Genomic DNA, 115,343 nt, shown 5'->3' on the forward strand with positions numbered 1-115,343 from the left:
CTTAAATTTTATCAGAAGATGTCCTTTTTATTATGAAAAAAATAAAAGCATGTGAAATTTTACTGAGCGTAAAATTTCACATGCTTTTTAGGTTTTCAGACTAGGGTTTTGTCCCAGCCTCTTTTTTGCATTTGCCGTTGTATAAGAGTCAGCAATCTCAGGATCCTAATCCTATTATTCTTTATTTTGTTTCTACAATTCCGATATAAGGGAGTTGACGGTATTTTTCAGCATAATCAATGCCATACCCGACAATAAATTTGTCTGGAATTTCAAAACCACAGTAATCAACTGGAATGTCACATTTGCGGCGTTCAGGTTTATCAAGCAATGTACAAATTTTTAATGCTTTTGGACTGCGATCACGTAAATTTTTTTGTAAGTAATTCAACGTAAGACCAGAATCAATAATGTCTTCTACAATGATAACATTTTTATTTTTAATATCAGTATCTAAATCTTTAATTAACTTTACGACCCCTGAACTTGTTGTGCTGTTTCCATAACTTGAAACAGCCATAAAATCAATGCTTACATTTATTTTCATATTTCGCATTAAATCAGATACAAACACAACCGCTCCTTTTAATATTCCAACAAGCAGCACATCTTCTCCATTAAAATCTCGTTCAATCTCTTCAGCCAATTCTTTTACCCGAGTTTGGATTTGCTCTTCTGTTAATAATGCTTTTTCTATTAAACCGCTCATTTTGTCACCTCAAGTTCTTTTTTCATTAAGAGTATAACACGTTTGTTTATTTTTACATAAAAAAAACAGGGGTTACCCTGTTTTTTCAGCATTTTCTTCTTGAAGATGTTTTTCATCAATGCGCTCTTCGATTTTTTTAAGTTCCAGCTCGTTTTCCAAGAGCTCTTGTTTATTTTTTTCTACAAGCTCCTCAAATGTTAGTTGGTTTCTTTTTCTCATTTTATCAACACTCCAAATTTTTTAAAAATTTAAATGATTTTTACAAACTAATCATAGCATAATTATATTAAGAAAAATCAACTAAATTGTTAAAATTATTTGAAAACGATAAAAATCGACAAATTTTCAATGGATGAAGAGGAAATAAAGTATAGGCTTTCAATAGTCGTTGAAAGTGTACGAAATGCTTCTCTTAGCACCTAATAGTAAAGTAACGCATAAAAGGCAATTAAATATAAAAAAGAATAATGACATATGAACTGTTAAATTTATGAAAAAAAACGAAAAGGAACAAGTATTTTTAGAATCCTGCTTGCATAAAGTTTGTTATGTAACAAGGTGAGTTAGAGGAGGACAGCATTTTGTTGCTAAGGCATAAGGGATAGAATATTACACGAATGATGAAAGGACATACCTACTTGTTAATAATGAATATATTTTCATAGGAAATAATAACTATTTTTTAGTGGAAAAAGTTTATCCATTATTAGCAAACGGGAATAGTTTAAGCAAATTGTTAAGGGGTGATGGCAGTGAGATTAAAAGACAAAGTTGCGATTGTCACAGGGGCTGGAAATGGAATTGGACGTGAAACCGTCTTATTATTTGCTAAGGAAGGCGCAAAGGTTGTCATTGCTGATTTTGCTGAGGAGTCAGGCAAAAATGTTCTTCAAGAAGTGAAAAATCAAGGTGGAGAAGGAATCTTTAAAAAAGTAAATGTGGCAAGTAAAGAAAGTGTAGATGAAATGGTCAAGGCTGCTGTTGAAGCGTATGGAACAGTCGATATTTTAGTGAACAATGCAGGAATTACAAGAGATGGGATGCTCACTAAGCTGGAAGCAGAAGATTGGCAAAAGGTTATCGATGTCAATTTATCAGGTGTTTTTTATTGTACACAAGCAGTCGTTCCTACAATGATTGAAAAAGGAAAAGGGAAAATTATCAGTACCTCATCTGTTTCAGGGGTGTATGGAAATGTAGGTCAAACAAATTACGCAGCCACAAAAGCTGGAGTTGTTGGAATGACAAAAACATGGGCAAAAGAATTAGGTAGAAAAGGCATTAATGTAAATGCTGTAGCACCTGGATTTATTGAAACTGGAATGGTTGCTGCTGTACCTGAAAAAGTGATTGAAAAAGTAATTGCAAAAGTACCGATGCAGCGGCTTGGAAAACCATTAGATATTGCGCAAGCCTATCTTTATCTTGCCTCAGAGGAGTCAAACTATGTGAACGGGACAACACTGCACGTAGATGGAGGAATTGTCCTTTAAAAAAGCTACATAAAAGCCGCGTAAAAAAGCCGCGGCTTTTTGATATGAAAAGCTTTATTCAACTATAAAATGAGTTGAACTTAACACAGGCATGTTCGGATGCGTCGAATTTTAAGGTCAAACTATATAGTTTCTTCTTAATTTATCAACCAGTGTTTCTAGGTTGTCTCTAGAGAGTAAATTTGTCGTTTGAATAACACCTGCATCATGCTACAATAACTTCAAAAGAAGTGATCAGTCACCTAGAGGAGAACGTTATGTTGAAACACTCGCTATTCCCATTATATCTCGTATCATTTGCACAACTCTTAGCCATGCTGATTTGGTTTAATTATTCAGCTATATTGCCAATTATAAAAAAAGAATGGATGTTATCTCCCGATGAATCCGGTCTCCTTTTATCGGCATTTCAATTAGGTTATGTAATTTCCGTTTTTGTACTAGGATATTTATCAGATCGCATTCGTCCACGGCTTATCTTTATTGTTTCGGCAATAATTGCTGGAATTGGCGGCTTGCTTTTTGGACTTTGCGCTGACGATTTTTGGAGCGGCTTTCTTTTTCGTATGCTGGCTGGAATTGGCTTAGGTGGTATTTATGTACCGGGACTAAAATATTTATCAGGTGTGTATCCGCCGAATAAAAGAGGAAAAATTTTCGGGATTTATGTTGGAGCGCTTGTTGTTGGTTCAGGGGGAGCATTATTGTGTACCTCATCTTTTATCACATTTTTGGGTTGGCGTGAAGTGGTTGTGATCACCTCTGTAGGAGCTTTTATAGCGGCTGGTATGATGTTTTGTTATCGCATAGATCCTCCGCTTCCAGAAAAACCCCCTAAATTTTCGAAAGTTCTTCTAAAGTCTATTATTAACAATAAAAAACTTGTAAAGATGAATATTGCTTATACTGGTCATAATTGGGAGTTATATGCGTTTTGGGGATGGATAGGACCTTTTATGGTTTATGTTACTCTTTTACATGGCTATTCTTTGCCCGAAGCTCAAGTAATTGGAAACTTATGGGGCGGTCTTTTTATTGTAATAGGCGGAATTGGAACATGGATTGGAGGAGAGCTTTCTGATAAAGTGGGCAGAATAGGAGCTTTAAAGCCGCTTTTAGCAGTTGGAATGATTTGTTCCTTGTCATTTGGGTGGCTTGCTGATATTCCTTATCCTGTCATTGTAGGTGTTGGGATTATTTACGGTATAACAGTTGTTGGAGATTCACCCGTTTATTCCGCAGCAATTAGTGAGCTAAGTCCCCCTCATATGATTGGTTTATCACTTGGAATTCAACAAGTGTTAGGCTACAGCATTACAGTGATTTCACCGAGTGTATTTGGTGGAGTATTAGCTTTTTTTGAAAGTGAAGCACTGGGGTGGGGAGCAGCATTTTCTATACTAGCGCTTGGTTCAATTGTAAGTTTATTAATCCTTCCTAAAAAGCTTTAAGAAGACTCAGTGTAAAAGCTTAGCATAGAAATTGCTAAGCTTTTATTAGTATAAAATAAAAAGAAGAGGAGTGCGAGGTGCCTCATTCACATATATTTTACAAATACCTTACGATGAGAAAAAATAGATAGAAGAATAATTGACAAATGTTCTTAATTTTCATAAAATCCAATTATAATGCTGGATATTGAGCTGTATCGGATAATGAGTTTGATAGACGTTCATTCCATTACAAATTCTTCCTCCTTTTTATGAAGGCGTTTACAATCGATGAAGGGGTGCTGCTATGTACAAAATAAACGAAATTCGCGAATTAATTCGTATGATTGAGCGTTCATCAATTTCAGAAGTTGTGATTAAAACAGGAAAAAATCAAGAACTTATTATCAAAAAACAGCCTCATTCTTCTTCTTTACCACCACTATCTTTACCTCAACAGGAAATGTTAACTGAGCAAACTTATAAAAAAGCGACAAAAACGCAAGCTGAAGCTGAAGCAGCACCATCTTTAGAAGAAAAACAAAGTACCGAAGAGAAAACGGTTCATCATATTGTCTCTCCGATGGTAGGTACATTTTATGTTTCACCAACGCCTGACTCCTCTCCATACGTAAAAAAAGGAGATGTGATTACTGCTGACACCATTGTTTGTATTGTTGAAGCAATGAAATTATTTAACGAAATAGAAGCGGAGGTTGAAGGGGAAGTAGTCGATATCTTTGTTGAAAATGGAGAATTTGTTGAATATGGTCAACCACTTTTTGCGATCAAAAGAAAGTAAACGGTAATGAAAGGAGTGGAGGCTTTGGATATCTTTGATAAAATAGAGGAAATGGAGGAACGCCGCTTTAAAGTAAAGCAGGGTGGAGGAGATAAACGAATCGATTCTCAGCATGAACGGGGAAAGCAAACGGCACGTGAACGAATTGAAAAGCTGTTAGATGAAGGAAGTTTTGTTGAGTTAAACCCCTTTATTGAACACCGTGGGACAGCGTTTGATTTACAAGGGAAAGAAGCCCCGGGAGAAGGCGTTGTGACAGGATATGGGAAAATTGATGATAGACTTGTTTTTATTTTTGCACAAGATTTCACTGTTTTTGGTGGGGCATTAGGTGAGATGCATGCATTGAAAATTTCAAAAATGATGGACTTTGCTGCAGAAAATGGCGCTCCAATTATTGGCCTAAATGATTCAGGTGGAGCAAGAATTCAAGAAGGGGTTCTTTCTCTTGATGGATATGGACATATTTTCTACCGAAACTCTATTTATTCAGGAGTGATTCCGCAAATTTCAGTGATTATGGGACCTTGTGCAGGAGGAGCCGTGTATTCTCCTGCCATTACAGATTTTGTTTTTATGGTAGAGAAGACGAGTCAAATGTTTATAACAGGCCCAAAAGTAATTAAAAGTGTAACAGGTGCTTCTATTAATGGAGAAGAACTTGGAGGTGCAAATGTTCATCACTCTGTAAGCGGAAATGCACACTTTGCTGCAAAAACAGAAGAAGAAGTATTGAATGAAGTGAGAAGGCTTATTTCTTTTTTACCCTCAAATAATAAAGAAAATCCCCCGCGAAAAATAGTAACCAAAAATGTATTAAATGAAGAAGAGGCAGATCAACTGTTAAACATTGTTCCAATTGATTCGACAAAAGTATATGATGTTCGAAAAGTGCTGTACTGTATTGTTGATAACCGAGACTTTATGGAAGTGCAGGCGAGCTTTGCAAAAAATATTGTGGTGGGCTTTGGCCGTATTGACGGAAAAACCATTGGGATCATTGCCAATCAACCAAAATTTAAGGCAGGCGGTCTTGATATTGATTCTTCCGATAAATGTTCGCGGTTTATTCGATTTTGTGATTGTTTTAATATTCCGCTTATTACATTTGTGGATGTGAGCGGCTTTATACCAGGTGTTATGCAGGAGCATCGCGGTATTATTCGTCATGGCGCTAAAATTTTATATGCTTATTCAGAGGCAACTGTTCCAAAAATTACGATTATTTTAAGAAAAGCATTTGGCGGAGCGTATGTAGCACTAAACAGTAAATCAATTGGTGCGGATCTTGTTTTTGCATGGCCGAATGCGGAAATTGCTGTAATGGGACCAGAGGGAGCGGCAAATATTATTTACCGAAAAGAAATTGAAAAGAGTTCAAATCCTGAAAAAATACGTACTGAAAAAATATCTGAATACAGAAACAAATTTGCAAATCCATACACTGCTGCAGCTAATGGAATGATAGATGACATTATTGATCCAAGGAATACAAAAAAAGTTCTAAAAAGCTCACTGGAAATGCTTGGTAAAAAGAAGAAAACATTACCATGCAAAAAACATGGAAATATCCCGCTTTAATGAAAGGGGATAAAAATGAAATCAAATGAGAAGTTTGCGGTGTTATTTAAAGAATTGGCTCGCTTTTCTATTCCAACGTATAAAGAATGGCGCTCTGTTACTGAAAAAATTTTAAAAAGCAGCTCTTTTAACAGCCTTTTCACATCCACCTATGAAGACATTATCCTTCAACCGATTTATGAGAAAGCCGATGATTTCCATTCATCCTACCCTTCAGATTTTCCATATCGACGAGGTACAAACGCTGTAAAAAAATCTAATAAAGCTTGGGAAATTAGTCAAGAACTTTTAGGTGCAGTGCCAACAAAGGTTAACAAAAAATTATTACATGCCTTAAAGCACGGGCAAACAGCTGTTCATCTCGTTCTTGATGACGCTTCTAAACGTGGGTTTGATCCTGATGAGGTACCGCCAGAATGGGTAGGAAGGAAAGGTGTCTCCATTGCGACAATCGATGATATGAAAGAAATTTTCCAAGGAGTTGATCTAAGCAAAACCCCTCTTTTTATTCATACAGGGGCGCTTTCCCTTCCACTGTTTGTACTACTGCAATCTTATCTTAAAAATCATTCTCTTTCATCAGCTGCACTTCAAGGCACAATTGGGATGAACCCGCTTGGAATGCTTAGTGTCGATGGTATCCTGCAAAGTCCATTAAACGTTTATTATGACAGCATGGCAAACATTATTACGTGGTCTAAACAAAATAGTCCCTCTTTACGCACTGTTTTAGTAGAAGGTCACCCCTTTCATAATGGAGGAGCAAGTGCTGTTGAAGAACTTGCTTTTAGTATAGCTTGCGGTGTTGAATATCTTCGTGCGCTGTTAGAACGAAATGTTTCGATTGAGGATGCCGCAAGCTCATTTTCTTTTTCATTTTCAATAGGCTCAAACTTTTTTATGGAAATTGCAAAGTTTCGGGCCGCAAGGGTTCTTTGGGCTTCTATTGTTGAGGCGTTTGGTGGATCAAACAATCATTCGAAAATATGGATTCATGCGAGAACATCGGAATGGAATAAAACGATTTATGATCCGTATGTAAATATGATTCGAAGTACTGTCGAAGCATTTGCAGCCGCCGCGAGCGATATTGATAGTCTCCATATTAGTTCTTTTAATGAACCCATTCAATCCAGCACGTCATTTGCTGAGCGAATTGCTCGCAATACCCATTTCATTTTACAAGAAGAAGCAAATTTTAATAAAATCATTGATCCGGGAGGTGGTTCGTTTTATATAGAAAGCCTTACAGATTCACTTGCTGAAGCAGCATGGGTATTATTTCAAAAAGTAGAAGAAAAAGGAGGGTTATATAAAGCACTTCAACAAGGCTTCCCTCAAGAAAAAATTAATAAAACAGCTAAAAAGCGTGAACAAAATATTCATTATCAAAAAGATGTGTTTGTCGGAACGAATAAATATGTAAATATACAAGAAAAGAAATGGGGTAAGAATGAGGAAAATCGGTCTGTTTATGAAGAACGGATAAAAAGTTTCAAAAAACAGCGAAAAAATCGGAGTGAAAAGAAGATTGACATTCAGATTGATTTATTAATCGATCAAGCAAAACAAGGACTAACACTCGGAATGATTCGACATGCTGTTTATAAAGAAACCCCTTCTATTTCGATTCGACCAATCCTTAAACAAAGAGCAGCTGCCTCATTTGAAAAATTAAGGTTTGCTTCTGAGCGTTACTCACTTAAAAATAATAAAAAACCAACTGTATTTTTGGTGAATATTGGAGAACTCTCTTCTTTTAGAAAACATGTTGATTTTGCTTCTGATCTATTGAAAGTAGGCGGTTTTAAAGTGCTCCGCAGCAATGAATTTCAAACCGTGAAAGAAGCAGTAAAAGCTATTATTTCACTATCTCCAAATGCAGTTGTTTTATGTTCAAAAGAGGAAAGACATCCAACCCTTGTTCCAGCGCTTATGAAAGAATTAAACAAAGTGAAGTGTCATGCTTCTGTGCTGCTGGCCGGACAACCAAGTAATCAACAAAGAAGAGAATATGAGCAGCTTGGTGTTTTTGCCTTTTTAAATGAAAATTGTAATAGTTATGATGTTCTTTTAAAGCTGCAAAAAGAAAGAGGGATGCATTCATGAAACAGCCAGATTTCACGAAACGCTCCTTTCGAAAGAATAAACAAACTGACGATTTGCAGTGGGAAGATCAAGTGGAGTTTGAGACCGGTCAAGCGTTTGAAAATGCTTTCTATGAAACTAGTGAAAATATTCCAATAAAACCGTTTTTTGCTGAAAAAGAAGTTCAAAAAATAAAAGAGTTTGATTATGCAGCAGGATTACCACCGTTTATAAGAGGTCCATATCCTACGATGTATAAATTAAGACCATGGACGATTCGGCAGTATGCGGGTTTTTCGACGGCAGAAAAAAGCAATGCTTTTTATAAAAGAAATCTTGCTGCAGGACAAAAGGGGTTATCTGTTGCTTTTGATCTTGCAACACACCGGGGCTATGATTCTGATCATCCGCGTGTTGTAAGCGATGTTGGAAAAGCGGGTGTGGCAATTGATTCAATTTTAGATATGAAAATATTATTTGACGGCATTCCTCTTGAGCAAATGTCAGTATCGATGACAATGAATGGTGCTGTTCTTCCTATACTCGCTTTTTATATTGCTGCAGCTGAAGAACAAGGAGCAGCGAAATCAAATCTGTCTGGTACAATTCAAAATGACATTTTAAAAGAGTATATGGTTCGAAATACGTATATTTATCCTCCAAGTCCCTCCATGAAGATTGTCGCTGATATTTTTTCTTATACGTCAGCACATATGCCGAAGTTTAACAGCATTAGTATATCCGGTTATCATATGCATGAGGCAGGTGCTCCAGCTGATCTTGAACTCGCTTATACACTGGCAAATGGAATTGAATATGTAAAAACCGGAATAGCTTCTGGGCTTAATATCGACTCGTTTGCACCGCGGTTATCTTTTTTTTGGGGAGTTGGGATGAATCCGTTTATGGAAATTGCAAAAATGAGGGCGGCGCGTCTCTTATGGGCCTCCTTAATAAAAAAGTTTAATCCTCAAAATGAAAAATCGCTGATTCTCCGTACACATTGTCAAACCTCGGGATGGAGTTTACAAGAAAAAGATCCTTTTAATAATGTAACAAGAACGTGTATTGAAGCGTTAGCAGCTGTTTTTGGTCATACTCAGTCTCTTCATACAAATGCGCTAGATGAGGCCATTGCTTTACCGACTGATTTTTCTGCAAGAATTGCGCGTAATACACAGCTTGTTTTACAAGAGGAAACAGGGATTACAAATGTTGTCGATCCGTGGGGAGGTTCTTATTATGTAGAATATTTAACAGAAAGGTTAGCAGAAAAAGCATTAGGACATATGAGAGAAATTGAGGAGTTTGGCGGCATGATAAAAGCGATTGAAACAGGTCTTCCAAAAATGCGTATTGAAGAAGCGGCGGCGCGCAGACAAGCAAAAATCGATTCAGGAAAAGAAGCGATTATTGGAGTAAATAAATATAAAATCGATCAAGAAGAACCGCTTGAGCTCTTAGAGGTGGATAATACAGCTGTTTTAAAATTACAAAGAGAGCGATTAGCAAAACTAAAAAAACACAGAGATAATGCTGCTGTTCACAATGCACTTTCAGCGATTACAAAAGCCGCTAAATCGGGAAAAGGAAATCTTCTCGAGCTTGCTGTAGAAGCAGCAAAAGCGCGTGCGACGCTTGGAGAAATATCAGAAGCTGTAGAAAAAAGCGTTGGAAGACATGAAGCGACAATTCGTTCGGTTAGCGGAATTTATCGTCAAGAGTTTGGTGAAGAAGAAAAAATAAAAGTCGTACAAAAAATGACAGATGAATTTGCGGAAGAAGAAGGAAGAAGACCCCGAATATTAATTGCAAAAATGGGGCAGGACGGTCATGATCGTGGAGCCAAAGTAATCGCTACAGCTTTTGCAGATTTCGGATTTGATGTGGATATTGGACCTCTTTTTCAAACGCCAGAAGAAACAGCTCTTCAAGCTGTAGAAAATGATGTTCATGTGATTGGAATGAGCTCGCTTGCAGGGGGACATAAAACCCTTCTTCCTCTGTTAATGAAAGAGCTTGAAAAACTTGAACGAGAAGATATTATCATTATTGTTGGAGGGGTGATTCCAGCTCGAGATTATCAATTTTTAAAAGCACATGGAGCAGCTGCTATTTTTGGACCAGGGACGGTTATTCCAACTGCTGCAAAGCAAGTTCTTCTTGAAATCAAGAAACGGCTTTCTGAAATGAGTGAGCGGAATGACTGAACAAAAAAAGAGTGGTCCAAAAAGAAGGGTTTTATCTGTTGAAGATTATGTAAAAGGAATATTAAAAGGAAACCGAGCTGTGTTAGCTCAAGCGATTACCCTTGTTGAAAGCAGTGCAGAAAAGCATCGTATTCTTGCGCAAACTTTAATAAATCAACTGCTTCCTTACACGGGGAAATCTATTCGAATTGGGATTACCGGGGTACCTGGTGCAGGGAAAAGTACCTTTATTGAAGCCTTAGGAACAAGGCTCTGCAATAAAGATCACCGCACAGCTGTTCTTGCTGTCGATCCTTCAAGCAGTCTAACGAAAGGAAGTATTCTAGGCGATAAAACAAGAATGGAAAAGCTCTCAAAACATCCAAACGCTTATATTCGACCTTCACCTTCAAGGGGAATGCTCGGAGGAGTAGCGAACAGAACGAGAGAAACGATGCTTCTTTGTGAAGCGGCAGGTTTTAACATTATCCTTGTAGAAACAGTTGGAACAGGACAAAGCGAAAAAGCAGTGCGCTCCCTTGTTGACTTTTTTCTTCTTATAATGCTGACAGGAGCAGGAGATGAGCTGCAGGGAATGAAAAAAGGCATTATAGAAATGGCAGATGCTGTTGTAATTAACAAAGCAGATGGAGAGAATAAACAGCATGCTTTAACCATGAAAGCAGAATTAAATCGTCTTCTTCACTTTCTAGTACCTAGTACAGTGGGATGGGAAACGAAAGCCTACACATGTTCAGCACGAAACTGCGAAGGAATTGAAACGATTTGGAAGAACATCGAAACATTTTGTGAACAAACAAAAGAAACACAAGTGTTCCATCGAAGAAGAAATGAACAATTAGTTGATTGGGTTCACTTTATGATTGAAGAAAAGTTAAAAAAACAATTTTATGAAAACGAGAGAATTAAAGAGGTAATGCCATCTGTTCAACAAGCTCTTAAAAACGGTGAATGTCATGCTTCCTCTGCAGTAGAGAGACTGTTTAAAATTTATGAAAATACTCATTAATAAAATCCATTAAACAAGCTTAAGGTATAGGAAAGCTTGTTTAATGGATTTTTATATGAAGGGAGTTCGCTTTTTTATCTTGGGTACTTTGTGCAGCTTTCCTTAATTGTGACGTACAGCTTGGACATCGTACAGCTTGTGAGGGAATCGCAGAACAACAATAAGGACATTCTTTTTTTGTCATCGAAGCAAGCGGGTTTTCATTCGGTTTTTTAAATCGGTTGATTTGGCGAACGACTAAGAATACGGCAAACATTACAATAATAAACCGCAGTAATGTTGTTAAAAATAATCCATAATTAATTGTGGCAGCTCCGGCTTCATGAGCATCTGCTAACGTCGGATAAAATCCCCCTGATAAATTAATAAATAAATTTGAAATATTGGCCTGCGCAAGCAGTAAGCCAATAGGAGGAAGCATAATATCTTTCACAAGAGAATCGATTAAATTCCCAAAAGCTGCGCCAATAACCATGCCAATTCCCATATCAGCAACATTGCCTTTCATGGCAAACTGCCTAAACTCTTTAAAAATCTTCACCAAATGTTCCCCCTTCCCTGAAAAACCTTTGTACAAGATATATGCATCAATATCTAACCTATGAATGAGATAACTTAATAAATGAAATTAAAAAGAAATGGGAATGTTAAAAAAATGGAGGTGTTAGAAATGGGTAAAAAAGTCAAACAAGATCCCGCAAGAGCAGGGTTAAATCCCCCTAATATCCAAGGACAAGGTACTGGGGTGGAATTTGGACCTGGAAGAGATGGATCGCGCAAACGTAAACGAAGTAAAGCAGGAGAGTAACATCACAAAAGCTCGCAAAAAATGGCGAGCTTTTATGATGTTTTAAACACTTCTTGGATAAAATGGTAAAAGTATGTTTTATAACCTGAAAATAGGGGAATTTTTTGTAAGGGTATTTATATATAAATGATGTATTTACACTTGTTAACCTATATTCATTTAAAGAACAATTTTAAAAAAATGGAGGTGTTGAATTTTGCATGAACTTGATTTTCACCATATTTTTGAACTAGGCTTAATATTGATTTTGATTGCAGCAGGCATCACGGCCATCTCTAAAAAATTAAAACAGCCCTATCCCATTGCATTAGTTATTGTTGGAGCTGTGATTGGACTAGTTACTATTCCTGCGCTAGAACCGTTAAAAACATTTATTACAGAAGGTGAAGTGTTTAATTTTGTTGTATTAACCGTTTTTTTACCTGCATTGTTAGGTGAAGCAGCATTAAAACTTCCCTTTTCACATTTAGCAGAAAATAAAAAAGCGATTTTTGCACTTGCTTTTGGTGGTACCCTGCTGTCTTTTTTAGTAATAGGATTTTCAGCCTATTGGTTATTAGGATTTCCGATTACAGTAGCATTCGTATTTGCTTCTGTGATGAGTGCAACAGATCCTGTTAGCGTGTTATCGATCTTTAAAAGCATGGGCGTTAAGAAAAACCTTGCGACAATTATTGAAGGAGAAAGTCTATTTAATGATGGGCTTGCGGTTGTGTTTTTTAAAATTTCTGCATTCTCCCTGTTAACGTATTTAGAATTAGGATGGACAGGACTTGGGAATGGTTTATTTGAATTTATAAAAGTTGTCGCATTAGGTTTACTTGTTGGAAGCTTACTAGGATATGGTGCTTCGATTTTAACGAAATTTTTTGATGATTATCCACTTGAAATTATTTTCAGTATTTTATTATTTTACGGTTCGTTTTTATTAGCAGAAACGATTCATGCTTCAGGGGTTATTGCTGTTGTAACAGGGGCATTAATCTTTGGGAATTACGGAGCAAAGATCGGTATGAGTCCGACAACGAAACTAAATATTAATAACTTTTGGGATGTTGCTTCACTTTTAGCAAATTCACTCGTTTTTTTAATGGTTGGTCTTGAAATTACTCGGATTAATTTGGCAGATAAATGGGGCATGATTGGTCTTGCAATTCTTATTGTTCTAATCGGCCGAAGTATTGCTGTTTACAGCAGTTTATTTTTTATAAAAGGCGTTCCGATGACATGGAAACATGTGTTAAATTGGGGTGGTTTAAAGGGCTCTCTATCGATTGCGCTTGTTTTAAGCTTGCCGCGCGATTTTGTTGGGAGAGAAGATATTTTAATTTTAGCGTTTAGTGTTGTTTTCTTTTCTCTTGTTTTTCAAGGGATTACGATCAAACCAATTATCTCTTATTTTGGTGTAAAAGCTTCCAGTGAAGGGTTTGGAGATTATGAAAAGATTATTTCAAAAATTCATCGCTTTGAATCTTCTATCGATGAAATTACTAAAATGAAAAAGCAGCTTCATATTACAGGTCCTGCTTATCAAGAATTAATAAGTGAATATGAACAAAAAATTAATTTCAATCATGAGCAGCTTGAAACATTATTTGAAAAGTTTCCTCAATTAAAAAGAAAACAGCTGCTTACGTTAAGAAAACATGCGCTGTACGCCCAACATGAGAAAGTGAAACAGCTTCAAAAAGAAGAAATGATTTCAGATGAAACAGCAGAGCGGGAAATAGAAGAAATAACGAACTTGTTAGTAAGTGATGAAGAGAACAAGGAAAGAGGTTGATTATAATCGATCAACCTCTTTTAATGATTATTTAATTAAAAAAATAAGCCATATAAATTTCATCCTGAAGTTCCCCATGAATGTTAACCTGTTCTTTTTGAATACCTTCAACAACAAATCCTGCTTTTTTATACGCGTTTACAGCCACTTCATTACCAGAAAAAACAGTTAACCATAGTTTATGCAGCCCTTTTTCTTTAGCCCAGTTAAGGCTGTATTGAAGAAGGTGCTTTCCAATTCCTTTTCCGCGTCCTTCTTTATGAATCCAAATCCGAAAAACGCCAGTATGTTTTTTCATGGTTAGTTCACCAATCATAATTCGGGAGCTTCCTATTACTTTGCCATTTACTTCAACTGCTGTGTACATGTTTCCCTGTTTCTTTATAGTGCGAATAAACTGATGTTCTTCTTCAATTGTTCTTACCTGTTCTTTTTGAATAAACTCACCTTTATTGACAATATCCTTAATGCTTAAAGTAATGCCTTTCGCATCTTCTAATTTCATCGGTCGTAAAATGACGTTTGCACCATCTTTAGCAGTAAACTGCATAATCGTTCGCTGTGTTGTTAACACTTGTTCCATTCGCATCCTCTCCTTGTTTGTTATTATGGCTAAATTTAAAAAAAGTACATAATTTATAAACAAAAAACAGACTACTTTTTATTTAAAAGTAGTCTGTATATATCATTTTGATTTTACGAGTTAATCGCTCCCAGTCACTAATAAATCATCTTGTAACAAGGCAAGAGGTGTATTAAAGTGAACGAGATCTCCTTGTTTCACTTCAAGGGAAGTGATGTATCCACTAACAGCAACAGCTACCGTCTTATATTCTCCGGTCAATGTTTTAATGAGAAATAATGGTTCCCATTCATAAATATGTGACGTACTCTCTACTAGAATTTTCTCTACAATGCCGTAATAGGGGCTCGTAACTTTTTGAATTTTAGTTGAAATTGCATAACAAGGGCTTGCGCTGTTTTCCACAAGTGCTGTCATGAAGATCCTCACTTTCCATTAGTAAATTTTGTACGATGAAATAAAATATTTTTTCGCTTTTTTGAAATGTATAAAAACTATCCATTTAAGAGAAAGAACTTTTCATATTTCATTGATCATCTCCTTGACTTTTTATACTTTATTAGTTTGCCATAGGTTATTATTTTTGGGTATAGGGTTATTTTGTCGGAATTCTTCTAATTTTGATGGTAAAGCGCTCAATCAAAAAATGCCAGCAGGTTATAAATCATTTGTTAACTATTAAATAATTCAAGTTGACAAATAAAGTTCGTAAAATTATACTTGTTATATAAAACCAGTTAAAGCTAAGGTGATGACATGAAAACAAAAGAAATGATGTATGTGGCGCTTTTTGCGGCTATTGTAGCAGTATTAGGGATTTTACCGCCAATACCGATTCCTTTTAGTCCTGTTCCTATAACAGCGCAAACATTAGGAGTAATGCTTGCTGGAGCTATTTTAGGAGCACGATTAGGCGGAATGAGTTTATTATTATTTGTTTTACTTGTTGCAGTAGGAGCTCCAATTCTTTCAGGAGGCCGCGGCGGATTTGGCGTGATCTTAGGACCGAGCGGTGGCTTTATTTTAAGCTGGCCAATTGGTGCTTTTGTCATTGGCTTTCTTGTTGAAAAAGCTTGGAAATCGCTTAAATTTTGGAATACACTTGTTTTTAATGTAATTGGCGGAATTATACTTGTATATTTAATAGGTGTTCCCTATATGGCGATGATGCTTGATTTACCATTAATCGAAGCGACAGCTATTTCATCCGTATATATTCCAGGTGATATCGTTAAAGCGGTAGTCGCTTCTGTGATTGCGGTACAAATTAAAAAATCATATCCACTTATTCAAAAACATCAACAACAGAAACAATTAAATGTATAATAAAGAAAAGGGCTGCTGATTACAAGCAGACCTTTTTTTATAGAAATAATAAAAAGCGAGATGATAAAGTTGTTTGTAACAGATCATTTAAAAATTCATGCTGAAAAAATGCCTAATAAACCAGCTGTTATTTTTGAAGGTGAAATTCTTACTTATCGTGAGCTGTACAACAATAGTTATAAAACAGCGGCTTCTTTAAAAAATCGTTTCAATCAAATGGAAAATATCCAAAAAAACGTTGCGATTTTCGCAGATAACTGTCTCGAATATATTGAGATATTTTCTGCTATTTCCATGGCTGGTTTTACAGCGGTTACACTTGACCCAAAATGGAGTAACAAAGAGCTTATGGCTATTTTAGAAGATATAAAACCAGCAGGCGTATTTATTCATGAGCATTATATACATAGACTTACACAAATATTATCATCTCAACAGCTTATTTCCCTAAATGAGCAATATAAACAGTTTCGGCAGAACGATGAGAGTTTCTTACTTGAATCTCAAGAAAAGTCGGGTGAGCACGCTTTTTATATTGGGTTTACATCAGGAACAACAGGACGTCCAAAAGGCTATATTCGCTCCCATCGCTCCTGGATAAAAAGCTTTGAAGGAAGTAAATATGAATTTCAAATTACAAAGAAAGAACACATTTATGTGCCGGGACCTCTTGTACATTCTTTATTTTTATATGCTGTCATTCACGGGCTGTATGAAGGCTGTACAATTACACTTTCAAAAGACTTTAATTTAGACCTCGTTGATCAAACATTACATAAGGGAAATATATCGGTATTATATGCCGTTCCAACAATGCTTGAAGCAATCATTGAAAACCAAACTATATATAAAAGTGTAGAAGTGATATTGTCTGCTGGTGCTAAATGGCATCCAGACTCTAAAAGAAGAGCAGCAGCATGCTTTCCAAGTGCGTCTTTATATGAATTTTACGGGGCTTCGGAAACAAGCTTCATTACAGTGCTTGATCCAGAAGGGAATATTAAAAAGCCTTCATCTGTTGGCCGCCCTTTTTATAATGTGGAAATTTCAATTCGTACTGAAAATAGTGAAGAAGCGAAATTAGAGGAAATTGGTCATTTGTTTGTAAAAAGTGATCTTGTTTTTTCAGGATATGTAAACAATGAACAAGCAACAAAGAAAATCTTACAAAATGGCTGGGTAAATATAGGTGATCTTGCTTATCAAGATGATGAAGGATATATTTTTCTTGTTGGCCGCAAAAAAAATATGATCATCAGCGGGGGATTAAATATTTATCCTGAAGAAGTCGAGGCGGTTCTTCTTACAATGGATGATGTTGAGGAAGTCGCCGTATTTGGAATGCCTGATCACTACTGGGGTGAAAAAGTTACGGCATGTGTAAAATGGAAAGAAAATAAAGAAAGAAGTATTCATGAATTAAAGGAATACTGCCGCAGCCATCTTTCACGTTACAAATGTCCGAAAGAATGGATTTTTATTAAAAAATTTCCTTATACCTCAAGTGGGAAAATTGCTAGAGATAAACTGCAAACACTCTTAAAAGAAGAAGGGGTGATTTTATGAATCGTGCAGTCATTGTCGCAGCAAAGCGAACTCCGATTGGAAAAGTAGGAGGAATATTAAAGGATTTTGAACCTGACATGTTGGCATCCTTTGTAATTGAATCTCTGCTTCATGAAACAAAAGTATCAAAAGAAGAAATAAATGATGTCATTTTAGGAAATGTAGTCGGTCCAGGCGGTAACATTGCAAGGTTAGCCGCATTAACAGCAGGGCTTCCATATCATGTCCCGGGAGTTACTGTTGACAGACAGTGTGGATCGGGTTTAGAAGCTGTTAATCTTGCAGCAAGGTTAGTACAAGCTGGTGCTGGTGATATTTATTTAGCAGGCGGAGTAGAAAGTACAAGCCGAGCGCCGTGGAAGGTTGAAAAACCTACTTCATTATATAGAGAAGCTCCCCATATTTTTACACGGGCACGTTTCTCAACCGAAGAAATTGGCGATCCAGAAATGGGAGAAGCGGCGGAAAATGTAGCAGAAAAATATAATATTTCAAAAGATAAGCAGGATCTCTATTCATTAAAAAGTCATCAAAAAGCTGTAAAAGCAATGGAAAGCGGCAGATATTTAGAGGAGCTCGTTCCAGTTCACCTGTTAACAAGAACAGGTGAAAAAATGGTTATTGCAGAAGATGAATGTCCTCGAAAAAACACAACAATAGAAAAGTTAAGTAAATTGAAGCCGGTCTTTCGTGAAAATGGAACTGTTACAGCTGGAAATGCATGTCCAATAAATGACGGAGCGGCACTCGTCCTCATCATGTCTGAAAGAAAATGTCGTGAACTCGGGTTAGTCCCGAAATTATGCTTCATTGATTCTGCAGCGGCAGGGGTAGATCCAAACTTTTTAGGGATAGGTCCAGTGCCCGCTGTTACAAAATTGTTAAACAGAACAGGTTTATCTATGATAGACATTGATTTAGTAGAATTTAATGAGGCATTTGCTTCCCAAGTTCTTGCTTCCTTACAATTGTTAAACATTCCTGAAGAGAAAGTCAACGTTAGTGGAGGGGCATTAGCGCTCGGTCATCCGTACGGAGCTTCAGGGGCCGTACTTGTCACAAGACTTATGATAGAAATGAAGCAAAAAAAAGCGAGGTATGGACTTGCAACTTTAGGAATAGGCGGAGGATTAGGACTTGCTTCACTTTTTGAAAGAATTGAGGAATAAAGATGTTAAGTAATGAGTTGGAAGGAAGTAAAACAAATTCTTTTAGAGTGCATGTGACAGAAGAGATGATTTGCTCTTATTTAGGAGCACTGGGCATCAACACAGTAAAGCGGCAGGAAGAATCAGAAAAAATTATCGCTCCACCTACACTTCCAATTATTTTTTGGCAATTTGCTGATACCTACTGGTTAAATCCTTCTTATCAATCAATCATTCATGGAGAACAAATTTTTGATTATGAAAAGCCGATCCTAGCAGGTGAAATCTATACATGTTCGATTACGTTAAAAAAAATTTATTACAAAGAAGGAAAGAGCGGCTTCCTACAGTTATTGGATCATGAATTAAGTGGAAAAAATGATCGAAATGAGTTTCGCGCTCTTTCAACCTTAATGATACGGCAGAATAAAGAGGTAAACGAAAATGAGTAACTACTACAGCGGTATGATATTATCACACATACACATTCCTGCTGTTACAAAAAAATCGATTCAGGAGTATGCAGAAGTTTCAAAAGATCAAAACATCATTCATTTGGAACAAGAAAATGCGAAAAAAGCAGGTTTTTCTAACATTGTGGCACACGGAATGATCGGTGCCGCATCAGCAGCTCAGGCGGTGGAGAAGTGGATACCTGAATATGAATTTATTTCTTCTTATCACGTTCGTTTTAAAGCTCCTCATTATGTGAATGAGTCGTTAACGATAAATGGAACAATCATTTCAACAGCAGAAGATTGCAGTAAAGTGACGATTGAAATAAATGCAGAAACGGAACAAAAAAACGTTATTCTAAAAGGAAAAATCGTTGTTCAATTAAGAAAGGAGAATGGTTATGCTTCTTCAAAATAAAACGGCTGTTATTACAGGATCATCTCGCGGCATTGGACGAGAAGCAGCAGTAGAATTTGCAAAACAAGGCGCAAACGTAATCGTAAATGGCAGAAATGAACAGACTGTTCAAGAAGTCGTACAGATTATTAGAAACAATGGGGGAAAAGCAGTACCTGTTATTGGCTCTGTTTCAGATGCTAAAACAGCAGCTTCTTTAGTCAAAGCAGCTGTTTTTTATTTTGGAAAGCTTGATATTTTAGTAAATAATGCAGGCGTTACATATGATCGTATCTCCTATAAGATGACAGAAGAAGAATGGGACGATGTAATAAATAGTCATGCAAAAGGAACATTTTTATGTTCAAAAGCAGCAGTTTCACATATGAAGGAAAGAGGAGAAGGGGGCTCTATTATTAACTTAACATCATTAGCAGGATTTCAAGGAACAGTAGGGCAGCTAAATTATAGTGCGGCAAAAGCCGCAGTCAATGCGATGACATGGACACTAGCAAACGAACTTCGTCGATTTCAAATAAACGTAAATGCAGTAGCCCCAGCGGCACTTACAGATATGACAAAACCAATCATTGAAAAAGTAAAAAAAGAAACAGAAAAAAGCGGCACCGCTTTTCCTGACTATTGGAAAATTGGTACTGCTTCTGAAGCGGCAAGGTTTATTACTGCTTTAGCTTCTCAGTCTGCTGCTAAGTTATCCGGTAAAATTTTTTCTGTAAACGGTTCTCAATTAGGAATGTGGGAACAATCTAAACATTACAACCTCTATCATTCAGATCAGTCGTTATCGATTCAGGAAATATTACAAATATTGAAAGAAATAAAAGACGAATCACAACAGCAGCCATGAAAACGAATCCTTTAATAAAGAGCCTTGCTTTTTATTAAAATGGTCCTTATAATTTGAAATATATCTATTTTTGAAATCGATTACAATAAACCGATTTATATTACTTTTAAAGAAAGGAGAGAAGCGAATGGTTACAATCGCAGATGTTGCTAAATTAGCCGGGTTATCAAGGGCGACTGTGTCGCGGGTTATTAATGATTATCCTTACGTAGCAGAAGAAAAAAAGCAGCGGGTTATTGAGGCGATGAATGAGCTTGGTTATTCACCAAATTCTTCTGCCCAAAGACTTCGCACTCAAAAAACGAATACTATTGCTGTTCTAGTTCCAAGACTTGTAAATCCATTTTTTGCTTATCTTGTAGAAGGAATTGAGTTTATCGCAATGGAAAATGATCTTCAGCTTTTAATTTGTCAAACAAAATCAGATAAAGACAAAGAAATAAAGTTTCTTAATCTATTAAAGACAAAGCAGGTGGACGGCCTAATTATGACATCGATTGAAAATGAATGGGAGGTTGTTCAATCTTATTTGCAATATGGCCCGATTCTTTTATGCAATGAATACCATCCAAAAGCAGAAGTGCCGATGATCGGTTTAAACCAAGAGCACGGCAGCTATCTTGGTACAAGACATTTAATTGAAAGAGGTCATAAGAAAATAGCTTTTTGCTTTGGCGGGACGAATAGTTCTTTAGGTGAAGATCGTGAAAAAGGATATCTTAGAGCGCTTCAAGAGTTTGGTCTAAAATCAAAGGACGAATGGTATTATTACAAGGATTACAGTATTGAAGATGGGAAAAAAGCACTTAGAAAATTTATGTCGTTAAAAGAGCGTCCAACTGCTGTTTTTACAGGCAGTGATGAAATGGCGGCAGGGATGCTGCAGGAAGCAAAAAAATATGGGTTAGAAATTCCTAGGGATCTTGCCCTGCTGGGGTTTGATGATCAGCCAATTGCCTCACTACTAGATCCTGCTCTTACAACCATTCATCAACCAGCAGTTGAGATTGGTAAAAAAGCAATGAATGTGATGAGTGATATGCTTCAAAAGAAAGTTTCATGGCAGACTAAGCAGCTGTATGAGCTGCCAATTGAGTTAATAGTTAGAGAATCAACATAAAAATAAAAAAATTAAAACAACATATTGCAACCGTTTGCAATATGTTGTAAAATTTAAATTGAGATCGATTTCAGAAATCGATCTCAATAAAAGGACATCATGAACTTCTTTGAATAGTTTGTAAAAGGATAAAAATAAATAAATAGTAAGGTTAGGTGGTTAATAATGATTAAAGTAACTGTTTGGAATGAAAACCGTCATGAAAAGAAAAATCCAGTTGTAAGTGAAATTTATCCGAATGGCATTCACGGGGCAATTGCTGGCTTTTTGAATGAAGAAGGATTTGACGCAGGAACGGCAACGCTTGATGAGCCGGAACACGGATTAACAGATGAAGTATTAAATAGCACAGATGTACTTGTTTGGTGGGGACATCTTGCTCATGATGAAGTTAGTGATGAAATCGTTCACAAAGTGCAGCAGCGGGTGCTGGATGGAATGGGGTTAATTGTTCTTCACTCAGGTCACTTTTCAAAAATCTTTAAAACATTAATGGGAACAAGCTGTGATTTAAAATGGCGTGAAGCTGATGAAAAGGAACGTTTGTGGGTAGTAAATCCGAGTCATCCGATTGTTGAAGACATTGGAGAATATATTGAACTTGAAAAAGAAGAAATGTATGGGGAACATTTTGATATTCCAGCACCTGATGAGCTTATTTTCACAAGCTGGTTTGAAGGCGGCGAAGTATTCCGAAGCGGGTGTACATATACGCGCGGAAACGGAAAAGTATTTTACTTTAGACCTGGTCATGAAACATATCCGACTTATCATAACCAAGACATTCAGCGTGTCATTATTAATGCAGTAAAGTGGGCGCAGCCTGTTAAACGCAATCGTCCTGTTTATGGAAATGCACAGCCTTTAGAGAAAATTTCAATAAAATCAAACTAATCATACATCATATTTAAGGAGGAAAATAAAATGGGGAAATTAAAAATTGGAGTTATCGGATGTGGAAGTATTGCACAGCATCGTCATTTGCCGGAATATGCTTTTAATAAAGAAGTAGAACTAACTGCTGTGTGCGATCTTAACGAAGCGCGCGCGAAAGAAGTGGCAGAAAAATATGGTGTACAAGCTTATATAAATTATGAAGAACTTCTTAACAGCGCAGATGTAGATGCGGTTAGCGTATGTACACCGAATTATCTTCATGCATCCATTTCTATTGCTGCATTAAATGCCGGAAAACATGTATTATGTGAAAAACCAATGGCTACTTCAAAAGAAGAAGCAGAAGCAATGATTGAAGCGGCAAGTAAAAGCGGAAAAAAATTAATGATCGCTCATAATCAGCGCTTCGTAAAATCACATCAAAAAGCACGTCAGCTTATTGAAAACGGTGAAATCGGAAAAATTTACAGCTTTCGCACAGCATTCGGTCATGGTGGACCTGAAGGCTGGAGTGTAGAAGGTAAAGAAGGCTGGTTTTTCCAAAAAGAAAAAGCATTCGTCGGTGCGATGGGAGATCTTGGGGTTCACAAAACAGATTTACTTCGTTATGTGTTGGGAGAAGAAATTGTTGAAGTAGGAGCGTTTGTAGAAACAAGTGCTAAAGATTTTGCAGATGTTGATGATAATGCGGTATGTGTATTGAAAACAGAAAGCGGAATTGTTGGAACACTTGCTGCAAGTTGGGCTTATGTAGGAAAAGAAGATAATTCAACGATTATTTACGGTGAAAAAGCGGTTCTTCGTTTAGAAGAAGATCCCAACTATTCATTAGTTGTACAGTATGCAAATGGTGAAGTTGTCAACTATGAACTTGGCAAAATTCAATCAAATGAAGAAGGCGGACAGCAAAACTCCCATGTTGTGGAACAATTTGTTGATGCTGTATTAAATGATAAAGAACCACTTGTTACTGGAGAAGAAGGAATGAAATCATTAGCTGTTATTTTAGCAGCACTTGAATCAAATGAAACAAAGACAATTACACAGATATAATTTGAGGTGTTTTCATGAGTAAACTTCGATTAGGAATTATTGGGGTTGGCGGTATTGCACAGGACCGCCACATTCCTGCATTTTTACAGTTAAAAGATAACGTTACGATTGCTGCATTAAGTGATGTAAACCTAGAACGTGCAAAAGAAGCGGCGGCAAAATTTGATATTCCTCACGTGTTTGAAAATTATGAGGAGATGTTTAATGAAGTAGATGCGGTTTGTATTTGCACACCAAATAAGTTTCACGCTGAAATTTCAATTACCGCACTACAATCAGGTGTCCATGTATTATGTGAAAAACCGATGGCATTATCTGCTGAAGAATGTGAAGCGATGCTCGAGGCGTCTAAAAAAGCAGATAAAGTACTAGCAATTGCTTATCACTATCGTTTTATGAAAGAAGCTCAGGCTGCTAAAAGAATGATAACAAATAAAGAAATTGGTACACCACTTGTTGTGAGGGTACAGGCATTAAGGCGTCGGAAGGTTCCCGGCTGGGGCGTATTTACAAATAAAGAACTGCAGGGGGGCGGCAGTTTAATTGATTACGGCTGTCATCTCTTAGATTTAGCGCTCTGGTTAATGGGAAATCCAAAGCATGTGGAAGTAACAGGGACAGCATATAATGCACTTAGCAAAACGCCAAATCAAGTCAATTTATGGGGAGCGTTTGATCACCAAACATTTAATGTAGATGATCATGTAACAGCTTACATTAAATTTGAAAATGGCGCTTCACTGCTGCTTGAAACATCTTGGGCAGCAAATATTAAAGATGATGCAGAGCATCTCAGTATTTCAGGTGTAGATGGCGGTTTAGATTTGTTTCCATTTCAGCTTTATCAAGCAAAAAACGGAATGTTAATAAACAGTGAAGCGGCATGGATTCCTGGAGAAGATAATCCTGGCGTTCCGCAAGCAAGAAATTTTGTACAAGCTTGTTTAGGAAAAGAAGAATTGATTGTGAAGCCTGAAGAAGCGATGCAGGTTTCAGAAATTATTGACGCTATTTATGAAAGCAGTTCAAGTAAAGAGCTGTTTGTATAAATTTTTATTGCGAAGAGAGGAGAGGAAGTTATGAAATTAGGTGTGTTTACTGTATTATTTTCTGATCAATCATTTGAAAGAATGCTTGATACTGTAAAAGAAGCAGGATTACATGCAGTTGAAATTGGGACGGGGTGTTATCCGGGAAATGCGCATTGTGATTTGGATGCATTATTAGCAAGTGAAGAAGCGCGTAAGGAGTATATAAAAAAGGTAGAGGAGCGCGGTTTAACGATCAGCGCTTTCAGCTGTCACGGTAATCCAATTTCTCCAGAAAAATCTTTTGCAGAAGAATCACATGATACGCTGTTAAAAACAATTAAGCTTGCATCCCTATTAAATGTCCCTGTTGTTAATTGCTTTTCAGGGACAGCAGGAGATCATGAAGAAGCGAAGTATCCAAACTGGCCTGTGACACCTTGGCCGAATGAATATGGGGACGTCTTAAAATGGCAGTGGGAAGAAAAGCTTATTCCATATTGGAAAGAAGTTGGGAAGTTTGCGAAAGAACATAACGTAAAAATTGGCTTAGAGCTTCACGGCGGTTTCTTAGTTCACACTCCTTATACGCTATTAAAACTTCGTGAAGAAACATGCGATGCGATCGGCGCAAACCTCGATCCAAGTCATTTATGGTGGCAGGGCATTGATCCAGTTGCCGCAATTAAAATTTTAGCAAAAGAAAATGCAATTCATCATTTCCATGCGAAAGATACGTATATTGATCAAGATAATGTTAACATGTACGGTTTAACAGATATGCAGCCATATGGAGATGTTCAAACTCGTGCATGGTCATTCCGCTCGGTTGGCTGCGGGCATGGCTTAAAAGAATGGTCCGATATGATGAGTGCGCTTCGTACGTATGGATATGATTATGTTGTTAGCATTGAACATGAAGATCCAATTATGTCTATTGAAGAAGGATTTAAACGAGCTGTAACAAACCTTCAATCCGTATTAATTGAAGATTCACCATCACAAATGTGGTGGGTGTAAATAGTAAGAAGACTGCTGATAAGTTTCAGCAGTCTTCTTTTTAATAGCTAATCACCAAAAGATAAATGAGAGATCCTATATAATAAAGTTTAGATGAATATAAACAACAACAAAGGAGTGGTTGTGATGAGAAAATTAGAAAATATAAATGAAGTAAATGCGTTTATTAAAGAAAACGAATTAGCTTTTTTATATATTTCAACATCAACATGTAGTGTATGTCATGCATTAAAGCCGAAAGTGGAACAGTTATTAATAAAATTTCCAGACATTAAAACGGGTTACATAGATGCCGAAGAGTTAACTGAAGTGGCAGGTCGTTTTTCTATTTTTACTGTTCCTGTTCTGCTGTTATTTGTAAATGAAAAGGAAACACTTCGTAAAGCTCGAATTGTTCATTTAGATGAATTAGAGCGAGACATTCACAAAATTGTTAGTCTATTTAAAGCATAAACGTTTATTAAAAGGGAAAGGAGAGAACCATGCTTTTTTCAATATCATTTTTTTATTTTATAGAACAACTTAATTTTTTGCAGAATTGGTCGTTTTGGGTGAGTGTTTTGTTATTTTTTTCAGGTGTGTGTACGATTTTATTATTAAGGCTGCTAATTCGGTTTTTTGTTATGAAAACAACGAAACGAAATGAACGACTGCAGCAAAAAATTGCTCCATTTATTTTATCGTTTATAAATTGGTTATCAATTTATGCTGTGCTTCTCTTTATACTTATCTATTTTGCGGACTCTAAATGGATGTTTAGCAGTATTTTTTCACTTGGTAAAGTGGAGGTTTCCCTGTTTCTTATCATCATTGCTGTTTTAATTATTTCATTTGCTCACCGGGCATCTAAACTTGCAACAAAAACATTGCTTCCAACAATTTATGAACGCTATAGTCTAGACAGTGGCCTTCGGTTTACATTTGATCGTTTTTTTTATTATGGCATCATGGTGTTTGCTGTTATTATTAGTTTAAATACGGTGGGCATTGATCTTAGTGTCCTAACCGTTTTTGCGGGAGTAATTGGTGTAGGGATTGGTTTTGGAATGCAAAATATTGCCTCAAATTTCATTTCCGGTTTAATTATTTTATTTGAACGTCCTATAAAAGTTGGGGACCGCATTATTATTAACGATATTGTAGGAGATGTAGAAAAAATAAATATGCGGGCCACTGTCGTAAAAACGTTAAATAACGAGCATATTATTATCCCAAATTCTTATTTTTTAGAAGACAATGTTGTGAATCACTCTTATGGAGATCCAAGAATACGCCTTGTTATTCCAATTGGTGTGGCTTATGGCTCCGGTGTAGAGTTCGTTAAAAGTCTCTTAGAAAAAGCTGCAGAAGATGAAGCAAAAGAATCTAAGGTTATATTAAGTCAGCCAAAACCTTTTGTGAATTTTGTTGGTTTTGGTGATTCTTCACTGGATTTTGAGCTATTTATATGGATTTCAAATCCTAAACATGCCGTTATAACAAGAAGCAGCATGAATTTTCGCATTAACCGGGCTTTTAACGAATATAAAATTGAAATCCCTTTTCCGCAGCGTGATCTTCATGTTCGTACTGTTGATGAAGAAATAATAAAACAGCTTTCCACAGCAAGTAAACCTACTAAATCTGAAAAGAATTAATCACAATTTTTAACAAATTATTAATAAAAAGTTAAAAATTTCATGATAAAATGAAAATAAAAAAGAGGTGGATGCTGCTTTGCTTGAACAATTTGCAGCGCTTTGCTTAGGTGTTCATATTTTTGCTGGCTTTTTAAGTTTAATTATTGGACTATTTTCAATGGTTGCCCCGAAACGAAAAGGAAAACATACAATGGCAGGAAAGTTATATCACGGACTTGTTTTAATTGTGTGTGTAACAGCAGTAATTATGGCGATTCTTCATTGGGACGTAAGCAGTTATCTTTTTTATATTGCGCTGTTTAGTTATGCGTTTGCTTTTTATGGCTATAATGCAGGAAAAAGAAAATATAAAGGGTGGCTCTCTCACCATATCTCAGGAATGTTAGGTTCATATATTGCGATGGTGACAGCACTATTAGTCGTAAATCAAGAAAACATCCCATTACTTAACGAGCTTCCTTCATTATTTGTTTGGTTTTTTCCAACAATCATCGGTTCTCCTATCATTGCATTTGTAACAAGAAAAACACTAAAAGTATCCCCAAAAACGAGTGTAAAATTATAATGATGGTCTAATCAAAAAATGAGTGCTAACAATTAATTGTTAGCACTCATTTTTTATGCGGAGTGGATGTTCAGATCAGTTAAAGGAACGATCCAATATTCAACTTGATGTGTTTTTGGATCAAAATAGAGGAGAAGCAATGTCTCATTTGCAACTACTTCTTTTGTATTCATATAGTTTGCTAAATCAAATGATAACACTTCAATTACTGTATGTTTAAATAGTTCTTTTTCAGTAAGCTGTAGATTATTGAATGTCTCTCCAAGTAAGCTTGGTGTTTCAAGAAATCTCTTAAGATATTGAGATTTTGCTGTTTTTTCTATCGCTTCATTCCACCATACTTTACGAGGTTTTATTTTTTGATTTAATAAATAATCAAATTTCATTAAACTTTTTACAACATGAAGGTGCTTTATTCCAAAGTTTTCTAAAAATTGATAAAGACGGCGGAATAAATCTTCAAGTTGGTGTCCGATTCGTACCCAGCCTTGTTGATCCCAATATGTTCCAAATTCTTGGAAGAAGTCGAATGGTGATGAAAAAACATGCTCTACTAAATAGTTAATCGTATGATCCATCCGGTGGTCATTCCAATATTTTTCAAGCACATCCTCAACTTGCTTAATTCGCACAATATCATCAAAAGATAACACATTATTTCCTAAAATTTCATATGGGGAATGATCCATATAAATATAATTGTGATCTTCTGCACGCATTCGCAATCCAGTACCGCGCAGCATTTTTAAGAAGCCAAGCTGAAGTTCTTCAGGTCTCATTTTAAATACATCATTAAATGTTTTACGGAAAGAATTGTAGTCTTCTTCTGGAAGACCTGCAATAAGATCAAGGTGCTGATCAATTTTCCCGCCTTCTTTCACCATCATAACGGTACGTGTTAATTTATTGAAGTTTTGCTTACGCATCACAAGTTCATTTGTTGTATCGTTTGTAGATTGAACGCCGATTTCAAAGCGAAACAGCCCAGCTGGCGCATTTTCGTTTAAAAAGTCAAGCACTTCTGGACGCATAATATCGGCTGTAATTTCAAATTGAAATACACAGCCTGGACGATGGTTATCAATTAAAAATTGAAACATATCCAGCGCATAATCACGTTTAATATTAAACGTTCGGTCAACAAATTTAATTGTTTTTGCACCGTGATCCATTAGAAATATCAGCTCATCCTTCATCCGTGCAACGTCAAAGTAGCGAACGCCAACTTCGATTGATGATAAACAAAATTGACAAGAAAACGGACAGCCGCGGCTCGTTTCAATATACGTAATTCGCTTCCCTAAATTTTGTGAATCTTCTTCAAAACGAAATGGTGAAGGAATATCATTTAAGTTAATTTTCTTACTTGGAGGGGTGATTACTGTTTTACCATTGTCACGAAAAGCAAGGTTTCCAATTGACTGATAATCTTTTTCCCCTTCAATTTGCAGCAGCAGCTCTTTAAAAATCCCTTCGCCCTCACCTTTTACGATAAAATCAACTTCAGGAATACGTTCCATCCAATATTCAGTGTCATAGGTAACTTCAGGACCACCGAGCATTACCATTAACTCCGGATTAATCTTTTTTAACATTTTAATAATTGGAATCGTTTCTTCGATATTCCAAATATAGCAGCTAAACCCAATTACATCAGGCTTTTTTGAATATAAATCTGAAACGATATTCATAATAGGATCTTTAATTGTATACTCGGTCATCTCAACTTCATATTCTGGGGCGGCATAGGCTTTTAAATATCTTAACGCAAGACATGTATGAATATATTTTGCATTTAATGTACTAATTACAACATTCATTCTTTCAACCAATCCTTTATAAAATTTTGCTACCTGTTATTGTAGCACAGATTTTGGACAATCTTATAATTTTACGAAAAATTGAAATGTTAGGCCATAAAATGAAATAAGAGAATGTTTATAAATAGGAATGTAGGGAGCGGGAGAAGAGTATGAAATTAGTCAAACAAATTTTGAAAGATCATAAAGGCCAAGCTGTTGTATTGTTTGTATTAATGATTCCAGTGTTATGGGGAGGGATTGGACTTGCGGTAGATTTAGGATATGTGATGGTGCAAAAGCAGAAGCTGCAGGACTCCGCAGATTTTGCTGTTTTATCTGGAGCCCAGAAATTACCCGATGCATCGGCGGCAATCAGCATAGCAGCCCATGTATTTAATAATAACTATGGTGAAGCAATCCCAGTAGAGAATATTATAATAGACGTGAATAGTTTGACAATTAAGCTGCATCATACTGATAAGGTTTCTTTATTTTTTATGCCTTTATTAGGAGTAAACGAGGTAAGCATTTCTGCTGAAGCCAAAGCGAAAAGTGCAGTGATATATAAACCTAGTGCACTTATCCCTTTATCGATTCCACATACACTTCCTGTAGTTAAAGGGATTGAGGTAACATTATGGGGGCAAGATAAAAAAATACTGGTAATTTTGGGATTGTCGACCCGGCTGTTAATGGAAAAATGCAAAATAAAGATTTAGAAAAGTGGATTGAAAATGATTATAAAGGGGAAGAAGGGATGCCTGCGGTAGGTGATGAAATATTAACAAAACCGGGCATGACAACAGGACCAGTTTTAAAAGAGATAGAAGCAAGAATAGAAAAGGGAAAAAATATAGCTATTTGTGTGGTAATTGATAATACTGGAATACAAGGAAGAGATACAGTAGAAGTTAAGGGCTTTGCTGCATTTGAAATTAGCGAAGTTGTTCATAATGGTATTAAAGGGAAATTTATTGATTATGTGGATTCAAAAGGGTTACTATCGGATAATGAGTTTTCAGTGGTAGATTATGGAGTTCATACAATTAATTTAATTGAATAGTGTAAGCAAGTAGAACCGCTTCTAATAAAAAATTGGAGCGGTTCTATTTTAATAAAATTAATCAACCTTGTAGCTCGTATCTTTCGTCGGGTGCATAAAGTGAGCACCGTTATGGTTGGTTTCTTTTTTAATTAATTCTTTATTTTCTTCGCGGTTCCAACCAATATCATTTGTCGGATGAATCCATTGATCACCTGCCATGATTTCAGGATCTGTGTCTTCGCTCCAATTGTTTAATGGAGAGTTTGGTGAGTTATATTTTCCATCTCCAATAATTACACCGTGACGGTTAACAAATGGTTCTTTCATTTCAAGGTTTGATCCTTCTTTAAATACTGGTGAATTCGCTTGGTGTGGGTAAGTACCGTCCATTGTTGGAGCATACAGCTTTGCTCGACGAATTTTTTTAGTCATGATGCTATCACCTCATTGTGAGATTTATGTTTAGTATTTGTTTTGTTAAGCAGAATATATGAGTAACGATTAATGGAAATTTAAAGTTGTTGACACTCATATTTCTTTGTGATATAGTTATACCTGTTGCTAAGAAAAAATATTTTGGAGGATTAGCTCAGCTGGGAGAGCACCTGCCTTACAAGCAGGGGGTCGGCGGTTCGATCCCGTCATCCTCCACCATTTATTTTATGTATAATATAGAAAAGAAATGGTTATAATAATTTAAGAAGACACATTTTATTATTATCTTTGTGTGGAGCAACGCTGAATTTGCTTCATCGAAACAGTGCAGGTTTTACATTATCGCGGGGTGGAGCAGTCTGGTAGCTCGTCGGGCTCATAACCCGAAGGTCGTAGGTTCAAATCCTGCCCCCGCAACCAAAAATAACTTATAACTCTATAAATTACAAATTTTATGCAGGACCGACAGAATATGTTGGTCCTGCTTTGTTTTTATTAACCCCAAACCGTGATGTATAATAGAACAGAAAAAATTAAAACTAATGAAAAATAAGGAGAATAAGATGGATTTTGATGTACAATTCCTTTCGTTTTTTGTTGTTGAAATGGAAGAAAAAGAACAACAAATTAGTTATAAGCATTATAAAACACTAGATGAAGAAGATTATATAGATAGCGAATTAAAAACCTTTTTAGATGGAGAGTTCATGCGAATTGTCAAAAGAAAAGTGGATCGCCATCCAAAAAGTGAAGGTGTTCCGACTAAAATTGGTCATTTTGTTGTTGAACCGGGCTATGACCTTGACAGCAATCCAAATTATAATTTGTTTAATCGTATTCGCCAAGCGGAAACAATCGCTGACTTTCAATTGGCAAGTGATCAGTTGGTAAGAACATATATTGATACAAGCTCGGTACGCGGCGGTGCGTTAATTATTACAAGAGCAAAGCTAAATAAATATTTTGATGAACCATTTGTTTTTGTCATTAAATGCGATTTTGAGAAAAAAGTTGCATCGATTGCTGATGAAAAAACACTTATTAGTCATGTTGAAATGGCGATTACTGCTAAAAATATGAAATCAATTCAATATCCCTTTATGCCCGACGAGGGAGTTATTGAAGAAAGAGAGTTAAAAATTCATCAGTCTTCTCATGCCCGTTATTTTGAAGACTTTTTAAAATTCGTTGAGTACGAACAATCAATGCCTGAAATATTAAATACGCAGGTAATGGGCATGGTTCATCAACATATTGAGGAAAGTTATAGTGATCATGAAAATCACGAAGAGCGAGAAAAAGAAGTGGAAGAAATGGAAATGTGGGCTTCAAGTCCAAAACGTGAACTGCATGAAAAATGGTCACATGAACAGGTTGTAGAAGCGACAGGACATTTGGTTGAAGCACAGCCTGATTTAGAACTTAAACTAAAGCTTGACCATATTACCGTAAAAGCAATGCTGTCTGACTTTGGCGACAGCCTTCACATTGCGAAAGTAAATGATAAATATGTGCTCTTAATTGAAGGAGACTTCTTTGAGTTTGAAAAAGGAGTGTCGCCTGTTGAACTTTTGCAGCCTGATGAGTTAAAACATGTGATTGAAAAGTTAGAACAAAAACATAATTATAACAGAAACTAAGAATGTAACTAGATATGTACTTTTTAATCTTATTTTCTTTTTATATCCATTAATTCACAGGGGAGAAATTGTTTAACCTGCTCAAAATAATAACTGAAGGAGGTTAAACAAATGTCTAATCAATGCTTTTACTGTCAATATGAAATTGATAATCAAAAGTTACATGTGGTGTCTTTTTATAATGTTAACCAAGAATGTGAAGAGGTATTATGCCCTGAATGCTATCGAGAGTGGTTGGAAGGAATTAAGGAATAACTGTTTAAGGAAAGTAAATGATAAATAGGTCTAAAGCTATAATAAAAATAAAATAGAAATGAAGTGGATGAATCGCCAGCTTCCAAGCTGGCGATTTTTTATGCTCTTACCAATTAAAAAATTATTACAAATAAATCATAGTTTAACGGTTGGTATTCTGCTTTTATAGAAATATTTTAAAGAAGCAGGAAGGGATAAAGTTGATATAAAAGGATTTTAATAAAAATAATTAATCCGATAAAGAAACTAGGGTTGACATTATGTTCCTTCCTGTATAAAATAAAGATCAATTAAAATCTTATCAAGAGCGGTGGAGGGAACTGGCCCAAAGATGCCCGGCAACCTGCTTGAAGCAAGGTGCTAATTCCAGCAAAATGACTCTCATTTTGGTAGATAAGGTGAAATTGAACGAATGATCAAATTCACCTTTCCGAATGGGAAGGATTTTTTTACACTTTCAAAAGGTTTGAGCGATCGAGTGGTTATGTTTTAAAGGAGTGAAAGTTGTGTCTGAGAAAAAAGAAGAGTTTAATAAAGTTATAGTACAAATTGAAAGAATGTTAGAAACATTGGAATTTGGTTCCGTTACACTCGTTGTTCAAAATGGAAAAGTTATCCAAATTGAAAAAAATGAAAAAATTCGCATGAAGTAAGCTTGGCACTGACTAGATAAACTAGAGGTGACTTTAATCAACAGCACATCTTTTGATTGAAGACGTCTTTTTTATACCTTCAAACTTTTTAAAAAAATGTATAACAAATAGTAGGGAGTGAATAAGTTGGCTGCTGCAATTAAGTATGAAAACTGGAATGACCAACAAGTAAATGAAGTGCAAAATCAATTTAAAGAGGCCTTTGAAGTATTAAAGTGGGCTTATCAAACGTATGAAGATGAAATCGTGTATGCATGCAGTTTCGGCGCAGAGGGGATTGTCCTCATTGATATGATTAGTAAAGTAAATAAACATGCTCGAATTGTCTTTTTAGATACAGATCTTCATTTTAAAGAAACATATCAATTAATCGATCAAGTGAAAGAGCGTTATCCTACATTAAGAATTGAGTTAGCTAAACCTAGTTTAACGCTTGAGGAGCAAGCTAAACTTCACGGTGATAAGTTGTGGGAACGGGAGCCAAATAAGTGCTGTAACATCCGTAAAATCGAACCGTTAACGAAAGAGCTGAGCGGGGCAACAGCATGGATCTCTGGATTAAGAAGAGAGCAATCACCAACAAGAAGAAATACACAATTTATTAATAAAGATGACAAATTTAAGTCTATAAAAGTTTGTCCGCTGATTCATTGGACATGGAAAGACGTTTGGATGTATATTGAGGCCTTTAAATTACCGTATAACGTGCTCCATGATCAGGATTATCCAAGTATTGGCTGTGAAAAATGTACACTTCCTGCTTCAGATCCAAACGATACTCGTTCAGGGCGTTGGGCAAACAGTGGTAAAACAGAATGTGGTTTGCATATTGGTGGAAGTGGGATATAAGTTTTTTCTATAGTGTGACACGTTCTAAATGAAATAGATAATTTTGGAAGGAAGTGCCGTTTCTGGCATTGGTGCTGGTTTGGTTATTACAGCGTCCCTATTTGGTATCCCTGTTCCATTAACGCAAATTACAACATCTGGTATTTTAGGTGTGGGTTCTGCTAAAAATGGCTTTCATCTTTGGCAGAAAGGGATTATTAAGCAAATGATGACAGTTTGGGTTGTTTCACCTGTCTTTTCACTCGTTATTTCGTATGGGTTAATTAAATTATTTTTTGATGCTGATTTTTATACGATTTTTGCAATTTCTAGTGTGTTTTTAGCTACTGCTGGTTCAATGAGCTTAATTAAAATGACAAGAAAAGAAAATCGTTCCGTTCATGAACAAGGTGGTGGGATTTAATATAAAGCCTCATTATTTTATATTAAAAAACCAAGTAAACAACTATGATTAATAAAATATGGAGGGGTTACAATATAAAGAAATAGAAGCTGAAAACGTTTATGGTACAAAAGTTCGTGAAATGCTTCGCAGTGGTCAGGTGCCTCCAGCTGAATTCAGCAGACCAGAAGTTGCCCAAGTATTACCCCTTATGAAGAGCCAAGTAATCCAGAATAGAGAAGAAAATGTTTCTAAAAATGAGCTGCTTGTAAAAGACTTATTAAAACGTTTAAATAGTGATACACTTAAAGAAATTGCAAATGAGTTAAGAATAAAAGTCCCATCTGATCTAAGAAATTAAGAGCATTAGGCTATACGTATAATCGTTCTACAAAGAATTATGTGTGGAATGGACAAGGAGAAGAACCCTTAACTCAAGATTTGCTTTCAATAATACGAAAAAAGTAATTTTTGGTAGAGAGAAATCAAGGTAGATTTTCTCACCACTTATCTGACAATGAACGACTTTTTTTCTATAATAGAAAAAAAGTCGTTCCTATTCTTAATCTGTAAGGGTGTCTGTTACATGAATTTGTATCGCTTTGAAGTAAGTATAGGGCATAAAGAAATTTTTGTAGTGATTGCAGCAAAAAATGATGAAGCAGCATTTGAACTTGTAGAGGTCGAGCTTGAAAAACATTTTTTAAGCATACCTGAAGTAGATCAAATTCCCCTTTATGAGAAGAAGAAGATTCGTTCTGGAGCGGATTTTGGATTAGCAGAATAAAGAGAGAGAAAATGTTGATTGCGAATTAGAGGAGAGGGAGAGATAAAGGATGAATACAGGTAAAGTATATTTAGTGGGAGCAGGACCAGGAGATCTTGATTTAATTACAGTAAAAGGACTAAAGTGTATTCAAAAAGCGGATGTTATTTTATATGACCGTTTAATTAATAAAGAATTGTTAACTTATGCTAAAGAAGGCGCTGATTTAATTTATTGTGGGAAGCTTCCCGATTTTCATACATTAAAACAAGAAACGATTAATCATTTCCTTGTCAAACATGCGAAAAATGGAAAAGTTGTTGTTCGATTAAAAGGCGGGGATCCATTTGTGTTTGGAAGAGGCGGTGAGGAGGCAGAAGCTCTTGCAAAGCACACAATTCCATTTGAAGTTGTTCCTGGAGTAACTTCAGGTGTAGCTGCATCTGCTTATGCGGGAATTCCAGTGACACATCGTGATTACAGCGGCTCCTTTGCTTTTGTAACAGGACATCGTCAATCAGAAGAGTCAGAAGCGATCCAATGGGAAAGTTTAGCAAAAGGTGTTGATACACTTGCTATATATATGGGTGTAAGGAATTTACCTTATATTCGTGAGCAACTTTTAAAACATGGTCGAGGTGAACAAACACCAGTTGCTTTAATTCATTGGGGAACAACAAAAGACCAACAAACTGTAACGGGAACACTTTCTAATATTATTGAAAAAGCAAAGCAGCATCGCATTGAAAATCCTACAATGATTATCGTCGGAGAAGTAGTGAAAATGCGTGAAAAGATTAATTGGTTTGAAAAAACAATGACTCCTGTTTCAGATGTTCGTGAAGCTTTTTAATGAGATAGAAAGGAAGATTTCATGCAAGCAGTACTTTATATTGGACATGGCAGTCGTGTTAGAGAAGCAAATAAACAAGCAGCAGACTTTTTAACAAAAAGTATGAAAGAGATTTCTGTGCCGATTCAGGAATATTGTTTTTTAGAGCTTGCAGAGCCTACTATTGCTGAAGGCATTGCTCGCTGTGCAGCCCGTGGTGCTTCTAAAATTGCTGTTGTTCCTCTATTGTTATTAACAGCAGGACATGCAAAATTAGATATTCCTGAAGCGCTTGAAAAGGTAAAGAAAGAATATCCTTCTATTGAATTTCAATATGGACGACCGTTAGGTGTTCATGATCGTATAGTTGATATCTTAATTGAGCGTATAACTGAACAGAAAATTTCTATCAGCAATAAAACAACAGTGCTGTTGGTTGGAAGAGGAAGTAGTGACCCAGACTCTCCAAGAGATTTAGGTGTGATTGCAGACATGCTTAAAATAAAAGGCGGTTTTCAATCTGTTAAGACATGTTTTCTTGCCGCAGCATCTCCTTCATTCAAGGAAGGTCTAAAGAACGCAATTCATAGTGAAAGCAGACAAATTGTCGTGCTCCCCTATTTATTGTTTACCGGGATATTAATGAAAGATATGGAAAAAACAATTGCTGCTTTAGATAAAAACGGAAAAGAAATTATTTTATGTAACTATCTTGGATATCACCAAAACCTTCAAACAATATTGGCTGATCGTGTTCAAGAAGTAATCAACAATCAAGTATACACAACAATATAAATGGTGAATCTTATGACAAGCTATCCTCTTCATATAAAACTAGAAAATAAAGAAGCAGTAGTGATCGGCGGCGGTAAAATAGCTGAACGAAAAATAAATTCATTGCTTCACGCAGGCGCTAAAGTTACCGTTGTTAGCCCAGCCTTAACAGCCAACTTAGAAAAAATCGCAAATGATAAAATCCTTATATGGAAAAAAATGTTGTTTCATCCTAAGCATGTTCAAACCGCATTTATCGTGATTGCTGCAGCAAATGATAAAAAAGTAAATGCACTTGTTGCAAATTCTGTCTCACATCAACAATTAATAAATGTAGTCGACCAACCTGAACTTGGTAACTTTCACGTCCCTTCTGTGTTAAAAAGAGGCAAGTTAACAATAACGGTATCAACAGAAGGTGCAAGTCCGCTTTTAGCGAAAAAGATTAAGAACGAGCTTTCCACCTTGTACGATGATTCTTATGAAAGTTATCTTGAGTTTTTATTTGAATGTCGTCATAAAATAAAATCATTTATACAAGACTCAGCATATAAACAACAGCTTTTAAAAGAGCTTTTAGAAGAAAAATATAAAAACTCATCTGAAGAACGCGCCGCATTTTTAATGAAACTGCAAAACAAATAATCCGTCTTTCTTTTCTAAGCAAAAGAAAGACGGATTATTTGTTTATGCATTATTTAAGCGTTGAGTCGATACTGTTCTCCTCTAACAAGGTATATTGTACTTTCAGATATATTTGTGGCATGATCAGCAATTCTTTCGATATAGCGGCAAATAAATGCAAGTTGTGTAATTTGTGAAATGCTTTTTGGATGAACTGCCATTAATTCTAATAATTCTTGAATTAAGCTTCCATATAATTCATCGATTTCATCATCTAGTTTTGCCGTAGTATTTGCGAGGACGGTATCTTCTTTATAGTAAGCATCAAGCACATTTGCAAGCATTTTTTGAGCGAGTGATGCCATGAGCGGAATATCTTCAATTTTCTTAAGAAACGGTGTGCTTCCCATATGTTCCACGGATTTGGCAATATTAACGGCTAAATCCCCCACACGCTCTAAATCTGAGGAGACTTTAAGTACAGTAACAATTCTTCTTAAGTCACTTGCCACTGGTGCTTGCTTCATGATAAGTAAAATAGCACGCTCATTTATTTGCTTTTCTAATTCATTTATTTTGTAATCATCGGTAATAATTCTTTTAGCTTCTTCAAGGTCTTGATGTTTTAGGGAATCGATTGCACGAATCATAGCCACTTCTGCTAATGTTCCAAGCTCAAGAAGTGAATTTTTTAGTTCATCTAAATCACTTTGAAATTTTTCACGGATACTCATATTATCGTCTCCATTTCCTAACATTATGAGGGGTTATTGTTATAAAAAGACTGTTTCGAATAGGCGAAATAGTTTATTTACAAGACGATCTGCGCTTCTTTTGCAGATTCAAGTTGTAATAAAAGTGTTATGGTGAATAGTTTAGCAATAAAAGTTTGCAAAGTAAGTGGAATGATGTCGATGAAATAAAGAAAAATTATTTCAAAATTAGACAAAACACACAAGCAAAGATAAAACAAGTGTTATTGATAGATATTTAAGTTTCACACAGTAAGATGGACTTTTTTTCCTGCGTAAAATTTTCTTGAAAGGCTATACTATAAAAAGTATTGTTCGATCCAAAATGAGGAGGAGGGAAGCAAAGTGGGCCGCAAACAAAAACGCGAACCGAGTGTAAAAGGGTATGCTGAAGTAGAGGCTATACAATCCTCAACAGCTGTAACAGGTATTGATGAAACAAATGAACAGGTAAGTGACGCATACATGAATGGTACTGTAGAAGATAAAACTCATAATAAACAACACTAATAATTTTAGGAGGAAAACACAATGGCAAAAAATCGTCAAGGTGACAGCATGGAACAGCAAAGAAAAGGAAAACAGCAACCTAAAGCGGAGCAAGGAGCTCCTGGATTGCAAGATAAGAAATTAGGAGGACCAGATCGTCCTGCAACGTAAGTAGCAAACAAGAGGTTCGCTTACATAAGCGAACCTCTTGTTTGTTATAACAATAAGAATTATAGTTGTTTTCCATTTTTGTTTTTTAAATGTGGCGGGGTTTGCGGTTTATTGTCGTAATATTGCGTATCCACTGTATGTTTATAAGAATAGCCCTTCGAAATAGCAGCAATGCTTAATACTAAAATTAATAAAATGACAAGAATTGAAATAATAATAATTGCAACCAAAGCCTTCACCTCTTTATATTAAGACCATTATTGGATTACTCTATCGTTTTTCTCTTATTTAGTATAAGAAAAAGTGAGAGATTAAGCAAGTTAGCATTCTAGAAAATGCTGTATTAAAAGTTTGTGAAAGTAGATGATCGGAGTATGATAAACTATAAATAAGAGAAAAATAAAAATAGAAAAGAGGCGTAAATCGTGAAACAAAAATGGTCAAATGAATTTCCAGCTATCCAATTTCGAGCGGCTCGACCTACACATCAATTAGATAAAATAATAGAATTTTATCGTGATGGATTAGGGCTGAAACAAATTGGAGCATTTCAAAACCATGATGGGTATGATGGTGTGATGTTTGGCTTACCTGATGCAGACTATCATCTTGAATTTACGCAGCATAGTGATGGCTCTTCATGTCCTGCCCCAACGAAAGATAATTTACTTGTGTTTTACATGCCTGATCATGATAAAATAGAAAAGATTGTAAGCCGGTTAGAAAAGATCGGATATTTTCCAGTTCCACCTGAAAGCCCATATTGGAAAGATAAAGGTGTGACAATTGAAGACCCTGATGGTTGGCGTATTGTTCTTATGAATACTAAAGGGCTATAGGATAGGTGTTAATCATGATAGAGGAAGCAAAACATGTATTAAAAAAGTATTTTGGATATCCTTCATTTCGAAGCGGTCAAGAAGACGCGATTACGAGTATTTTACATAAAAAAGATACGATTGCGATTATGCCGACAGGTGGCGGGAAGTCAATATGCTATCAAATTCCCGCACTGTTATTTGAAGGTGTAACATTAGTAGTTTCTCCTCTCATTTCCTTAATGAAAGATCAAGTTGATGCTTTAGAGAGCGCAGGTATTTCAGCTGCTTTTATTAACAGTACCCTTACAAATAAAGAAGTAGAGGATCGAATGTATCAAGCGGCAAATGGGGAGTATAAGCTTATTTATATTGCCCCAGAGCGGCTTGAATCTTTACAGTTTCGTCAGCTGCTGCAGGCAATGCCAATTTCAATGGTTGCAGTTGATGAAGCCCACTGCTTATCGCAGTGGGGCCACGATTTTCGACCAAGTTATCTTTCAGTCGCAAAAATGATAGAAACGCTTCCTCAACAACCTGTTGTGGCAGCTTTTACGGCAACGGCAACAACGGAAGTAACAGAAGATATTCGCAAGCTTCTTCGCGTACAATCTGGAAACCTCTATATAACAGGTTTTGCCCGCGAAAATTTATCATTCAACGTTATAAAAGGTGAAGATAAACGTAATTTTCTACTAAACTATTTAAAAGAAAATAAAAATCAACCAGGAATTATTTACGCAGCAACGAGAAAAGAAGTTGATCAGCTTCATCATTGGCTTCAAGGTCAAGGATATGCTGCTGGAAAATATCATGCAGGATTGTCAGAAGCAGAACGCAATGATGTGCAGGAAAAGTTTTTATATGATGAAGTAATGGTAATGGTTGCAACAAATGCTTTTGGAATGGGAATTAATAAATCAAATGTCCGTTATGTGATTCATTACAACATTCCTAAAAATATGGAAGCTTATTATCAAGAGGCAGGTCGCGCCGGACGGGACGGGGAGCCTGGAGAATGCATTCTTCTTTATCATTCTCAGGACATTCAGTTACAAAAGTTTTTAGTGGAACAAACACAATTTGATGAAGAACGAAAAGCAAATGAATATAAAAAGCTGCAGCAAATGGTTGGTTTTTGTCATACAGAACAGTGTCTGCAGTCATATATTTTACATTATTTTGGTGAAGAAGAAACAATAGAGTGCGGAAAGTGCAGCAATTGTATCGATGAACGAGAGAAAGTTGATATAACAGTAGATGCTCAAAAAATATTTTCATGTATTAAGCGAATGGATGAACGATTTGGAGTTTCACTTGTTGCTCAAGTATTAAAAGGTTCAAAAAATAAACGAATTAAACAGTTAAACTTTGCACGATTATCCACTTACGGATTGATGAAGCAGAGGACAGAAAAAGAAATTATCGAAGTGATTAATCGTCTTGCTGCAGAAGGATATTTAGCATTAACAGAAGGACAGTATCCAGTTATAAAGTTAGCAAAAAAAGCTTACCTTGTATTAAAAGGAGAAGAGAGGGTTTATCAAAAAGAACAAATGAAGCAGGAGCGCATTTTAGTAGACAATTCATTGTTTGAAAAATTACGTGCGCTTAGAAAAGAACTTTCAATGAGTGAACAAATTCCTCCATATATTATCTTTCCAGACAGCGCGCTGCGGGAAATGAGTATTCTTTGCCCGCTGGATGAACAAGCAATGCTACAGGTAAAAGGCATTGGAGAAGCAAAAATGCAAAAATATGGTCAGCAGTTTTTAGAAGTTGTGAAGCAATATGTTAATGAACACGGTACACCTGAAACAAAAGTGGAACAGAAAGTTGAAAAAAAGCGTGATGGAGAAAATGAACCGAGCTATTTTGTGTCCTATAAATTATTTCAACAAGGATTCTCTATTTCAGAAATCGCAAAAAAAAGAGAACTAACCTCCGTTACCGTTGAAAATCATTTAATGCGTACTGCTCAAGAAGGATATTCGATTGATTGGGTCCGTTTAATTCCTGAACAATATGAACCATTAATTATGGAAGCTGTTAAAAAAGTAGGAGCAGAAAAGCTTAAACCTATTAAAGAGGCCCTACCCGATGAGATTAGCTATACTGCAATTAAAGCTGTATTGTTTAAATATAATTCATAATAAAGACAGCAAATATGCTGTCTTTATTACTTATTTCCTTATATAATCTTATAAAAAAAATTTAAAAAAACTTAAAATTTTTGTTTATATTATTGGAATTGGGGAATAGAATAGTATACTACCAATAGTAATCAGAATATTCAAACGCCATATATTGAATTGGTTGTAATAGTGAAAAGGGGGAGAGTAACCATGTCAAGACAAAATTCTTATGATGAACGTTTAAGAGCTGCAGCGAGAGAAAAACAGAAAAAAGCTGATCGGTTTGCATTTTCTTTATTAGCTCAATTGGAACTTGATGAGGCCTTTATTATTCGCCAACTTAAAATTCTTGAAAAAGAGATTAATAAAGCATTAGATGAAGGTGATAAGGAAAGTTTTCTAAAGTTCTCCAAAGAATATAAAGCGCTTACAAGGTAGATAGCTGCTTATTAGCGGCTATCTTTTTCATTTCATTTAAAGGTTTGTGTTGTTAAAAAATGAAAGGGATCGAGAGACTATGTTAAAATGAAAACTGCAGTAAAAATATACATAACTAAATGGGAAAAGAATGATAAAAAGGAGTGCTTACTATGAAAATTATTTCCATTGAACCAACACCCAGTCCGAATTCGATGAAAGTTATTTTAAATGAAAGTTTACCGCCGCGTGAAACAAGAAATTTTAAACAAGAACAAAAGCATGAAGCGCCAGAATATGCACAACGGCTGCTTGCTGTTGAAGGTGTGAAAGGTTTTTATCATGTTGCTGATTTCATTGCACTAGAACGAAATCCTAAAGTGGATTGGCAGGTTATTTTGCCAAAAGTAAGGCAGGCTTTTGGAGAGAAGCTGGAAGAAAATACAACTTCTAATGTAAAAATGGGGGATGACCATTTTGGAGAAGTAAAGGTTATGATTCAAATGTTTCGAGGCATACCGATGCAGGTAAAACTGGCCAATGGAAATGACGAACAGCGTTTTGGGCTTCCTGAAAGGTTTAAGGAATCTGCAATGAAAGCTCAATCATCCTCTAATAACCTTGTGATGGAAAGACAATGGAAAGAGCAAAGTGTTCGCTATGGTGATATGAATCAAATCGGTGAGGAAGTGGTAGAAGAAATCAACGCAGCATATGACGAAAAACGTTTAGAAGAGTTAGTTGAAGCTGCATTTCAAAATAAGCATGAACAAGTAAAAGAACGAATTAGTTATATTTCATCTGAAGAAGCAGCAAAAGCAATGAAAAGCGAAGATTGGAAGGTTCGTTTTGCGGCATTAGAAAAGCTAAATCCAACTGAAGAAGATTTACCCCTACTTGCAGAAGCGTTAGCAGATGAAAAAATATCAATTCGCCGCCTTGCAGCTGTGTATTTAGGCATGATTGAAAGCGAGAAAGTACTTCCATATCTTTATAAGGCATTAAAAGATAAAGCTGTTACAGTTCGTCGTACAGCTGGGGATTGCTTATCAGATATTGGAAGTACGAAAGCCATTCCAGCGATGGTTGAGGCATTAAAAGATAAAAATAAACTTGTGCGTTGGCGGGCGGCGATGTTTTTATATGAAGTTGGCGATGAAACAGCTCTTGAAGCACTCCGTAAAGCTCAAGATGATTCGGAATTTGAAGTTAGTTTACAAGTGAAAATGGCGATTGAGCGTATTGAAAGTGGTGAAGAGGCAGCTGGCTCTGTGTGGCAGCAAATGACAAATGCACGGAAACAAAACGATTAATCTTTTTTCTAGTTTGTCGTGTATCAATTTCTAAAAATTATAAGCATAGAAAGAGGTTGATTAGTAAAGATCAGCCTCTTTATTAAAAAGGGTGGAAAGTAAGTTGGAAAAACAAACAATTGCACCTATATCATTAAACGAGCGAATTCAAAGTATTGATAGCATGCGAGGCTTTGCTATTTTAGGGATTTTCTTCGTAAATATGCTTGCTTTTCATTCGCCGTTTTTATATTTAAATCCTCAAAGTTGGTGGAAATCATCTCCTGATTACTATGCCTATATATTCATTGATATTTTCGCCCAATCAAGCTTTTATACGCTGTTCTCTTTCTTATTTGGATTTGGAATGATTATTTTTAAAGAACGAGCTGTTAAGCGCGGCTTTTCTTTTGTTCGATTGTTTATGAAACGGTTGCTTTCTCTGCTAATTTTTGGAGTTATTCATGCTTTTTTTATTTGGCATGGTGATATTTTAATAACTTACGCCTTATTTGGCTTTATATTATTATTATTTCATAAAGCCAAGTCAAGAACTTTGTTAATATGGACGTCTGCTCTTTTACTTATCCCTTCCTTATTAATAGGCGGGATGCTGTTTATGGCAAGCATTCTTTCTCCTACTGAATGGAGCACACTAGTAGAGAATCAGGAAATGATAAAGAGGTCTCTTCATGTGTACAGTAGTGGGACGTATTTAGACATTACAAGACAACGTTTTATAGATTGGACATATGTAAATGGAAATGAAAATATAGTGTTTATTTTCTTATCACTTTTTCCGATGTTTTTATTAGGTGCCTATACGGCTAAAAAGAAATGGCTGTCTCACGTTGAATTACATAAACGGGCTTTTATGACAGGAGCCTTTTTATCGTTTATTGCTGGCTTTGCATTTAAAATAATTCCTCTTTTTAGCGATAATGCTGGACTCTTATACTTACAAGATGCATTGGGAGGACCTTTTGTTGCTATTTTTTATATTTGCATGATGGCATTAGCTTCTCTGCATAAAGTGTTAAAACCAATTATGATCCCATTTTCTTTGGTAGGTAGATTATCGTTAAGTCATTATTTATTCCAATCAGTGATAGGAACCCTTCTTTTTTACAGTTATGGACTTGGTTTATATGGGAAAACAGGAGCATTTACAGGAACTATTATGGTTGTTGTTATTTTTAGTTTTCAAGTAATCATTAGTAAGATGTGGCTGAAAAGATATCGGTTTGGACCGATAGAATGGATATGGAAAATAGCAACATACGGAAAAAAAACAGAATTGTTAAAGAAAGGTGTTGATTAGTAAGGATGACTGCATCACTTCTTTCCGCCTTTTGACTAATTTGTTTAAAAAGTTCAACCAATTAATGCTTGGTTCATATATTGTAATAAGATGTCGGAAAACGGAAGGGTGTATGTAGGTGACAACTCAGGAAGATTCGTTAAAAAAATTAAAAAAAGAGTATGAGTACTTTAAAGATCAAGTTTTAAATAAAGAGCTCCCAGAATTTAGAACAGCCATAGCGGTTATTGAAGAACGTTCAAAGAAGTTAGAAGAACTAGATGAAATGCTCGATGAAATGAAAGAAAAAATGCCGAGAGAAGAACGAATCGCACTGATTGCAAAAGAAGTTATTCAGCAAAGCGATTTAGCGACAAAAGAACATGTACAAAGTGAATTGCAGGGAGCCAAGCTGTGGATTTTAATCACAGCTATAGGAACAGGACTTACTTTTCTCGGTACGGCTACATCCATTGTTCAATTATTTTTATTATAACGCTATGTTAGAGAGCTTTGTTGATGTTGACTGCAAACAGGTGATAGGATGAAATGAAACGAGAAAATAAATTTTCTCGTTTCATTTCATCCTATCACCTGTTACTTTTTACTAATAATTCCGCAAGCAATACGTTCACCGGCATTACCGGATGGGCTGCTTTTTAAATCATCCTCATTCGAATGAATAATAAGAGATGCTCCTTCTGATTTTATTAGCGAATGTTTACCAGCTTTTAATGTCACATTTTGAATAAAGATATCTTGTTTCACAGAGCCATCTTTATTCACAATTAGATTAGGTAAATCACCTGCATGTGATCCTTTTGGATTAAGGGTGCCATGTTCTTTTCCTTCAGGGTTCATATGACCGCCAGCAGAGGTAAAGTTAGGTGGTTCACATTTGCCAAATTCATGGATATGAAATCCATGTTTTCCGAAAGATAAACCATCTGCATTGATAGAGATTTGAACACCATCGGGCTTTTCCGTTAAGGTCGCTGTTCCTATTTTATGATTGTTTTTATCGTTTAAAGTAACGGAAACCGCATAGGGGATTGAACTTGCTTCAATGACTTCTTCTGTCTCATGATTTTTTGTTTCACTGCACGCTGAAAGCATACTTAATAATAGGATCATGATGAAAAGAAAGGGTTTCATTTTTTTTCCTCCTTCAATAAAGTAAAAGACAGCTACAGCACTATCTTTGCCAATTTTTTAGCATTCTTAACATAAAAGATAAATGTTGATGTTTGCTGGACGAATACTATCTTAATAAGATAAAATAATTTATGGGTAAAATTTCGCAAATACTAAATTTGTTTCGTTACATAAAAGGAGGATAAAAAATGGAAGGTATCGTTGGATTTTTAGTATGTATTGGGTTATTAGGATATTTCATGTATCAGTCTCTAACGAACTAGTTTTCAAACAAAACCTTGTCTGAAGCGTCAGGCAAGGTTTTGTTTTATTAAAAGGTAATCGAAATTTCATTTACCGTATTTAAAATTGATAATAAATAAGAGGTGAAAAAATGGATATGAAAAATACACTCATTGAAGCATTAGAAATAAAAGAAGTTGAATTAACACCAGATCGTGTTGTCATGGCGATGCCGGTAGGACCGAAAACAAGACAGCCTTATGGAATGCTTCATGGCGGTGCTTCAGTTGCATTAGCAGAAACTGCTGCAAGTATAGGAACTGCCTTAAATATTGACTTAAATACACATTTTGCTGCCGGATTAGAAATCAATGCAAATCATGTAAAAGCCAAAAAAGACGGAGTGGTTACAGCCATTGCTGTACCGTTTCATAAAGGAAAAACAACAATGGTATGGGAAATAAAAATTGTAGATGAAAGCGAACAATTAATTTGTATTTCCCGCTGTACGGTTGCTGTTGGAAAAAAACGTTAGAAATATAAAAAGAATCAAACAAGTTAACTTGTTTGATTCTTTTTATATAAATGTTCATCCCATTTTTCTTTAAACACTAATTGATCAAGATTACGGCGTTTTTCCCAATTTGCTTTTTCTAAAATTGGTTGTTCTGGATAGTCTTCCGTATAACCAATTGAAAGCAGGGCAACAGGATCAATATGAGGAGGAATGTTTAGTATATCTCGTACATCATTTTTCTTATAAAAGCTTACCCAGCCAAGTGCGAGTCCCTCTGCACAAGCTGCAAGCCACATATTTTCAATGGCACATGCTGTAGACAAAATATCTGTTTCAGGAATTGAATTTCGTCCAAGCACGTGAGAACCTCCTCTAGTAGGATCACACGTGACACAAATAGTAAGCGGTGCTTGCTTGATTCCTTCTACTTTTAAACTTAAAAACTTCGTTGCTTTTTCTCCCTCATAATGAATAGCTAATGCACGACGTTCTTTATCAGCTGCCCAAGCAAGCTGTTCTTTTGTTTTATTAGAAGTAACTAAAATAAAATTCCAAGGCTGCATAAACCCTACAGATGGTCCATGATGGGCAGCATCTAAAAGTTTATCAATTTTTTCTGAAGGAACATGATCAGGTAAAAATGTACGAATATCTCTTCGTGTATAAATCGCTTTGTAAATCGCTTTTTTTTCTGCATCATTAAACAAGCGAGATCCCCCTTTAACAAAAGTAAGAATAGTTAGTTTATTCGACAGAAACTGCATAAGTCCTTTTTATTTATATTTTATGAATAAAACCAATAAAATGGAAATAAAATGGATTAATTAAAGAGAAAAAAGATAAACAATAAGAAATGCCCAATGTTTGGGCATCTCTTCCAATAATTATGGAATGGACTGAATTTTTGTAATAACAAGCTGCTCGCCATTTTTGTAATAATGGAAAGTTACTTTTTGATTTTCAGGTACATTCTCTATATTATATTGAACTTCCTCATTCAATTGAAAGGCTTTACTTTCTCCATTAATGCTAATCTCAATTGTATGAGGGTCTACTTGTCCAATATAAAGACCTGTTTCTGTAATTATTTCAGGCTCGTCGGAAGAAATCTGTAGTTTTTCGATTGAGTGCAGCATCAGTTGATTGTTTTCATTTTCACTATATGTAAATGAAATAGAAGTTTGTTCTTCCAAAGACTCAATTTGTTCCAATGTTTTGTCCGACAGCTGATAGGCATTTACTCCATTTTCACTTTCAATTTGAACAGTATGGGAATCAATCTGTCCATTATAGATTCCTTTCTCTGTAACAGGAGATAACGAACTTGGAGTTGTTTTTTCACCATCAACAGCTGAATGAGAAACTTCTTCTGCTTCTTCATTTTCTGTTTCACTTAATATTGGCTGTTCAGGTTGGCTTTCTTGTTCGCTTCCGCAGCTAGTTAGTATTGTAACAATTAACAGCAGCAGCATTAGGTATGTCCATTGTTTCAAAATTTCCCACTCCTTTTTTAAAACTTGTGTCTATTGTAAAACGAATAAGGACTGCTTGACTATAGGTCAGAGGAAATAGATAGCATTTCCCTTTAAAAATTTAACCGCACAGTATCCATACGATGTTTAAACGTTAATTCAAATTATATAAAATAAGTTTTTATATAAATATTTATAAAAAGGTATGCTAAAATGGAAACTGGTGGATAGTTGATTTTCTAGAAATTACAGAAGAATTTATAATATTGGAGGAAGTTGTTTTATATGAAAAGTGAAATGTTAAGTTGGACAAAAACTATTTTAATTGCTATTGTTTTAGCAGCCATCATTCGAATTTTTTTGTTTGCGAATTATATTGTTGATGGTCAATCAATGCTTCCTACAATGCATGATGGAGATCGGTTAATTGTTAATAAAATTGTTTACCAATTGAAAGAACCAGAGCGCTTTGATATTGTTGTATTTCATGCAGATGAACAACGTGATTATATAAAACGTATTATTGGTTTACCTGGGGATAAAATTACATATAAAAATGATCAATTATACGTAAACGGTGAAAAGCTTGAAGAACAATATTTAGAAGATTTAAAAAGCACTGTCCATAATCAATTATTGACTAGCAATTTTACACTTGAAGAACTAACTGGAGAAGCAATTGTCCCGGAAAATACGGTATTTGTATTAGGTGATAACCGACAAAACAGTACGGACAGCCGAATAATTGGATTTATTTCAATGGAAGATATTGTTGGTGAAGTGAATTTAAAATATTGGCCTTTAGGTGATCTCAGCCTTTATAATTAAAAAATCCCTGTTGTTCTATGAACAACAGGGATTTTTTAGGCTATAGAAGGTTAGGATTTTCTTTTTTAGCTTTATGAACCTTTTCTTTGCGATACCCTCCTGCAGTATCAGCTGCTTTAAATTCTTTCGCATATTCAACTTCTTGTGCCGAGGTTACAGTATGACCATTTTCTTGTGTTGGTTGATATTGGGTTTTTTTAGCCATATTTCTCACCTTTCTTCTTAGTTTTTATACACTTTTTATTGTTATAAAATCTTTACCCGAAGAAAAATCATTTTAAACATTAGGTATAAATTGTCATAAACAAGCTTTACAAAATTAGTAGTTGTTACAAATTTTATAATAAAGGATATTAGAGCTGTGTCGTTAAATAATAATGACACAGCTCTAATCCTTTGTATAAAAAATTTTTATAAAAAAGTATCAACATACTAAAAAAAGTTTGTTATACTCTTATCGTAAGGGAGAGGAAGGAATATAGAAAATGGTCGCATCACGAATAAAGCGTAAAAAAACAAAAAAGAAAAAACTATTTGTATTAATGCCGTTTTTATTTTTAATACTTGCAGCAGTTGGTTATAGTGCTTATGAATATAATCAAGGATTCAACAGTGCTTCACAAAATAATGAACCGTTTCTTCATGACCAAGAAGAATTTAATGGGGAAAATGGTGCAGATAATCTGCCGCTTGAAAAAATGAATATTTTAATTTTAGGAATTGACTCTAATGGAACTGAACAGGCTAGAACCGATACGATTATGGTGGCGCAATATAACCCTGAAGATGGATCGTTAAAACTCGCCTCTATTATGAGGGACAGCTATGTTTCGATTCCAGGTTATGCAAATAATAAAATAAATGCTTCATTCTTTTTTGGTGGCCCAGAGTTAATTCGTCAAACAATTAAAGAGAATTTTAATATTGATATACAGTATTATGCTCTTATAAACTTTGACGGTTTTACAGAAGTTGTGGATACCATTGCTCCACACGGAATAGAGATTGATGTAGAGAAAAGAATGTACTATGTTGATAATGCTGCAGGTTTAAAAATTGATTTATATCCTGGTATCCAAAAGCTAAATGGGGAAGAATTACTTAAATATGCTCGCTTTCGACATGATGCGGAAAGTGATTTTGGACGTGTTCGCCGTCAGCAGCAAGTTACAGAACGTGTAAAAGAAGAGTTAATAAGTGCTGCGACAATCGCAAAAATTCCGCGTCTATTAGGGACAATTCAGCCTTATATTGATACCAATATTGAAACAGGGACAATTTTATCTCTTGCAAAAGATTTTATTATAAATCCCGCTGATCAACTTAATACACTGCGTTTACCAATTGATGGAACATTTTATAATGCTCATTATTCCCACGCAGGTGCTGTATTGGAGTTTGATAAAGAAGAAAACCAAAAAGCTTTAAATGAATTTTTTAGTGATGAGTTTGAGGAAGAAAATGAAGAAAAAACAAATGAATTAGCTGCTCAATAAATGAAAGAGGATGACTCAATGAGAGTCATCCTTTTCTTATTCTTTGTTATCAAGTTCAATTTTCTTTTGGGAGTTAAAAATCCAATTTACGAAGTCTTGTCCATGAAAATGTTCATTCAGTTCTCTAAAAACTTTTAACACAATTTCTGCTTCTTTTTGTTCTACTTCTGAACCATTTTCGAGCTTCTCATCTATATAATTAAACAGGCGATATTCATGAAAAAATGATTGTTTTTGAAGTTTAAGTCCTTTTTCTGTTAATTTTACATATGTTACACGCCGATCATTCGGGCGTTTTGAAGAAGTGACTAACTCTTTTTCTTTTAAGCGTTTTATAACCTGCATAACAGTTGAAACATCCCATAATCCTTTTTCTGCAATTTGAGTCATTGTTGCTTCTTTTTCTACAAAAACAATACAAAGAATATGGTGCTCTGCCGCAGTTAAACCATAATGTTTTGCAGCATTTTCTAGATCGTGTTCTAATGCTTTATTAAGTCCCCGTACTAAATTTATAATAACATGTAAATAAGATAGCTCCATATTTAATTCCTCCCAAGCAAACAGAAGTTGTTTTTTGTATTTATTACTCATTATTAAATAAAGTTCCAAACTTTTAAATTAAAATAATGAATCGTTGTGATTTTCAGTTACAATGAACTAGGAAAGTGATTTATAAATGTAAAGTTATTCCACAAGATCAGCAGGGAAGACAAGATTCATTTGTTTTCTTGCTTCATCAAGAATCTCCATCACTTCTAAAGAATGAGCATAAGAGTTAATAGGGGATTCAACTTTACCATTTTTAATTAGCTCGATAAATTCTTTTACCTCATAATACATTGAATCTTGTTTTTGAAAAATTGTAATATTTTCAATTGATCCATCTTTATAGCGTATTTCTACTTTTTCTGGTGTATTAATTTGATCAATAAGAATACTGCCATTCTCCCCTTGAATTTCTGTAGGGAGGTAGGAATTTGAGATTTTAGAATATAGCACTGCTGCTTCCATTTCTTCATATTGTATAAGAAGGCTGCCTTGTCCATCTATACCTGATTCAAGCATTGTACCAGTAGCCTTTATAAACTGCGGCTTTCCAAATAATACAACCATCGGATAAACGCAATAAATGCCAATGTCCATTAATGAACCATTTGAAAATGTTGGATTAAATGCATTTAATACAGTGCCGACTTTATAAGCATCATAGCGAGAAGAGTATTGACAGTAGCTTGAAAAATAGCGTCGAACTTTCCCGATTTTATGTAGGTGATCTTTAACCGCTGTAAAGTTAGGAAGAAAAGTTGTTTTTAAAGCTTCCATTAATAAAACATTATTTTCTTTTGCAGCAGTAATCATCTTCTTTAATTCAGATGTGTTGGAAGCGATCGGCTTTTCGCATAACACATGCTTTCCATGGTTCATCATCGTGATCGCCTGCTCACAATGCAAGGAGTTAGGACTAGCAATATAGACAGCATCAATTTCACTGCTTTTTGCCATAAAGTTGATATCTGTATAAATATGAGAAGCGTTATATTGATCAGCAAATTCTTTGGCACGCTTTTCAGTTCGTGAGTAAACAGCGTTTAACTTAAAATCTTCGGTTTCTTTTGCAGCTTTAATAAAACGTTCTGTTATCCAGTTTGTTCCAATTATTCCGAAACGAATCATAAAACAAGGCCTCCTATAGTATGTCCTTTAAAAAGAAAGGGAATGTTGTATCAATTAGTTTTAAGATTCTTTTATTATATCAAAAAATAGACCTGTTGAAGTAAATTAATTGTATTAGGACAAGGAGCGGTTTGTGTTTTTTTACTTCTTGTGTATAATTTAGTTAAGTTAACTAAACTAAATTAAATTAAATTAACCTATCATATAACGACTATTTATAATGGAGAGGAGAGGGGAAAATGAGTAAGCCATTAAATAAAAAGAAATCAACCATTTATAAAATTGGTATTAGCTCAGTTATTGTATCCTTTATTGTTTGGATTAGTCCGCTGTTAGCACCTTTTTTACCTCTTTCTACAAAAGGAAAATGGGTGTTTACAACAGGGGCGCTTATTTTAGCTGAACTATTGTTTTGGGTAGGAGCAGTAATTGTTGGAAAAGAAGCAGCAATGAAGATAAAAAAATATTTAAACCCACGCAATTGGAAAAAGCAAAAAAGTGCTGTTCTGCAGCAGGGTGGTGAAAAAAATGAGGGATGAAGAGCTTGCTCAAAAGTTTAATCTAGCATTTGAGAAATTATGGGTACTGCATATAAAAGAAGAGCAGGATTTAATAGACTTTTCATTAACCAATCAACAGCAAGCATTATTGATTTTGCTTATTCATAACCCACACATAACGCCAACAATGTTAGCTGACAAGATGGGTATTACAAAAAGTGCGGTTAGTCAATTGCTAAAAAAGTTAGAAACAGAAGGATTTATTAAAAAAAAACAGCATGTTAAAGATAAACGTACAATTCTAGTAGAATTAGGAAGAAAAGGTAAACAGTATAAAAAAGACATTGAGCTGTTTAATAGAAAAATGTTTGAGAAATATTACTCCAAGTTAGCTCCTAAAGAAATGGAAAATATTATTCGATCATTTGAAAAACTCGTTCACTTAATGGAGGGAAATAACAAAAAAGAAGATTGATTCATAAATCAATCTTCTTTTTTAAAACAATCAAATCCGAATGCAGTTGAAGGGGTAAGATCGGCTTTAAGAAGGTTTTTCATTTTTTTAAAAGCATAATGATGATCTTTATCATTTTCTGCAGCCGAACAATCTGAAGGAACATACAGCAAATAATCACGCATATAGGCATCATTTGCTGTAAAAAGAACACATATATCGGTTTGAATACCGGTTAAAATTAAACGTTTTACTTTTAAATGAGAAAGAAGTGTTTCTAAAGTGGTTGAAAAAAAGCCGGAATGTTTCGGTTTAATTACAAAATAATCGTCATCTTCTGGTTTTAAAAGTTCCGCAATTGGTTTGCCGTATGCGTCTTCTTGAAGTGCGCTGTTAACAATTTCATGAAAATCTGAATTCCATTTTCAAACTTCATATCATTAATTACATCAATTATTAGAAGAGCAGTATGAAAACTATCAGGCGCACTGCCGTGTAGATCTGAATTTTTGGTTGATTGCTTTGGCATGTTTGTTCTCCTTTCATCAACTTTAAGTAGAGTAAATGTATGATAGAATAACGAGGTTTAATGTATATTAAGGCTTATACTTTTTCTCACTAGAAGATTCATCTTTTGTACCGCGTTTGTCTTTTTCTTCTCTATATTCTTCTTTAATATCTTCAAGAGGTAGAGAATCGACTGTCATATCTGCTTTTTTTTGCTTTTCTTTTTTTTCGTTTCTATGTTGATGATCTTTCATATTAATGCCTCCTTAAAAAACGTTTTAAAAGTTCTATCTGTTGGTTAAACGATACCCGCTATTATAAAGATTAAACGGAGACGAAGGTCACTTCTTTCATTTATTGAAGCATGCTTTCTAAAAAGATGTTTAGTTCTTAATAAAAACGTGTACGTAATAAGTAACAACATTTCAATGATGAAAGGAGAAGGAATGATGAGTAATCCATTAGTAAAAGAATATGAAAGCGGTATGTCGCTTATCAACGACGTAAAACAATTAGAAACAAAAGGAGTTAGTCAAGATAACATTTATGTCTTGGCCCATGAAGAAGGTCGAACAAAGCAGGTTGCAGATAAAGCAGATATCAATACGATTGGTCTAAAAGAACAAGGATTGGGAACCTCCTTAAAAAATGTGTTTCAAAGTACTGGTGATGAACTACGCAATAAGATGGAAGAAGTAGGCCTTTCTCAAATGGAAGCTAAGGAATATGAAGAAAAGCTTGATGAAGGAAAAATATTATTAATTGTAAAAGATTATGACAAAAACTCGGAATTATTGTAGGAAAAAGAGGTTTGCCAATGATGGTAAACCTCTTCTTATGTTGTATTAAGAAGGTATGAAATGATGATAAATGATAAAAATAAATAAAAATGGAGGCGAATAGAAATGGCAAGTCAAACTGGAGCAATTGTTCAAAGTTCTTTGGACGCTTTATTAGAAGATAAAGAATTTTTATCGAACTTACAAAATGAATTAAGAGAACAAGCATTTACATCATTAGCAGCAATCTTATCAACCCCAAATCATGTACATAAATCATTTTTACGTGTTCCTTTAGAAAATGGGGAGGTAGTCCGTATTCCAGCTTTTCGTATTCAACACAACAATACATTAGGTCCTTATAAGGGGGGGATTCGTTTCCATGAAATGGTAAACGAAGAAGAAGTAACAAACCTTGCCGCCTTAATGACACTGAAAAACGCGCTTCATGAAGTTCCCTTTGGTGGTGGTAAGGGCGGTGTAATTATTAATCCAAGAAAGTTCAGTGAAAAAGAACTTTTGTTAATTTGTCAAAAATATGTTCAGTATTTTAGTGATGTTTTAGGTCCTGATAAAGACATTCCGGCTCCAGATGTAGGAACAGGAGATCGTGAAATGGATTGGATGATGGCAGAATATAAAAGCATTCATCCAGGTAAACCATATAGAGGCAGTTTTACAGGGAAAAGTGTGTTAAATGGAGGTTCATTAGGACGAAGAGAAGCCACAGGAAAAGGGGTATATTATACGCTTAGATACATGCTTTATGACTTTTTAAAAGAACAAAAAAAGTGGCTTTCAGATAGCGGGAATATCTTTGCTAAAACAGCTTTAGCGTTTGAAGATGATCCTCTCAAAATTGCTGTGCAAGGATTTGGTAATGTAGGATCGGTTGCGGCGCTTGAAGCGTATCAATGTAATCATTTACAAAATAAAATTGTCGCTGTAAGTGATCGAAATGTAACGCTCTATAACTCTGATGGTCTTGATGTGCCGGCACTAGTAGAATATACTGCAAGTAACAATGGCGATTTACCTGTAACCGATGAACAGTTGATAGAGGCAGATGTAAAAGCAGAGATAAGGGACCGAAATGACGTACTTTATCTTGATGTCGATGTGATGATTTTAGCCGCTTTAGAAGATGTCATTCATAATGAAAATGTTGAAAAAGTAAAAGCGAAAATTATTGTGGAAGGAGCTAATGCACCTGTTACAGGAGAAGCGGATAAATCGCTAAATGAAAAAGGTGTCATTATTATCCCTGATATTTTAGCAAATGCAGGAGGAGTAATTGTTTCCTATTTTGAATGGCTTCAAGGTCGCGAAACACAGTTTTATAGTGAGCAAGAAGTATTTGAGCTGCTTTTTAATAAAATGAAATCGACAATGAATATGATTTTTCCTCAATATTTTGGTGATCCATTTCCACTTCGGCAAAATTGTTATATTCATGCAGTTATGAAATTATCAACAACATTGTATCGTCAAGGAAAACTCTATTAATTATTCTTTTTTGGTAAAATTTTTCTAATGGAGGATAAATCATTCGCATAAAAAGCCCACTACACGTACAAGAGGTAGTGGGCTTTTTATGATTACATAATATATGAATTTTCTTACATTGCCTCTTAGGTATCTTTATAATATAATTTTTTATAAACATTCAGACAAAAAATACAACTCTTTTTTAAAAATAAATGAGTTATTATTTAAATATACTTTTAAGTTTTTTAGCTTTTATTTTGGATGGATAGGAATGGAGAAAGTATGAAATTTAAAACAAAGCTTTATGTGGGCCTAGGGTCAATATTAGCTTTTACGGCACTTTTAGTTTTTATTTTATTGTATATGCTCAATCAATTATCAGTAAACATGAATAGTGTTGTAAACGATATGTATGAACGAGTAAAACTGACGGCAATTCTTCAAAATGAGACAAATAATATGGGGCGCGAATTAAGAGAAATTGCATCTGATCCACCTGATCATATCCTTCCGACTATTGTAAATGAATGGGAGGAGTCTCATCTCAATATAAAATCATCTGTTGATTTTTTAGAAAAAATGGATAAACGTGAAAAATCCCAAGAATTACTTGTGAAGTTTAACACACTCTATCAAAGATATAATCGTATCGGTGAGCAAGTGATCACATTTGTAAAAGTAGAGAAAGAATCTAATTTTGAAGAACTTCTCTGGAATGATGCGAAGCTTACCCAGCAGCGTATGCTTCAAATAGCTGATCTTTTAAATACCCTTCAAGAGCAAGAAATGAAAGATGAGCTGTACAGAACAAGAAAAACACACAATATTGCCGTTCAAATTATTTATGCCTACGTTATTGTTGGTTTAATATTAGGGATATGTGCCGCAATGCTGTTAATTAGAAGTTTAACGAGAAATCTACATAACGTAACGTCTGTTATGTCGAGTGTTACTTATAATAATGATGCAAAGCTGCCGCGTATCCATATGAACTCAAAAGATGAAATTGGCGAAATAGCTATTGCTTTTAATGAAATGGCTCAAAAACTTGAAGAACATGCAGCGGGAGAAAAAGACCTAAAAGAAAAAGCAGAAGAACAAAGCTGGCTTAAGTCAAAGGTTGCTAGAATTGCAACAATGTATCCAGAAGCTGAAAATCTACAGAATCTAGCTCAAATGCTTATGACAAAGGTCACACCTATGGTAGAAGCAAGTTTTGGAGCATTTTATTTGAAAGAAACAAGACAAGGAGAACCTTACTTAAAAAAAATAGCTTCTTATGCATTTAATCAGCAAAATGTTGGATTTGATGGTTTTTCATTTGGAGAAGGACTCATTGGGCAGTGTGCCACAGAAAACCGCACAATACTGCTTACTGACCTTCCTGATCACTATGTAAGAATTGGCTCAGGTCTCGGGGAAGCTTATCCGACAAGTGTTATCATTTTGCCAATAGAATTTGAAGGGGAAGTGCTTGCAGTCATGGAACTTGCTTCTTTCAAGTTATTCAATTCTCTTCAGCAAAAGCTGCTTCAAGAAGTGATAAGCAATATTGGGATTACAATTAACAACATTGATAACCATACGAAAGTTGAAAAGTTACTTCATGAATCTCAGTCATTAACAGAAGAACTCCAAAGTCAATCAGAAGAGCTGCAAATGCAGCAGGAAGAATTACGATTAACAAATGAAAAGCTTGAAGAACAATACGGGAATTCTGAGCAGAGAAAGCGCGAGTTAGAAAGAATCCGTTTAATGCTGGAGGAAAAAGCGCATCAGCTTGAAGTAAGTTCACAATATAAATCTGAGTTTCTTGCTAATATGTCGCATGAATTGCGAACTCCTCTTAATAGCTTGCTTATTTTATCACAAATGCTTGCTGAAAATAGTGAAGAGAACTTAACTCAAAAGCAGCTTGATTATGCGCGTACAATTTTTACATCTGGAAAAGATTTGCTTCATCTCATTAATGACATATTAGATTTAGCAAAGGTGGAGTCAGGAAAATTAGAAGTTCATTCTGAAGAAGTGATGGTAAATCAAGTTAAGGAAGAGGTTGAAAATCAATTTTTACCAATCGCTTATCAAAAAGACGTGATATTCACAGTTCAGCTTGAGTCTAATTTACCGAACTCTTTTTATACAGATAAGCAGCGGCTGCTGCAGATTCTAAAAAATTTACTTTCTAATGCTTTTAAATTTACTAATGAAGGCGAAATAGTAATGATTGTAAAAAATGTTAATTTGTCAAGCGGTGCTTATAAAAACAATTCCATGCTTGCTTTTTCGATCATTGATACAGGCATCGGTATTCCAAAAGATAAGCAAACTCTTATTTTTGATGCATTTAAACAAGCTGATGGTACTACGAGCCGTAAATATGGCGGAACAGGCTTAGGATTATCAATTAGCCGGGATCTTGCTCAATTATTGGGGGGGTTTATTAAGGTAAAAAGTGAGGAAGGTCAAGGAAGTACATTTACCCTTTATTTACCAGATAACCACCAAAAGCTTGTAAATGAGCTAAATTCTTCACAAAAAGAAGCGGCAGTTGGACTTGATCAACTGGAAGAATCGATACAGTCTAGAGAAAGTGGAGAAGAAATAAATAAAGCAGATAAAGATATTATGCAGCGAAAAGCATTGTTTAAAGGAAAAAAAATTCTTATTGTTGACGATGATATGCGCAATATTTTTGCCTTAACAACTGCACTTGAAAAATATGAAATGGACGTTGTTTTTGCTGAAAATGGTCAGGAAGGAATTGAATTATTAGAAGAAAATCCTCATACAGACCTAGTTTTTATGGATATTATGATGCCTGAAATGGATGGTTTTGAAGCAATTCGGCACATTCGTCAACTAGAACAGTTTAACAACTTGCCAATTATTGCCCTTACAGCAAAAGCAATGAAGCATAATCGAGAACAATGCATTGAAGCTGGCGCATCAGATTATATAAGTAAACCAGTCAATTTAGAACAGTTATTTTCACTTTTACATGTATGGTTGTATAGATAGGTGGACAAGTAGATGATTAATCAAATTGATAGTATGATTAATAATGAATCAAAAGCTAATCTAGAAAGAATAGAGATTGAGCTGCTTCTTGAAGGGGTTTACCGTTATTATGGATTTGATTTTCGGAACTATGCTTTTTCATTTATAAAAAGAAGAATTTTTCAATTGCTTCAAAAGGAAAGTTTAACGAGTGTGTCTGCATTACAAGAACAAATCTTGTATAATCCCAATATGATGAAAAAATTGTTTCATGCTTTTTCAATTAATGTAACGGAAATGTTTCGTGACCCATCTTTTTTTAAAACATTGCGTATAAAAGTAATTCCATTATTAAAAGATCAGCCTATTATTCGCATATGGCATATCGGCTGTTCAACTGGGGAAGAAGTTTATTCGATGGCCATTCTTCTTTATGAGGAGGGAGTATTAGATCAAGCACAAATTTATGCAACAGATATAAATGGTACTGTGTTAGAGAAGGCAAAGCTTGGTGCTTTCCCAATTGAAAGCATGCAGCACTATACGAAAAACTACCATTTATCTGGTGGAAAACAAGCTTTTTCAGAGTATTATACTGCTAAAAATAATGAGGTTGTTTTTCACTCTTTTTTGAAAAAAAATATTGTATTTGCGCAGCATAATGCAGCACTTGATCATTCTATTAATGAATTTCATATTATTATTTGTCGCAATGTTCTTATTTATTTTAATAAACAGCTTCAAAATGAAGTGCAAAAGTTAATTTATGAAAGTTTAAGTCCCCTTGGTTTTTTAGGGCTAGGAAAAAGAGAGGAGGTTCGATTTACTAGTTATGGAAACTGTTATAAAGTCTACGATTCAGCAGAAAAATGGTATAGAAAAATCCAATAGTGAAAGAACTTCTAAAAAAATAAATATATTAATGGTTGATGATCACTTGGAAAATTTACTTGCGCTTGAAGCCGTATTATCATCTTCACAGTATCATCTAGTAGGTGTGAACTCTGGAGAAGAGGCATTAAAATACATTTTAAGGGAAGATTTTGCACTGATTTTATTAGATGTACAAATGCCGGGACTGAACGGCTTTGAGACAGCAAAGCTTATTCGATCAAGAGAAAGATCAAAACATATTCCAATTCTTTTTATCACAGCTATTAGTCAGGATATGGACCATGTTCTACGCGGCTATTCAGTGGGAGCAATTGATTATATTTTTAAACCATTTCATCCTGAAACATTAAAACGAAAAGTTGAACAATTTGTAAATATTTATAAAAATCATGAGAAGAAAATAAGTAAAACAGAGACCAAACATACAGTTGAACTTGAAAAAGTAAACAAAAAGCTTAATCGCACAAACAGCAGTTTGCGTAAAATGGAAGCATTAACAAAAGCTTCTAGTGAGGTCTTATTTGACACAATTGTTACATTTGATGGGGATGGAACGATTGCAGCGGTTAACCCTGCCGTAAAAGCGATGTTTGGATATAAAGAAGAAGAACTAATTGGTGAGTCTATTATAAGTTTGTTTTCTGAAATAAGTGGTGAGAAAGAAAGTAGAACAGTTCTTCTTGAAAATTCTTTTAAAAAGTCGTTAATTGGTAAAGTAATAGAAGCGACAGCAATTCGTAAAAATAGCAGTATATTTCCTTGTGATCTTCAAATCGGCGAGGCAATCATTGAAGAGGAGCCTATTTTTGTTTGCTCAATAAGAGATGTTACAGAAAGAAAAAAAATTGAAGAATTAAAAAACCAACAGGTAAATGATTTAGAGAGGCTTGTGAAAGAGCGGACAGCAGAGCTTATACTTGCAAATGAAAAGTTAAAAAAAGAAATTGAAGAACGTAAAAAAATGTCAGATTTTTTAGCTTTATCAGAAGAGCGTTTTCGAAAGATCTTTGAATCAAGCCCTAATTTATTGGCCATTCGTTCAAAAGTTGATGGAAAATATTTTGATGTAAATTCAACTTGGGAAAATGAAATTGGTTATAGTGTAGATGAACTGAATGGTCATTCAAATGAACTTCTTTATTATGCAGCAGATTCAAGTGATAAAGAGAAAATAAAGAGAAAAAGTGTAAAGATCGATGATGTGCTTCGTAATGAAAAAGTTAGCTTTGAAACGAAAAGTGGGGAAGTTCATCAGGGGCTGCTGTCAACAGAAGTAATTGATATTCAGTCTGAACCATGCATTCTTATTGTATTAACAGATATTACTGAAAGAACCCACTTAGAGAAAGAAATGTCACGTTTAGATCGTTTGAATTTAATTGGAGAGATGGCTGCAGGAATTGCTCATGAAATCCGAAATCCAATGACTACAGTATGTGGTTTTTTACAAATGTCAAAGAATAACCGTGAAATTTTAACAGCTGAACATATTGATTTAATGATGAAAGAGTTAGGAAGAGCCAACGCTATTATCACGGAATTTCTAAATTTAGCGAAAAACAAAGTAAGCGATCAATCAAAGCAGCAGCTTAACCCTATTATTGAATCTTTATTTCCGCTCATTCAAGCGGAAGCTATGCTTAGTGATAAACATGTTCTTCTGCAGTTAGATAAATGTCCCGAATTATATTTAGATGAAAAAGAAATCCGACAGCTCGTTTTAAATCTTTCATTAAATGGTCTTGATGCTATGCAATCTGGAGGTATTTTAACAATTCGAACATATTGCGAACAATCAGCCGTTATTCTGGAAATTATTGATACTGGTTCTGGAATAAAACAAGACATTATTGAGAAGATTGGTACACCTTTTTTTACAACAAAAGACGAAGGTACAGGCTTAGGGCTTGCTATTTGTTATAGTGTTGCTGAACGGCATCAGGCAGAGATTTCAATCGATACAAGCAGTGAAGGAACAACATTTAAAATTCGTTTTACGAACTAATTATCACCATTTTAACAATTATTCAAGGGGAAGAGGACAATGACAAAAAGAAAACTCATCTTCCTAATAGCAGTGTTTTTTCTTTGTTTATTAATAGGTGTTACCGTTCAATCAGTAGAAAATAAAAATAAGCCTAAGATTGTTGTTGTTTTAAAAGATGGAAACAAACAGTATTGGAAAATTGTGGAGGCTGGAGCGAATAAAGCGTTTGCAGATTTTCAAGTTAATGGAAAGGTGGTTGCCTCTCCCTCTGACAGTGAAGTGATTGGCCAACTAAAGGTCTTAAGAGAAATATTAAAACAAAATCCTGATGCCCTAATCGCAGCACCTTCTCATTCATCTGCCTCTATTCCAATATTCAATGAATATCATAAACGAGATATTCCGGTTCTTCTTATTGATTCAGATGCTGATTGGGAAGAAAAAACAACTTTTATCGGAACAAATAACGTTGAATTAGGTGAAAAAGGTGCCGCACTGTTTGGCTCCATGCTGCAGCCTGGAGATAAAGTAGCGATTATCACAGGACCGAGCTTCACACCAGTATTTGTTGAAAGAGCTATGGGAGCAAAAAAAACACTGCAGGCTGCTGGAATCGAAATTGTTACAGAGCGGTTAGGCTATAATGTTTTGCTTCAATTAAACCCAGTAATGGATTCCATTTTAGAAAAATATCCTACTATTAATGGTGTTTTTGCTTCTAATGATCCTATGGCGATTCATGCTTTAAAAAGCATTGAAGAGAAAGGCCTAAATATCCCAGTTATTGGTGGCGATGGCATTGTTAGTATGATTGAAAAAGTTGAATCTGGAATCATTACAGCGACAGTAGCACAAAACCCTTATGATATGGGATATAAAAGTGTTGAAGCAGCGCTTAAAGTAATTAATGGGGAAGTTGTTGAAAAGAGAATTGACAGTGGTGTGGATATTATTACAAAAGACAATGCGAAAGATAAGCTGCAGTTTTTAGAGAGTATTTTAGAATAAATTAATATGAACTTTTCTTTGTTCGTACAGTGAAACAGGAATTAGCGCATAAAAAGAACGTATAATAAGGAAGAGACAGCTGGCGTGAAAAAAACTGTTTTTTTACGTCAGCTATCGTTTTATAGTAAAGTATAAATATGGCAGCTGCATTTATTAGAAAGAGGTGAAGAAGATGAACAGTAAGATTCAAGCTTTTTATTCAAAAGTAAAACAGGCAGTTGAAGAAACAGCACATAAAGTAAAAGATAAAGCAGGAGTTTATAAACAGAGAGAAACTGTTACAATTGCTGAAGTCTCGGAAATGATCCAGCATCATTCAGAGTCAAGAGTAAAAAAGCGAACAATGCTTGGGTTAACTTATCGTTTTTATAAATTAACCCTTGAAAATATAACATTTGAGATGGAAACAAAAGGGGCGTTTAATGAAGAGCTTTTATGTTTATCCATTTATACAGAGGATGCTATTCTTTTAACTTATCGTTCTTATGAAAATAAACGAAACAAACATGAACCAATCTCAGCAAATCACTTAGCAGCCGTTGTTAAAAGGAATGATCATTAATGGTTACATAATCATAGATACTGTCCGCACGAAAAAACGCCTCTTTTGCTATATGCAAATGAGGCGTTTTTTATGAACATAAATGAAATATATTTGTAATCAAAACTTTACAAAAGCTGGGTTAATTTTTCGGAAAAAAAGGGTACATAACAAATGAATGGAAAAAGTTTTAGGAGGGATACATGATGAAGAAAAAAGCTGCAGGTATATTTGAGAATGTAGGTCAGGCTGTTCAAGTAATCGAGGAATTAAAAGTTGTAGGTTTTACAATGAATGAGATTTCATTTATAGTAAAAAACACAGATGATCTAAATACAATTTCTCAAATAACGAATATTCCACCAACAAGTACAACAGACCAAGGGCTCACTGCAGGAGCTGTTTCAGGTGCAATAACAGGGGCTGCTGCTGCCGGAACTTACGGAGTATTTGCTGGAATGAGCGCGCTTGCTATTTCTGGATTAGGTCCGGCACATGCGGCAGAAGGTGTAATTGATACGGTAAGATATTCAGCAAAAGGACTGGCTTCTGGTGGTATTACAGGTGCCCTTATAGGACTGGGTCTTTCTTCTCAAGAAGCGGTTGAATATGAAGGGTATGTGAGGGATGGAAAGATTTTAGTATTAGTTCAGACAGATTCGATTCGTGAAGAGAGCGTTCAGGACATTTTTACAGCCAATGAGTCATTGCTTTCAGAAATGAAAAGGATTCAAGAAAAAGCTAAGGAAGCATTAATTGAGAAGCATAACAAAACAAACAGAGAGGAATTTTTAGAAGGACTGCGCTAAGTTAGGCAGTCTTTTTTTGATTAAATATATTTCATTATCACATATTAATGCTAAAGGAGGGGGAATTATGTTTTCATTACGTGGAGATGCCCATAAGTTTTATTTAAAATTAAAGAGATCAAAAAGAAATAATTATCCAATTGAGCACTTTATAGAAATGAAAGAAATAGAGGAGATCGAAACTTTTTATAAAGAAGTTGAAAGCCCCACATTAAAAACAATTCGCTATAGGATGATAAAAGAAAAAAAGGGATCTGGAATTATTCCGATATACATAACCTCCACACCTTGGCTCATGTTAGCATTTGCTAAACCACTCCAAAAATTTTTATTACAAGATGGAAGTGAACTGTGGCTTGTTTTTGTTTTAACATATATGGCTGCTCTTACAGTTAGTGTGATTGTGCATTTTAAAGAAAAAGCATGGGCAGCTGTACATATTGAAATCATTGAAGAAGTTTTAAAGAAAAGGGGAGAGATGAACAGCAGTTAGAGTCTGGATAACATTGTTTTAATTTGTTTAATCGTTTTCTGATTAGGGAATGGTATTCTTGAAATCACGTAATATGTCCAGATTGAAATAAGTGTTCGGACGTATTTAAAGGAGAATCTAAAAAATGGTAGGAGATGATGAAGGTTTGCGTAGAGAAGAAATCAATGAACGTATTAAGGAAATGGAACAGCGAATAAAAAAAATTGAAAATGGTGACATGGTGGATCAAGAAGATTTAAAAAGAAAACAGCGATTAGAAAGAGAAATTGAGTGGCTTAGAAGTAAAATTGTGATTGAATAAAAAACGAGAAAAATCGATAATAAAAAACCTTTCCAATAAATTGGAAAGGTTTTTTATGTTATGTAGTCCCGCTCCGTCGTCACCACAGTGTCTCAAAACCCGCTCTCAAGCAGGTGGGTATTCGCAGCAATGCTTTTAACTTCCCGCATAAATGCGGGCATGTTATCCACATTGATCTCTTGAATTCCCTTATTATACGCATCGGTTTGAGACATCTTAAGTAAACGAGCGTCGCAGGGTTATACATAACATATAGTGAAACCTTTCTTACACGGAAAGGCTTATTGGAATATTACTATACCATACTATATCCACTAATACAAGTAAAGGTATATGTGATGGCAAAAGAGTTAACATATTAGCATCATAACGAATAAGTAATAAGTTCAATATTACAATTCGTTGTACTTAGTATATTATCTAATTTTAGCTCTTTTTTCAATAGGTTATAGTTTGAAAATTTACCATATATTTTATTTTTATATAAAAGAATAAGATAAAACCAAAAATGAGCTGTAGGTGTAAGGAAGATTATTCAACTGCAAATTTAGTTCAAATCATATTCTTCTAGACCACATGTTATTTTTTGTTTATGATTAAAGGGAAAAAGTGATGTGAATAAGGGGACAAGCATTACGATTACTTTTTTAAAAGCTGAAAAGGAAATGAAGACAAGTCGTATAAAAAAAGAAAAGCGAGGAATACTTTCATTATAGTACGATTGTTGAACTTGTAGCTCAATTGGTTAGAGCAGCTGGTAATTACTTGCTAATTATTATGCGATTTGCAGGTTCGAGTCCTGCCAAGTTCGCCAAACAAAAGCTGAAACTTTTATCATTAAAAGTTTCAGCTTTTGTTTTTAATGAATTTCCTAAAAAAGGATAAGAGTGAAAAAAGAATGTCATACTAAATATTAAACTTTAACGATGGGAGACATAGTATGAAAAAGTCGCTCTTAATAATATTTACTGTCTCGATTTTGCTGTTTTCAATAGGAATAGTTTCGGAAGTAGGTTATTCAGCCGAGAAGGTTTATGCAGAAAAAGAAGCTGCAAAGCCTAGTTATAAAAATCGCTCTGAAATTCCTGAGCAGTACAAATGGAAGTTAGAACATATCTACCCTAATCAACAAGAATGGGAGAAGGATATAAAGAAAGCAATTGAACTAGCGAACAAATTTGCAAAATATGAAGGAAAGCTAATAAAATCGCAAAAAATGCTAAAGAAAGCAATTGATGATTACAGCAATCTAATGCGTGTACATGATAAAGCATACGTTTACGCACATATGATGCTTGATGCAAATTCTTCTAATGCAAAGCTTCAAGATTTAGCGGATCGAGCTGATAAAATGAGTGTCAGTGTTCGAGAAAACACATCATGGTTAAGTCCTGAAATTGCTGAATTATCAAAAAAGAAAATAAACACATATTTAAGAGATGAATCACTGACAGACTATAATTATTTTATTTCTAATATTATTCGAAAAAAATCTCATACATTATCTAAAAATATGGAAGAGCTTCTTGCGCAATCCTCTCCTTTAGCGAGCACTCCGAAAAATATATTTGAAATGCTAACAAAAGATATTCAATTTCCTGTTATTACTGATAAAGATGGAAAAGAATTAGAATTAACGCGATCAAATTTTTTCTCTTATTTAGAAAATGATAATCGAGAAGTACGAAAAAAAGCTTTTCAACTGTATTATGAAACATTAAAAAAATATCAGGATACATTTGCACAAACACTTGGCGGTGAAGTAAAAGGGAACAACTTTTATGCGAAGGCCCGTAAATATGAATCTGCGATGGAAGGAAGCTTAATTTCAAACAATGTCCCGACAAAGGTGTATGATCAATTGATTGAAACGGTAAATCAACATTTACCGCTTATGCACCGTTATATGGCTTTAAAAAAGAAAATGCTTGGCGTAGAAGAACTGCATATGTATGATATCTATACACCCATTGTACAAGTTGAACAAAATTACATTTCATTTGAGGAAGCGAAAAAAAGGGTAATTGAAGGCTTAAAGCCGCTTGGTGAAGAATATACAAGTGTCTTAAAAAAGGGATTTGAAGAAGGCTGGATTGATGTTTATCCTACAAAAGATAAGCGGGGTGGAGCTTATCAGTGGAGTTCTTATGATACACACCCTTATGTATTATTAAACTATGAAGGAACAAGAGATGATGTTTCAACGATTGCACATGAACTTGGTCATGCGATGCAGTCTTACTATACAAATAACAACCAGCCCTACATTTCCTCAGGTTATCCAATTTTTACGGCAGAAGTTGCTTCAACAATGAACGAACAATTGCTTTGGCATAATGAATATAACAGTGCAAAAACAAAACAGGAAAAAATATATTTGCTTAATCAGCGTTTAGAAAATTTTCGTACCACATTATTCCGTCAAACCCAATTTGCCGAATTTGAAAAAATGATTCATGAAAAAGATCAAAAGGGTGAATCGTTAAATGCCGAAGCTTTGAAAAAAGTTTATAAAAGTCTGAACGAGAAATATTATGGACCTGTCATGATTTCAGACGAAGAAATTGCAATGGAGTGGGCTCGAATTCCCCATTTTTATTCAAGTTTTTATGTGTATCAATATGCAACAAGTTTTGCAGCTTCAACAGCACTTGCAAAACAAGTTCTTGAAGAAGGGGAAACAGCTGTTTCGAGAATTCGTAACAATTTCTTATCAGCTGGAAGCTCAGATGATCCAATTAGTATTTTAAAAGAAGCTGGTGTTGATATGTCAACTGCCGCACCGATTGAAGAAACAATGACCGTTTTCAAGGAAACGCTGGATGAACTTGAAAAATTATTAAGCGAAGAATAAATTTTATCTAGCAATAGGAGTCAGCATCACCTCTTAATAATTTTGCTTTTTTCAGCCACACTACATGTATGTACGTAAAAAGTATTAATAATGGAGTGAGTATAGTGACAGACAATAAAGAAAAGAAAACGATAAATACTGAAAAAGTAAATGAAGAATTTGCCGAAGAATTTGTGGTACCAAAAGAAAAAAGCTTTAAAATAAAAACAGAAAAAACACCAAGCATGGATTCGTATGTAGAGCCTTGTGATCAAGGCTGGTGTTAAAAAATGAAAGGAGGCTGTTTACTTAGCCTCCTTTCATTTTTAGAATATAGCTACTGCTATTTATTTTTAAAAAATCAATTATATTTTCTTTTCATTACATGATGAAAGCGATATACTTTTTAAATAAACAAACTTTTGTTATTTATAAGAATTTTCAAGTGAAAGGAGCAGCATATAATGAATGTACATAAGCAAAAAATTGAAGAAGCAGAACAATCAATTGCAGCTGTAGAAAACGAGGTAAGCCAAAATTATTGGAGGCTTCACTATCATTTAACACCACCCGCTTATTGGATGAATGATCCAAATGGTTTTTCATTTTATAAAGGAGAATACCATTTATTTTATCAACATCATCCGTTTTCAGCAGAGTGGGGACCAATGTATTGGGGACATTTTAAAAGCAGCGATTTAGCTGCATGGGAACGACTTCCGATTGCTCTTGCTCCAAGCGAAGACTATGATAAGGATGGATGTTTTTCAGGAAGTGCGATCGAAAAAGACGGCAAGTTATACCTTATGTATACCGGAAACGTTTGGACTGGTAATAATTATGATGAACAATTGAAACAAGTGCAAGCCCTTGCACAAAGTGAAGATGGAGTTACTTTTGAAAAGTTAGCAGATAACCCTGTTATTGCAGAAGCGCCTGCAGGAAATATTCATCCCTTTCATTTTCGTGATCCGAAAGTATGGAAATATCAGGACTTTTATTACACCGTATTAGGTTCGAAAACAAAACAAAATACCGGGCAAGTTCTTTTGTATCGTTCCGCTGATTTATTGAAATGGGAGTTTGTTAATGTAATGGCAAAAGGGGAAGGAAACTTTGGGTTTATGTGGGAATGTCCTGATCTTTTTTTATTAGATGGTCAGGATGTGTTAGTAATGTCACCTCAAGGCGTTAAACCAGAAGGACACCTTTATCATAATCTTCATCAAGCAGGGTATGTTTTAGGAAAGCTTAATTATGAAACAGGAACATACACACATGGCCCGTTTCATTTATTAGATTATGGATTTGACTTTTATGCGCCGCAAACAACAATAGATGACAAGGGCAGAAGAATACTTATTGCATGGATGGATATGTGGGAAAGTGAAATGCCGACTCAAAATCATAACTGGGCAGGAGCCATGACAATTCCTCGTATTGTGACACTTAAAGATAATCAGCTTATCTCTAAACCAGCTCCAGAAATAGAAAAGCTAAGAAAAAATGAAGTTTCCTATCAACATGTAACGATTGAGGGAGAAACATCTTTAGAGGGAATTTCAGGAGATTGTCTTGAACTTGAACTAACAATTCATGCAAAAAATGCTTCACAATTCGGGTTGAAAGTAAGAGTGAGTGAAGAGGATAAACAGGAAACGGTGCTTACTTATCATAAAAAAGAACAGTTGTTTATTTTTGACCGCAGTCAATCGGGAGAAGGTCCTGGCGGAGAAAGAAAAGCAGATGTAAAGCTTAATGATAATGAATTAACGCTTCATATTTTTATTGATAAATCTTCTCTTGAGGTGTTTATAAACGAAGGAGAAAAAGTCATGACAGGACGTATTTATCCAAGTCAAAAAGCAGTCGGTATTACGTTCTTTTCCGATGAATCGATTGACATCATAAATTTTAAAAAATGGCATTTAGAAAAATCAATAAAGTAACGTAGAATAAAATATAAACACAGTAAAAGAGATTGATTCAATGAAGTTCTGATCCTACGCTTTTTGAGTCGGTCTCTTTTTATATAAAAAGAATTTTATATCTACCCATAAAGAGTCTATGGGTGTTAAATTTGTTAATTTTCATAAAATAATGACATCTTTTGTCGAAGCTGTTGAAAGCGATTGCTGAAAACGGCATAATAGAGTTTGTAAGACAAATGGGAGGGATTTACATGAACAAAAAAGGATTAATCATTGAGCCGCAATTTGGTATTCGTCAGCTGTTGAAAGAGCAGTTAAAAAGCAAGGGATATATGACATTCGAGGCAGAGTGTATGTCCGATATTTATCAGACCCTTACAAAACATGAAATCGATTTCATTATTTTAGATATTAACTATCCTGTAACAACAGGATTAGGTTTATTAATGAAAATTAATAACTTTAAACCAGCATTAAAAGTGTTTGTTATGAGTGCAAATGGAGAAAGCAGATTTATCCAAGAAGCGTTTGAATTAGGCGCATCTGCTTATTTTTTAAAGCCTTTTGATATTAATCATGTTTGTAAAGCAATTGAAAGAGAGCTTCAAGAAAATAACGAATTAGAAGATGCACATTTAATGAGTGTTTAACAATAAAATACATAAAAATGTTATTTTAAAAAAGGATTGATTCATATGAATCAGTCCTTTTTTATTGTTTATTTTTTGAAACAAAACATGTTTTGAATCGTATAAACTAATGAAGAATTTGAAAGGAGAGGGAAACCAATGAGCCATAAAGGATGTATAAAATGCGGCAGTACAGAAGCTGCTCAAAAGGAAGTTGCAATGACAGGTAAAGGTCTGTCGAAAATGTTTGATATTCAGCACAACCAATTTCTTGTTGTTTATTGTAAAAAGTGCGGTTATTCGGAGTTTTATAATAAAAATGCTTCAATCGGAGGAAACATTTTAGATTTATTTTTTGGATAACGGCATTAAAAAATCTTTTAGAGGATAGTTTGTCTAATCATAAAACAAACGTCCTCTTTCTTATGAGTTAAGAAGTTTTAATAATGAGAAAAAGGATTGATAAGTAAAATTGATGGTTATTCACCTCTTTTTCCCGCTCATATTTTTAAGCTGTTTTCCAAACAATAGGACAGTAGTATGAAATGAGGGAAGGGAAGCAATAAAGTGGGAAATATAACGACAGAATATAATAAAACAATGCCGGTCACCTCTGTAACAAGTGGTATTGGTCTAGAAGTTACAAAAGATGTTTTTTGTCTACCCGTTCAAATTGTAAACGTTTGTTTTATAGGTAATCCAACTACAAGTAACACATTTGTTCTTATTGATGCAGGTATGCCAAACTCAGCTGAGATAATCATACGTGAAGCAGAAGAACGATTTGGACAAAACTGTCGTGCTGAAGCGATTATTCTAACACATGGTCACTTTGATCACGTCGGGGCTGTACTAGAGCTTACAGAAAAATGGAATACAACAGTTTATGCTCATTCTTTAGAGCTTCCTTATTTAACAGGAAAAGCAGATTATCCACCGGCAGATCCTGAAGCAGACAGCGGTATGATTGCTAAAATGTCACCGATATTTCCAAGACACAGCATCAATTTAAAAAATCATATTAGGGCCCTGCCCGATAATGGAAGGGTACCTGAACTAAAGGATTGGCGCTGGATTCATACACCTGGCCATACGCCGGGTCATATTTCTTTATTTCGGGAAGGTGATCGTTTTTTAATTGCAGGTGATGCTTTCACGACTGTTAAGCAAGAATCACTTTTTAAAGTAGTCACACAACAACCAGAATTAAATGGTCCTCCTGCATATTTTACACCTGACTGGAAGGCGGCCTCTCATTCTGTAAAACAGCTTGCCGAGCTAAATCCGTGGTCTGCTGTAACTGGACATGGGAGACCAATGTCCGGTGAAGAGTTAACAGCTGGTTTACAAACATTAGCAGCCAACTTTGATAAAACGGAGATACCAAAACAAGGACGGTATACCCATTAATGTAAATGGAGGTGAATCTTAATTTTTACTAACAGCTGTATGAGATTTTGGCATTTGACACATCATAAAAAATGTTTCAAATAGGTTTAAATTGACATCTATCTTAGGAGGAGTAAAAATGCAAAATCAAATGATGCAGGGAAATATGAATCAATCTCAAACGATGCCGACTCATATGAATCATGGTGGTCATGAAGTATTTGATTTACATGAGGTATTATCCGGGGTTATTAATGTACTTGATCAATATATGATTTTTAGACAATATGTGAAAGATCAAGAGCTGCTCAATATTTTAGACAGACAATATCAATTTATTCTTGATCAATACAATATAACAGCAGAATGTTTTTCAACAGGAAAAGATCCTTCACATCCAACCCAAAGCTATAAAATGAAGGAAAATAATAATGTTGTATACGGATTAAAACCAACACAACCGAAAAAACCAAATCAATCGATGGCAGATCTAAAAGACCAAGGAATCTCCGGTCATATGCTCGGTTTAATTAAATCAACGGCATCACTTATTGCGATGACATCGCTTGAAGTAACAAATCCTGTTGTGCGCCGTGTGATGGCAGACAGCATTCCAAACTATATTGAAATGGCATATGAAATTTTCTTATATCAAAACAAACATCATTACTATCAAGTGCCGCAGCTATCACCGCAGGATATGCAGCAAATGACATCAAGCTTTATTCCGTCTCCAGGCAAGCCGCAAATGCCTCCAAATAATACAGCAGTACAACCGCTTCAGTAACAAAAAGCTCTTCCGTTGTGAAGAGCTTTTTGTTATCGCTTACTTGTTTTTTATCTTTTTGCCATTTTTAAAAAGTTATTGACACCTCCTTAAAATTTTTGTATCTTGTTCAAGTATGTGGTTTTTATAACAAGGAGGAACAGCATGTCTAGTCATAATACTCAACAAGTTAAAATTACAACGGCAGATCCATCCGCATTAGGGCTTTTTGGTCTTGCCATGGTAACATTAGTTGCCTCATCACAAAAATTAGGATTAACAAGCGGCGTGTCATTTGTTTTACCGTGGGCAATTTTCTTAGGAGGATTTGCACAGTTATTTGCTTGTATCAATGATGCAAAGCATAACAATACATTTGGGACAACAGCGTTTGGCGCATTTGCACTGTTTTGGTTTGGCGTTGGGACATCTTGGTTAATTCAATTAGGAGCTTTTGGAGAAGAACTTGCTGCAAATGTTGATCCAAAACAGCTCGGGTTTGCATTTATCGGCTATTTAATTTTTAGTGTGTTTATGACAATTGGGGCAATGGAAACTCATAAAGTACTATTTACTATTTTTGTACTGATTGATTGTTTATTTATTGGCTTATCGTTAAGTACGTTTGGTATTATTCCTGAAGCAGCCCATATGTTTGCGGCAGTTTCTGAGCTTTTAATTGCTCTTTTCTCATTTTATGGTTCAGCTGCTGTTGTGTTAAATACACATTTTGGAAGATCTTTTTTACCATTAGGAAAGCCGTTTGGTATTTTTATGAAGTAATGGTTATTTTAAAGTGAGGCTGACTCAATAGGGGAACACTAAGCTTTTGAGTTAGCTTTCTTTTTTTATATCAAAATAAATTGGAAAATTAAAAAATATTTGACAATTGAAAGGGATGCATGCTACGATATTTATAAATTAATTCATATATAAGTTTTCGATTCTCATATGTGAATTTTATGTAAAGAGGAAAAGGTATAATAAGTGATAAAGTGGTTTCTCTTTTTTTGTATGCGCTTTCATATTGAAAGGAGGTGAAAAAATGAAGAAGCTATTTAAAGGGATTATCCCTCCTGTTTCAACTATTTTTAATGAAAACGGTCGATTCGATGAAAGAGGTATGGCAAAAATGATTGATTTTCTTATTGAAAGCGGGGTTCACGGCTTATTCTTTTTAGGAAGCGGCGGTGAGTTTACACAGCTTTCTGCAGCAGAAAGAAAAAGAATTGCTGCATTTTCTGTCCAATATGTAAATGGCCGTGTTCCTGTACTCATTGGGACAGGAAGTACAAATACGAGAGAGGTTATTGAGCTTAATGAACATAGTGAGAAAATTGGTGCTGATGGTGTTGTTATTGTAAATCCTTATTATTGGCCGCTTTCAGAAGCTAACTTATTTAAGCATTATGAAGATGCTGCCAACAGTATCAATTTGCCAATCTTACTATATAATTTTCCACAGCTTACAGGACAAGATTTAAGTGCTGACTTTGTTTTAAAATTAGCTGCAAAGCATTCTAATATTGTTGGTATAAAGGAAACAGTTGATACAGCCTCCTATTATCGGGAAATGATTTTAAAAGTAAAAGCCGAATATCCTCACTTTTCTATTTTTACAGGATATGATGATCATCTGCTTAATAATTTATCGCTTGGCGGAGATGGAGCCATTTCAGCAAGCAGTAATTTTATGCCGGAATTAACGATTGGAATTTATGAGGCGTTTCAACAAAAAGATTTTGATAAAGCGCTTAAAATGCACCAGCAGCTGGCATTTCTTCCTTTACTATATAAACTCGATGCGCCGTTTACAAATGTGATTAAAGAAGCAGTGAAACTAAGAGGAATCCCAATCTCAACCTTTGTGCTTCCCCCAGGCAGAGCATTAAGCGAAGAGAAAATGATCGAGTTAAAGAAGCTTTTAGATCAGGCCTCCTTTTCCAAAATCACTCAGTAACCGCTAAAGCGCTAATTTCTTTCTTTAATAGCATTCTATCAATTTTACATTTCAGATTTTACTATATTTGCGTGCAAAGGAGAGAGAAGGTGTGGCTGTTAAATCGGCGGTTCGTGTATTAGAAATTTTTGAGCTGTTAATGAATTATTCAACTGGACTAAGCAGTAAAGAAATTGCTAATAAGCTGTCATTACCGCAGAGCAGTGTGTTTAATCTAGTGATAACACTTCATGAAAAAGGATACCTGCATAAAACAGAAGCAAAAACATACAAATTAGGTCCAAAGCTTATTACACTCGGCGCCTCTGCAATGGATAGCTATGATTTTTATTCTGAAGCTGTGCCGTATTTACGCGAGCTTATGGAAAAGACAGAGGAAACAATATTTATGGCGGTTCTTTCTGAGGAGGAAATCGTCTATGTTTCAAAAGTCGATAATACCCGTTCGATTAGAACGAACGCAGCGATCGGTTCACGAAATCCACTCTATTCAACTGCGCTCGGAAAGTGTATTTTAACATTTTTACCAAACAATGATCGTGAAAGCTTGTTGAAAAATATGAAACTTAAAAAAATAACTACTCAAACTGTACAGTCGAAAGAGCAGTTAATAGGGCAGCTGGATCAATTTTATAAACAAGGCTATTCTATTGATGACGGCGAAAATGAGGTAGGATTGTATGCACTTGCCGCACCTGTCTTTAATATGCAAAATAGAGTGATTGCTGCTGTCAGCGTTGCCGGTCCTAGGGAAAGAATGTTCACTAGAAAAGCTGAAATTAGCGACCATTTATTAAATATTACGAAGAAAATGTCAGAACGTTTAGGAATTAGCGAATAAGTGTTAGCGTCCTCCTGGACATAAAAGGTTTTAATTTAGAAATAGACTTAACTAATTAAAAATTTTTTTTGATAATTGAAAGAAAATTCAAAAATAATATTGACAAGCTGTTCTTTCTTTTTTATCATTGTTGTAGAAAGTCATTTATATAAAACTAAGTTTTATAATATAAAACAAATATCATTTTAAGGAAAAAATGAATCCGTTTACATAGTAATGGAATTTTCTTTTCCTAAAATATAAGAACTTAGTTTTATAATATAAAACAAATAAACAGGGGGGAGTTTTAAAACATGAAAAAAGTTTTTGCGCTTATTAGTACCTTATTGTTAATGACTTCGTTGTTCTTAGTTGGGTGCAGCAGTCAGTCGGAAGTAGGTGGAAGTGAATCTTCTAATGCAAACAGCGGCACTAAAGAAAAAGAACAACTTTTAAAAGTAGCAAACTATTTTGCATCTGATCATCCCCAAAACGTAGCATTAAGAGAAAAGTTTAAGCCAATAGTTGAAGAAAACTCAAATGGTTCATTGAAAGTAGAAATTTATGATAACAGTCAATTAGGAGCCGAGCAGGAATTTTATGATGGTGTGCGAAACGGTACGATTGAAATGGGTATCCCAGGCATGATTATGCAGTCATCAGTTGAAAAACTTGGGGCAACAGAATGGCCGTTTTTATTCAAAGACTATGCACATGCGAAAAAAGTATTAACAGGTCCAATTGGTGATGAGCTGTTAGCCGACCTTGAAGACATTCATGGTGTTCATCCGCTCGCATGGAGTGCAAATGGTTTTAGAATGTTCTCAAGCCGCGATGCGATTGAATCAATGGAAGATTTTAATGGAATGCGTTTAAGAATGCCAAACATTGAACATTACATCGCGCTTGGAAAAGCATTAGGAGCAAATGTAACACCAATGCCATTTTCTGAAATTTTTACAGCACTCGAACAAAAAGTAGTGGATGGACAAGATAATCCGATTGCAACACTTCGAGCATCTGGATGGTATGAAGTACAAAATTATGTGCTCGAGTCACGCCACATGTTTAGTCCGAATTTATACATTATTAACAGCAATGTATGGACCAGCTTATCAGAAGAACAGCAGCAGGTAATTGAAAAATCAGCAAAAGAAGCAGCCGCATATGAGTGGGAATTAATGGAGCAGCAGTATGCAGAAAATAAAACGTTCTTAGAAGAAAACGGCATGACATTTATAACACCAAGTGCAGAATTTTTAAGTGAAATGGAAGAAGCTGTAGCGCCGCTTTATGAAGATTATTATAAAGAATATCCATGGGCAAAAGACATTGTAGAACGCATTAAAGCTGAAGCGAACTAAAAGGTGGGAAGATGATGTTAAAAAAATCTGGAAAGGTTTTCAATCATGTACTGAATATTGGAATCGCTTTCTCTTTGATAGCAATGGCCGTTCTCGTTTTTGGAAATGTCGTTCTCCGTTATGCGTTTAACTCTGGTATTACGTGGTCTGAAGAAATGTCGCGCTTTCTATTTGTGTGGCTCGTCTTTTTAGGAGCAATTGCCGCCTTTAAAGATAATATGCATTTAGGAGTAGACATTGTCACAAATATGCTTCCTGAAAAAGTGAAAAAGATTGCTTTTGTCATCAGCAACCTGCTTGTTTTGTATGTATTGTGGCTTCTTTTAGAAGGAAGCTGGAAAATGACGTTATTGAACATGTCCAGTCTTGCACCGGCGACAAAAATTCCGCTTGGGTTTGTTTACGGAATTGGGATTGTTGCAAGTATTGGGATGGGGGCCATTGCGATTATCAATTTTTACAAAGCATTTCGCGGTAAAAATAAATCAGGTCAATTTTCACTAGTACCTGATCATGCAGGTGAAGCCGTAAATGAAGCCGCTAATACTCATAAAGCTCAAAATGTATAGCAGGGAGGGGAAAAGATGGCATTAGGCGTATTTTTAGGATCATTATTCGGGGCGCTTGCGCTTGGCGTCCCGATTGCATTCGCACTTATTGTAAGCGGTATTGCTTTAATGGTGATGATGGGTTCATTTGACAGCCAAATTATAGCGCAAAATTTAATTAATGGGGCTAACAACTTTGCATTAATGGCAATTCCATTTTTTATCTTAGCTGGTGAACTAATGAATGCCGGTGGAATTTCAAAACGAGTGGTTAGTTTTGCAATGTCACTGGTTGGACATATTCGCGGCGGCTTAGGATATGTGGCAATCATTGCCGGCGTATTGTTTGCAGGGTTATCTGGTTCTGCAGTAGCAGATACAGCAGCACTTGGGGCCATTTTAATTCCAATGATGGTAAGCCGGGGCTATGATAAAGGACGTTCAACCGGAATTATCGCTGCAGCCGGAATTATCGCCCCTGTTATTCCGCCAAGTATTCCAATGATTATCTTTGGAGTTGTTAGCGGCGTTTCAATTACAAAGCTGTTTATGGGCGGCATTGTTCCAGGAATTTTAATGGCAGTTGGACTGCTGGTTGTTTGGTCATTTATTGCTCGAAATGATACCAGTGAACTCCCAAAACGTAAAACATTAAAAGAAGTTTGGCAGGCGACAAAACAAACGAGTTGGGCCTTAATGCTTCCAGTCATTATTATAGGAGGAATACGCGGTGGTATTTTTACACCAACTGAAGCTTCAGTCGTTGCCGTTTTCTATGCATTGTTTGTTGGAATTGTTATCTACCGTGAATTAAAAATCGGTCAATTGCATGAAGTGTTAGTTACATCTGCAAAAACAACGAGTGTCGTCATGTTTGTTGCAGCAGCAGCAATGGTTTCTGCTTGGCTGATTACAGTTGCCCAAGTACCAAGAGATATGGCAAATATGCTTGGACCGCTTATTGATCAACCAACAATGCTGATGTTACTAATTACATTGTTAATTCTAGCAATTGGGCTTGTAATGGATTTAACGCCAGCAATTTTAATTTTTACTCCTGTATTAATTCCAGTTGTTGAAATGGCGGGCATTGATCCTGTGTATTTTGGGATTGTGATGATTATTAACTTATGTATCGGCTTAATTACACCTCCTGTTGGAACTGTCCTATATGTTGGATGCGGAATTAGTAAAATCGGTATTTTGGAATTAACTCGAGGCATTTGGCCGTTTTTACTTGTTCATATTATTATTCTTGTTTTACTCGTCTTGTTCCCAGTGCTTGTAACCGTTCCATTAGGTTGGTTTACATAAAAAGCGGTATTTAAACGAGAAAGGAAGAGAGAAATGAAAACGTTTAAAGTTGTAGTAACCGATTGGGAGTTTGAAAACTTACAGTATGAAGAAGCTGTTTTACAAGATAAAAGAATTGAACTTGTGAAAGCACAGTGCCGGACGGAAGAGGAAATGATTAAAGTTTGCCGAGATGCGGATGCATTAATTAATCAATATGCCCCGATTAGTAAAAAAGTAATTGACGCCCTTGAAAATTGTAAGGTGATTACTCGCTATGGAGTCGGAGTGAATACGATTGATTTAGAGGCAGCAGCTTATAAAGGAATTTGTGTCGCAAACGTTCCTGATTATTGTATGGATGAGGTAGCCGATCACGCTTTAGCGCTATTACTAAGTTGGACAAGAAAAGTAACGCTTGCCAATGCTTATATTAAAGAAGACAAATGGGATTTTAAAGTAACAAGACCAATATACAGATTGCGAGGCAGAACACTGGGACTTGTTGGATTCGGTAAAATTCCACAATCACTAGCAGAAAAAGTAAAGCCGCTTGGACTTGAAGTGATTGCTTACGATCCATATTGTCCAAAAGAAACAGCGGATGAGTTTGGTGTCTTACTTGTCTCACTTGAAGCACTTTGTGAACAGGCAGATATTATTTCTGTACATACTCCGCTTACTGAAGGAACAAAAGGGATGATTAGTAAAGCGCAGTTTGATGTGATGAAAGAAGAAGCATTAATCATTAATACATCAAGGGGACCTGTCATTGATGAAGAAGCGCTAATCGAAGCCCTCCAAAATAAGAAAATTGCAGGTGCTGCTCTTGATGTTGTAGAAGAAGAGCCAATTAGAAGCGATCATCCATTTTTAGAAATGGAAAATGTGATTTTAACTCCGCACGCTGCTTGGTATTCAGAAGAAGCTGAAAAAGAAATGCGGTCAAAAGCGGCAATGGGGGTTGCGGATGTGCTCCTTCATCAGCAGTATCCAAAATATTTAGTGAACAAAGAAGTAAAAGAAACAACTCGTCTTAATGAAAGTTTAGATCAAGAGCGTTATGCTCTTTTAACCAAATAAAACATACAACACAGGGGGAAAGTTGATGAAAAATTTGTTTAAAAAACTTGTTGTTAGTGTAACGCTTCCTAGTTTGCTTTTGTTAGGCGCCTGCAGCGGTTCATCAGAAAGTACAGGTTCTGAAACTTCAGGGGGAGATAACACCGCAGCTGAAAGTGGAATTCAAGAACGTGTGATTCGTGCTGGAATTGGCTTGAATGAAGATCACCCAGAAGGACAAGGTCTTCTTAAGTTCAAAGAAATTGTTGAAGAAAAAACAGATGGCAAAATTAAAGTGGAACCATATTTTTCTGCTCAACTAGGTGACGACATGCAGATGACAGAAGCCTTAAAAGCAGGTACACAAGAAGTAACGATTCCATCCACATCACCGCTTGTTGGAATGGTAAAAGAGTTTGGTATTTTTGACTTCCCATTTATTTTTAATAACGGTGAAGAAGCAGACGCAGTTCTTGATGGTGCTGTAGGACAAAAAGTTCTTGAAAAACTTCCTGAACACAATTTAGTTGGTTTAGCTTACTGGGAAAATGGCTTCCGTAATTTAACGAACAGTAAGCACCCTGTTAAGACAGCAGCTGATTTTAAAGGGCTAAAAATTCGGACGATGCAAAATGAAGTTCATTTAGATGCCTTTAAAGCACTTGGAGCAAATCCAACACCGATGGCTTTTTCAGAAGTATTTACCGCTCTTGAAAGCAAAACAGTTGATGGACAGGAAAATCCGTTTCCAACAATTGAATCCAATAAATTTAACGAAGTGCAGGATTATTTAAGTCAAACGAATCACGTGTATACACCATTCGTCTTTTTAATGAGTAAAAAGTTCTGGGATGATCTTTCAGAAGAGGAAAAAACGATCGTAAAAGATGCAGCGGTTGAAGCAGGAAAATACCAGCGCCAAGTAAACCGTGAAGCTAATGAAAAATCTCTTCAAAATTTAAAAGACGCTGGCATGAACGTCAATGAATTATCGGATAAAGATAAAAAGGAAATTCAAGAAATTATTCAACCAGTCATCGATCAATATGCAGGTAAATTTGGCAAAGATTTAGTTGATGAAATGAACAACCAGTTAGAAGAAATTCGCGGCAACTAATCAATAAAGGAGCGAGCATCAATGGATATAATAAACGAACTGCTGCAAAATATTGCAATACCAAAAATGGTGAAGGTAAAGCAGAAGTTTGATGCTCCGGAAGTTTCTGATGTTCCAAATGCTGTTCATGAAGGGATACAAAAGGCGGATGTATTAAAAAGAATAGAAAAAGGTGACCGTGTCGCGATTGCTGTTGGCAGTCGCGGGGTCGCTGATATTCCGATTCTTACACGCGAAGTAGTGAATGCCGTCAAGTCTGTTGGCGGTGATCCCTTTATTGTGCCGGCAATGGGCAGTCATGGCGGAGCGACAGCAGAAGGACAAAAAAGCGTTCTGGAGCATTTAGGAGTAACGGAAGAAGTAATCGGGGCAGCGATTTGTTCAAGCATGGAAGTAGTGAAAGTAGGTGAACTGCCAAACGGTTTACCTGTTTATATTGACGAAGAAGCATACAAAGCTGACAAAATTATTGTTATTAACCGTATCAAACCGCATACAGCTTTTCGCGGAAAAGTAGAAAGCGGTTTAGTAAAAATGATTACGATTGGTCTTGGAAAACAAAAAGGGGCAGATGCCGCACACTCTTACGGATTTAAATATATGGCAGAACATGTACCGAAAATGGCAAACATTATGCTTCAGAAAGCACCGATTATTTTTGGTTTAGCAACAATTGAAAATGCTTATGACCGGCCCGTAAAAATTGTGGCAGTCCCGGCAGAAAATCTTCTTGAAGAAGAACCGGGTTTACTTATTGAAGCAAAAAGGCTGATGCCGCGCATTTTATTTAATCCGCTTGATGTGCTTGTTATAGAGGAGCTTGGAAAGGATATTTCTGGAGACGGAATGGATCCTAATATTTCTGGAAGGTTTGCGACTTCATACGCAAGCGGGGGAGCTGATGCAGCAAGAGTTGTTGTGCTAAATTTAACAGAAAAAACACATGGAAACGCGAATGGAATTGGTCTTGCCGATATAACAACAAAGCGAGTATTTGATGAAATTGCATTTGAAAAAGGCTATGCCAATGCGTTAACAAGTACGGTTGTGAATACGGTGAAAATTCCGATGTTCCTTGAAACAGATGAATTAGCAATTAAAGCAGCAATAAAAACGTGCAATGCATTTGACTTACAGAAAGTTCGGGTGGTTCGTATTCCGAATACGCTTGAACTTGGTGAAATTTGGATTTCTGAAAGCTTGCTTTCTGAAGCAGAGCAGCGAGATGATATTGAAATATTATCAGAGCCGATTGATTTAATAAATGGAGTGTCTGTTAAATAATGATCCTTTTACTAATAAATCCGTTAAGTATCGGAATTGTATTAATTACATCTGGTTTATCAACCGTTATGGCAGGTCCGTAAAATATTACGGTTTCGCTTACTGGCAATCTATTAAATCTTAATCCGCATCAAGTATTAAGGAACAATATAGGCTTTGCTTTTTTATTCAGCGGTGTTGGTACACTATTAGCAGTATTGTTATTATCAAAAGTATAAAAATAGGGTGGGAAGAAAATGGGTGTAACGTATCCAAACATATCAAATGCAATCAATCCATATCGAGATAACGTACAAGGAAAAGCGAATGAACCAATCACAGTAGCAGGCCTTTTAGATCGGGCGAAACAAATTGCTGGTTCTGCTTTTCAAGGAACACCAGACTGGACATTAGAAGAAATTTATAACCGACTTGAAGAGAATGCACCAAGAATTGCCATTATCGGCGGGTCTCCTGATCATCCTGCACATATTATGGATTTTCAAACATCCGCTTATGCGGCATTACGAATTTGGGAAAACGGTGGTGTACCATTTTATTTTTCTACACCTGTTATGTGTGACGGAACAGCACAAAGCAATCAAGGAATGAGCTATTCTTTGCAAAGCCGTAATGCGGTCGCGCAAATGGTTGTGAATCAGCTGGAATCTCACAGCTATCACGGTGCTTTTGTTATTCAAGGATGCGACAAGCAGCCGCTTGGTGTTGTAAGTGCGGTTGCTCATGTGGATCGCGTTCGGCAAATTCGCGGTGAAGCACCATTTTTTGCAACGTTCGCTCCGGCACATGTGCTGCAGGGCGGTACCATTCCGACTGATTTGTATGCAGAACTTGAAGAACTTGCCGAAAAAGCAGATGCTCAAGGAGAAAAAGACATCGCATATGATTTACGCGAAGCGATGGCTTATATTCTCCAATGTACATCAAATACAGCTTTTCAAGGTGTGTTAGAACGGGCTGTTGAACGAGGAATTCTTTCAAAGAAGCAGCATAAAAACTATGAAAAACGTTTAGCGGTTGCGACTTGTGACGGTCAAGGCGGTGTGTGCGCGTTTAACGGTACAGGAAACAGCTCACGACATCTTGTCGCAGGGATGGGACTTGTACACCCGGCATTAGAGCTATTAACAGCTCCGCCTAGTAAAAATCAAGTTAATAAAGCACTCGATAGTTTAACAGGCATGATTAATGATCCGAATTTCGGTGCTGCAAATATTGTGGCTGCAAACATTCGTAATGCGATTCGCATTCACAGCGCTTCAGGAGGATCAACTAACTTAATGATGCACATTGTTGCCGGAATGCTTTACGGCGGCTATAAGTTTAGTTTATGGGATTTAGATGAGATTCATCATGAACACCCAATTCCTGATCTATTTAATTATAGTTTAACGGAAGGCCGCGATATTTTTGCACTTGCGATGCAGTGCTGTGCGGGCGACAGCAGGGGAATGGAAACATTGTTTTATGAGCTGTTGGAAAATGGCGTGCCAATGGACATTGATGCACCGACTGTTACAGGAGAATCATGGCGCACGCGTTTGAACAAGAAAAAAGGACTGCCAGCTGATGCGGTTCAAGATAATCAAATTATCGTCTCAACCCCTCGTCGTCCGTTCAGTGGAGTCGATGTGTTAACTGGAAACTTCTTTGAAAGCGCAGTTGTGAAAATTAGCGGGATGGCAACTCCGCAGCTTGACAGCTTTGATAAAAAAGCGGCATTTGTCCTTTATTTTGAAAATGAAGAAGACGCAAATCATAGCTTATTAGATTCCTCTTTACTAGAAAATATTAAACGGAAAGAGCTTTTCCATTATGACAGCTTGTTAAGTGCTCTAAAGTATAATGCTCCTGAACATTATGAACAATTAAAAACAGCAGACTATGAAACATTATTCCATGAAATGGTTGAAAGAGAAGTATTAAAAATTGCGGTCGTTATTTCAGGTCAGGGTCCGAGCGCCTTTGGCATGCCGGAAATGTTTACACCGATGCAGCACATTAATACAAACCGAAACTTGAAAAGAGTAGCAACATTAATTAGTGATGGCCGTTATTCCGGTGCTACATATGGCGCTGCTATTGGACATATGACGCCTGAAGCAGGAGATAAAGGCGGCATTCTTTATTTAAAAACAGGAGATGTTCTCTACATCGGTCTTCGTGAACGTAAAATTGAATTTCTTAATGAAAAAGCATTTCGAAATGGTGAAATGGTTCCTGATTTTGAAGGAATTCCAAAGGAAAGAAAAGCACTTGGGGAAAAAAGACTGCAATCTTTACAAATACGCCGTCGAAATGTAGCATCAAGCAATCGCATTTATGGACATACAGATGCTGCAAATGGTGTTGTACCCCTGCCAATTTATGAAGAAGCGGTTCTTGATTATAAATCAGCCGTAATGATTTCTGAAGATTTACAAATCAAAAAATAAAGAAGGGCTGTGAAAAGATGAAAGAAACACGACAAATAATTGAATTACTAGGCTTTCCAAGTGGTGACTGCAATGAGCTGCCTAATTCCACAAAAACGTTTCCGGACGGTGCTCAATATCGCGTCGAAATTCCAAGCGTTGAAGGACCACGTTCTTTTGAAGCCGTACTGGAAGCTTGTGAGCAGTACGATGTAAACATTCATCGCATTTCTCAAGGCAGCGGGATTATGCTTCTTACAGATGAAGAACTGCAGGAAATGGCTGATATTGGCCGCCGTGAAAATTTAGAAGTCAGTTTGTTTGTCGGTCCTAGAGGAAGCTGGGATATTACGCCAATGCCGTTTGCGAGTGCTGGGAAAATTGCCGGACTGCGTGTGCAGGGAATGGATCAGCTTGTGTATTCGATTGAAGATATTAAACGCGCTTGCAGTTATGGAATTCGCAGTATTTTAGTCGCTGATGAAGGTCTTTTATGGCTTGTGAATGAATTTAAGAAAAAAGGTGAGCTTCCAAGTGATTTAGTTGTAAAAATATCTGTCCAAATGGGGCAATCGAATCCCGTTTCAATTAAATTAATGGAAAACATCGGGGCAGGAACCTTTAACGTTCCAACAGATTTAACATTAGCTCGTCTTTCGGCAATTCGTCAAGCGGTTAATATTCCAATTGACATTTATATCGAAGTGCCTGATGATGTCGGCGGCTTTATCCGACATTATGATATTCCAGAAATTATTCGTGTTGCAGCACCTGTTTATATTAAATTTGGCTTACGAAATGCGCCGAATATTTATCCATCAGGAACTCATTTGGAGGATACATCCATCGCTCTTTCTAAGGAACGTGTTCGCAGAGCAAAAATTGGACTTGAGATGATTAAACGCTATGCACCGAAATTGAAAGCTTCTCTAAAAGGTGCAGAAGGATTGGCAGTGCCGAGACAGGGTGAACGTACTTTTTCTTAATCTAATAAAGTCGGCATGCTTTCGGTAAAAACTTTCAGAAGTATTATAAAAAATGATATGATAAATAAAAGAGAAAAAAGCAGATAAAGGACTGAAAAGGATGCCAATAATTCAATCAGTTGAACGAGCACTTCGGATTTTAGACTTGTTTGACGAACATACAACTGAATTAAAAATTACCGAAATCAGCAGCCGAATGGCATTAAATAAAAGTACGGTTCATTCGCTGTTAAAAACATTACAAATGCATGGCTATATTGATCAAGATACAGAAACAGGTAAATACAAACTCGGAATGAAATTATTTGAAAGAGGAAATGTTGTGATTCACAGCTTGGATCTTCGTTCGATAGCACGCAAACATTTAGTGAACCTTTCAAATGAAACAGGACATACGCTTCATCTTGTTGTTTTAAGCGGTAAAGAGGGTGTATATATTGATAAAGTAGAAGGGATATCGGCAACAATTGTATACTCACGAATTGGAAGAAGAATTCCCCTTCACTCGAGCGGCGTTGGTAAAGCACTTATTGCCTATAAAAGAGAACATGAGCTGCATGATATTTTAAAAGGCTACGAATACATTCAGCAAACTGAAAAAACAATTACAAATGAAGAAGATTTTCGTAAAGAACTTGCAAACGTTCGAAACAATGGCTTTGCCGTTGATAATGAAGAAAATGAACCTGGTGTTTGCTGTGTTGCTGTCCCTATTTATGATCACTTAGGAGAAGTGGCTGCAGCAATCAGCTTATCAATGCCAACACCGCGAGCAACCGAAGAAGAGCGAAGTGAAGTAATTACTCGTTTAAAAGAAGCGGCAATGAAGATTTCAAATGAATTAGGTTATAACAAAGTTGCCTTATAAATGTTTTTTTTGAATTTTTTAAATTTATGTTCTTTTTATATTGACTTTCAAGAACTTAGTTTTATAATATAAAACAATAGGAGGGTTTACTATGAAAGTAATCCGTTATCAAAATGAAAATAAAGCGTCTGTATTAGCTGCAGTAACTGAACAAAATGAAGTATACAACTTACCATTTCAAAGTTTCTTGGAAATTATTGAACTGGCAAAACAGCAAAGTAAAAAGCCTATCGATATTATTAACGCGGAAATCATTTACTTAGAGCCGGTTGGAGAAAAACTTGAAAATTTAACGCTTCTCGTTCCAATTGAAGCAAAAGAAGTATGGGCATGCGGGGTTACTTATGAAAAAAGCCGTGATGCAAGAAATTATGAAGCAACGGGAGGAAAGCTTGACGCTCAAACGTTTTATGACAAAGTTTATGATGCAGACAGACCGGAAATTTTCTTTAAATCAACAAATGAACGAACAATCGGAACAGATCAACCAGTTTATGTAAGAAGCGATTCCAATTGGCAAATTCCAGAGCCAGAACTTGGGCTCGTTCTTGATGAAAACGGTGACATTATTGGTTATACAATTGGAAATGATATGAGCTGCCGTGATATTGAGGGGGAAAATCCTCTGTATCTGCCTCAGGCGAAAATTTGGAGAAATTCATGTGCAATTGGACCAGCAATTCGCTTAGCAGAAACAGTAGAAGATCCTTACGAGTTCCAAATCATTTGCCGAATTTTCCGTAACGAAGAAAAAGTGTTTGAAGGAACGGCACTGGTTGGACAATTAAAACGGAAACTGAAAGAGCTTACATCTTATTTAGTAAAAGATAATGTTGTCTTTCCAGGCACTGTTCTATTAACAGGTACGTGTATCGTTCCGCCAAATGACTTTACCCTGCAGGATGGTGACCGTATTGAAATTGAAATTCCGGGAATCGGCACATTAAATAATCCAGTTAAAAGTCAGGTAGGAAAGGCAGTTGCACCAAACTAAACGAAAAGCTGTCACACCTTTTAAAGGAGGTTTTAGATGAACACAAACTATAAAACATTAATGATGAAGCCGATTGATAAGGTTGCGGTTGCCTTAACAAAAATTGATAAAGGTACGGTAATAGAAGTAAGGTGTCAAGAAAAACAGTTTACGATTGAACTAAAAAGTACGATTGAGTTTGGTCATAAGTTTGCTGTTGTTCCTATTCAAAAGGGAGAAGATATTTTAAAATATGGTGAAGTAATAGGAGCGGCTTTACAAAATATCGAGGTTGGAGAACATGTTCATGTTCACAACCTTGAAGGAAAACGAGGGCGGGGTGATAAGATTGGCAATGAACAACACACATCAGTTAATGGGGTATAGGCGTCCCGACGGTCAAATCGGAATTCGCAATCACGTTCTTATCTTACCGACAATTACATGCGCCACGCAGACAGCACAGCGCATTACAGAACTAGTAGATGGAACTGTTACATTTATTCATCAGCATGGCTGTGCTCAAGTTGGAATTGATTATGATCAAACATTTAATACGTATGTAGGAATGGGTAAAAATCCTAATGTTTACGGTGTTGTTGTCCTTGGTCTAGGCTGTGAAACTCACCAAGCAAGAAGCGTGGCGGGAGAGCTTCGCAAAACAGGAAAACCGGTGGAAGTTGTGTCAATTCAAGATCACGGCGGCACGCTCCACGCTATTGCAGAAGGGGCAAAAATTGCTGCGAACATGGTACAGGAGGCATCTGCACAAATGCGTGTTCCGTTTGATTTTAGTGAATTAATTATTGGAACAGAGTGCGGCGGTTCAGATGCGTGCTCTGGTCTTTCCGCAAATCCTGCTGTTGGTGCAGTGAGTGATATGATTGTTGATCGGGGCGGAACGGCGATATTAGCAGAAACTACTGAACTAATCGGGGCAGAGCATTTACTCGCAGATCGTGCTGCCAATGACCATGTTTCACAACGTGTGTATGAAGTGATTTCCGCTATGGAAAACCGAGCGATACAAATGGGCGTTGATATTCGCACGGGAAACCCAAGTCCGGGAAACATTAAAGGAGGATTAAGTTCCTTAGAAGAGAAATCACTTGGTGCCGCAACAAAAGCTGGCACAAGAACGCTTCAAGAGCTTGTCAATTATGCGGAATCACCAACAAAAAAAGGACTTGTTTGGATGGATACACCAGGTCATGATATTGAACAGTTAACAGGAATGGTTGCCGGAGGAGCACAAATTGTTCTCTTTACGAGCGGCCGTGGTACACCAACAGGTTCACCAATTGCCCCGGTTATTAAAATATCAACAAATACAGGGATGTTTGAACAGATGTCAGAAAATATGGATTTAAACGCTGGCACAATTATCGAAGGCAAAGAAACGGTTGAAGAAGTTGGAACACGTATTTTAGATGAAATTGCTCTCGTTTCCTCTGGAAAGAAAACAAAATCTGAAATTTTAAAACAGCATGATTTTGGTATTTGGAGAATTGGACCGACATTTTAAAAACAAAAGCGACCATTTATGCCTTGCCTATGTTTTCAAATTACTCTATGAACCTCTTAATATGAAAGGATGTATAAATGATGACAGTAGAAACGTCAGTAAAAACATATCAAAATTATATTAACGGCGAGTGGATGAGTGCTTCTTCAGAAGGAACGTTAAAAAGTATTAGTCCCGCCAATAAAAATGAAATAATTGGTTATTTTCAAAGTTCTTCAAAAGAAGACGTAGATTGTGCTGTCCAATCAGCCAAGGAAGCAAAGAAAACTTGGCGCAAACTTTCAGGAACAGACCGTGGTAATTATTTATATAAAGCTGCTGATCTTTTAGAAAGTCGTGTTGATGAAATTGCGGAAACAATGACGCGAGAAATGGGAAAAACACTTCCAGAAGCAAAAGGTGAAACGATGCGCGGTGTTGCGATTCTTCGCTATTATGCTGGAGAAGGAATGCGCAGTGTCGGCGATGTAATTCCAGCATCTGACAGTGAAGCGTTTATGTATACAACACGCGTTCCAGTAGGAGTGGTTGGTGTAATCACACCTTGGAATTTCCCTGTTGCGATTCCAATTTGGAAAATGGCACCAGCTCTCATTTACGGTAATACAGTTGTACTTAAACCAGCACAAGAAACGGCGATTACAACAACTAAAATAGTGGAATGCTTCCATGAGGCAGGATTTCCGCAAGGCGTGGTAAATTTAGTGAATGGCCGTGGTTCTGTTGTTGGTCAAAGCCTTATTAATCATCCGTCAATCAATGCTCTTACATTTACAGGTTCCAATACAATCGGTAAGCAAGTAGCTGAGGGTGCACTAGCACGCGGAGCAAAATATCAGCTTGAGATGGGCGGTAAAAATCCAATTATCATTGCAAATGATGCAGACGTTGACTTTGCAGTAGAAGCAACGATTAGCGGCGGCCTTCGTTCAACTGGTCAAAAATGTACGGCAACAAGTCGTGTGATTGTTCAAGCGGGTATTTATGAGAAGTTTAAAGCAAAATTAATAGAAGAAGTTAAAAAGATTAAAGTTGGAAATGGACTCAATAGCGATACATGGATGGGGCCATGTGTGAGTGAAGGCCAATTAAACACAGTTCTTTCTTATATTGAAAAAGGAAAACAAGAAGGAGCCGTTCTTCTTCATGGTGGTAAACGTGCTGAAGGATTAGAGGATGGTTTTTATGTAGAGCCGACAATCTTTGAGAACGTACAATCTAAAATGACAATTGGTCAGGAAGAAATTTTTGGTCCAGTACTGGCATTAATAAAAGTAGAAACATTAGAAGAAGCATTTCATCTTGCTAATGATAGTGAGTTTGGATTAAGCGCCTCGATTTACACGCAAAATATCGGTAGTATGATGGACTTTATTGACGAAGTAGAAGCGGGGCTTGTGCGTGTAAATGCTGAAACAGCTGGTGTTGAGCTGCAGGCACCGTTTGGCGGTATGAAAAATTCAAGCTCTCATTCTCGTGAGCAGGGTCAAGCCGCGAAAGAGTTTTTTACATCAACGAAAACAGTGTTTATTAAACGATAACAGCAGGAAAGGGAGGTTAACCGTATACGGTCAACCTCCCTTTTTAGTAGATTGAAAGTGATAGAAAGGTTTGAGTTATGAACTCATTGTTTATCCATATTTAATAATCTTTCCATAGTCCTGCTGATATCTCATAAACAGCATAATAAAGAAGTCTATTAAAACAGCGCGGAAAAAATCATACACTTCATTTGTTCGATAATACTTTATTAAATACCTTCCTTTATTAATATCAGCTATTTTTATTAGATGAAGCAAGGTGCCTTCTTTATCTTCGTGAACTCCAAATTCATAGTCTTCACCTTTAAAAGTGCATTCCATGTGCATATAATCGCTTCGATTACTGCCAATATCGATGTATTCAATCGTAAGTTTTTCTAAAAATTCAATCGGATTTACCAAATGTTCTTTAAATAAATAGACAATTTCACTGCTTTCTTCATTACTTCTAATATTATTCCACCATTCATGTTGTTCTTGCTTTAAAACCTTTAACCTAGATTTCCACAATTGATTTAACCAGCCTTTACCGTTTCCATTGATATAGTCACTCACTTCTGAAAGAGAATGAAAACAACTCATTGGAATTCCCCCTATAAAAGGATTTTGGATGTTCAATTGTCTGTGCGGTTCCCAGTATTTTTATAGGTTAATAGTTATATTATTAGGTCTATCTATTATTTCTCTTCCTTTACACATATTTCCTTTTCTAATAGAAAGCTTTCTTTTTCTTTTGATCAGAAATGTTTGGAGAATTAATGGAAAGTTGATCAAATAAAAAGCATAGTCTGCCGTCTAACACAAAGTTATAAATTTCTGAAACAGGAATGCCTGTCCTATTGCTTAATTGAGATATGTTACTGTTTTGGTTAGGTGGGGTCTCCAAAAAGCAAACACACTTATTAAAAACTTCTTCTGTTTGTATAAGACAGTTAGAGCAGCATTTCAACTTTTCAATAAGTATTAGCTTTCCACAGTAGACACAGTTTGATAACTGATTCATGATTAAACACCTACTATATATAGAAGAATCCTAGCTTAGGTTTGCATTTATACTTTAAAATTATAATGAAATTTGATAAAAAGTGGAAGGGGATCAACTAGAAAATATCTCTATGAATAAATAATGGGATGACCTGTCCAGAACTCTTCAATAAGAGGACTAATTAGAGGTTTCGCTTTCCACTTTCATATCAAAATATGTCTAAAGAAGATGCTTCTATGAGTTTGTTATTCGTTTTCAAGAAAAGAAAACAGCATTATGTAGTATGGGTCAATTGCAAATGAGGAGAAAATTAGAGAAAGGATCATCAGGCCATTTCGAGATTAAATGAAGTGAGGGATTGATAGAATAAATCTTATTATTTGGAGTGTTGGGATTTACACTTTTCTCTCCACAATGATTTATGAATGATTTATGCTGTTCGAGTTTTTTACGGCGGAAATAAGTTTGGTGGAGCAATGATTACCTTAATAGCACTACTTAGTATTATTTGTCCCTATTTAATGTTTAAAGAGAATGTTATCTTTCTAAATAATATAAAAAAGACTCCAATTACGGAGTCTTTTTTTATATTATTTACTTTTGAACGTTAGCAGCTTGAGGGCCGCGAGCACCTTCAACGATTTCAAAAGAAACTGATTGTCCTTCGTCTAAGCTTTTGAAGCCTTCGCCTTGAATTGCAGAGAAGTGTACGAATACATCGTCATTGCCTTCAACTTCGATAAAACCGAAACCTTTTTCTGCGTTAAACCATTTTACTTTACCTTGTAACATAATTGTTCCTCCTGCTGTGCGGGTTTCCACACAAATGTATTATTATCTCTGCTCTACATAATCCTTCAAGACGAAAAACGTTTGTAAACATTTCTTCTATCAAATTTATAACGAACAAAAAATAACTTTCTTCATCATATCAACCTTTTACAAAAATAGCAAGTTTTTTTAGTATCTTTCTCTTTTATTTTTCTAATATTTCTTTTACTCTTCCAATTTGACCATCCTGCAGTCTTACTTTTATCCCATGAGGATGGAAGCTCGATTTTGTTAGGATATCTTTAACAATTCCCTTTGTTAATGTTCCTGTTTTTTGATCTTTTTTCAAGACAATCTTTACAGACGTACCTTGAGAGAGGTCATTGCGCTGTTGTCCGTTCATGTGAATAAAACTCCTTTTTGTTTTAGATAATGTTTATTATAGTATGAAACATAACACAATTCATCTCTCATCATTTCTTTTTATATTGTGTGCTTTAGTAAAAAAGTATAAGATGGACGATAGACATAAAAATAGTAAGTAGAAAAGGTGTGACATATTTGCAAGATTTTTTGAAATTAGGTATTCGACCTCAAATAAGTAAAAAATTAAGTGAGAATGGTATTATTGAACCTTCACCAATCCAAGAAAAAACCATTCCGGTGCTGTTAACAGGAAAAGATGTAATTGCGAAAGCTCAAACCGGAACGGGTAAGACATTAGCATTTACACTGCCAATACTTGAAAAAATAGATTTAGCTAAACCGCATATTCAAGCTCTTATCATTACACCAACCCGAGAATTAGCACTGCAGGTAACAGCGGAAGTAAAGAAGATGATTCCTGAGGAAGAAGAGATAAATGTGCTTGCTGTATACGGCGGGCAAGATGTGGAACAGCAGTTAAGAAAATTAAAGCGTACTATTCATATTGTAATTGGCACGCCAGGAAGGCTGTTAGATCACATACGAAGAGAAACAATCTCCTTCTCTGATGTTTCAGTGCTTGTCCTTGATGAAGCCGATCAAATGCTTCATATCGGCTTTTTAGGTGAAGTAGAAAAAATTATGAGAGAAACACCAGACTCAAGACAGACAATGTTATTTTCCGCGACAATTCCTTCAGAAGTGCGTTCGTTATCAAGACGTTTTATGAAGGAACCCGTTGATATACGTATTAAAGATAAAGAGGTAACGGTTAAGGAGATTAGCCAACTTGTGGTGGAAACAACTGATCGAGCGAAACAAGACACACTATGCTTCCTGATTGATGAATATCGTCCATTTCTTGCGATTATTTTTTGTCGGACGAAGCGAAGAGCAGCTAAGCTGAATGAAGGATTAAAAGAAAGAGGATATCTTTCAGATGAACTTCATGGTGACTTATCACAGGCAAAGCGAGAAGCAGTTATGAAAAAATTTCGTGAGTGTAAAATTCAGCTTTTAGTCGCAACAGATGTAGCAGCACGAGGACTTGATGTAGAAGGAGTCACACATGTGTTTAACTATGATATTCCACATGATGCAGAAAGTTATATTCACCGAATTGGCAGAACGGGAAGAGCGGGAGAAGAAGGCTTAGCGGTAACGCTCGCTGCATCGAAAGATCGTGTGCATGTAACAAATATTGAAAAAGAGATTTCTTTAACAATTGAAAAGAAATCTGTTGAGCTCTCTCGTTCTAGTCATCCAAATTCTTCTAGTCAAAAGATAAAGCAGTACAAACAAAACAGCAGAACGTCCTCTAAGGAAAATGGAAGTGAACAAAAATCTTCTAGAACTAACAAAAAAACTTCCTCAACGCGTAATAGGAATAAAAATAACAGTAATTCAAAATCTAATTCTCGAAATAAAAGATCATAACTAATAGAACTAATAAAAGAGACGTTTTTTTGTTTTTTGAAAAAACGTCTCTTTCCTAGTATTAAATGTATATAGTTACGATACAAGCTTTTCACATTCATCTGCACACTTTCGACATGACTCTGCACATTTTTGACAGTGGTCATGATTGTGTTTCTTACATTCATCTGCGCATTTTTTACAAGCTTCTATACAAAGATTAGCAGTTTCTTTTATAAACGGACTGTTTCGTGAAAGAGATTGTTCTAAGAAAGAGCAAATATCAGCACATTCGCGGTCAAGTCTAATACATTCCGACATTGATTTCACATTTTCCTCGTTTAAACATTCATCATAACAATGATTACAAGCTTCCATACATTCATGCAGTGCTTGAATGACACTGGAATATTTTTCGTGGGCCATTGGTAATCCCCTCCTATTATTTAATTTAGTTAAGAGTTACCCAGTATCATAGTCGATAAAACATACCGCTAACAAAAAAGACTGAATTTTTATGAATATTTAAATCACTTCAATATAATTCACTGTGTTATAAAAGCAGCTTCTATGGTATCTTTTATAATTAGAGAACCTTTTATTTAGGAGGAGAAAATGTTCGAAACAGCAATACCTTACGTTTCTAATGGATCCTATTTTTACATGGTACTTACTTTTCTACTTAGTACTGGAATGATAATGAAGTTTAAACAGTTTGAAAAACATTCACTTATTCAAGAGAACAACTATAGTGAAGTGTCCCGCTTCTTAAAAAAATATGGCGGAAATCAATTATCCCATTTAATACTTTTAAAAGATAAAAAAATATATTGGGCCGAGGAGGGCAAAGTGCTAATAGCTTATAAAAAAATTGCAAATAAGTATGTTGTTTTAGGTGATCCACTCGGTCATGGCACGCATATTAAAAAGGCAATTAAGGAATTTGAAGCGCATTGTCATGAAAAAAAAGTAATCCCAGTGTTTTATCAAGTAAGCACTCGATTTCTACCAGACTACAAGGCGGCCGGCTATCGATTCTTTAAATTAGGAGAAGAGGCAAAAGTAAATCTTGATGTTTTTTCAGTTGCAGGGAAACAGGGGGCAAAATTGCGGACAAGGCGGAATAAATTTGAACGAAACGGCTATCAGTTTAACGTTCTTCACCCACCCTATTCCGAAAAACTGTTAAATGAAATGGCAGAAGTCTCAAACTCGTGGCTAGGAGACCGTAAAGAAAAAGGTTTTTCGGTAAGCTTCTTTCATAAAAATTATGTTTCTCGTTTTCCAACGGCTGTTTTGCGATGTCCTGCGGGAAAACTAATTGCCTTTGCGACGTTACCTAGCGACTATATAAAAGAAAAAGAAACGGTTTCAATTGACCTTATGCGTCAGATTGAAGCAAGTCCTCATGGAACAATGGATGTATTATTTACCTCAATTTTCTTATGGGCTAAAGAGCATAATTATAAGATGTGCAGCTTAGGAATGACGCCGCTAGCAAATGTAGGGGAAAGTAAGAATTCCCGTGCTCCTGAAAAAATGGCCCGGTTTATCTTTTTACACAGCAAGTTTGCTTATAAATTTAAAGGGTTAAAAGAATTTAAAAGCAAATTTGCACATGAGTGGGAAGAGAAATATTTAGCATATAAAAAGGCTTCTTTATCGGTATTAATTATTCAATTAATATTACTAATTCATAACAATCTAGAATATAAAAAAATAGTGACCGATAAAGAGAGTGTAGGTAAAAGAAAAGCAAGTTAATTTCATGATTTGGTTATTGCTAGGAGGCAGTCAATTCCTATGGACAAAATATTTTCGATGTCCACGTGGAATGATTGTCTCTTGTTTTGTTTACATGAAGGTATTTTTTAAAGCATCATATTTTAAGGGGAAAATGAATATTATCCAATAAAAAGTAAGACAATTTAGGATGCGAAATCGATATAAAAAGGAAGAGCGTTATGCATGAAATGGCTTTAATGCAAGATGTGATCGCAGTTGTGGAAGAGGATGCCAAAAGAATGGGTATTAAAAAGGTGAAGAAAATGGAATTGATTGTAGGCGATCTTAGTAATGTGCTCCCAGATGCACTTTTGATGGCATTTAGTATATATAAAGCGGATGGCAGTACGCTGTTAACAAATGATGCACAATTGATTATTAGTAGAGAAAAAGCAAAAGCCCAGTGTAGCAGCTGCAAAGATACTTATGTTCCAGGTTATAAACTATCGATATGTCCAAAGTGTGAAAAGCCAAATGGTGAATTGATAGAAGGAGAAACATTTGCGGTGTATTCCTACGAAGGGAGTTGAATGGATGAAACGAACGTTAAATAAAGACGTGTTGTCTGATAACAACCAATCTGCTGCATTTAATAGAGAGACATTTAAAAAAAGTAACACACTTGTTATTAATTTGATGAGTTCACCTGGTGCGGGGAAGACGACATTGCTTGAGAAGACGGTGAAGATGTTATCAAAACATTATCGAATTGCTGTCATTGAAGGTGATCTCGCTACTGAAAATGATGCTGAGCGTATTCGTGCTTGCGGTGCAAAAGCAGAACAAATTAATACAAACGGTGGTTGTCATCTTGATGCACGAATGATTGCTAAAGTCTTGCCTAAATTTCAGATTAATGATATTGATATTTTATTTATTGAAAATGTGGGTAATCTTGTTTGTCCATCCGGTTATGATCTTGGACAGCAGCATAAAGTAGCATTATTAAGCATCCCAGAAGGAAATGATAAAATTCCGAAATACCCTGTCATGTTCCGACGTACAGAACTAGCTCTTTTAAATAAAGTCGATTTACTTCCATATATTGATTTTAATGTAGAAACGGCTGAAGCAGACTTAAAAGCGATCAATCCTAACTCGCGGCTTGTAAAGGTTTCTGCTCATACAGGAGAAGGAATGCAGGAATGGTTCAATTGGATAAAAGGTGCCTATCAAGCATGGATAAAGCATTAAATATCTCATTAACCGGCCGAGTGCAGGGGGTTGGATTTCGACCATTTGTGTCTCAGGTGGCAAAAAAATGTAACATTACCGGAACGGTTCAAAATAATATGGATGGGGTTAAAATTCATGCAGAAGGAACAGAAGAATCGCTAAATTACTTTCTTCAAATATTAAGCAATTCTTCTCCTCGTTTAGCAAGAGTGGATCAAGTTTCTGTAAAAGAAGTCTCTTTAAAAGAGATTGCAGCATTTTCAATTATTCCAAGTGAAAAAGGCGGTTCATCCTCATTAGTAATTCCAGTAGATTCTGCGGTTTGCAGGGACTGTCTAAAAGAAATGAATGATCCTAAAAATGTTCGCTATCGTTATCCTTTTATTAACTGTACACAATGCGGCCCGCGCTATACGATTATTCATGAACTGCCTTATGATCGTTCTGCTACATCTATGAAGTCCTTTACGATGTGTAAAGTATGTCAAGCGGAATATGAAGACCCAAATAATCGCCGCCATCATGCTCAACCGATTGCTTGTCCAAAATGTGGACCGCATGTATTTTTACAATCCATTACAGGCGAAAAAATAGCTGAACAACATGATGCAATTGAGAAAGTGAAAGAGCTTTTCAATAATGGCACGATTATTGCTGTAAAAGGTCTTGGTGGATACCATCTTGCTTGTGATGCATCAAATCATGAAGCAATAAGTCGGTTACGCCGCCGTAAAAACCGTCCGTATCGACCGTTTGCGGTGATGGCATCATCCATTGAAGTGATTCAATCTGTTTGTCACTTATCACCATTAGAAGAAAAAGCGTTACAATCACCTGAAGCGCCGATTGTCGTATTAAGAAAACGTAGAGAATACTTTCTGCCATCATCACTTTCACCTGGTTTAAAGTCACTTGGAGTAATGCTTCCCTATACCCCGCTTCATACTCTTCTTTTTGAAGAAGAGGGGATCCCTTTTCTTATAATGACGAGTGCGAACCGTACAGGAATGCCGATTTTATATAAGGATGAAGAAGCATTTTCTTCTTTACAAGGCATTGCTGATTATATTCTTACCCACAATCGGAGCATTTTACATCCTCTTGATGATTCTGTTGTGCAAATTAATAATGGTGCGATTACATTTTTACGGCGTTCTAGAGGCTATGTACCAGATCCTCTCCAAACAACTCACCTAGTGCATCATACAGCAGCATTAGGCGGACAGCAGAAAAATACATTTGCAATTGGTAGACATCAGCAAATTTTTTTAGGTCCTCATATTGGTGATTTAACAAACATAGAAGTAATTGAACATTCCAAACGGGAATATTCGCACCTTGAAAAATGGATTGGAGCGTCTAACGAAGTAACAGTGATAGATATGCACCCTCAGTATACAACAGCCATGCTTGTAAAAAAAATGAAAGGAGAAGTTGTAACTGTACAGCATCATCATGCCCATATGGTGTCCTGCATGGAAGACAATCATCTGTCAGACCCTTGTTTTGGACTAATTCTTGATGGAACAGGATATGGAGAGGACGGGAATATATGGGGGTTTGAAGTGCTGTATGGTGATGCTTCCTCTTTTCGAAGATTAGGGCATTTAAGATATACACCTTTACCAGGTGGCGAAGCAGCTGTAAAAGAACCGTGGCGCACTGCGGTTGGCATGCTTATTCATTATTTCGGAATAGAAGGAGAAAATCTAGCAAAACAGCTGTTTCCAAATCGAGTGTACGAAATTGGGATTATTGCAATGATGGTGAAAAAAGAAATGAACAGCCCTTTAGCGGGGACATGCGGCAGGCTGTTTGACGCCGTTAGCGCCATATTAGGTATTTGTATGGAAGCAACATATGACGGGGAGCCTGCGATTCGTTTATCTGAATATATGACAGATGCTGTATCAAATGATGAACACTATCCTTTTTATCTTTTAAAAAATCGAGAAATCATCATTGATGCTTCTGAAATGATCCGATGTATTATTGATGATTACTTGAACGCTCGACCGCTTCCACAAATTGTTCAAACCTTTCATCAAACGATCGTAAAAGTATGTGTGGATACATTATTATTAATCGTTGATCGTTTTCCAAGTTTTAATCGAAAAGTAATGCTTTCAGGCGGGTGTTTTCATAACGCATTTCTAGTGAGTGAGATTACAAAAGCGCTGCAGAAATTCACCTTTGACGTTTATACACACCAGCGTGTTCCGTGTAGTGACGGCGGGATTGCACTTGGTCAGTTAATCATTGCAGCGAATCGTAAAGGAGAATAATTATGTGTGTAGGTGTTCCTGCAAAAGTCATTGAAACAGAAGAACGTAAAGCTCTTGTTGATGTGCTGGGCTCAAAAATGAACGTAGGTATTCTATTTGTTCCAGAAGTAAAGGTAGGAGACTATGTTATTATTCATGCTGGACAGGCGCTGACAGTTGTGGATGAGGAATTTGCTAAGTTAAGTATTGAAGAATGGAGGAAGATGATTGATGCAGCAAATTCTTAAAGAGTTTTCAAACCCTGTATTAAGTAAAAAGATGATGAATGAAGTAATCAATCTTGCTAAGCGATATAAAGAGAAAACAGGAGTTCGCCCGGCATTCATGGAAGTATGCGGTTCGCACACGATGGCATTTGCCAAAACTGGAATAAAAAAAATACTTAACGAACATGTTAAATTAATTTCTGGTCCCGGGTGTCCGGTATGTGTAACGGATCAAAAGTCGATTGATGCCATGATTCAATTAACAGAAGGAGAAAACCGGATTATTTGTACATTTGGAGATATGATGAGAGTACCCGGCACAATGAATACGTTAATGGGTGCAAAAACAGAGGGAAAAGATATCCGTGTTGTTTATTCCCCATTAGATGCAGTTCGTATCGCAGAAGAGCATCCAGATAAAGAGGTTATTTTTTTAGGGATTGGGTTTGAAACGACTATTCCAGTGCTTGGAGCAGCCATAAAACAGGCAGATGAAAAAGGGATTACCAATTTTTCGATGTGGACGACAACAAAATTAGTGGAGCCTGCACTAAGAGCGCTGCTGGAAGCAGGAGAGATTCAAATAGACGGTTTTTTACTTCCCGGACATGTTTCCATTGTGATTGGGAAAAGAAGTTATCAATTTCTTGAAAATGAGTACGAGGTGCCGGGAGTAATTAGCGGATTTAAATCTATGGAACTATTAGGCGGCATATATAAGCTATTAACGATGCTGCTGATAGAAAAAGCCGAGATTATTAATGATTATAAGCGGGTTGTCACAGATGATGGAAACAAAGCTGCCGTTCATATAATGGAAAGGTATTTTGAACCATGTCATGAAGCGTGGCGTGGGATTGGAGTAATAGAAAATAGTGGGATGGATATAAAAAGTGAATTTGCCCATTTAAATGCAAAGAAAAAATTTCAAGTAAACGAACAACAGCCTCGTAAAACAAAATGCCGGTGCGGAGATATTATTCGCGGACTTATTTCACCGGAAGAATGCGTATTGTTTGGAAAAGCGTGTCATCCCCTTAACCCGATTGGACCATGCATGGTTTCTTCGGAAGGAAGTTGTGCAGCACATTATCAGTACATGCGGGAGGGGGAGTTATTTGAATGAAACGTATTAATTTAGCGCATGGAGATGGGGGAGAACTTACTCAGCAGTTAATTCATGATGTATTTGTTAAGGAATTCGGGCATGAACAGCATGCTGTAATGGATGCTGCAGCAGTTTCGTTAAACTGCCAAGACATTTCGGTCTCAACGGATAGTTTTGTTGTAAACCCATTGTTTTTTCCTGGGGGGAATATCGGTAAATTAGCAGTATCAGGAACGGTTAATGATCTTGCTGTTAGTGGTGCTGTTCCTAAATTTTTAACGGTAAGTTTTATTATTGAGGAAGGGTTTTTAATAAGTGACTTAAAAATGATTGTAGGTGCGATGGCTGAAGAAGCGAAAAAAGCAGATGTTCAAATTGTTTCAGGTGATACAAAAGTAGTTGAAAAAAACAGTGCAGATGGACTGTATATTAATACAACGGGAATTGGAATGCTTTCAAATAAACAATGTGTTAATCCAAATACAATACAAGAAGGAGATGTCATTATTGTAAGCGGATCGATTGGTGATCATGGAATAGCGATTTTAGCAGCACGAAATGAACTTGGATTAATCACGAATATACAAAGTGACTGCGCTTCACTTAATCATATGACAAACGCTGTTTTTAACGCTGCACACAGTGTGCGGATCATGCGTGATCCAACACGCGGAGGGTTAGCAACAACACTTGTGGAAATTTGTGAAGACTTTCAAGTTACAATGGAAATTGAGGAAAGTGCATTACCAATTCATCATGAAGTACGCGGAGCATGTGACATCCTTGGTTTTGAGCCTCTGTATTTAGCGAACGAAGGAAAGATTATCATGATTTGTGCAAAAGAAGAGGAACATATGATTTTAGACATCTTAAGAAACTTTCATGAAGGGCAAGAGGCGCAAGTGATTGGATATGTTACAAAAAAAGAAAAAGGGCAGTTGCTGTTAAAAACACCGCTCGGCTCTACCCGCCGTTTAAACCGATTATCAGGAATGATGCTGCCAAGAATTTGTTAAAGAACGCATCCTGTTGTAGGGTGCGTTCTTAAAATTAGAATAGAATTCTCTTACACTGAATATAGATGACATCGTGAGGAGGCTCTAGAAGATGAATATACCATTCATAACGATGCAGATTCACAACCTATTTTTAGGGATAGCCAATGATATGCGTTTATTGTATGAATGTCAAGATATGTTTACAAAGAATTTTCTTTTACGTCAGCTGCAAGATAAAACTTCGCATCTGCAGTTTTTAACACGTTTACTTATAAATGAGAGATATTTTCTGAATATGTCGAGAGTTCCTTTGCAAGGAATCCGGCCAGATATCCCTTCAACCGGATATCCGCTTGTAATGATTCCGAATGAGGGAACATTTACAAAAGAAGAATTGGGGAAATATACAGGGGAAAATGGTATGCCTGCTTATGTAGCTGTAAATGGTGTTGTTTATGACGTTACAAACCATCGTGCGTGGGCAGCGGCAACACATTTCGGTTTAAAAGCTGGGAACGATTATACAAATGACTTTGCTTCATGTCATGCTGGTCAGCAAATGATTTTAAATCAATTAATACCAGTCGGGAGGTTAAAAGGTTGAATAAAAATGACATCTTACCCCCTGAATCGATGACAAACCAAGCTATTACTTATAGGCTTTTTCATAAAACAAAAGAGGGCATTAATAGAGGAAGGATCAAAAAAATTAATCTTATTTGGCTTGAATTAAACGGGTGCTCAGGAAATATTATTTCTTTAATGAATGGCACAAATCCTGATTTAGAATACATGATTACATCAATGGTTAATCTTGTCTACAGTAACAGTCTCATGACGGCAGAAGGAGATAAAGCAATTGAAAAACTATCAAATGTTTTGAATGAAGGAGAAGAATTTATCCTTGCTGTAGAAGGAGCGGTCGCTCTTAAAAATAACGGCCTTTACAATGTCATTGGAAGATGGAATGGTGAGCCGTTAACAGGACTAAAAGCAGCTAAAATGCTTGGTGAAAAAGCAAAGTATGTCATCGCAATTGGTGCATGTGCAGCACATGGAGGTGTGTCGGCAGCAAAGCCAAATCCTTCTCAATCAGTAGGGCTGCAGAGTGTACTTGAGAGAAAGGTAATTAAGCTGCCTGGCTGCCCTTGCCATCCTGATTGGTTTTTAGGAACACTTGCTCACTTACTGTTGTATGGAGAACCAGAGTTGGATCAAAGAGAACGACCAAAGCTGTTCTACAGCACATTAATTCACGACAGATGTCCGAGAAGACCATACTTTGACCGTGGTATTTTTGCAAAAAAATTAGGTGATAAAGAATGCTTGTTTAAACTCGGCTGTAGAGGACCTGTCACACGAATTGATTGCCCGACACGCGAATGGGATGGCTATGTAAACTGGCCGATTGGAGCTGGTACACCATGTATAGGATGTGCGCAATTTGGCTTTCCTGATCAGATGGCACCGTTTATTAGCTATGATACAACAGGTGGTGAATAAATGAAAAAACGTATTATTATGAATCCAGTCACTCGAATTAGCGGTTTTATGGAAGTAGATGTTTTAATAGAGAATCATGTTGTAGTGGAGGCGAAAACAAAAGGATCATTTTTCAGAGGATTTGAACAAATGCTTGTCGGTAGAAGTCCATTCGATTCCATTTATTTTACCCAGCGCATTTGCGGGATTTGTTCAGCAGCCCATTCAATGGCGGCTTCACTTGCTCTTGAAGATGCCTTAAACATTCTCCCAACTGAACAAGGCAGGTATTTACGCGATATTATTCACTGCTGCGAATTCCTGCAAAATCACCTTAGACATTTTTATCAATATACTATCCCTGATTATGTAAAACTCCCTAATATCAGCCCGCTTGAAGCAAATGAAAATATTGACTTTAGGCTTCCGAAAAAAATTAATAATCGAATTTCAAAACATTATTTTGAATCACTTGAATTAAGCCGTTTGGCTCATCAAATGCTTGCGGTATTAGGCGGAAAAGCACCACATAACCACGGTGTTTTTGTAGGGGGAATTACGACACAGGCGACCACTGATAAAATAATAAAGATGAAGTCAATCTTAAACAAAATTAGTGATTTTATCGAACAAAAAACGCTTCCTGATGCTTATTCAATTGCTGAGTATTATCAAGATTATTTTCAAATGGGCGGCGGATATAGAAATCTATTAAGTTATGGAAGTTTTAATAATTATAGAGAGCTAGGAACGCTGTATGTTGATGCACTCATTTATCAAAACGGCAAATTGGATAAATTTGATCCAAATTTTCTTACAGAAACTATTGATTATGCATGGTATGAAGGGAAAGACACGTATAAACCTGAGGAAGATATATCAAAGCCGAATATGGACAAAGAAAAAGCCTATTCATGGGTGAAAGCACCGCGTTATAATGGATTACCATATGAAGTAGGACCTTTGGCAAGACTTTGGCTAAACGGTGAATATCAAAACGGCATTTCAGCAATGGATCGAGATCTTGCAAGGGTATTAGAAGCAAAAAAGATTGCAGAAGTAATGGGAGTTCTGCTTGATCAGGTAATTCCAGGAACATCTGTTCAAGAAAAATACAGTATTCCTGAGAATGAACAAGGCAGGGGATTAGTCGATACAACAAGAGGAGCTCTCGGCCACTGGGTGAAAATCGAAAATAAAACAATTTCGTTTTATCAAGTTATCACACCATCTGCATGGGATTTTTCTACGAGAGATGAGCACTATTTAGGTACAGCTGAACAAGCATTAATCGGCACAGCGATACAAGATCCTGATAACCCAGTAGAGCTAGGAAGAATATTGCGTTCTTTTGATCCGTGTATGTCATGTGCGACACACGTCTATCGACCAGGGAAAGAGCCAAAAACGATAAAGGTGATGTAAGATGGATAGTATAATTGTTTTAGGAATTGGTAATCAGCTGATGATGGATGATGGAATAGGCATATACATTGTTGAAAAGTTGAAAAAGCAAAATAAAGATAACAGAATTCAATATGTGATTGGTGAATCCGATATCGATTATTGCCTTAATGTGATAGAGAAGGCTGAGTTTATTATTATTGTCGATGCAGCAATTTCAGGGAAAACTCCAGGAGAAATAACAGTTTTTCCATTACATGCCCTTACATATCAAGAGGAGCTCGGTTTTTCTTCTCACAATCTACATTTTTTAAATTTGATATGTCATTCAAATAAAAGATATAAAGGCATTATAATTGGTATTGAACCACATGAAGTTAACTTTCATTTTGGACTTAGTCATTTATTAGATAAAAGGTTCTCAGCTATTACAAAAAAAGTTAATCAAATTATTAATAAACATGTAATAGGGAGGTAATTGCTAATCTAACCTCCTTTTGTTCATTAATAAAGCTATACTACCGCAGCTTTTTTATCTATTAGCTCGTAACTTCCATAGATTTTTATGATAGACTCATATATAATAAATATAATTCTTCCTTTAATGGACAAAGGATTTTGGTGATAACGATGTTAAGATACCTTTTTCTTGCTGTGATTGCGCTTTATTTAACAGCAATCTTATTTCCACAACTAAATATAAATCTTATAATTTCAATCCTTTGTATGACAATTGTTGCTTCAACATTATTTTTTGTAAAGCGATTTGTACGTGTATTTGGATTGATTTTTTTAACTCTTGGAATCATTATGCTTGTAAATAGCGAAGCAGGGGTAAAAGAGTACATCATATCATTTGGACCTATGTTAAATCTACTTAGCTTATTTGCGCTTATTCCAATATTAGCGCTGCCAATTAAGTTAGGTCATTATGCAGATGGTATACAAAATGCAATACGCCAAAAAGTTAAAACATCTGGGCAGCTGTATATGATGACATCAGGGATCTCCTATTTCTTAAGCTGTTTTATGAACCTCGCAACATTACCGATGACCTATTATTCTATTAAACCGTCTGTTGGTTTGTTTCCGTTAAAGAATAAAGAGCGATTTATGAGCCGGGCAGTTACACATGGATTTGCAATGCCGCTGCTTTGGGCACCAGTAACACCCATTGTCGGAATTGTGATTGAAATGACAGGGGTCAGCTGGGGAGCCATGCTGCCTTATTTAATCCCTCTAAGTGTTCTTGGTCTTTGTATTGATTGGATAATGGGTGTGGTGATTTCAGCAAGACGACCAGATCGTTATAATAAAGCATTCGCAGGAAATGAAACAGCAGCAGCACTTGATACACACGAAAATAAAGGAAGCTATAGCAAGCTGCTTCATATTTTAGGTGCGATTTTTCTTTTTAATGTAACCATCTCTTTTATAGAAAAACAATTTCAGTTAAGCTTTCTCGTGCTTGTGACGTTATTAGTGATCCCATTTGCATTTCTATGGTGCTTGTTTCTTGGAGAAAGTAAAGGATTTGCTTTAGGTTTAAAGGAGCATTTTCAAACACATTTATTCAAAATGAAAGATCAATTTTTTATTTTTTTGTCAGCAGGATTCTTTATTTCTGCAGTAAACTATTCTAAAACTGATCAATTATTTAATGGTTGGATTACAAGCATTAAAGATTTTATTGGTATTGAAATTTTTATTGTTATACTGCCGCTTGTGCCCCTTGCCTTAGCATTTACAGGTTTGCATCCGGCAGTGGGACTAGCTTTAATGGCAGAAGCGCTTGATCCTGCGTCATTAAATATAGCACCAGAAATATTAACGGTATCGATGCTTGGCGGTGCTGTCTCTGCTCTATTAATGGGACCTTATAATGCAACAATAGGGTTAATGGCAAACATTGTAAAAGATAATCCGTTTAAAGTATCGAACTGGAATGCACCATTTACGTTTACGTATATAGGGCTGCTAATGGTATTTTTAGTTGTATTACAAATTATAAATTTATAAAATACATCTCCTGTCTTAACGCTGAACAGGAGATGTATTTTTAGATGTCAAAATTAGTTTTTTTGTTTGGAGGTTTGTCATTAATAATAGATTTTTGTAAAAAAATAGCTTACAATATATGTAGAATAATACCTCTAGAGATTGCAAAACACCTGTTAAAATAATCTTTTTGGAGGAAGTAAAATGAGGTATAATCGTAAAAAGAAAAAAGAATTGCTAAATAACATTTTAAAGTCCAGGCAGGAAATGGATGACCTGCAAGAATTTTTCCCCACCGTTTCTCATGATGACAAACCTCGATTAGCTATTCAAGCATCACCATTTTTTCATATTGAAGAAACAGAAACTTATTATAAAATTGATGGAGAACTAGAAAATATTACGTTGTCTGCGGTTGAATTTGACATTGCAAATAACCGACTTTTTATTATAGGAAAAAGAAACCATATCGAAATGTTAAAATATATGGAATGGCAGTGGGAAGAAGAAAGTTACAGTGATTATCATCGCTCTTTTATTATACCTGAGGATGCAGACTGTAAAAAAACAACAGTTCGTTGTAATAAGAAAATGCTTCAAATTAAAATTCCTAAAAAGGATTAAAAGATAAATAGACAAGCGATGAAAAAACCGAACAAGTTTTGTTCGGTTTTTTCATGATAAGATTTTATCCTTCCAGAGCATTATCACCAGCTAACACTAAGTCAATTACAATGATACTTAATAAGGCAGTGAAAAACTCGATTGTTAATAACTCCATCTTACAGCCTCCTATACGAATAATATAAAAGAAAAAACCTTGCTATGACAGCAAGGTAAAAAAGACAAAGAGAGACCTTACCATCATGGCAAAGGTCTTGCTAACAGCCGACTGCTGCCAATAAAGCCGGGGATTACTCCCGTCATGACGACTTTATTGCGAAATAGCTACTCCCCTTTGAAGTATTTAATTTTTTAGTCAATTATTGAGATCACTTCTTCTTAAGGAACTTGTACTAACTTTGTATGAGCAGAATCAGGATTTGAACCGGATGCGGCAACAATTTCGCTTAGTTCATCTCGAGCTGCTTCAATTGTAGGAAATGTTTCAAAAAATTTAACTCGAATTTCATTAATGTAATCTTTTCCTTCATAATTTTCATACAGTTTTATTTTAATATTATCGTCAAGTACTTTTGCAATCGTATATTTAGCTTTCACTTCATCGAAGAAATAAAAATTATAGGTTTCGACAGGCATAAGACCATCACCGTCTACTCTTGTTTGATATGCTGCCTTATTTGTTAATACAATGTATTTTTCCATATTCTCACTCCTTCTTTAAAATTGATTATTTCACAGTGCATGCGATGAAGTCTGTCAACAATCAATAACTGAACAATTAGTCATTTTAATCACAGTGAGCCCTTAGACATTGTAATTTTTCAATTAGCAGGTATAAATAGCAATCATTTATTCACCTCTTTCAATTAATTCGGTATTTGGTATACCAATTATATCTTTAAGTGTAAAGGAAATAGGGGGAGTAATCAATAGTTTTTTTACTTATCTGAAAATTTAAAAAGAATGGGAGTTTATATTACGAAATAGTAGAATAGTAAGTTAATTAAAAGTAACCTTGATTTATAAACGCTAATATGGGAGAAGGAGGTATAAGTATTTAGGAACTATCATCCTAATATTTTTATGAAAAACTTTTGTGATGAAAGGGTTTACATTACAGGTGTAAACCGCTATAATCGTATTAATTACAGAAAATTATTTCTATTCTGTGATTAATGATAGGGAAAGGTGGTTGTAAAAAATGCCAAAAGTGAGACTACATTTAGAAGAAGAGGTTTATGAACAGGAAATTAAAGAAAATAGCAATTTAGTTGTATTGGCTGGAACACGCCAGCTGCCTCATTTAAAGTACGGCTGTGGAATGGGAAAATGTACAAAGTGTGCATGTAAAATTTTAAAAGGCGAAGAAAATCTTCAAGAACCGAATTGGAAAGAGAAAAAGATGTTAGGAGAGAAAGTAGAAGAAGGATACCGTCTTGCTTGTCAATTAACAATAACAGATGATATTGAATTAAAACAAGAAGCTGTACCAATGAAAAAGATAAAACAGGAAGCGACAAAAGTAAGCAGCACAAATTAATTTTATTTATATTTGGTATACAAAATACAAAAGGTTGGGATGGTGATAATTTGAACAAGTATATGTTAACAGAAATGACTTGGGAAGAAGTTCGCGATGCCCTTAAAACAGCGAAACTTGCCGTTGTTCCAATTGGTGCACACGAACAGCACGGTCCACATATGGTTGAAAGCTGTGATGCTGTTCTTGCTGAAAAGATGGCAGAGAAGCTTTCAGAAAAGTTATTTCCATACGCACTTGTAACCCCCACAATAAATTTTGGTGTTTCTCAACACCATCTTAATTTTCCAGGAACAATCTCACTTCGTCCGACTACACTTATTACACTGTTGGAAGATATCATCACATCACTTAAACACCATGGAATTAAGAAGTTTTTACTTTTAAATGCTCATGGAGGAAATCAAGCCGCATTAAATATAGCAAGCACTACATTATCAGCTGATCTTAATGTAGAAGTATATTATGCAAAAACTACAGCATCCGCAAAAAATGTTATTTCAAAACATATAACATCTTCGTTATTTGGGCACAGCTGTGAACGCGAAGTGTCCGAGGCAATGGTATTAGCTCCAGAGTTAATTCGTTTTAATAAATTAACAAAGGGAGACATTCAAGAAGGAAACTGGAAAAACCTTCGACCTGGCAGCCCAATTCAAGGAAGCTATCAGTATGAAGACATGACGGCAAATGGCTGTATTGGAGATGCGACAAAAGCAAGCGAAGAACTTGGAAAGCTCATTGTAGAAGAAGCGTTGGAAAACTTAACAAATGCAATGAAATCATTTCTTGAGATTGATGTAAAGCTTGTATAAAGATTTTACATTAAAAAAATGAAAGAGGGTGCTTTGCTTGGAATTAACGTTAGCTCATTGGGGGTACGCACTAGTTACGATTATTGTTATTGTTACAATGTTGTTTCGTAGAGGAGTTGTTTTGCCAACGTTAATCGGTACGCTTTTAGTCGCTTGGATTTATAAAGGGTCATTAGTTGGTGCACTGCAAGCTGTGTTTAATGCAAACTTAGTAGCGGCAAAAGAACTGTTCAGCATCTTTTTAATTATCACGTTTATGGTAGCCTTACTGCAGTCATTAAAAGATCTTGGAGCCGATCAAAAAATGATCAGCCCGATTCAAAAGGTGATGAAAAATGGGCATATAGCCTACTTCGTTTTAATTGGTATTACATTTATTGTATCATTGTTTTTTTGGCCAACACCAGCGGTACCGCTCGTTTGTGCACTGCTTGTTCCGGCAGCAGTTCGTGCAGGGCTGCCAGCAATAGGAGCTGCGATGGCTGTTGCAATTGCAGGACAAGGAATGGCATTGTCTTCAGATTATATTATGCAAATCGCACCAATGTTGAGTGCGACAGCAGCAGGTATTGAAACAGCAGCAGTTGCAGATAAAGCCCTTATTCTTTCGCTTATTACAGGGGGCACAGCAATTGTAATGGCATATGTAATGGTCCGTAAAACAATTCAAAAACCAAATAATGAAACAGTAGAAAAAGAAATCAATGCGATGCAGGGTCTCGTCATTGACCAGCAAACTGCAAATGAATTATCTGCAGCAGCTGAGCAATTTATTTCAGATAAAGAAAAAGAACGTTGGAGTAAGTTGTTTGCCGTTCTCGTTCCAGCAGCAATGCTTGCAGTTATGATTTTCATGTTTTCAACAAAAACTTCAGGTAGTATGGGAGGATTTGAAGGTGGAGATGGAGCGGCATTTATTGGTGGTGTGGCAATTGTATTATTAGCACTAGCAAGTGTTGCTTTTGGCCGTATTCATGCTCTTGATAAAATTAGTGATCATATTACAGAAGGGTTTGTGTTTGCATTTCGTGCAATGGGTCCTGTTATCCCAATTGCAGGTTTCTTCTTCTTAGGAAGCGGTGATTTTACTGCATCAATCTTATCGTTAGGGGAAGATGCGGCAAAGCCAGCATTTTTATTTGATCTTGTTCAGGCAGTACAAGCGGGTATCCCACAAAATGCTGTTGTAACGGCTTTTGGAGTGTTAATCATTGGGATTATTACTGGCCTTGATGGTTCAGGTTTTTCTGGACTTCCTTTAACAGGGGCCCTTTCAGGTGCAATGGCAGGAGGAGCTGGTCTTGATCCATCAACTTTAGCTGCAATTGGACAAATGGGTTCAATTTGGACTGGTGGTGGAACGTTAATTGCTTGGTCATCACTTGTTGCAGTAGCTGGTTTTTGTGGTGTATCAGTGCTGGAACTTGCACGAAAAAATTTTCTGCCAGTTATGTCAGGACTAATCCTAGCAACCATTCTAGCTCTTATTATATGGTAAATTACTTAATAAATTTTTAGAAAATTTTAAATTGTGTGTTGACAGTTTATAGATTGTAGGTTAACATACAATTAACAAGTTGGTATACCAAATACATAAAAGGTTGGGATGATAGAGTACAGCGTGATACAGAACAAGCCCATTATACAGCTAACATTCCATTAAAATGTACATAGTAGTTCTTATAATTACTTTGTACATCTATCATCACTTATTTGGTATACAAAATACTAAATACAAAAATAAATTGTTAAAAGCAAATAGGAGGAGATTTTAAATGGCAGTGTTACTTTCTAAAGATGAGTTTCGTAAAGAGTTAGAGGAAGCGATTAAAGGAAATCACAGTCAAAAGGCACCATTTACAATTGCTTGGGCTGAAGGAAAACTTGAACGAAAGCACTTTGCAAGATGGGCAGAAAATCATTACCATTATGTGGGACCTTTCGCTGATTACTTAGCATATATTTATCATAATACTCCAGAAAAATATTCAGATGCGAAAGACTTCACTCTTCAAAATATGTATGAAGAAGAAATTGCGGCTGATCGTCATACAGATCTTCTCGTTCGCTTTGCAGAATCGTGTGGCACAACACGTGAACGTATTGAAGATCCAAACAATATGGCACCGACAACTTTAGGTTTGCAAAGCTGGTGTTATGCGGTAGCGGCGCGTGAAAACTTTGTTGTTGCAACAGCAGCACTTGTTGTTGGATTAGAATCGCAAGTTCCTGATATTTATCGTAAACAAACACCAGTGTTAAGAGAGAAATATGGATTTACAGATGAAGAAATTGAGTTTTTTGACCTTCACATCGTATCAGATGAAATCCATGGTGAGCGCGGATATAAAATTGTACTTGAATGTGCAGACACACCAGAACTGCAGCAGCGCTGTTTAGAAGTTGTTCGTACTGGAGCAAAAATGCGCCGCATGTACATGGACGGCTTATGGAAAGAATATTTGGAAAAAGATTTAGGTTCAATGATGCAAGTTTAATTGAAAAGAAGTGGACAGGCAGTTTCTTCACGATAGAGGAGGCTGCCCCAATTTTTATAAGCTTTACATTCTTACATAGGAAAGGGTGATCGTGTTGTTGACAACAAAAGTGGAAACTTACAAAAATTATATTAATGGCGATTGGATAGAAGCGCTCGAAAAAGAAACATTTGAAAGCAGAAACCCTGCAAACAGAGAGGAGATTGTTGGACGTTTTCAAGCATCAAAACGTGAGGATGTAAAAAAAGCAATCGATGCAGCACACCAGGCATTTCCTTCATGGGCGAAAACAGCTCCATCAAAGCGAGCTGCGATTTTAAATAAAGCAGCAGAAATTTTAGAAAGCAATATTGATCAGCTGGCAGAAGAATTAACGCGAGAAGAAGGGAAAGTTATTGGTGCAAGCAAGGGGGAGGTTGCACGTTCTGCACAAACACTTCGCTACTATGCTGTTGAAGGATTAAGCTTTACTGGAGAAACATTTCCGGCTGACGATCCAAATCTAAATGTTTATACAAAGCGCGAACCTCTAGGAGTTATTTCCATTATTACACCGTGGAATTTCCCGCTTTCCATTCCAGTAAGAAAAATTGCTCCAGCCTTAATGACGGGAAATACGGTTTTGTTTAAACCTTCGTCTGATACACCATTGATTGCATATCGTCTAGTAGAAGCACTTCACAAAGCAGGTATTCCAGCAGGTGTTATTAATTTTGTCACAGGATCTGCCTCTGACACAGGTGAAGAGCTTGTTTCAAATGCAGCCATTCGCGCTGTTACATTCACCGGTTCCACACGTGCAGGGGAAGCGATTCACCGCAGTGTATCTCTAACAACAAGAACACAAATGGAGTTAGGGGGCAAAAATCCACTTATTGTGATGGATGATGCGGATCTTGATAAAGCTGTTTCGTTAACAGTGAACGGCGGCTTTTCGTTAACAGGACAAGCGTGTACAGGTACGAGTCGGGTAATTATTATGAAACAATTAAAAAGTCAATTTGTTGAAAAGCTTATTCAAAAAACGAGCAAATTAAAAATTGGGAATGGCTTTGAAGAGGGAGTAACAATTGGACCGTTAGCGAATGAAAAGCAGCTTAAAACTGTGCTTCATTACATTGAAATAGGAAAAGAAGAAGGTGCAGAACTTGTCTATGGTGGGGAACCAATCACACATGACAACTATGAAAAAGGGTACTATGTACAGCCTGCTATTTTTACAAATGTTACTCCTAAAATGCGTATTGCACAGGAAGAAATTTTTGGTCCGGTCGTTTCAATAATTGAGGCTGACAATTATGAAGAAGCGATTACGATTGCAAATGATGTAGAGTACGGACTTTCTGCATCAATTGTTACAAATGATATAAAACGATCAAAACAATTTATTAATGATATCGAATCAGGCACAGTTAAAGTAAACGGCACAACAACAGGAAATCTGATTAATGCGCCGTTTGGAGGGATAAAAAAGTCAAGCACATCCACATTTCGTGAATCTGGAAGAGTAGGATTAGAGTTTTTTACTCAAACAAAAACCGTCTATGTTCATTCTTAAAGTGATTATGGCTAAAAGTATTCATAGTTAGGGGGAACATTTAATGAAACAAGTATTAAAACTAGAATTAGAAGAAGCAAAAGTAATGATTGAAGCGGCGAAGAAGAAATCAGAAGAAATTAATGTACTGGAAACGATTTGTATTGTTGACGATGGTGGTCATGTAATCGCCTTAGAAAGAATGAATGGAGCACGAATTACGGGTCCGGAAATTGCGATTGCAAAAGCATTCACTGCGGCAGGACATAAGCGTTCTACACATTTATTTAATAAAGAACCAAATGGACCGGTGCTGCCTGGCAATGAAGCGTTTGGTATTCAGCATATGATTCCTGGAAAATTTGCTGTTTTCGTTGGTGGATTTCCAATCGTTGTAAACGGAGAAGTAATTGGTGGAATTGGTGTGAGCGGTGGTAATGGTGAGCAGGATATTGCAGCTGGAACCGCAGCACTTCAAGCGCTGCAGGAGCTTTTTAATAAAGATGGTCATGAAGTTATCGTGACTGCAGATATTAAAAAATAATAACGATCATAAAGGATATGTTCGGTTTACGTGAAGTGAAAGCGTAAATAGAGCATATCCTAAAATTTTATTAAAGTAGATGCAGCCCATTATTTTTAATATAGAAAGAAGGAGATTAAGGTGAAACGCTACCTTGAATTAACGATTGGATTTGCAAGAACAGGAGTTACTGGCTATGGAGGAGGTCCTGCAACAATTCCACTAATTGAATATGAGGCAGTAAAAAAGTATCGATGGATGACAGAAGAAGAATTTGGTGAAACATTAGCACTAGCAAACACTCTTCCTGGGCCAATTGCAACAAAAATGGCTGCATATATTGGTTATAAAGTACAAGGAGTCGTTGGTGCTGTGGTGGCGATTCTTGCTCATGTTCTTCCTTCTTTAATTGGAATGGTAGGATTATTAGGTTTTCTTTATTCATTTCGAAATTCGCCGATTGTAAGCGGTATGGTAGAGGGAGTTACTCCGGTCATTGGTGTGATGCTTGCTGGACTTGCTTATAAGTTTTTTGAAAAAGGAAAAAAAGGGCTTGGAATTCCAATTATGGGAGCTTCTGTTGGACTTTGTTTTGTTTTCCTTGAGCTTGTTAAAGTTCACCCAGGAATCGTGATTGCTTTATTTCTTCTAACAGCATTCTTTACAGCAATGTATAAAGAAAAAGAAAAAGAAAAGCGATTACAGGTTAATACAGAGATAGAAAGGAAGGAAAAAAGACTATGATTTACTGGGACTTATTTTGGGCGTTTTTTATATCAAATTTATTAGGATACGGCGGCGGACCATCGACAATTCCGCTTATACAAAACGAAGTTGTAAACGAATACCATTGGATGACGTTAAGTGAATTTGGTGATTTACTAGCAATCGCGAATGTTCTTCCAGGACCGATTGCAACAAAAATGGCCGGATTTATCGGGTATCAAATTGGAGGAGTTCCAGGAGCATTTCTTGCTTTATTTGCAACGATTGCGCCATCTGCCGCAGCAGTTATTATGCTCTTTAAATTTGCAGAACGATTTAAAAAGTCGCTTCATGTTAAATTTATGACAAAAGCTGTTCAGCCGGTTATTGCCGTTCTTTTAGGGGTACTTGTTTATCAATTTTTCTTATCTGCATTTGAGCGAAGCGGCTTGTTTCATTTAGCTCTTTTAGCAAGTGTAAGCTTTATTGCAATGGAAAAAATAAAAGTGCATCCAGCACTCGTGATTTTAGCAGCACTTTTTTATGGAGGCATGCTTTTATCTTAATCATAAATTGTATGAATGTTTAAACATTATCATTTGCGAAGAGAAGTTAAAATA

General features: G+C 35.9%; 124 protein-coding genes, 3 tRNA genes, 1 other RNA gene, 3 pseudogenes and 1 riboswitch. Of the genes and pseudogenes, 106 read left to right on the forward strand and 25 right to left on the reverse strand.

Annotated elements, in window-relative coordinates:
* Positions 1-181: 181 nt before the first annotated feature.
* The gene (gene hpt, locus DS031_RS02395) at positions 182-709 is read right to left on the reverse strand and encodes a hypoxanthine phosphoribosyltransferase (RefSeq protein ID WP_113804349.1); all 528 of its coding nucleotides are present in this window, start codon (positions 707-709) and stop codon (positions 182-184) included.
* A 72-nt stretch (positions 710-781) separates the two neighbouring features.
* Positions 782-928 (reverse strand): FbpB family small basic protein, encoded by a 147-nt coding sequence (locus DS031_RS02400; RefSeq protein ID WP_113804350.1) that lies wholly within the window; start codon positions 926-928, stop codon positions 782-784.
* 533 nt (positions 929-1,461) lie between these two features.
* Here DS031_RS02400 and fabG point away from each other — a divergent pair.
* The 7 genes from fabG (at position 1,462) to meaB (ending at position 11,322) form a co-directional block, all read left to right on the forward strand.
* Positions 1,462-2,202 (forward strand): 3-oxoacyl-ACP reductase FabG, encoded by a 741-nt coding sequence (gene fabG, locus DS031_RS02405; protein WP_113804351.1) that lies wholly within the window; start codon positions 1,462-1,464, stop codon positions 2,200-2,202.
* Positions 2,203-2,462: 260 nt separating this feature from the next.
* Positions 2,463-3,653 carry an MFS transporter gene (locus tag DS031_RS02410; RefSeq protein WP_181832972.1) on the forward strand — a complete coding sequence of 397 codons (1,191 nt, stop codon included), beginning with the start codon at positions 2,463-2,465 and terminating at the stop codon, positions 3,651-3,653.
* A 286-nt stretch (positions 3,654-3,939) separates the two neighbouring features.
* Positions 3,940-4,434: an acetyl-CoA carboxylase biotin carboxyl carrier protein gene (gene accB / locus DS031_RS02415; RefSeq protein WP_113804353.1), complete on the forward strand. Its 495-nt coding sequence runs from the start codon at positions 3,940-3,942 to the stop codon at positions 4,432-4,434.
* 51 nt (positions 4,435-4,485) lie between these two features.
* Positions 4,486-6,015: an acyl-CoA carboxylase subunit beta gene (locus DS031_RS02420; RefSeq protein ID WP_425451921.1), complete on the forward strand. Its 1,530-nt coding sequence runs from the start codon at positions 4,486-4,488 to the stop codon at positions 6,013-6,015.
* Between the two features lie 15 nt (positions 6,016-6,030).
* A complete protein-coding gene (locus DS031_RS02425) occupies positions 6,031-8,124 on the forward strand; it encodes a methylmalonyl-CoA mutase family protein (protein WP_113804355.1) in 2,094 nt (697 codons plus the stop codon).
* On the forward strand, positions 8,121-10,313 hold the full coding sequence (gene scpA / locus DS031_RS02430) for a methylmalonyl-CoA mutase (RefSeq protein WP_113804356.1): 2,193 nt from the start codon (positions 8,121-8,123) through the stop codon (positions 10,311-10,313). Before DS031_RS02425 ends, scpA begins: the two co-directional genes overlap by 4 nt.
* Positions 10,306-11,322: a methylmalonyl Co-A mutase-associated GTPase MeaB gene (gene meaB / locus DS031_RS02435; protein ID WP_113804357.1), complete on the forward strand. Its 1,017-nt coding sequence runs from the start codon at positions 10,306-10,308 to the stop codon at positions 11,320-11,322. Before scpA ends, meaB begins: the two co-directional genes overlap by 8 nt.
* Before the next feature lie 40 nt (positions 11,323-11,362).
* Here meaB and mscL read toward each other — a convergent pair whose 3' ends face one another.
* Positions 11,363-11,857, reverse strand: a complete 495-nt coding sequence (gene mscL, locus DS031_RS02440; RefSeq protein WP_113804636.1) for a large conductance mechanosensitive channel protein MscL — start codon at positions 11,855-11,857, stop codon at positions 11,363-11,365.
* Between the two features lie 135 nt (positions 11,858-11,992).
* On the opposite strand from mscL, the gene DS031_RS02445 reads away from it, so the two are divergent.
* Positions 11,993-12,130: a YuzL family protein gene (locus DS031_RS02445; RefSeq protein WP_113804637.1), complete on the forward strand. Its 138-nt coding sequence runs from the start codon at positions 11,993-11,995 to the stop codon at positions 12,128-12,130.
* A gap of 196 nt (positions 12,131-12,326) precedes the next feature.
* Positions 12,327-13,913 carry a cation:proton antiporter gene (locus tag DS031_RS02450; RefSeq protein ID WP_113804358.1) on the forward strand — a complete coding sequence of 529 codons (1,587 nt, stop codon included), beginning with the start codon at positions 12,327-12,329 and terminating at the stop codon, positions 13,911-13,913.
* Between the two features lie 31 nt (positions 13,914-13,944).
* On the opposite strand, the gene DS031_RS02455 is transcribed toward DS031_RS02450, so the two are convergent.
* The gene (locus DS031_RS02455; protein WP_245947162.1) at positions 13,945-14,496 is read right to left on the reverse strand and encodes a GNAT family N-acetyltransferase; all 552 of its coding nucleotides are present in this window, start codon (positions 14,494-14,496) and stop codon (positions 13,945-13,947) included.
* A 120-nt stretch (positions 14,497-14,616) separates the two neighbouring features.
* Entirely contained in the window at positions 14,617-14,913 is a 297-nt protein-coding gene (locus DS031_RS02460) for a biotin/lipoyl attachment domain-containing protein (protein WP_113804359.1), read from the reverse strand.
* Positions 14,914-15,252: 339 nt separating this feature from the next.
* Here DS031_RS02460 and DS031_RS02465 point away from each other — a divergent pair, with 339 nt between their 5' ends.
* The 14 genes from DS031_RS02465 to DS031_RS02530 all read left to right on the forward strand — a co-directional run bounded on the left by DS031_RS02465 (position 15,253) and on the right by DS031_RS02530 (position 27,579).
* The gene (locus DS031_RS02465) at positions 15,253-15,822 is read left to right on the forward strand and encodes a biotin transporter BioY (RefSeq protein WP_113804360.1); all 570 of its coding nucleotides are present in this window, start codon (positions 15,253-15,255) and stop codon (positions 15,820-15,822) included.
* A 69-nt stretch (positions 15,823-15,891) separates the two neighbouring features.
* The gene (locus tag DS031_RS02470) at positions 15,892-17,388 is read left to right on the forward strand and encodes an AMP-binding protein (protein ID WP_181832974.1); all 1,497 of its coding nucleotides are present in this window, start codon (positions 15,892-15,894) and stop codon (positions 17,386-17,388) included.
* Complete coding sequence (locus tag DS031_RS02475) at positions 17,385-18,557, forward strand: thiolase family protein (protein WP_113804362.1); 1,173 nt, start codon at positions 17,385-17,387, stop codon at positions 18,555-18,557. The genes DS031_RS02470 and DS031_RS02475 overlap by 4 nt, the downstream gene beginning before the upstream one ends.
* Positions 18,558-18,559: 2 nt before the next feature.
* A complete protein-coding gene (locus tag DS031_RS02480; protein WP_113804363.1) occupies positions 18,560-18,988 on the forward strand; it encodes an FAS1-like dehydratase domain-containing protein in 429 nt (142 codons plus the stop codon).
* Positions 18,981-19,409: a MaoC family dehydratase gene (locus DS031_RS02485; RefSeq protein WP_113804364.1), complete on the forward strand. Its 429-nt coding sequence runs from the start codon at positions 18,981-18,983 to the stop codon at positions 19,407-19,409. The genes DS031_RS02480 and DS031_RS02485 overlap by 8 nt, the downstream gene beginning before the upstream one ends.
* Entirely contained in the window at positions 19,393-20,256 is an 864-nt protein-coding gene (locus DS031_RS02490; RefSeq protein WP_181832975.1) for an SDR family NAD(P)-dependent oxidoreductase, read from the forward strand. Before DS031_RS02485 ends, DS031_RS02490 begins: the two co-directional genes overlap by 17 nt.
* Before the next feature lie 127 nt (positions 20,257-20,383).
* Positions 20,384-21,376: a LacI family DNA-binding transcriptional regulator gene (locus DS031_RS02495; RefSeq protein ID WP_113804366.1), complete on the forward strand. Its 993-nt coding sequence runs from the start codon at positions 20,384-20,386 to the stop codon at positions 21,374-21,376.
* A 165-nt stretch (positions 21,377-21,541) separates the two neighbouring features.
* Positions 21,542-22,270, forward strand: a complete 729-nt coding sequence (locus DS031_RS02500) for a ThuA domain-containing protein (protein WP_113804367.1) — start codon at positions 21,542-21,544, stop codon at positions 22,268-22,270.
* Positions 22,271-22,300: 30 nt separating this feature from the next.
* Entirely contained in the window at positions 22,301-23,326 is a 1,026-nt protein-coding gene (locus DS031_RS02505) for a Gfo/Idh/MocA family protein (protein WP_113804368.1), read from the forward strand.
* 14 nt (positions 23,327-23,340) lie between these two features.
* Positions 23,341-24,375 (forward strand): Gfo/Idh/MocA family protein, encoded by a 1,035-nt coding sequence (locus DS031_RS02510; RefSeq protein ID WP_113804369.1) that lies wholly within the window; start codon positions 23,341-23,343, stop codon positions 24,373-24,375.
* A gap of 30 nt (positions 24,376-24,405) precedes the next feature.
* On the forward strand, positions 24,406-25,374 hold the full coding sequence (locus tag DS031_RS02515) for a sugar phosphate isomerase/epimerase family protein (protein ID WP_113804370.1): 969 nt from the start codon (positions 24,406-24,408) through the stop codon (positions 25,372-25,374).
* Positions 25,375-25,500: 126 nt separating this feature from the next.
* On the forward strand, positions 25,501-25,827 hold the full coding sequence (locus DS031_RS02520) for a thioredoxin family protein (protein WP_113804371.1): 327 nt from the start codon (positions 25,501-25,503) through the stop codon (positions 25,825-25,827).
* 98 nt (positions 25,828-25,925) lie between these two features.
* Positions 25,926-27,011 carry a mechanosensitive ion channel family protein gene (locus DS031_RS02525; protein WP_245947164.1) on the forward strand — a complete coding sequence of 362 codons (1,086 nt, stop codon included), beginning with the start codon at positions 25,926-25,928 and terminating at the stop codon, positions 27,009-27,011.
* A 79-nt stretch (positions 27,012-27,090) separates the two neighbouring features.
* Positions 27,091-27,579 (forward strand): DUF2306 domain-containing protein, encoded by a 489-nt coding sequence (locus DS031_RS02530; protein ID WP_113804372.1) that lies wholly within the window; start codon positions 27,091-27,093, stop codon positions 27,577-27,579.
* A gap of 53 nt (positions 27,580-27,632) precedes the next feature.
* Here the strand turns inward: DS031_RS02530 and DS031_RS02535 are convergent, their stop codons facing one another.
* Positions 27,633-29,399: a B12-binding domain-containing radical SAM protein gene (locus DS031_RS02535; RefSeq protein WP_113804373.1), complete on the reverse strand. Its 1,767-nt coding sequence runs from the start codon at positions 29,397-29,399 to the stop codon at positions 27,633-27,635.
* A 152-nt stretch (positions 29,400-29,551) separates the two neighbouring features.
* On the opposite strand from DS031_RS02535, the gene DS031_RS02540 reads away from it, so the two are divergent.
* On the forward strand, positions 29,552-30,100 hold the full coding sequence (locus DS031_RS02540) for a TadE/TadG family type IV pilus assembly protein (RefSeq protein ID WP_113804374.1): 549 nt from the start codon (positions 29,552-29,554) through the stop codon (positions 30,098-30,100).
* On the forward strand, positions 30,082-30,444 hold the full coding sequence (locus DS031_RS02545) for a hypothetical protein (RefSeq protein WP_113804375.1): 363 nt from the start codon (positions 30,082-30,084) through the stop codon (positions 30,442-30,444). Before DS031_RS02540 ends, DS031_RS02545 begins: the two co-directional genes overlap by 19 nt.
* A gap of 57 nt (positions 30,445-30,501) precedes the next feature.
* On the opposite strand, the gene DS031_RS02550 is transcribed toward DS031_RS02545, so the two are convergent.
* A complete protein-coding gene (locus DS031_RS02550; protein ID WP_113804376.1) occupies positions 30,502-30,858 on the reverse strand; it encodes a DUF3905 domain-containing protein in 357 nt (118 codons plus the stop codon).
* Between the two features lie 146 nt (positions 30,859-31,004).
* On the opposite strand from DS031_RS02550, the gene DS031_RS02555 reads away from it, so the two are divergent.
* The 12 genes and pseudogenes from DS031_RS02555 (at position 31,005) to DS031_RS02605 (ending at position 37,657) form a co-directional block, all read left to right on the forward strand.
* Positions 31,005-31,080: transfer RNA gene (locus tag DS031_RS02555), tRNA-Val, on the forward strand.
* A gap of 124 nt (positions 31,081-31,204) precedes the next feature.
* Positions 31,205-31,281 (forward strand) — tRNA-Met (locus tag DS031_RS02560).
* Between the two features lie 143 nt (positions 31,282-31,424).
* Positions 31,425-32,501: a DUF3900 domain-containing protein gene (locus DS031_RS02565; protein WP_113804377.1), complete on the forward strand. Its 1,077-nt coding sequence runs from the start codon at positions 31,425-31,427 to the stop codon at positions 32,499-32,501.
* A 111-nt stretch (positions 32,502-32,612) separates the two neighbouring features.
* Positions 32,613-32,756, forward strand: coding sequence for a hypothetical protein (locus tag DS031_RS23430; RefSeq protein WP_181832976.1), 144 nt, complete (start codon positions 32,613-32,615; stop codon positions 32,754-32,756).
* A gap of 295 nt (positions 32,757-33,051) precedes the next feature.
* A riboswitch (SAM riboswitch) is annotated at positions 33,052-33,156 on the forward strand.
* 106 nt (positions 33,157-33,262) lie between these two features.
* Positions 33,263-33,409 (forward strand): YezD family protein, encoded by a 147-nt coding sequence (locus DS031_RS02570; protein ID WP_113804378.1) that lies wholly within the window; start codon positions 33,263-33,265, stop codon positions 33,407-33,409.
* 126 nt (positions 33,410-33,535) lie between these two features.
* On the forward strand, positions 33,536-34,258 hold the full coding sequence (locus DS031_RS02575) for a phosphoadenylyl-sulfate reductase (protein WP_113804379.1): 723 nt from the start codon (positions 33,536-33,538) through the stop codon (positions 34,256-34,258).
* 43 nt (positions 34,259-34,301) lie between these two features.
* A pseudogene (locus DS031_RS02580) lies at positions 34,302-34,661 on the forward strand (inorganic phosphate transporter); the annotation flags it as partial.
* An 82-nt stretch (positions 34,662-34,743) separates the two neighbouring features.
* Positions 34,744-34,845: pseudogene (locus DS031_RS24000) on the forward strand (hypothetical protein); the annotation flags it as partial.
* 381 nt (positions 34,846-35,226) lie between these two features.
* Positions 35,227-35,427, forward strand: a complete 201-nt coding sequence (locus DS031_RS02590; protein WP_113804381.1) for a DUF3906 family protein — start codon at positions 35,227-35,229, stop codon at positions 35,425-35,427.
* Between the two features lie 49 nt (positions 35,428-35,476).
* The gene (gene cobA, locus DS031_RS02595) at positions 35,477-36,259 is read left to right on the forward strand and encodes a uroporphyrinogen-III C-methyltransferase (RefSeq protein ID WP_113804382.1); all 783 of its coding nucleotides are present in this window, start codon (positions 35,477-35,479) and stop codon (positions 36,257-36,259) included.
* A gap of 21 nt (positions 36,260-36,280) precedes the next feature.
* Positions 36,281-37,033, forward strand: coding sequence for a sirohydrochlorin chelatase (locus DS031_RS02600; protein WP_113804383.1), 753 nt, complete (start codon positions 36,281-36,283; stop codon positions 37,031-37,033).
* 12 nt (positions 37,034-37,045) lie between these two features.
* The gene (locus tag DS031_RS02605) at positions 37,046-37,657 is read left to right on the forward strand and encodes an NAD(P)-binding protein (protein WP_181832977.1); all 612 of its coding nucleotides are present in this window, start codon (positions 37,046-37,048) and stop codon (positions 37,655-37,657) included.
* A gap of 53 nt (positions 37,658-37,710) precedes the next feature.
* Here DS031_RS02605 and phoU read toward each other — a convergent pair whose 3' ends face one another.
* On the reverse strand, positions 37,711-38,370 hold the full coding sequence (phoU, locus tag DS031_RS02610; RefSeq protein ID WP_113804385.1) for a phosphate signaling complex protein PhoU: 660 nt from the start codon (positions 38,368-38,370) through the stop codon (positions 37,711-37,713).
* A gap of 363 nt (positions 38,371-38,733) precedes the next feature.
* Between phoU and DS031_RS02615 the strand changes: the two genes are divergently transcribed.
* Positions 38,734-38,898, forward strand: a complete 165-nt coding sequence (locus DS031_RS02615) for a DUF4025 domain-containing protein (RefSeq protein ID WP_181832978.1) — start codon at positions 38,734-38,736, stop codon at positions 38,896-38,898.
* 21 nt (positions 38,899-38,919) lie between these two features.
* The gene (locus DS031_RS24385; protein ID WP_281269089.1) at positions 38,920-39,048 is read left to right on the forward strand and encodes a hypothetical protein; all 129 of its coding nucleotides are present in this window, start codon (positions 38,920-38,922) and stop codon (positions 39,046-39,048) included.
* A 59-nt stretch (positions 39,049-39,107) separates the two neighbouring features.
* Here DS031_RS24385 and ytzI read toward each other — a convergent pair whose 3' ends face one another.
* Positions 39,108-39,278 carry a YtzI protein gene (ytzI, locus tag DS031_RS02620; protein ID WP_113804387.1) on the reverse strand — a complete coding sequence of 57 codons (171 nt, stop codon included), beginning with the start codon at positions 39,276-39,278 and terminating at the stop codon, positions 39,108-39,110.
* Between the two features lie 195 nt (positions 39,279-39,473).
* On the opposite strand from ytzI, the gene DS031_RS02625 reads away from it, so the two are divergent.
* The 6 genes from DS031_RS02625 (at position 39,474) to DS031_RS02650 (ending at position 45,506) form a co-directional block, all read left to right on the forward strand.
* A complete protein-coding gene (locus DS031_RS02625; RefSeq protein WP_113804388.1) occupies positions 39,474-39,887 on the forward strand; it encodes a VOC family protein in 414 nt (137 codons plus the stop codon).
* A 14-nt stretch (positions 39,888-39,901) separates the two neighbouring features.
* Positions 39,902-42,019 (forward strand): DNA helicase RecQ, encoded by a 2,118-nt coding sequence (recQ, locus tag DS031_RS02630; RefSeq protein ID WP_113804389.1) that lies wholly within the window; start codon positions 39,902-39,904, stop codon positions 42,017-42,019.
* 192 nt (positions 42,020-42,211) lie between these two features.
* On the forward strand, positions 42,212-42,439 hold the full coding sequence (locus tag DS031_RS02635; protein WP_113804390.1) for an IDEAL domain-containing protein: 228 nt from the start codon (positions 42,212-42,214) through the stop codon (positions 42,437-42,439).
* A gap of 152 nt (positions 42,440-42,591) precedes the next feature.
* On the forward strand, positions 42,592-43,731 hold the full coding sequence (locus DS031_RS02640) for a conserved virulence factor C family protein (RefSeq protein WP_113804391.1): 1,140 nt from the start codon (positions 42,592-42,594) through the stop codon (positions 43,729-43,731).
* Positions 43,732-43,834: 103 nt separating this feature from the next.
* Positions 43,835-45,031 (forward strand): DUF418 domain-containing protein, encoded by a 1,197-nt coding sequence (locus tag DS031_RS02645; protein WP_245947166.1) that lies wholly within the window; start codon positions 43,835-43,837, stop codon positions 45,029-45,031.
* 118 nt (positions 45,032-45,149) lie between these two features.
* The gene (locus tag DS031_RS02650) at positions 45,150-45,506 is read left to right on the forward strand and encodes a hypothetical protein (RefSeq protein WP_113804392.1); all 357 of its coding nucleotides are present in this window, start codon (positions 45,150-45,152) and stop codon (positions 45,504-45,506) included.
* A 101-nt stretch (positions 45,507-45,607) separates the two neighbouring features.
* Here the strand turns inward: DS031_RS02650 and DS031_RS02655 are convergent, their stop codons facing one another.
* A complete protein-coding gene (locus DS031_RS02655) occupies positions 45,608-46,165 on the reverse strand; it encodes a superoxide dismutase family protein (RefSeq protein WP_113804393.1) in 558 nt (185 codons plus the stop codon).
* Positions 46,166-46,538: 373 nt separating this feature from the next.
* Here DS031_RS02655 and DS031_RS02660 point away from each other — a divergent pair, with 373 nt between their 5' ends.
* Positions 46,539-46,922 carry a hotdog fold thioesterase gene (locus DS031_RS02660; RefSeq protein WP_113804394.1) on the forward strand — a complete coding sequence of 128 codons (384 nt, stop codon included), beginning with the start codon at positions 46,539-46,541 and terminating at the stop codon, positions 46,920-46,922.
* Between the two features lie 23 nt (positions 46,923-46,945).
* Here DS031_RS02660 and bluB read toward each other — a convergent pair whose 3' ends face one another.
* Together bluB and DS031_RS02670 are read right to left on the reverse strand one after the other, a co-directional pair.
* On the reverse strand, positions 46,946-47,611 hold the full coding sequence (gene bluB, locus DS031_RS02665) for a 5,6-dimethylbenzimidazole synthase (RefSeq protein ID WP_113804395.1): 666 nt from the start codon (positions 47,609-47,611) through the stop codon (positions 46,946-46,948).
* Between the two features lie 177 nt (positions 47,612-47,788).
* Positions 47,789-48,397, reverse strand: a complete 609-nt coding sequence (locus tag DS031_RS02670; RefSeq protein ID WP_113804396.1) for a hypothetical protein — start codon at positions 48,395-48,397, stop codon at positions 47,789-47,791.
* A gap of 264 nt (positions 48,398-48,661) precedes the next feature.
* Between DS031_RS02670 and lepB the strand changes: the two genes are divergently transcribed.
* The gene (lepB, locus tag DS031_RS02675; RefSeq protein WP_181832979.1) at positions 48,662-49,204 is read left to right on the forward strand and encodes a signal peptidase I; all 543 of its coding nucleotides are present in this window, start codon (positions 48,662-48,664) and stop codon (positions 49,202-49,204) included.
* Positions 49,205-49,244: 40 nt separating this feature from the next.
* Here lepB and DS031_RS02680 read toward each other — a convergent pair whose 3' ends face one another.
* Positions 49,245-49,409, reverse strand: coding sequence for a YfhE family protein (locus tag DS031_RS02680; protein WP_113804398.1), 165 nt, complete (start codon positions 49,407-49,409; stop codon positions 49,245-49,247).
* Between the two features lie 280 nt (positions 49,410-49,689).
* On the opposite strand from DS031_RS02680, the gene DS031_RS02685 reads away from it, so the two are divergent.
* Positions 49,690-50,700 (forward strand): LCP family protein, encoded by a 1,011-nt coding sequence (locus tag DS031_RS02685; protein WP_113804399.1) that lies wholly within the window; start codon positions 49,690-49,692, stop codon positions 50,698-50,700.
* A gap of 36 nt (positions 50,701-50,736) precedes the next feature.
* On the opposite strand, the gene DS031_RS02690 is transcribed toward DS031_RS02685, so the two are convergent.
* Both DS031_RS02690 and DS031_RS02695 read right to left on the reverse strand, forming a co-directional pair.
* A complete protein-coding gene (locus DS031_RS02690; protein ID WP_181832980.1) occupies positions 50,737-51,243 on the reverse strand; it encodes a MarR family transcriptional regulator in 507 nt (168 codons plus the stop codon).
* Between the two features lie 144 nt (positions 51,244-51,387).
* Entirely contained in the window at positions 51,388-52,377 is a 990-nt protein-coding gene (locus DS031_RS02695) for a Gfo/Idh/MocA family protein (protein ID WP_113804401.1), read from the reverse strand.
* Positions 52,378-52,616: 239 nt separating this feature from the next.
* Here DS031_RS02695 and DS031_RS02700 point away from each other — a divergent pair, with 239 nt between their 5' ends.
* Entirely contained in the window at positions 52,617-52,916 is a 300-nt protein-coding gene (locus DS031_RS02700) for a transporter suffix domain-containing protein (protein WP_113804402.1), read from the forward strand.
* Positions 52,906-53,352 carry a MarR family winged helix-turn-helix transcriptional regulator gene (locus DS031_RS02705; protein ID WP_113804403.1) on the forward strand — a complete coding sequence of 149 codons (447 nt, stop codon included), beginning with the start codon at positions 52,906-52,908 and terminating at the stop codon, positions 53,350-53,352. Before DS031_RS02700 ends, DS031_RS02705 begins: the two co-directional genes overlap by 11 nt.
* Before the next feature lie 8 nt (positions 53,353-53,360).
* Here DS031_RS02705 and DS031_RS02710 read toward each other — a convergent pair whose 3' ends face one another.
* The 3 genes from DS031_RS02710 to DS031_RS23435 form a co-directional block, all read right to left on the reverse strand.
* Entirely contained in the window at positions 53,361-53,732 is a 372-nt protein-coding gene (locus DS031_RS02710; protein ID WP_342767224.1) for a cysteine hydrolase family protein, read from the reverse strand.
* Positions 53,675-53,860 (reverse strand): hypothetical protein, encoded by a 186-nt coding sequence (locus tag DS031_RS24005; RefSeq protein ID WP_245947167.1) that lies wholly within the window; start codon positions 53,858-53,860, stop codon positions 53,675-53,677. The genes DS031_RS02710 and DS031_RS24005 overlap by 58 nt, the downstream gene beginning before the upstream one ends.
* Positions 53,861-53,927: 67 nt before the next feature.
* On the reverse strand, positions 53,928-54,092 hold the full coding sequence (locus DS031_RS23435; protein ID WP_181832981.1) for a hypothetical protein: 165 nt from the start codon (positions 54,090-54,092) through the stop codon (positions 53,928-53,930).
* A gap of 177 nt (positions 54,093-54,269) precedes the next feature.
* Here DS031_RS23435 and DS031_RS02715 point away from each other — a divergent pair, with 177 nt between their 5' ends.
* From DS031_RS02715 to DS031_RS23440, 10 genes are all read left to right on the forward strand, one after another.
* Positions 54,270-54,638, forward strand: coding sequence for a YflT domain-containing protein (locus DS031_RS02715; RefSeq protein WP_425451922.1), 369 nt, complete (start codon positions 54,270-54,272; stop codon positions 54,636-54,638).
* A 105-nt stretch (positions 54,639-54,743) separates the two neighbouring features.
* A complete protein-coding gene (locus tag DS031_RS02720; RefSeq protein ID WP_113804405.1) occupies positions 54,744-56,123 on the forward strand; it encodes a Glu/Leu/Phe/Val family dehydrogenase in 1,380 nt (459 codons plus the stop codon).
* 264 nt (positions 56,124-56,387) lie between these two features.
* Positions 56,388-59,126, forward strand: coding sequence for a response regulator (locus DS031_RS02725; protein ID WP_113804406.1), 2,739 nt, complete (start codon positions 56,388-56,390; stop codon positions 59,124-59,126).
* Between the two features lie 12 nt (positions 59,127-59,138).
* Entirely contained in the window at positions 59,139-59,996 is an 858-nt protein-coding gene (locus DS031_RS02730; protein WP_245947169.1) for a CheR family methyltransferase, read from the forward strand.
* Positions 59,938-62,004: a PAS domain S-box protein gene (locus DS031_RS02735; protein WP_113804407.1), complete on the forward strand. Its 2,067-nt coding sequence runs from the start codon at positions 59,938-59,940 to the stop codon at positions 62,002-62,004. The genes DS031_RS02730 and DS031_RS02735 overlap by 59 nt, the downstream gene beginning before the upstream one ends.
* Positions 62,005-62,043: 39 nt before the next feature.
* Entirely contained in the window at positions 62,044-62,994 is a 951-nt protein-coding gene (locus tag DS031_RS02740) for a sugar ABC transporter substrate-binding protein (protein ID WP_113804408.1), read from the forward strand.
* Positions 62,995-63,166: 172 nt separating this feature from the next.
* Positions 63,167-63,556, forward strand: a complete 390-nt coding sequence (locus DS031_RS02745; RefSeq protein ID WP_113804409.1) for a hypothetical protein — start codon at positions 63,167-63,169, stop codon at positions 63,554-63,556.
* 185 nt (positions 63,557-63,741) lie between these two features.
* Entirely contained in the window at positions 63,742-64,344 is a 603-nt protein-coding gene (locus DS031_RS02750) for a general stress protein (protein WP_181832982.1), read from the forward strand.
* A 67-nt stretch (positions 64,345-64,411) separates the two neighbouring features.
* Complete coding sequence (locus DS031_RS02755) at positions 64,412-64,837, forward strand: hypothetical protein (protein ID WP_113804411.1); 426 nt, start codon at positions 64,412-64,414, stop codon at positions 64,835-64,837.
* 124 nt (positions 64,838-64,961) lie between these two features.
* Complete coding sequence (locus tag DS031_RS23440; protein ID WP_181832983.1) at positions 64,962-65,138, forward strand: hypothetical protein; 177 nt, start codon at positions 64,962-64,964, stop codon at positions 65,136-65,138.
* Between the two features lie 61 nt (positions 65,139-65,199).
* On the opposite strand, the gene ssrS is transcribed toward DS031_RS23440, so the two are convergent.
* Positions 65,200-65,381: non-coding RNA, 6S RNA (gene ssrS / locus DS031_RS02760), on the reverse strand.
* A gap of 483 nt (positions 65,382-65,864) precedes the next feature.
* On the opposite strand from ssrS, the gene DS031_RS02765 reads away from it, so the two are divergent.
* The 24 genes from DS031_RS02765 (at position 65,865) to gucD (ending at position 90,441) form a co-directional block, all read left to right on the forward strand.
* A tRNA-OTHER gene (locus tag DS031_RS02765) sits at positions 65,865-65,952 on the forward strand.
* Positions 65,953-66,078: 126 nt separating this feature from the next.
* Positions 66,079-67,992 (forward strand): oligoendopeptidase F, encoded by a 1,914-nt coding sequence (gene pepF, locus DS031_RS02770; RefSeq protein ID WP_113804412.1) that lies wholly within the window; start codon positions 66,079-66,081, stop codon positions 67,990-67,992.
* A gap of 104 nt (positions 67,993-68,096) precedes the next feature.
* Positions 68,097-68,258, forward strand: coding sequence for a DUF2553 family protein (locus DS031_RS02775; protein WP_181832984.1), 162 nt, complete (start codon positions 68,097-68,099; stop codon positions 68,256-68,258).
* Between the two features lie 177 nt (positions 68,259-68,435).
* Positions 68,436-69,920: a glycoside hydrolase family 32 protein gene (locus tag DS031_RS02780; RefSeq protein ID WP_113804414.1), complete on the forward strand. Its 1,485-nt coding sequence runs from the start codon at positions 68,436-68,438 to the stop codon at positions 69,918-69,920.
* Positions 69,921-70,153: 233 nt separating this feature from the next.
* Positions 70,154-70,552 carry a response regulator gene (locus DS031_RS02785; protein ID WP_181832985.1) on the forward strand — a complete coding sequence of 133 codons (399 nt, stop codon included), beginning with the start codon at positions 70,154-70,156 and terminating at the stop codon, positions 70,550-70,552.
* Between the two features lie 138 nt (positions 70,553-70,690).
* Positions 70,691-70,894 (forward strand): zinc ribbon domain-containing protein, encoded by a 204-nt coding sequence (locus tag DS031_RS02790; RefSeq protein ID WP_113804416.1) that lies wholly within the window; start codon positions 70,691-70,693, stop codon positions 70,892-70,894.
* Between the two features lie 237 nt (positions 70,895-71,131).
* Positions 71,132-71,941 carry an MBL fold metallo-hydrolase gene (locus DS031_RS02795; RefSeq protein WP_113804642.1) on the forward strand — a complete coding sequence of 270 codons (810 nt, stop codon included), beginning with the start codon at positions 71,132-71,134 and terminating at the stop codon, positions 71,939-71,941.
* 118 nt (positions 71,942-72,059) lie between these two features.
* Entirely contained in the window at positions 72,060-72,707 is a 648-nt protein-coding gene (locus DS031_RS02800; protein WP_113804417.1) for a spore coat protein, read from the forward strand.
* Positions 72,708-72,851: 144 nt separating this feature from the next.
* The gene (locus tag DS031_RS02805) at positions 72,852-73,469 is read left to right on the forward strand and encodes an acetate uptake transporter (protein WP_113804418.1); all 618 of its coding nucleotides are present in this window, start codon (positions 72,852-72,854) and stop codon (positions 73,467-73,469) included.
* Positions 73,470-73,731: 262 nt separating this feature from the next.
* The gene (locus tag DS031_RS02810; protein WP_113804419.1) at positions 73,732-74,646 is read left to right on the forward strand and encodes a dihydrodipicolinate synthase family protein; all 915 of its coding nucleotides are present in this window, start codon (positions 73,732-73,734) and stop codon (positions 74,644-74,646) included.
* A 91-nt stretch (positions 74,647-74,737) separates the two neighbouring features.
* Positions 74,738-75,487: an IclR family transcriptional regulator gene (locus DS031_RS02815; RefSeq protein WP_113804420.1), complete on the forward strand. Its 750-nt coding sequence runs from the start codon at positions 74,738-74,740 to the stop codon at positions 75,485-75,487.
* Positions 75,488-75,780: 293 nt separating this feature from the next.
* Positions 75,781-76,830, forward strand: a complete 1,050-nt coding sequence (locus DS031_RS02820; protein ID WP_113804421.1) for a TRAP transporter substrate-binding protein — start codon at positions 75,781-75,783, stop codon at positions 76,828-76,830.
* A gap of 14 nt (positions 76,831-76,844) precedes the next feature.
* Complete coding sequence (locus tag DS031_RS02825) at positions 76,845-77,399, forward strand: TRAP transporter small permease (protein ID WP_113804422.1); 555 nt, start codon at positions 76,845-76,847, stop codon at positions 77,397-77,399.
* A gap of 15 nt (positions 77,400-77,414) precedes the next feature.
* Positions 77,415-78,692 carry a TRAP transporter large permease gene (locus DS031_RS02830; RefSeq protein WP_113804423.1) on the forward strand — a complete coding sequence of 426 codons (1,278 nt, stop codon included), beginning with the start codon at positions 77,415-77,417 and terminating at the stop codon, positions 78,690-78,692.
* 33 nt (positions 78,693-78,725) lie between these two features.
* The gene (locus DS031_RS02835; protein ID WP_113804424.1) at positions 78,726-79,754 is read left to right on the forward strand and encodes a C-terminal binding protein; all 1,029 of its coding nucleotides are present in this window, start codon (positions 78,726-78,728) and stop codon (positions 79,752-79,754) included.
* A gap of 25 nt (positions 79,755-79,779) precedes the next feature.
* Positions 79,780-80,850 (forward strand): TRAP transporter substrate-binding protein, encoded by a 1,071-nt coding sequence (locus tag DS031_RS02840; protein ID WP_113804425.1) that lies wholly within the window; start codon positions 79,780-79,782, stop codon positions 80,848-80,850.
* Between the two features lie 21 nt (positions 80,851-80,871).
* Positions 80,872-82,134, forward strand: coding sequence for a nickel pincer cofactor-dependent isomerase, group 22 (locus tag DS031_RS02845; protein ID WP_113804426.1), 1,263 nt, complete (start codon positions 80,872-80,874; stop codon positions 82,132-82,134).
* 236 nt (positions 82,135-82,370) lie between these two features.
* Positions 82,371-84,569 carry a dihydroxy-acid dehydratase domain-containing protein gene (locus tag DS031_RS02850; protein WP_113804427.1) on the forward strand — a complete coding sequence of 733 codons (2,199 nt, stop codon included), beginning with the start codon at positions 82,371-82,373 and terminating at the stop codon, positions 84,567-84,569.
* A gap of 17 nt (positions 84,570-84,586) precedes the next feature.
* Complete coding sequence (locus tag DS031_RS02855; RefSeq protein WP_113804428.1) at positions 84,587-85,534, forward strand: U32 family peptidase; 948 nt, start codon at positions 84,587-84,589, stop codon at positions 85,532-85,534.
* A 100-nt stretch (positions 85,535-85,634) separates the two neighbouring features.
* Positions 85,635-86,402: an IclR family transcriptional regulator gene (locus tag DS031_RS02860; RefSeq protein WP_113804429.1), complete on the forward strand. Its 768-nt coding sequence runs from the start codon at positions 85,635-85,637 to the stop codon at positions 86,400-86,402.
* A 91-nt stretch (positions 86,403-86,493) separates the two neighbouring features.
* Positions 86,494-87,396, forward strand: coding sequence for a fumarylacetoacetate hydrolase family protein (locus tag DS031_RS02865; protein ID WP_113804430.1), 903 nt, complete (start codon positions 86,494-86,496; stop codon positions 87,394-87,396).
* Between the two features lie 36 nt (positions 87,397-87,432).
* Positions 87,433-87,762 (forward strand): UxaA family hydrolase, encoded by a 330-nt coding sequence (locus DS031_RS02870; RefSeq protein WP_113804431.1) that lies wholly within the window; start codon positions 87,433-87,435, stop codon positions 87,760-87,762.
* Complete coding sequence (locus DS031_RS02875) at positions 87,731-88,900, forward strand: UxaA family hydrolase (RefSeq protein WP_113804432.1); 1,170 nt, start codon at positions 87,731-87,733, stop codon at positions 88,898-88,900. The genes DS031_RS02870 and DS031_RS02875 overlap by 32 nt, the downstream gene beginning before the upstream one ends.
* Before the next feature lie 80 nt (positions 88,901-88,980).
* A complete protein-coding gene (gucD, locus tag DS031_RS02880) occupies positions 88,981-90,441 on the forward strand; it encodes an alpha-ketoglutaric semialdehyde dehydrogenase GucD (protein ID WP_113804433.1) in 1,461 nt (486 codons plus the stop codon).
* A gap of 90 nt (positions 90,442-90,531) precedes the next feature.
* Here gucD and DS031_RS02885 read toward each other — a convergent pair whose 3' ends face one another.
* From DS031_RS02885 to DS031_RS02895, 3 genes are all read right to left on the reverse strand, one after another.
* Positions 90,532-91,023, reverse strand: coding sequence for a hypothetical protein (locus tag DS031_RS02885; protein WP_113804434.1), 492 nt, complete (start codon positions 91,021-91,023; stop codon positions 90,532-90,534).
* A gap of 997 nt (positions 91,024-92,020) precedes the next feature.
* Complete coding sequence (cspD, locus tag DS031_RS02890) at positions 92,021-92,218, reverse strand: cold-shock protein CspD (RefSeq protein ID WP_113804435.1); 198 nt, start codon at positions 92,216-92,218, stop codon at positions 92,021-92,023.
* Positions 92,219-92,402: 184 nt separating this feature from the next.
* Positions 92,403-92,600, reverse strand: a complete 198-nt coding sequence (locus tag DS031_RS02895; RefSeq protein ID WP_113804436.1) for a YwbE family protein — start codon at positions 92,598-92,600, stop codon at positions 92,403-92,405.
* Between the two features lie 149 nt (positions 92,601-92,749).
* On the opposite strand from DS031_RS02895, the gene DS031_RS02900 reads away from it, so the two are divergent.
* Complete coding sequence (locus tag DS031_RS02900; RefSeq protein WP_220182066.1) at positions 92,750-94,060, forward strand: DEAD/DEAH box helicase; 1,311 nt, start codon at positions 92,750-92,752, stop codon at positions 94,058-94,060.
* Positions 94,061-94,135: 75 nt separating this feature from the next.
* Here DS031_RS02900 and DS031_RS02905 read toward each other — a convergent pair whose 3' ends face one another.
* On the reverse strand, positions 94,136-94,465 hold the full coding sequence (locus DS031_RS02905) for a four-helix bundle copper-binding protein (RefSeq protein WP_113804438.1): 330 nt from the start codon (positions 94,463-94,465) through the stop codon (positions 94,136-94,138).
* Positions 94,466-94,654: 189 nt separating this feature from the next.
* Here DS031_RS02905 and DS031_RS02910 point away from each other — a divergent pair, with 189 nt between their 5' ends.
* From DS031_RS02910 to DS031_RS02970, 13 genes are all read left to right on the forward strand, one after another.
* Entirely contained in the window at positions 94,655-95,803 is a 1,149-nt protein-coding gene (locus DS031_RS02910; protein WP_113804439.1) for a phosphatidylglycerol lysyltransferase domain-containing protein, read from the forward strand.
* Positions 95,804-96,003: 200 nt separating this feature from the next.
* On the forward strand, positions 96,004-96,354 hold the full coding sequence (locus DS031_RS02915) for a hydrogenase maturation nickel metallochaperone HypA/HybF (RefSeq protein ID WP_113804440.1): 351 nt from the start codon (positions 96,004-96,006) through the stop codon (positions 96,352-96,354).
* A gap of 4 nt (positions 96,355-96,358) precedes the next feature.
* Positions 96,359-97,018: a hydrogenase nickel incorporation protein HypB gene (gene hypB, locus DS031_RS02920; protein WP_113804441.1), complete on the forward strand. Its 660-nt coding sequence runs from the start codon at positions 96,359-96,361 to the stop codon at positions 97,016-97,018.
* Positions 97,003-99,285, forward strand: a complete 2,283-nt coding sequence (gene hypF / locus DS031_RS02925) for a carbamoyltransferase HypF (protein ID WP_113804442.1) — start codon at positions 97,003-97,005, stop codon at positions 99,283-99,285. Before hypB ends, hypF begins: the two co-directional genes overlap by 16 nt.
* 2 nt (positions 99,286-99,287) lie before the next feature.
* A complete protein-coding gene (locus DS031_RS02930; protein WP_113804443.1) occupies positions 99,288-99,512 on the forward strand; it encodes a HypC/HybG/HupF family hydrogenase formation chaperone in 225 nt (74 codons plus the stop codon).
* On the forward strand, positions 99,496-100,617 hold the full coding sequence (gene hypD, locus DS031_RS02935; RefSeq protein WP_113804444.1) for a hydrogenase formation protein HypD: 1,122 nt from the start codon (positions 99,496-99,498) through the stop codon (positions 100,615-100,617). The genes DS031_RS02930 and hypD overlap by 17 nt, the downstream gene beginning before the upstream one ends.
* Complete coding sequence (gene hypE, locus DS031_RS02940; RefSeq protein WP_113804445.1) at positions 100,614-101,615, forward strand: hydrogenase expression/formation protein HypE; 1,002 nt, start codon at positions 100,614-100,616, stop codon at positions 101,613-101,615. The genes hypD and hypE overlap by 4 nt, the downstream gene beginning before the upstream one ends.
* Before the next feature lie 91 nt (positions 101,616-101,706).
* The gene (locus tag DS031_RS02945; RefSeq protein WP_113804446.1) at positions 101,707-102,201 is read left to right on the forward strand and encodes a cytochrome b5 domain-containing protein; all 495 of its coding nucleotides are present in this window, start codon (positions 101,707-101,709) and stop codon (positions 102,199-102,201) included.
* Complete coding sequence (locus tag DS031_RS02950) at positions 102,198-103,100, forward strand: hydrogenase small subunit (protein ID WP_245947171.1); 903 nt, start codon at positions 102,198-102,200, stop codon at positions 103,098-103,100. Before DS031_RS02945 ends, DS031_RS02950 begins: the two co-directional genes overlap by 4 nt.
* The gene (locus DS031_RS02955) at positions 103,101-104,504 is read left to right on the forward strand and encodes a nickel-dependent hydrogenase large subunit (protein ID WP_113804447.1); all 1,404 of its coding nucleotides are present in this window, start codon (positions 103,101-103,103) and stop codon (positions 104,502-104,504) included.
* Position 104,505: 1 nt separating this feature from the next.
* Complete coding sequence (locus DS031_RS02960; protein WP_113804448.1) at positions 104,506-104,961, forward strand: hydrogenase maturation protease; 456 nt, start codon at positions 104,506-104,508, stop codon at positions 104,959-104,961.
* Positions 104,962-105,113: 152 nt separating this feature from the next.
* Positions 105,114-106,502, forward strand: a complete 1,389-nt coding sequence (locus tag DS031_RS02965; protein WP_113804449.1) for a hypothetical protein — start codon at positions 105,114-105,116, stop codon at positions 106,500-106,502.
* Between the two features lie 183 nt (positions 106,503-106,685).
* Positions 106,686-107,105, forward strand: coding sequence for an Hsp20/alpha crystallin family protein (locus DS031_RS02970; RefSeq protein ID WP_113804450.1), 420 nt, complete (start codon positions 106,686-106,688; stop codon positions 107,103-107,105).
* Between the two features lie 73 nt (positions 107,106-107,178).
* Here DS031_RS02970 and DS031_RS02975 read toward each other — a convergent pair.
* Positions 107,179-107,262 (reverse strand): annotated as a pseudogene (locus DS031_RS02975) (TerC family protein); the annotation flags it as partial.
* A 221-nt stretch (positions 107,263-107,483) separates the two neighbouring features.
* Complete coding sequence (locus DS031_RS02980; RefSeq protein WP_113804451.1) at positions 107,484-107,807, reverse strand: hypothetical protein; 324 nt, start codon at positions 107,805-107,807, stop codon at positions 107,484-107,486.
* Between the two features lie 499 nt (positions 107,808-108,306).
* Between DS031_RS02980 and DS031_RS02985 the strand changes: the two genes are divergently transcribed.
* From DS031_RS02985 to DS031_RS03020, 8 genes are all read left to right on the forward strand, one after another.
* Entirely contained in the window at positions 108,307-108,645 is a 339-nt protein-coding gene (locus tag DS031_RS02985) for a 2Fe-2S iron-sulfur cluster-binding protein (RefSeq protein ID WP_113804452.1), read from the forward strand.
* Between the two features lie 50 nt (positions 108,646-108,695).
* A complete protein-coding gene (locus DS031_RS02990; RefSeq protein ID WP_113804453.1) occupies positions 108,696-109,460 on the forward strand; it encodes a creatininase family protein in 765 nt (254 codons plus the stop codon).
* Positions 109,461-109,497: 37 nt separating this feature from the next.
* Positions 109,498-110,958: a hypothetical protein gene (locus DS031_RS02995; protein WP_113804454.1), complete on the forward strand. Its 1,461-nt coding sequence runs from the start codon at positions 109,498-109,500 to the stop codon at positions 110,956-110,958.
* Positions 110,959-111,235: 277 nt separating this feature from the next.
* Positions 111,236-111,958 carry an iron-containing redox enzyme family protein gene (locus tag DS031_RS03000; protein ID WP_113804455.1) on the forward strand — a complete coding sequence of 241 codons (723 nt, stop codon included), beginning with the start codon at positions 111,236-111,238 and terminating at the stop codon, positions 111,956-111,958.
* 91 nt (positions 111,959-112,049) lie between these two features.
* On the forward strand, positions 112,050-113,516 hold the full coding sequence (locus DS031_RS03005) for an aldehyde dehydrogenase family protein (RefSeq protein ID WP_425451919.1): 1,467 nt from the start codon (positions 112,050-112,052) through the stop codon (positions 113,514-113,516).
* 43 nt (positions 113,517-113,559) lie between these two features.
* A complete protein-coding gene (locus DS031_RS03010) occupies positions 113,560-114,039 on the forward strand; it encodes a GlcG/HbpS family heme-binding protein (RefSeq protein ID WP_113804457.1) in 480 nt (159 codons plus the stop codon).
* Positions 114,040-114,159: 120 nt separating this feature from the next.
* Positions 114,160-114,762, forward strand: coding sequence for a chromate transporter (locus DS031_RS03015; RefSeq protein ID WP_113804458.1), 603 nt, complete (start codon positions 114,160-114,162; stop codon positions 114,760-114,762).
* Positions 114,759-115,289 (forward strand): chromate transporter, encoded by a 531-nt coding sequence (locus DS031_RS03020; RefSeq protein WP_113804459.1) that lies wholly within the window; start codon positions 114,759-114,761, stop codon positions 115,287-115,289. Before DS031_RS03015 ends, DS031_RS03020 begins: the two co-directional genes overlap by 4 nt.
* Positions 115,290-115,343 lie beyond the last annotated feature (54 nt).

This window comes from Bacillus taeanensis (assembly GCF_003318295.1).
Classification (GTDB): Bacteria; Bacillota; Bacilli; order Bacillales; family UBA6769; genus Maribacillus; species Maribacillus taeanensis.

Excerpts from the sequence above, each read along its gene's own strand:
- hpt (WP_113804349.1), bottom strand. The coding sequence starts at position 709 with ATGAGCGGTTTAATAGAAAAAGCATTATTAACAGAAGAGCAAATCCAA.
- DS031_RS02400 (WP_113804350.1), bottom strand. The coding sequence starts at position 928 with ATGAGAAAAAGAAACCAACTAACATTTGAGGAGCTTGTAGAAAAAAAT.
- accB (WP_113804353.1), top strand. The coding sequence starts at position 3,940 with ATGTACAAAATAAACGAAATTCGCGAATTAATTCGTATGATTGAGCGT.
- DS031_RS02420 (WP_425451921.1), top strand. The coding sequence starts at position 4,486 with ATGGAGGAACGCCGCTTTAAAGTAAAGCAGGGTGGAGGAGATAAACGA.
- DS031_RS02425 (WP_113804355.1), top strand. The coding sequence starts at position 6,031 with ATGAAATCAAATGAGAAGTTTGCGGTGTTATTTAAAGAATTGGCTCGC.
- scpA (WP_113804356.1), top strand. The coding sequence starts at position 8,121 with ATGAAACAGCCAGATTTCACGAAACGCTCCTTTCGAAAGAATAAACAA.
- meaB (WP_113804357.1), top strand. The coding sequence starts at position 10,306 with ATGACTGAACAAAAAAAGAGTGGTCCAAAAAGAAGGGTTTTATCTGTT.
- DS031_RS02445 (WP_113804637.1), top strand. The coding sequence starts at position 11,993 with ATGGGTAAAAAAGTCAAACAAGATCCCGCAAGAGCAGGGTTAAATCCC.
- DS031_RS02455 (WP_245947162.1), bottom strand. The coding sequence starts at position 14,496 with ATGGAACAAGTGTTAACAACACAGCGAACGATTATGCAGTTTACTGCT.
- DS031_RS02460 (WP_113804359.1), bottom strand. The coding sequence starts at position 14,913 with ATGACAGCACTTGTGGAAAACAGCGCAAGCCCTTGTTATGCAATTTCA.
- DS031_RS02465 (WP_113804360.1), top strand. The coding sequence starts at position 15,253 with ATGAAAACAAAAGAAATGATGTATGTGGCGCTTTTTGCGGCTATTGTA.
- DS031_RS02475 (WP_113804362.1), top strand. The coding sequence starts at position 17,385 with ATGAATCGTGCAGTCATTGTCGCAGCAAAGCGAACTCCGATTGGAAAA.
- DS031_RS02480 (WP_113804363.1), top strand. The coding sequence starts at position 18,560 with ATGTTAAGTAATGAGTTGGAAGGAAGTAAAACAAATTCTTTTAGAGTG.
- DS031_RS02485 (WP_113804364.1), top strand. The coding sequence starts at position 18,981 with ATGAGTAACTACTACAGCGGTATGATATTATCACACATACACATTCCT.
- DS031_RS02490 (WP_181832975.1), top strand. The coding sequence starts at position 19,393 with ATGCTTCTTCAAAATAAAACGGCTGTTATTACAGGATCATCTCGCGGC.
- DS031_RS02495 (WP_113804366.1), top strand. The coding sequence starts at position 20,384 with ATGGTTACAATCGCAGATGTTGCTAAATTAGCCGGGTTATCAAGGGCG.
- DS031_RS02500 (WP_113804367.1), top strand. The coding sequence starts at position 21,542 with ATGATTAAAGTAACTGTTTGGAATGAAAACCGTCATGAAAAGAAAAAT.
- DS031_RS02505 (WP_113804368.1), top strand. The coding sequence starts at position 22,301 with ATGGGGAAATTAAAAATTGGAGTTATCGGATGTGGAAGTATTGCACAG.
- DS031_RS02510 (WP_113804369.1), top strand. The coding sequence starts at position 23,341 with ATGAGTAAACTTCGATTAGGAATTATTGGGGTTGGCGGTATTGCACAG.
- DS031_RS02515 (WP_113804370.1), top strand. The coding sequence starts at position 24,406 with ATGAAATTAGGTGTGTTTACTGTATTATTTTCTGATCAATCATTTGAA.
- DS031_RS02520 (WP_113804371.1), top strand. The coding sequence starts at position 25,501 with ATGAGAAAATTAGAAAATATAAATGAAGTAAATGCGTTTATTAAAGAA.
- DS031_RS02535 (WP_113804373.1), bottom strand. The coding sequence starts at position 29,399 with ATGAATGTTGTAATTAGTACATTAAATGCAAAATATATTCATACATGT.
- DS031_RS02540 (WP_113804374.1), top strand. The coding sequence starts at position 29,552 with ATGAAATTAGTCAAACAAATTTTGAAAGATCATAAAGGCCAAGCTGTT.
- DS031_RS02545 (WP_113804375.1), top strand. The coding sequence starts at position 30,082 with ATGCAAAATAAAGATTTAGAAAAGTGGATTGAAAATGATTATAAAGGG.
- DS031_RS02550 (WP_113804376.1), bottom strand. The coding sequence starts at position 30,858 with ATGACTAAAAAAATTCGTCGAGCAAAGCTGTATGCTCCAACAATGGAC.
- DS031_RS02565 (WP_113804377.1), top strand. The coding sequence starts at position 31,425 with ATGGATTTTGATGTACAATTCCTTTCGTTTTTTGTTGTTGAAATGGAA.
- DS031_RS23430 (WP_181832976.1), top strand. The coding sequence starts at position 32,613 with ATGTCTAATCAATGCTTTTACTGTCAATATGAAATTGATAATCAAAAG.
- DS031_RS02590 (WP_113804381.1), top strand. The coding sequence starts at position 35,227 with ATGAATTTGTATCGCTTTGAAGTAAGTATAGGGCATAAAGAAATTTTT.
- cobA (WP_113804382.1), top strand. The coding sequence starts at position 35,477 with ATGAATACAGGTAAAGTATATTTAGTGGGAGCAGGACCAGGAGATCTT.
- DS031_RS02600 (WP_113804383.1), top strand. The coding sequence starts at position 36,281 with ATGCAAGCAGTACTTTATATTGGACATGGCAGTCGTGTTAGAGAAGCA.
- DS031_RS02605 (WP_181832977.1), top strand. The coding sequence starts at position 37,046 with ATGACAAGCTATCCTCTTCATATAAAACTAGAAAATAAAGAAGCAGTA.
- phoU (WP_113804385.1), bottom strand. The coding sequence starts at position 38,370 with ATGAGTATCCGTGAAAAATTTCAAAGTGATTTAGATGAACTAAAAAAT.
- DS031_RS24385 (WP_281269089.1), top strand. The coding sequence starts at position 38,920 with ATGGCAAAAAATCGTCAAGGTGACAGCATGGAACAGCAAAGAAAAGGA.
- recQ (WP_113804389.1), top strand. The coding sequence starts at position 39,902 with ATGATAGAGGAAGCAAAACATGTATTAAAAAAGTATTTTGGATATCCT.
- DS031_RS02635 (WP_113804390.1), top strand. The coding sequence starts at position 42,212 with ATGTCAAGACAAAATTCTTATGATGAACGTTTAAGAGCTGCAGCGAGA.
- DS031_RS02640 (WP_113804391.1), top strand. The coding sequence starts at position 42,592 with ATGAAAATTATTTCCATTGAACCAACACCCAGTCCGAATTCGATGAAA.
- DS031_RS02655 (WP_113804393.1), bottom strand. The coding sequence starts at position 46,165 with ATGAAACCCTTTCTTTTCATCATGATCCTATTATTAAGTATGCTTTCA.
- DS031_RS02660 (WP_113804394.1), top strand. The coding sequence starts at position 46,539 with ATGGATATGAAAAATACACTCATTGAAGCATTAGAAATAAAAGAAGTT.
- lepB (WP_181832979.1), top strand. The coding sequence starts at position 48,662 with ATGAAAAGTGAAATGTTAAGTTGGACAAAAACTATTTTAATTGCTATT.
- DS031_RS02680 (WP_113804398.1), bottom strand. The coding sequence starts at position 49,409 with ATGGCTAAAAAAACCCAATATCAACCAACACAAGAAAATGGTCATACT.
- DS031_RS02685 (WP_113804399.1), top strand. The coding sequence starts at position 49,690 with ATGGTCGCATCACGAATAAAGCGTAAAAAAACAAAAAAGAAAAAACTA.
- DS031_RS02690 (WP_181832980.1), bottom strand. The coding sequence starts at position 51,243 with ATGGAGCTATCTTATTTACATGTTATTATAAATTTAGTACGGGGACTT.
- DS031_RS02695 (WP_113804401.1), bottom strand. The coding sequence starts at position 52,377 with ATGATTCGTTTCGGAATAATTGGAACAAACTGGATAACAGAACGTTTT.
- DS031_RS02700 (WP_113804402.1), top strand. The coding sequence starts at position 52,617 with ATGAGTAAGCCATTAAATAAAAAGAAATCAACCATTTATAAAATTGGT.
- DS031_RS02705 (WP_113804403.1), top strand. The coding sequence starts at position 52,906 with ATGAGGGATGAAGAGCTTGCTCAAAAGTTTAATCTAGCATTTGAGAAA.
- DS031_RS24005 (WP_245947167.1), bottom strand. The coding sequence starts at position 53,860 with ATGCCAAAGCAATCAACCAAAAATTCAGATCTACACGGCAGTGCGCCT.
- DS031_RS23435 (WP_181832981.1), bottom strand. The coding sequence starts at position 54,092 with ATGAAAGATCATCAACATAGAAACGAAAAAAAAGAAAAGCAAAAAAAA.
- DS031_RS02715 (WP_425451922.1), top strand. The coding sequence starts at position 54,270 with ATGAAAGGAGAAGGAATGATGAGTAATCCATTAGTAAAAGAATATGAA.
- DS031_RS02720 (WP_113804405.1), top strand. The coding sequence starts at position 54,744 with ATGGCAAGTCAAACTGGAGCAATTGTTCAAAGTTCTTTGGACGCTTTA.
- DS031_RS02725 (WP_113804406.1), top strand. The coding sequence starts at position 56,388 with ATGAAATTTAAAACAAAGCTTTATGTGGGCCTAGGGTCAATATTAGCT.
- DS031_RS02730 (WP_245947169.1), top strand. The coding sequence starts at position 59,139 with ATGATTAATCAAATTGATAGTATGATTAATAATGAATCAAAAGCTAAT.
- DS031_RS02735 (WP_113804407.1), top strand. The coding sequence starts at position 59,938 with ATGGAAACTGTTATAAAGTCTACGATTCAGCAGAAAAATGGTATAGAA.
- DS031_RS02740 (WP_113804408.1), top strand. The coding sequence starts at position 62,044 with ATGACAAAAAGAAAACTCATCTTCCTAATAGCAGTGTTTTTTCTTTGT.
- DS031_RS02745 (WP_113804409.1), top strand. The coding sequence starts at position 63,167 with ATGAACAGTAAGATTCAAGCTTTTTATTCAAAAGTAAAACAGGCAGTT.
- DS031_RS02750 (WP_181832982.1), top strand. The coding sequence starts at position 63,742 with ATGAAGAAAAAAGCTGCAGGTATATTTGAGAATGTAGGTCAGGCTGTT.
- DS031_RS02755 (WP_113804411.1), top strand. The coding sequence starts at position 64,412 with ATGTTTTCATTACGTGGAGATGCCCATAAGTTTTATTTAAAATTAAAG.
- DS031_RS23440 (WP_181832983.1), top strand. The coding sequence starts at position 64,962 with ATGGTAGGAGATGATGAAGGTTTGCGTAGAGAAGAAATCAATGAACGT.
- pepF (WP_113804412.1), top strand. The coding sequence starts at position 66,079 with ATGAAAAAGTCGCTCTTAATAATATTTACTGTCTCGATTTTGCTGTTT.
- DS031_RS02780 (WP_113804414.1), top strand. The coding sequence starts at position 68,436 with ATGAATGTACATAAGCAAAAAATTGAAGAAGCAGAACAATCAATTGCA.
- DS031_RS02785 (WP_181832985.1), top strand. The coding sequence starts at position 70,154 with ATGAACAAAAAAGGATTAATCATTGAGCCGCAATTTGGTATTCGTCAG.
- DS031_RS02790 (WP_113804416.1), top strand. The coding sequence starts at position 70,691 with ATGAGCCATAAAGGATGTATAAAATGCGGCAGTACAGAAGCTGCTCAA.
- DS031_RS02795 (WP_113804642.1), top strand. The coding sequence starts at position 71,132 with ATGCCGGTCACCTCTGTAACAAGTGGTATTGGTCTAGAAGTTACAAAA.
- DS031_RS02800 (WP_113804417.1), top strand. The coding sequence starts at position 72,060 with ATGCAAAATCAAATGATGCAGGGAAATATGAATCAATCTCAAACGATG.
- DS031_RS02805 (WP_113804418.1), top strand. The coding sequence starts at position 72,852 with ATGTCTAGTCATAATACTCAACAAGTTAAAATTACAACGGCAGATCCA.
- DS031_RS02810 (WP_113804419.1), top strand. The coding sequence starts at position 73,732 with ATGAAGAAGCTATTTAAAGGGATTATCCCTCCTGTTTCAACTATTTTT.
- DS031_RS02820 (WP_113804421.1), top strand. The coding sequence starts at position 75,781 with ATGAAAAAAGTTTTTGCGCTTATTAGTACCTTATTGTTAATGACTTCG.
- DS031_RS02825 (WP_113804422.1), top strand. The coding sequence starts at position 76,845 with ATGTTAAAAAAATCTGGAAAGGTTTTCAATCATGTACTGAATATTGGA.
- DS031_RS02830 (WP_113804423.1), top strand. The coding sequence starts at position 77,415 with ATGGCATTAGGCGTATTTTTAGGATCATTATTCGGGGCGCTTGCGCTT.
- DS031_RS02835 (WP_113804424.1), top strand. The coding sequence starts at position 78,726 with ATGAAAACGTTTAAAGTTGTAGTAACCGATTGGGAGTTTGAAAACTTA.
- DS031_RS02840 (WP_113804425.1), top strand. The coding sequence starts at position 79,780 with ATGAAAAATTTGTTTAAAAAACTTGTTGTTAGTGTAACGCTTCCTAGT.
- DS031_RS02845 (WP_113804426.1), top strand. The coding sequence starts at position 80,872 with ATGGATATAATAAACGAACTGCTGCAAAATATTGCAATACCAAAAATG.
- DS031_RS02850 (WP_113804427.1), top strand. The coding sequence starts at position 82,371 with ATGGGTGTAACGTATCCAAACATATCAAATGCAATCAATCCATATCGA.
- DS031_RS02855 (WP_113804428.1), top strand. The coding sequence starts at position 84,587 with ATGAAAGAAACACGACAAATAATTGAATTACTAGGCTTTCCAAGTGGT.
- DS031_RS02860 (WP_113804429.1), top strand. The coding sequence starts at position 85,635 with ATGCCAATAATTCAATCAGTTGAACGAGCACTTCGGATTTTAGACTTG.
- DS031_RS02865 (WP_113804430.1), top strand. The coding sequence starts at position 86,494 with ATGAAAGTAATCCGTTATCAAAATGAAAATAAAGCGTCTGTATTAGCT.
- DS031_RS02870 (WP_113804431.1), top strand. The coding sequence starts at position 87,433 with ATGAACACAAACTATAAAACATTAATGATGAAGCCGATTGATAAGGTT.
- DS031_RS02875 (WP_113804432.1), top strand. The coding sequence starts at position 87,731 with ATGAACAACACACATCAGTTAATGGGGTATAGGCGTCCCGACGGTCAA.
- gucD (WP_113804433.1), top strand. The coding sequence starts at position 88,981 with ATGACAGTAGAAACGTCAGTAAAAACATATCAAAATTATATTAACGGC.
- DS031_RS02885 (WP_113804434.1), bottom strand. The coding sequence starts at position 91,023 with ATGAGTTGTTTTCATTCTCTTTCAGAAGTGAGTGACTATATCAATGGA.
- cspD (WP_113804435.1), bottom strand. The coding sequence starts at position 92,218 with ATGTTACAAGGTAAAGTAAAATGGTTTAACGCAGAAAAAGGTTTCGGT.
- DS031_RS02895 (WP_113804436.1), bottom strand. The coding sequence starts at position 92,600 with ATGAACGGACAACAGCGCAATGACCTCTCTCAAGGTACGTCTGTAAAG.
- DS031_RS02905 (WP_113804438.1), bottom strand. The coding sequence starts at position 94,465 with ATGGCCCACGAAAAATATTCCAGTGTCATTCAAGCACTGCATGAATGT.
- DS031_RS02910 (WP_113804439.1), top strand. The coding sequence starts at position 94,655 with ATGTTCGAAACAGCAATACCTTACGTTTCTAATGGATCCTATTTTTAC.
- DS031_RS02915 (WP_113804440.1), top strand. The coding sequence starts at position 96,004 with ATGCATGAAATGGCTTTAATGCAAGATGTGATCGCAGTTGTGGAAGAG.
- hypB (WP_113804441.1), top strand. The coding sequence starts at position 96,359 with ATGAAACGAACGTTAAATAAAGACGTGTTGTCTGATAACAACCAATCT.
- hypF (WP_113804442.1), top strand. The coding sequence starts at position 97,003 with ATGGATAAAGCATTAAATATCTCATTAACCGGCCGAGTGCAGGGGGTT.
- DS031_RS02930 (WP_113804443.1), top strand. The coding sequence starts at position 99,288 with ATGTGTGTAGGTGTTCCTGCAAAAGTCATTGAAACAGAAGAACGTAAA.
- hypD (WP_113804444.1), top strand. The coding sequence starts at position 99,496 with ATGCAGCAAATTCTTAAAGAGTTTTCAAACCCTGTATTAAGTAAAAAG.
- hypE (WP_113804445.1), top strand. The coding sequence starts at position 100,614 with ATGAAACGTATTAATTTAGCGCATGGAGATGGGGGAGAACTTACTCAG.
- DS031_RS02945 (WP_113804446.1), top strand. The coding sequence starts at position 101,707 with ATGAATATACCATTCATAACGATGCAGATTCACAACCTATTTTTAGGG.
- DS031_RS02955 (WP_113804447.1), top strand. The coding sequence starts at position 103,101 with ATGAAAAAACGTATTATTATGAATCCAGTCACTCGAATTAGCGGTTTT.
- DS031_RS02960 (WP_113804448.1), top strand. The coding sequence starts at position 104,506 with ATGGATAGTATAATTGTTTTAGGAATTGGTAATCAGCTGATGATGGAT.
- DS031_RS02965 (WP_113804449.1), top strand. The coding sequence starts at position 105,114 with ATGTTAAGATACCTTTTTCTTGCTGTGATTGCGCTTTATTTAACAGCA.
- DS031_RS02970 (WP_113804450.1), top strand. The coding sequence starts at position 106,686 with ATGAGGTATAATCGTAAAAAGAAAAAAGAATTGCTAAATAACATTTTA.
- DS031_RS02980 (WP_113804451.1), bottom strand. The coding sequence starts at position 107,807 with ATGGAAAAATACATTGTATTAACAAATAAGGCAGCATATCAAACAAGA.
- DS031_RS02985 (WP_113804452.1), top strand. The coding sequence starts at position 108,307 with ATGCCAAAAGTGAGACTACATTTAGAAGAAGAGGTTTATGAACAGGAA.
- DS031_RS03000 (WP_113804455.1), top strand. The coding sequence starts at position 111,236 with ATGGCAGTGTTACTTTCTAAAGATGAGTTTCGTAAAGAGTTAGAGGAA.
- DS031_RS03010 (WP_113804457.1), top strand. The coding sequence starts at position 113,560 with ATGAAACAAGTATTAAAACTAGAATTAGAAGAAGCAAAAGTAATGATT.
- DS031_RS03020 (WP_113804459.1), top strand. The coding sequence starts at position 114,759 with ATGATTTACTGGGACTTATTTTGGGCGTTTTTTATATCAAATTTATTA.